This is a genomic window from Streptomyces sp. WZ-12 (assembly GCF_028898845.1).
In the GTDB taxonomy this organism is placed as follows: domain Bacteria; phylum Actinomycetota; class Actinomycetes; order Streptomycetales; family Streptomycetaceae; genus Streptomyces.
The window spans coordinates 5,366,201-5,481,543 of record NZ_CP118574.1 but is presented as its reverse complement, the minus strand read 5'-3'; the positions used below and the strand labels follow the sequence as shown (position 1 = coordinate 5,481,543).

General features: G+C 72.2%; 95 protein-coding genes, 2 tRNA genes and 1 riboswitch (2 of these 98 running past the window's edge). Of the genes, 47 read left to right on the top strand and 50 right to left on the bottom strand.

Features of this window, described 5'->3' with window-relative positions; translation table 11 throughout:
- On the top strand, window positions 1-474 hold the end of the coding sequence (locus PV796_RS23785; RefSeq protein WP_274915388.1) for an LCP family protein. 795 nt of this gene lie to the left of the window's left edge; 474 of the gene's 1,269 nt are visible here — the last part of the coding sequence; the start codon falls outside the window, past its left edge; it ends in the stop codon at window positions 472-474.
- A gap of 241 nt (window positions 475-715) precedes the next feature.
- The gene (locus tag PV796_RS23780) at window positions 716-2,488 is read left to right on the top strand and encodes an LCP family protein (RefSeq protein WP_274915387.1); all 1,773 of its coding nucleotides are present in this window, start codon (window positions 716-718) and stop codon (window positions 2,486-2,488) included.
- 179 nt (window positions 2,489-2,667) lie between these two features.
- Here PV796_RS23780 and PV796_RS23775 read toward each other — a convergent pair whose 3' ends face one another.
- Window positions 2,668-3,699 carry a glycosyltransferase family 2 protein gene (locus PV796_RS23775; RefSeq protein WP_274915386.1) on the bottom strand — a complete coding sequence of 344 codons (1,032 nt, stop codon included), beginning with the start codon at window positions 3,697-3,699 and terminating at the stop codon, window positions 2,668-2,670.
- Between the two features lie 228 nt (window positions 3,700-3,927).
- Between PV796_RS23775 and PV796_RS23770 the strand changes: the two genes are divergently transcribed.
- The 3 genes from PV796_RS23770 to PV796_RS23760 are packed head-to-tail and all read left to right on the top strand — an operon-like array spanning window position 3,928 to window position 6,479.
- Window positions 3,928-5,391: an LCP family protein gene (locus PV796_RS23770; protein ID WP_446750623.1), complete on the top strand. Its 1,464-nt coding sequence runs from the start codon at window positions 3,928-3,930 to the stop codon at window positions 5,389-5,391.
- Window positions 5,388-5,840, top strand: coding sequence for a hypothetical protein (locus PV796_RS23765; protein WP_274915385.1), 453 nt, complete (start codon window positions 5,388-5,390; stop codon window positions 5,838-5,840). The genes PV796_RS23770 and PV796_RS23765 overlap by 4 nt, the downstream gene beginning before the upstream one ends.
- A 39-nt stretch (window positions 5,841-5,879) precedes the next feature.
- Window positions 5,880-6,479 carry a VanZ family protein gene (locus PV796_RS23760; protein WP_274915384.1) on the top strand — a complete coding sequence of 200 codons (600 nt, stop codon included), beginning with the start codon at window positions 5,880-5,882 and terminating at the stop codon, window positions 6,477-6,479.
- 30 nt (window positions 6,480-6,509) lie between these two features.
- Here the strand turns inward: PV796_RS23760 and PV796_RS23755 are convergent, their stop codons facing one another.
- Window positions 6,510-7,064, bottom strand: a complete 555-nt coding sequence (locus PV796_RS23755; protein ID WP_274915383.1) for an acyl-CoA thioesterase — start codon at window positions 7,062-7,064, stop codon at window positions 6,510-6,512.
- Window positions 7,065-7,347: 283 nt separating this feature from the next.
- On the opposite strand from PV796_RS23755, the gene PV796_RS23750 reads away from it, so the two are divergent.
- Window positions 7,348-8,634: an LCP family protein gene (locus PV796_RS23750; protein WP_274915382.1), complete on the top strand. Its 1,287-nt coding sequence runs from the start codon at window positions 7,348-7,350 to the stop codon at window positions 8,632-8,634.
- 74 nt (window positions 8,635-8,708) lie between these two features.
- Here the strand turns inward: PV796_RS23750 and PV796_RS23745 are convergent, their stop codons facing one another.
- Window positions 8,709-9,887 carry an acyl-CoA dehydrogenase family protein gene (locus tag PV796_RS23745; protein ID WP_274915381.1) on the bottom strand — a complete coding sequence of 393 codons (1,179 nt, stop codon included), beginning with the start codon at window positions 9,885-9,887 and terminating at the stop codon, window positions 8,709-8,711.
- A gap of 216 nt (window positions 9,888-10,103) precedes the next feature.
- Between PV796_RS23745 and PV796_RS23740 the strand changes: the two genes are divergently transcribed.
- Window positions 10,104-11,444, top strand: coding sequence for a UDP-glucose dehydrogenase family protein (locus PV796_RS23740; protein ID WP_274915380.1), 1,341 nt, complete (start codon window positions 10,104-10,106; stop codon window positions 11,442-11,444).
- A 620-nt stretch (window positions 11,445-12,064) separates the two neighbouring features.
- On the opposite strand, the gene PV796_RS23735 is transcribed toward PV796_RS23740, so the two are convergent.
- The 3 genes from PV796_RS23735 to PV796_RS23725 are packed head-to-tail and all read right to left on the bottom strand — an operon-like array spanning window position 12,065 to window position 14,957.
- A complete protein-coding gene (locus PV796_RS23735) occupies window positions 12,065-13,234 on the bottom strand; it encodes a dipeptidase (protein ID WP_274915378.1) in 1,170 nt (389 codons plus the stop codon).
- The gene (gene purE, locus PV796_RS23730; protein WP_274915377.1) at window positions 13,231-13,809 is read right to left on the bottom strand and encodes a 5-(carboxyamino)imidazole ribonucleotide mutase; all 579 of its coding nucleotides are present in this window, start codon (window positions 13,807-13,809) and stop codon (window positions 13,231-13,233) included. The genes PV796_RS23735 and purE overlap by 4 nt, the downstream gene beginning before the upstream one ends.
- Window positions 13,806-14,957 (bottom strand): 5-(carboxyamino)imidazole ribonucleotide synthase, encoded by a 1,152-nt coding sequence (locus tag PV796_RS23725; protein ID WP_342456929.1) that lies wholly within the window; start codon window positions 14,955-14,957, stop codon window positions 13,806-13,808. The genes purE and PV796_RS23725 overlap by 4 nt, the downstream gene beginning before the upstream one ends.
- Before the next feature lie 162 nt (window positions 14,958-15,119).
- Here PV796_RS23725 and PV796_RS23720 point away from each other — a divergent pair, with 162 nt between their 5' ends.
- Both PV796_RS23720 and PV796_RS23715 read left to right on the top strand, forming a co-directional pair.
- Window positions 15,120-15,560: a protease inhibitor I42 family protein gene (locus PV796_RS23720; RefSeq protein WP_274915376.1), complete on the top strand. Its 441-nt coding sequence runs from the start codon at window positions 15,120-15,122 to the stop codon at window positions 15,558-15,560.
- A gap of 142 nt (window positions 15,561-15,702) precedes the next feature.
- On the top strand, window positions 15,703-16,212 hold the full coding sequence (locus PV796_RS23715) for a GtrA family protein (protein WP_274915375.1): 510 nt from the start codon (window positions 15,703-15,705) through the stop codon (window positions 16,210-16,212).
- Between the two features lie 11 nt (window positions 16,213-16,223).
- Here PV796_RS23715 and PV796_RS23710 read toward each other — a convergent pair whose 3' ends face one another.
- Entirely contained in the window at window positions 16,224-17,471 is a 1,248-nt protein-coding gene (locus PV796_RS23710; protein WP_274915374.1) for an ATP-binding protein, read from the bottom strand.
- 6 nt (window positions 17,472-17,477) lie between these two features.
- Window positions 17,478-18,158: a response regulator transcription factor gene (locus tag PV796_RS23705; protein WP_016575659.1), complete on the bottom strand. Its 681-nt coding sequence runs from the start codon at window positions 18,156-18,158 to the stop codon at window positions 17,478-17,480.
- Window positions 18,159-18,668: 510 nt separating this feature from the next.
- Between PV796_RS23705 and PV796_RS23700 the strand changes: the two genes are divergently transcribed.
- Window positions 18,669-20,195 (top strand): peptide MFS transporter, encoded by a 1,527-nt coding sequence (locus PV796_RS23700; RefSeq protein ID WP_274915372.1) that lies wholly within the window; start codon window positions 18,669-18,671, stop codon window positions 20,193-20,195.
- Between the two features lie 737 nt (window positions 20,196-20,932).
- On the opposite strand, the gene PV796_RS23695 is transcribed toward PV796_RS23700, so the two are convergent.
- From PV796_RS23695 to PV796_RS23675, 5 genes are all read right to left on the bottom strand, one after another.
- A complete protein-coding gene (locus PV796_RS23695; RefSeq protein ID WP_446750622.1) occupies window positions 20,933-22,000 on the bottom strand; it encodes a hypothetical protein in 1,068 nt (355 codons plus the stop codon).
- Window positions 21,997-22,971 (bottom strand): COG1470 family protein, encoded by a 975-nt coding sequence (locus PV796_RS23690; RefSeq protein WP_274915371.1) that lies wholly within the window; start codon window positions 22,969-22,971, stop codon window positions 21,997-21,999. The genes PV796_RS23695 and PV796_RS23690 overlap by 4 nt, the downstream gene beginning before the upstream one ends.
- A 19-nt stretch (window positions 22,972-22,990) precedes the next feature.
- Window positions 22,991-23,779 carry an LPXTG cell wall anchor domain-containing protein gene (locus PV796_RS23685; RefSeq protein WP_274915370.1) on the bottom strand — a complete coding sequence of 263 codons (789 nt, stop codon included), beginning with the start codon at window positions 23,777-23,779 and terminating at the stop codon, window positions 22,991-22,993.
- Window positions 23,780-24,007: 228 nt separating this feature from the next.
- Entirely contained in the window at window positions 24,008-24,496 is a 489-nt protein-coding gene (locus tag PV796_RS23680) for an ATP-binding protein (RefSeq protein WP_274915369.1), read from the bottom strand.
- A gap of 171 nt (window positions 24,497-24,667) precedes the next feature.
- On the bottom strand, window positions 24,668-25,036 hold the full coding sequence (locus PV796_RS23675) for an STAS domain-containing protein (protein WP_274915368.1): 369 nt from the start codon (window positions 25,034-25,036) through the stop codon (window positions 24,668-24,670).
- A 273-nt stretch (window positions 25,037-25,309) separates the two neighbouring features.
- Here PV796_RS23675 and PV796_RS23670 point away from each other — a divergent pair, with 273 nt between their 5' ends.
- Window positions 25,310-26,248: an RNA polymerase sigma factor SigF gene (locus tag PV796_RS23670; RefSeq protein ID WP_274915367.1), complete on the top strand. Its 939-nt coding sequence runs from the start codon at window positions 25,310-25,312 to the stop codon at window positions 26,246-26,248.
- 118 nt (window positions 26,249-26,366) lie between these two features.
- On the opposite strand, the gene hutI is transcribed toward PV796_RS23670, so the two are convergent.
- The 4 genes from hutI to hutU form a co-directional block, all read right to left on the bottom strand.
- On the bottom strand, window positions 26,367-27,548 hold the full coding sequence (gene hutI / locus PV796_RS23665; RefSeq protein WP_274915366.1) for an imidazolonepropionase: 1,182 nt from the start codon (window positions 27,546-27,548) through the stop codon (window positions 26,367-26,369).
- Window positions 27,549-27,613: 65 nt separating this feature from the next.
- A complete protein-coding gene (locus tag PV796_RS23660; RefSeq protein ID WP_274915365.1) occupies window positions 27,614-28,969 on the bottom strand; it encodes a formimidoylglutamate deiminase in 1,356 nt (451 codons plus the stop codon).
- Entirely contained in the window at window positions 28,960-30,198 is a 1,239-nt protein-coding gene (locus PV796_RS23655) for an allantoate amidohydrolase (RefSeq protein WP_274915364.1), read from the bottom strand. The genes PV796_RS23660 and PV796_RS23655 overlap by 10 nt, the downstream gene beginning before the upstream one ends.
- Complete coding sequence (gene hutU / locus PV796_RS23650) at window positions 30,195-31,859, bottom strand: urocanate hydratase (RefSeq protein ID WP_274915363.1); 1,665 nt, start codon at window positions 31,857-31,859, stop codon at window positions 30,195-30,197. The genes PV796_RS23655 and hutU overlap by 4 nt, the downstream gene beginning before the upstream one ends.
- A gap of 233 nt (window positions 31,860-32,092) precedes the next feature.
- On the opposite strand from hutU, the gene PV796_RS23645 reads away from it, so the two are divergent.
- The 5 genes from PV796_RS23645 (at window position 32,093) to PV796_RS23625 (ending at window position 36,372) form a co-directional block, all read left to right on the top strand.
- Window positions 32,093-32,614, top strand: a complete 522-nt coding sequence (locus PV796_RS23645; RefSeq protein WP_274915361.1) for a hypothetical protein — start codon at window positions 32,093-32,095, stop codon at window positions 32,612-32,614.
- On the top strand, window positions 32,611-32,958 hold the full coding sequence (locus tag PV796_RS23640; RefSeq protein WP_274915360.1) for a transcriptional regulator: 348 nt from the start codon (window positions 32,611-32,613) through the stop codon (window positions 32,956-32,958). Before PV796_RS23645 ends, PV796_RS23640 begins: the two co-directional genes overlap by 4 nt.
- Window positions 32,959-32,987: 29 nt before the next feature.
- Window positions 32,988-33,938 (top strand): ABC transporter ATP-binding protein, encoded by a 951-nt coding sequence (locus tag PV796_RS23635; RefSeq protein WP_274919196.1) that lies wholly within the window; start codon window positions 32,988-32,990, stop codon window positions 33,936-33,938.
- 11 nt (window positions 33,939-33,949) lie between these two features.
- Window positions 33,950-34,912: an ABC transporter permease gene (locus PV796_RS23630; protein ID WP_274915359.1), complete on the top strand. Its 963-nt coding sequence runs from the start codon at window positions 33,950-33,952 to the stop codon at window positions 34,910-34,912.
- A 125-nt stretch (window positions 34,913-35,037) separates the two neighbouring features.
- Window positions 35,038-36,372: a diaminopimelate decarboxylase gene (locus PV796_RS23625; RefSeq protein WP_274915358.1), complete on the top strand. Its 1,335-nt coding sequence runs from the start codon at window positions 35,038-35,040 to the stop codon at window positions 36,370-36,372.
- Between the two features lie 569 nt (window positions 36,373-36,941).
- On the opposite strand, the gene PV796_RS23620 is transcribed toward PV796_RS23625, so the two are convergent.
- Window positions 36,942-37,895, bottom strand: a complete 954-nt coding sequence (locus tag PV796_RS23620) for a MurR/RpiR family transcriptional regulator (RefSeq protein ID WP_274915357.1) — start codon at window positions 37,893-37,895, stop codon at window positions 36,942-36,944.
- A gap of 445 nt (window positions 37,896-38,340) precedes the next feature.
- Here PV796_RS23620 and PV796_RS23615 point away from each other — a divergent pair, with 445 nt between their 5' ends.
- Window positions 38,341-39,753 (top strand): purine-cytosine permease family protein, encoded by a 1,413-nt coding sequence (locus tag PV796_RS23615; protein WP_274915356.1) that lies wholly within the window; start codon window positions 38,341-38,343, stop codon window positions 39,751-39,753.
- 41 nt (window positions 39,754-39,794) lie between these two features.
- The gene (locus PV796_RS23610) at window positions 39,795-40,208 is read left to right on the top strand and encodes a hypothetical protein (RefSeq protein ID WP_274915355.1); all 414 of its coding nucleotides are present in this window, start codon (window positions 39,795-39,797) and stop codon (window positions 40,206-40,208) included.
- A gap of 368 nt (window positions 40,209-40,576) precedes the next feature.
- On the opposite strand, the gene PV796_RS23605 is transcribed toward PV796_RS23610, so the two are convergent.
- Window positions 40,577-41,965, bottom strand: a complete 1,389-nt coding sequence (locus PV796_RS23605; RefSeq protein ID WP_274915353.1) for a cystathionine beta-synthase — start codon at window positions 41,963-41,965, stop codon at window positions 40,577-40,579.
- 232 nt (window positions 41,966-42,197) lie between these two features.
- Here PV796_RS23605 and PV796_RS23600 point away from each other — a divergent pair, with 232 nt between their 5' ends.
- From PV796_RS23600 to PV796_RS23590, 3 genes are all read left to right on the top strand, one after another.
- Window positions 42,198-43,226, top strand: a complete 1,029-nt coding sequence (locus PV796_RS23600) for an SGNH/GDSL hydrolase family protein (RefSeq protein ID WP_274915352.1) — start codon at window positions 42,198-42,200, stop codon at window positions 43,224-43,226.
- A gap of 225 nt (window positions 43,227-43,451) precedes the next feature.
- The gene (locus PV796_RS23595) at window positions 43,452-44,672 is read left to right on the top strand and encodes an acetyl-CoA C-acetyltransferase (protein ID WP_274915351.1); all 1,221 of its coding nucleotides are present in this window, start codon (window positions 43,452-43,454) and stop codon (window positions 44,670-44,672) included.
- Between the two features lie 486 nt (window positions 44,673-45,158).
- Window positions 45,159-46,148 (top strand): hypothetical protein, encoded by a 990-nt coding sequence (locus PV796_RS23590; protein ID WP_274915350.1) that lies wholly within the window; start codon window positions 45,159-45,161, stop codon window positions 46,146-46,148.
- On the opposite strand, the gene PV796_RS23585 is transcribed toward PV796_RS23590, so the two are convergent.
- The gene (locus PV796_RS23585) at window positions 46,112-46,480 is read right to left on the bottom strand and encodes a hypothetical protein (RefSeq protein ID WP_274915349.1); all 369 of its coding nucleotides are present in this window, start codon (window positions 46,478-46,480) and stop codon (window positions 46,112-46,114) included. The two genes, PV796_RS23590 and PV796_RS23585, sit on opposite strands and share 37 nt — an antisense overlap.
- A 98-nt stretch (window positions 46,481-46,578) precedes the next feature.
- Between PV796_RS23585 and PV796_RS23580 the strand changes: the two genes are divergently transcribed.
- Window positions 46,579-46,806: a DUF4287 domain-containing protein gene (locus PV796_RS23580; protein ID WP_274915348.1), complete on the top strand. Its 228-nt coding sequence runs from the start codon at window positions 46,579-46,581 to the stop codon at window positions 46,804-46,806.
- Between the two features lie 96 nt (window positions 46,807-46,902).
- On the opposite strand, the gene PV796_RS23575 is transcribed toward PV796_RS23580, so the two are convergent.
- Window positions 46,903-47,754 (bottom strand): Bax inhibitor-1/YccA family protein, encoded by an 852-nt coding sequence (locus tag PV796_RS23575; protein ID WP_274915347.1) that lies wholly within the window; start codon window positions 47,752-47,754, stop codon window positions 46,903-46,905.
- A 569-nt stretch (window positions 47,755-48,323) separates the two neighbouring features.
- Here PV796_RS23575 and PV796_RS23570 point away from each other — a divergent pair.
- Entirely contained in the window at window positions 48,324-51,173 is a 2,850-nt protein-coding gene (locus PV796_RS23570) for a bifunctional glycosyltransferase/CDP-glycerol:glycerophosphate glycerophosphotransferase (protein ID WP_274919194.1), read from the top strand.
- Window positions 51,173-52,342 (top strand): glycosyltransferase, encoded by a 1,170-nt coding sequence (locus tag PV796_RS23565; protein ID WP_274915346.1) that lies wholly within the window; start codon window positions 51,173-51,175, stop codon window positions 52,340-52,342. The genes PV796_RS23570 and PV796_RS23565 overlap by 1 nt, the downstream gene beginning before the upstream one ends.
- Before the next feature lie 147 nt (window positions 52,343-52,489).
- Here the strand turns inward: PV796_RS23565 and PV796_RS23560 are convergent, their stop codons facing one another.
- Window positions 52,490-52,834, bottom strand: a complete 345-nt coding sequence (locus PV796_RS23560; RefSeq protein ID WP_274915345.1) for an ArsR/SmtB family transcription factor — start codon at window positions 52,832-52,834, stop codon at window positions 52,490-52,492.
- A gap of 264 nt (window positions 52,835-53,098) precedes the next feature.
- On the opposite strand from PV796_RS23560, the gene PV796_RS23555 reads away from it, so the two are divergent.
- A complete protein-coding gene (locus PV796_RS23555) occupies window positions 53,099-53,719 on the top strand; it encodes a pyridoxamine 5'-phosphate oxidase family protein (protein ID WP_274915344.1) in 621 nt (206 codons plus the stop codon).
- A gap of 381 nt (window positions 53,720-54,100) precedes the next feature.
- On the opposite strand, the gene PV796_RS23550 is transcribed toward PV796_RS23555, so the two are convergent.
- Window positions 54,101-54,259 carry a hypothetical protein gene (locus PV796_RS23550; protein ID WP_274915343.1) on the bottom strand — a complete coding sequence of 53 codons (159 nt, stop codon included), beginning with the start codon at window positions 54,257-54,259 and terminating at the stop codon, window positions 54,101-54,103.
- Window positions 54,260-54,528: 269 nt separating this feature from the next.
- Window positions 54,529-54,610: transfer RNA gene (locus tag PV796_RS23545), tRNA-Leu, on the bottom strand.
- Between the two features lie 482 nt (window positions 54,611-55,092).
- Between PV796_RS23545 and PV796_RS23540 the strand changes: the two genes are divergently transcribed.
- Both PV796_RS23540 and PV796_RS23535 read left to right on the top strand, forming a co-directional pair.
- Window positions 55,093-55,875 (top strand): ABC transporter ATP-binding protein, encoded by a 783-nt coding sequence (locus PV796_RS23540; protein WP_274915342.1) that lies wholly within the window; start codon window positions 55,093-55,095, stop codon window positions 55,873-55,875.
- A 63-nt stretch (window positions 55,876-55,938) separates the two neighbouring features.
- A complete protein-coding gene (locus PV796_RS23535) occupies window positions 55,939-58,470 on the top strand; it encodes an ABC transporter permease (RefSeq protein ID WP_274915341.1) in 2,532 nt (843 codons plus the stop codon).
- A gap of 133 nt (window positions 58,471-58,603) precedes the next feature.
- Here the strand turns inward: PV796_RS23535 and PV796_RS23530 are convergent, their stop codons facing one another.
- The 10 genes from PV796_RS23530 to PV796_RS23485 all read right to left on the bottom strand — a co-directional run bounded on the left by PV796_RS23530 (window position 58,604) and on the right by PV796_RS23485 (window position 70,801).
- Complete coding sequence (locus tag PV796_RS23530; RefSeq protein ID WP_274915340.1) at window positions 58,604-59,923, bottom strand: SAM-dependent methyltransferase; 1,320 nt, start codon at window positions 59,921-59,923, stop codon at window positions 58,604-58,606.
- Window positions 59,924-60,124: 201 nt separating this feature from the next.
- Window positions 60,125-61,513: an NAD(P)/FAD-dependent oxidoreductase gene (locus tag PV796_RS23525; RefSeq protein ID WP_274915339.1), complete on the bottom strand. Its 1,389-nt coding sequence runs from the start codon at window positions 61,511-61,513 to the stop codon at window positions 60,125-60,127.
- A gap of 470 nt (window positions 61,514-61,983) precedes the next feature.
- Window positions 61,984-62,940, bottom strand: coding sequence for a Ppx/GppA phosphatase family protein (locus PV796_RS23520; protein WP_274915338.1), 957 nt, complete (start codon window positions 62,938-62,940; stop codon window positions 61,984-61,986).
- Window positions 62,937-63,497: a DUF501 domain-containing protein gene (locus tag PV796_RS23515; RefSeq protein WP_274915337.1), complete on the bottom strand. Its 561-nt coding sequence runs from the start codon at window positions 63,495-63,497 to the stop codon at window positions 62,937-62,939. The genes PV796_RS23520 and PV796_RS23515 overlap by 4 nt, the downstream gene beginning before the upstream one ends.
- A gap of 87 nt (window positions 63,498-63,584) precedes the next feature.
- A complete protein-coding gene (locus tag PV796_RS23510) occupies window positions 63,585-64,058 on the bottom strand; it encodes an FtsB family cell division protein (protein WP_274915335.1) in 474 nt (157 codons plus the stop codon).
- A 210-nt stretch (window positions 64,059-64,268) separates the two neighbouring features.
- A complete protein-coding gene (gene eno, locus PV796_RS23505) occupies window positions 64,269-65,549 on the bottom strand; it encodes a phosphopyruvate hydratase (protein ID WP_274915334.1) in 1,281 nt (426 codons plus the stop codon).
- 317 nt (window positions 65,550-65,866) lie between these two features.
- Window positions 65,867-66,553 (bottom strand): transglycosylase family protein, encoded by a 687-nt coding sequence (locus PV796_RS23500; protein ID WP_274915333.1) that lies wholly within the window; start codon window positions 66,551-66,553, stop codon window positions 65,867-65,869.
- A 7-nt stretch (window positions 66,554-66,560) separates the two neighbouring features.
- Window positions 66,561-66,730: riboswitch (cyclic di-AMP (ydaO/yuaA leader) on the bottom strand.
- Between the two features lie 250 nt (window positions 66,731-66,980).
- On the bottom strand, window positions 66,981-68,048 hold the full coding sequence (locus PV796_RS23495) for a transglycosylase family protein (RefSeq protein WP_274915332.1): 1,068 nt from the start codon (window positions 68,046-68,048) through the stop codon (window positions 66,981-66,983).
- Between the two features lie 239 nt (window positions 68,049-68,287).
- Window positions 68,288-69,646 carry a cytochrome P450 family protein gene (locus PV796_RS23490; RefSeq protein WP_274919193.1) on the bottom strand — a complete coding sequence of 453 codons (1,359 nt, stop codon included), beginning with the start codon at window positions 69,644-69,646 and terminating at the stop codon, window positions 68,288-68,290.
- Window positions 69,647-69,925: 279 nt separating this feature from the next.
- Complete coding sequence (locus tag PV796_RS23485; RefSeq protein WP_274915330.1) at window positions 69,926-70,801, bottom strand: LysR family transcriptional regulator; 876 nt, start codon at window positions 70,799-70,801, stop codon at window positions 69,926-69,928.
- Window positions 70,802-70,912: 111 nt separating this feature from the next.
- On the opposite strand from PV796_RS23485, the gene PV796_RS23480 reads away from it, so the two are divergent.
- A complete protein-coding gene (locus tag PV796_RS23480; RefSeq protein ID WP_274915329.1) occupies window positions 70,913-72,193 on the top strand; it encodes an MFS transporter in 1,281 nt (426 codons plus the stop codon).
- On the opposite strand, the gene PV796_RS23475 is transcribed toward PV796_RS23480, so the two are convergent.
- Together PV796_RS23475 and PV796_RS23470 are read right to left on the bottom strand one after the other, a co-directional pair.
- A complete protein-coding gene (locus PV796_RS23475) occupies window positions 72,159-72,392 on the bottom strand; it encodes a DUF397 domain-containing protein (protein WP_274915328.1) in 234 nt (77 codons plus the stop codon). The genes PV796_RS23480 and PV796_RS23475 overlap by 35 nt on opposite strands.
- Window positions 72,379-73,203 (bottom strand): helix-turn-helix domain-containing protein, encoded by an 825-nt coding sequence (locus PV796_RS23470; protein ID WP_274915327.1) that lies wholly within the window; start codon window positions 73,201-73,203, stop codon window positions 72,379-72,381. The genes PV796_RS23475 and PV796_RS23470 overlap by 14 nt, the downstream gene beginning before the upstream one ends.
- Before the next feature lie 174 nt (window positions 73,204-73,377).
- Between PV796_RS23470 and PV796_RS23465 the strand changes: the two genes are divergently transcribed.
- A complete protein-coding gene (locus PV796_RS23465) occupies window positions 73,378-73,734 on the top strand; it encodes a hypothetical protein (RefSeq protein ID WP_274915325.1) in 357 nt (118 codons plus the stop codon).
- Between the two features lie 246 nt (window positions 73,735-73,980).
- Here PV796_RS23465 and PV796_RS23460 read toward each other — a convergent pair whose 3' ends face one another.
- The 3 genes from PV796_RS23460 to PV796_RS23450 all read right to left on the bottom strand — a co-directional run bounded on the left by PV796_RS23460 (window position 73,981) and on the right by PV796_RS23450 (window position 76,790).
- Window positions 73,981-74,994 carry a nucleoside triphosphate pyrophosphohydrolase gene (locus tag PV796_RS23460; RefSeq protein ID WP_274915324.1) on the bottom strand — a complete coding sequence of 338 codons (1,014 nt, stop codon included), beginning with the start codon at window positions 74,992-74,994 and terminating at the stop codon, window positions 73,981-73,983.
- A gap of 111 nt (window positions 74,995-75,105) precedes the next feature.
- Window positions 75,106-75,747, bottom strand: a complete 642-nt coding sequence (locus PV796_RS23455; protein ID WP_274915323.1) for a SurA N-terminal domain-containing protein — start codon at window positions 75,745-75,747, stop codon at window positions 75,106-75,108.
- A 251-nt stretch (window positions 75,748-75,998) separates the two neighbouring features.
- Complete coding sequence (locus PV796_RS23450; RefSeq protein ID WP_274915322.1) at window positions 75,999-76,790, bottom strand: HNH endonuclease family protein; 792 nt, start codon at window positions 76,788-76,790, stop codon at window positions 75,999-76,001.
- Between the two features lie 129 nt (window positions 76,791-76,919).
- Here PV796_RS23450 and PV796_RS23445 point away from each other — a divergent pair, with 129 nt between their 5' ends.
- Window positions 76,920-78,368 (top strand): DUF2079 domain-containing protein, encoded by a 1,449-nt coding sequence (locus PV796_RS23445; protein WP_274915321.1) that lies wholly within the window; start codon window positions 76,920-76,922, stop codon window positions 78,366-78,368.
- Window positions 78,369-78,611: 243 nt separating this feature from the next.
- Here the strand turns inward: PV796_RS23445 and mfd are convergent, their stop codons facing one another.
- The gene (gene mfd, locus PV796_RS23440; RefSeq protein ID WP_274915320.1) at window positions 78,612-82,154 is read right to left on the bottom strand and encodes a transcription-repair coupling factor; all 3,543 of its coding nucleotides are present in this window, start codon (window positions 82,152-82,154) and stop codon (window positions 78,612-78,614) included.
- Between the two features lie 303 nt (window positions 82,155-82,457).
- Between mfd and PV796_RS23435 the strand changes: the two genes are divergently transcribed.
- On the top strand, window positions 82,458-84,221 hold the full coding sequence (locus PV796_RS23435; protein ID WP_446750621.1) for an MFS transporter: 1,764 nt from the start codon (window positions 82,458-82,460) through the stop codon (window positions 84,219-84,221).
- 325 nt (window positions 84,222-84,546) lie between these two features.
- Here PV796_RS23435 and PV796_RS23430 read toward each other — a convergent pair whose 3' ends face one another.
- From PV796_RS23430 to PV796_RS23420, 3 genes are all read right to left on the bottom strand, one after another.
- Window positions 84,547-85,467 carry a cellulose-binding protein gene (locus tag PV796_RS23430; RefSeq protein ID WP_342456928.1) on the bottom strand — a complete coding sequence of 307 codons (921 nt, stop codon included), beginning with the start codon at window positions 85,465-85,467 and terminating at the stop codon, window positions 84,547-84,549.
- A gap of 1,216 nt (window positions 85,468-86,683) precedes the next feature.
- Entirely contained in the window at window positions 86,684-89,845 is a 3,162-nt protein-coding gene (locus tag PV796_RS23425; RefSeq protein WP_446750620.1) for an SUKH-4 family immunity protein, read from the bottom strand.
- Window positions 89,846-89,850: 5 nt separating this feature from the next.
- Entirely contained in the window at window positions 89,851-90,858 is a 1,008-nt protein-coding gene (locus tag PV796_RS23420) for an HNH endonuclease (RefSeq protein ID WP_274915317.1), read from the bottom strand.
- Between the two features lie 489 nt (window positions 90,859-91,347).
- On the opposite strand from PV796_RS23420, the gene PV796_RS23415 reads away from it, so the two are divergent.
- Together PV796_RS23415 and PV796_RS23410 are read left to right on the top strand one after the other, a co-directional pair.
- Complete coding sequence (locus PV796_RS23415) at window positions 91,348-91,881, top strand: YwqJ-related putative deaminase (protein ID WP_274915316.1); 534 nt, start codon at window positions 91,348-91,350, stop codon at window positions 91,879-91,881.
- An 8-nt stretch (window positions 91,882-91,889) separates the two neighbouring features.
- A complete protein-coding gene (locus tag PV796_RS23410; protein ID WP_274915315.1) occupies window positions 91,890-92,447 on the top strand; it encodes an SUKH-3 domain-containing protein in 558 nt (185 codons plus the stop codon).
- 66 nt (window positions 92,448-92,513) lie between these two features.
- On the opposite strand, the gene PV796_RS23405 is transcribed toward PV796_RS23410, so the two are convergent.
- Window positions 92,514-93,962: a sensor histidine kinase gene (locus PV796_RS23405; protein ID WP_274915314.1), complete on the bottom strand. Its 1,449-nt coding sequence runs from the start codon at window positions 93,960-93,962 to the stop codon at window positions 92,514-92,516.
- A 307-nt stretch (window positions 93,963-94,269) separates the two neighbouring features.
- Between PV796_RS23405 and PV796_RS42425 the strand changes: the two genes are divergently transcribed.
- The 7 genes from PV796_RS42425 (at window position 94,270) to pth (ending at window position 98,975) form a co-directional block, all read left to right on the top strand.
- The gene (locus PV796_RS42425; RefSeq protein WP_446750619.1) at window positions 94,270-94,398 is read left to right on the top strand and encodes a hypothetical protein; all 129 of its coding nucleotides are present in this window, start codon (window positions 94,270-94,272) and stop codon (window positions 94,396-94,398) included.
- A gap of 41 nt (window positions 94,399-94,439) precedes the next feature.
- On the top strand, window positions 94,440-94,751 hold the full coding sequence (locus tag PV796_RS42420) for a hypothetical protein (RefSeq protein WP_446750618.1): 312 nt from the start codon (window positions 94,440-94,442) through the stop codon (window positions 94,749-94,751).
- Between the two features lie 29 nt (window positions 94,752-94,780).
- Window positions 94,781-94,852, top strand: a tRNA-Gln gene (locus PV796_RS23395).
- 120 nt (window positions 94,853-94,972) lie between these two features.
- Window positions 94,973-96,457 carry a bifunctional UDP-N-acetylglucosamine diphosphorylase/glucosamine-1-phosphate N-acetyltransferase GlmU gene (glmU, locus tag PV796_RS23390; protein ID WP_274915313.1) on the top strand — a complete coding sequence of 495 codons (1,485 nt, stop codon included), beginning with the start codon at window positions 94,973-94,975 and terminating at the stop codon, window positions 96,455-96,457.
- Between the two features lie 73 nt (window positions 96,458-96,530).
- Entirely contained in the window at window positions 96,531-97,505 is a 975-nt protein-coding gene (locus PV796_RS23385; RefSeq protein WP_274915312.1) for a ribose-phosphate diphosphokinase, read from the top strand.
- A 208-nt stretch (window positions 97,506-97,713) separates the two neighbouring features.
- Entirely contained in the window at window positions 97,714-98,295 is a 582-nt protein-coding gene (locus PV796_RS23380; protein ID WP_274915311.1) for a 50S ribosomal protein L25/general stress protein Ctc, read from the top strand.
- A gap of 89 nt (window positions 98,296-98,384) precedes the next feature.
- Window positions 98,385-98,975, top strand: coding sequence for an aminoacyl-tRNA hydrolase (gene pth, locus PV796_RS23375; protein WP_274915310.1), 591 nt, complete (start codon window positions 98,385-98,387; stop codon window positions 98,973-98,975).
- A gap of 79 nt (window positions 98,976-99,054) precedes the next feature.
- On the opposite strand, the gene ppc is transcribed toward pth, so the two are convergent.
- A complete protein-coding gene (gene ppc / locus PV796_RS23370; protein WP_274915309.1) occupies window positions 99,055-101,817 on the bottom strand; it encodes a phosphoenolpyruvate carboxylase in 2,763 nt (920 codons plus the stop codon).
- A 306-nt stretch (window positions 101,818-102,123) separates the two neighbouring features.
- Here ppc and PV796_RS23365 point away from each other — a divergent pair, with 306 nt between their 5' ends.
- Both PV796_RS23365 and PV796_RS23360 read left to right on the top strand, forming a co-directional pair.
- Window positions 102,124-103,110 (top strand): acyl-CoA desaturase, encoded by a 987-nt coding sequence (locus PV796_RS23365; RefSeq protein ID WP_274915308.1) that lies wholly within the window; start codon window positions 102,124-102,126, stop codon window positions 103,108-103,110.
- A gap of 7 nt (window positions 103,111-103,117) precedes the next feature.
- Entirely contained in the window at window positions 103,118-103,819 is a 702-nt protein-coding gene (locus PV796_RS23360) for a TetR family transcriptional regulator (protein WP_376566166.1), read from the top strand.
- 453 nt (window positions 103,820-104,272) lie between these two features.
- Here the strand turns inward: PV796_RS23360 and PV796_RS23355 are convergent, their stop codons facing one another.
- Complete coding sequence (locus tag PV796_RS23355; protein ID WP_274915307.1) at window positions 104,273-105,097, bottom strand: trans-aconitate 2-methyltransferase; 825 nt, start codon at window positions 105,095-105,097, stop codon at window positions 104,273-104,275.
- Between the two features lie 195 nt (window positions 105,098-105,292).
- On the opposite strand from PV796_RS23355, the gene PV796_RS23350 reads away from it, so the two are divergent.
- The 4 genes from PV796_RS23350 (at window position 105,293) to PV796_RS23335 (ending at window position 109,680) form a co-directional block, all read left to right on the top strand.
- Window positions 105,293-105,790 carry a MarR family winged helix-turn-helix transcriptional regulator gene (locus PV796_RS23350; RefSeq protein WP_274915306.1) on the top strand — a complete coding sequence of 166 codons (498 nt, stop codon included), beginning with the start codon at window positions 105,293-105,295 and terminating at the stop codon, window positions 105,788-105,790.
- Window positions 105,791-105,852: 62 nt separating this feature from the next.
- Entirely contained in the window at window positions 105,853-106,626 is a 774-nt protein-coding gene (locus PV796_RS23345) for an SDR family NAD(P)-dependent oxidoreductase (RefSeq protein WP_274915305.1), read from the top strand.
- Between the two features lie 70 nt (window positions 106,627-106,696).
- A complete protein-coding gene (locus tag PV796_RS23340) occupies window positions 106,697-108,715 on the top strand; it encodes a beta-galactosidase (RefSeq protein ID WP_274915304.1) in 2,019 nt (672 codons plus the stop codon).
- A gap of 80 nt (window positions 108,716-108,795) precedes the next feature.
- Window positions 108,796-109,680 carry an IS982 family transposase gene (locus PV796_RS23335; protein WP_274910934.1) on the top strand — a complete coding sequence of 295 codons (885 nt, stop codon included), beginning with the start codon at window positions 108,796-108,798 and terminating at the stop codon, window positions 109,678-109,680.
- Window positions 109,681-109,699: 19 nt separating this feature from the next.
- Here the strand turns inward: PV796_RS23335 and PV796_RS23330 are convergent, their stop codons facing one another.
- From PV796_RS23330 to galT, 4 genes are all read right to left on the bottom strand, one after another.
- Complete coding sequence (locus PV796_RS23330) at window positions 109,700-110,482, bottom strand: response regulator transcription factor (RefSeq protein ID WP_274915303.1); 783 nt, start codon at window positions 110,480-110,482, stop codon at window positions 109,700-109,702.
- Between the two features lie 237 nt (window positions 110,483-110,719).
- On the bottom strand, window positions 110,720-111,892 hold the full coding sequence (gene galK / locus PV796_RS23325; protein ID WP_274915302.1) for a galactokinase: 1,173 nt from the start codon (window positions 111,890-111,892) through the stop codon (window positions 110,720-110,722).
- 74 nt (window positions 111,893-111,966) lie between these two features.
- Complete coding sequence (gene galE / locus PV796_RS23320; RefSeq protein ID WP_274915300.1) at window positions 111,967-113,004, bottom strand: UDP-glucose 4-epimerase GalE; 1,038 nt, start codon at window positions 113,002-113,004, stop codon at window positions 111,967-111,969.
- Window positions 113,001-114,047: a galactose-1-phosphate uridylyltransferase gene (gene galT / locus PV796_RS23315; protein ID WP_274915299.1), complete on the bottom strand. Its 1,047-nt coding sequence runs from the start codon at window positions 114,045-114,047 to the stop codon at window positions 113,001-113,003. Before galT ends, galE begins: the two co-directional genes overlap by 4 nt.
- Window positions 114,048-114,341: 294 nt before the next feature.
- On the opposite strand from galT, the gene PV796_RS23310 reads away from it, so the two are divergent.
- A protein-coding gene (locus tag PV796_RS23310; protein WP_274915298.1) for a sodium:solute symporter family protein crosses the window boundary here: on the top strand, window positions 114,342-115,343 show its 5' portion. It continues 666 nt past the right edge of the window; 1,002 of the gene's 1,668 nt are visible here — the first part of the coding sequence; it begins with the start codon at window positions 114,342-114,344; its stop codon lies beyond the right edge, outside the window.

The following is a 115,343-nucleotide window of genomic DNA, read 5'->3' as shown; positions in this document are numbered from 1 at the left end:
CGCAAGAGCCTGGGCAACGGCAGCGACACCCAACGGATGGCGCGGCAACAGCAGTTCCTGGCCGCATTGGTGAAGAAAGTGCAGAGCAATGGCGTGCTGCTCAATCCGATGCGGCTGTATCCGGTGATGGATGCCGCGACGAGTTCGCTCACGACCGATGCCGGACTGGCTTCGCTTCGGGGGATGTACGAATTGGTCCGGAGCATGCGCTCCATTCCCACCTCGCGGGTGCAGTTTCTGACCGTGCCGCGCACCGCGTACCCCAGCGACCCGAATCGCGATCAACTGGTGCAGCCCGACGCGGACCGGTTGTTCGCGCAATTGCGCAAGGATCGACCGGTCGCGGTGGCGCCGGATCCCGCCCGCACCGCCGCGGACGACAAGCCGTCCGGGCGCGGCGGACGGCCGGCGCCGGGGGCGAGTTCGGTGCCGTCCTTTCCCGGAAGTACCGCGGAACGCGGCGGCTGCGAATAACCGCGCCGGCGGCGAAGGGAATGGGCGGATTGCCCAGTTGTAGGAACGTGGAATTTGTCACGCGCGTCGCCCGACGCCGAACTGGGCGGATAGTGTGAGCGATCCGGTCCGCCCGACCAGCTGACCGATGACCAAGTACCAAGTACCGAAAAGACCCAAGTACCGAACCACGTATCGCACGATCGACCGAGCGCCTTGAGGGGATGGCGCCGCGTGGTACCGACGGAGGACTCAAGGCACCGTGGACGCGCAAGGCCGTGGGCAGGCGGGCGACAACAACGTCGACCCCGCTGATCAGTGGGTGTTCGATCCGAACACCGGCAACTACGAGTTGCGGCTCGACCCGTCGGGTCGGGGCCCGGCTCGGCCCGTCGACCGCAAGGCGCCCGGCAGACGTGCCGAGGGGGATCCCGGCGCGGCGGACGGTGACACCGACACCCGTCCGCTACCGGTCCAACGGGCCGGCCAGAAGGCCGAGACGGACGGCGACGACGAGGCCCCGAAGGGCGGACGGGCGGCACGCCGGGCCGCGGCCCGGTCCGGGAGCGCGGCGGTGGCCGGCGCCGCCGCGGGCCGGCGGCGGCCCAAGCCGAAGAGGTCGGCGAAGCGGAAGGCGCTGTACTGGACGGCCGGGGTGGTGGGGTTCGTCCTCGTCGCCGGCTGCGGCACCGCGTACGTCCTCCTCCAGCAACTGGACGGCAACATCAAGAAGGTTGACGTCGGCGAGGAGAACTCGGCGGTCACCGACGGCCCGGTGAACCTCCTGGTCATCGGCACCGACGCGCGCACCGGCAAGGGCGACACCGGCTACGGCGACACCGGCAGCCTCGGGCACGCGGACACCACGATCCTGATCCACGTCTCCAAGGACCGTTCCAACGCCTCGGCGTTGAGCATCCCGCGCGACCTGATCACCGACATCCCGGACTGCCCGACGAAGCAGCCGGACGGCTCGACCAAGGTCATCCCCGGGCAGCAGCAGGTGCGGTTCAACACCAGCCTGGGCCAGGAGGGTCGGGACCCGGGCTGCACCTGGCGCACCGTGGAGAAGCTGACCGGGCTGAAGGTCAACCACTTCATGATGGCGGACTTCAACGCCGTCAAGGACCTCTCGGACGCGGTGGACGGCGTCGAGGTGTGCGCGGGCAAGGACATAAACGACCCCAAGTCGCACCTGAAGTTGACGGCCGGTCGGCACGTGGTCAAGGGCGAGCAGGCGCTGGCGTTCGTGCGGACCCGGCACGCGGTGGGCACCGGCAGCGACCTGAGCCGGATCGAGTTGCAGCAGCAGTTCGTCGGGTCGCTGATCCGGAAGCTGAAGTCGAGCACGTTCAGCAGCCCGGGGAAGCTGCTGGACGTGGCGCAGGCGGCGACCAAGGCGTTGACGGTGGACACCGGCATCGGCAGCGCGTCGAAGCTGCTGGGCTTCGGCAACGACCTGAAGCAGGTGGACCTGGAGAAGATCACCTTCGCCACCGTCCCGGTGCTGGACAACCCGCGGGACAAGGCGACCGTCGTGCTGGACACCGCCAAGGCCGATCCGCTGTTCAAGATGGTGCAGCAGGACCACCCGTTGGCCAAGGGGGCCGGGAAGGGCGGCGGCGCGAAGAAGGACGCGGCGCCGGTGAAGAAGGCACCGCCGGAGCTGGTGCGGGTCGATGTGTCCAACGGGGGCGGGCCGTTCGGCGCGGCCCAGGAGACCGTGGACTGGCTGCAGAACTCCAAGGCGGCGCGGCTGTCCACCAACGCCGGCAACGCGCCGGAGAAGTTGGCCGCGACGCGGCTGGAGTACGCGCCCAACCAGGCCGACCAGGCCGCCACGTTGGCCGAGTGGATGGGGCTGCCCAAGAGCGCGCTGAAGAAGACCGGCGCGGACGCCGGCGCGCGGGTCCCGATGAAGCTGGTGCTGGGCAAGGACTTCACCGCGCCGGGTTCACCGATCGAGGCGCCGGACGAAACCCCGGACGGGGTGCAGCACGTCAGCGCAGGTGACAAGAACATCTGCGCGAAGTAGCCGGGCGGCCCGCCGAGGCCCCCGGGCGCCGCGCTGGACGGCGCTCGCCCCGGGCCTGTTCCTGGCGGTGGGGGCCCGTCGTCGTCAACGACCGCGCTGCGCCTGGTGCGTCCTCTGACGCGAAGGGTGCGCGCCCTGTTGGGGCGCGCACCCTTCCCGCGGTCACCGCTCCGTCGTCGCTACTCCCCGGCCGTCACGGGCGCCTGGACGGCCGGCCGCCGGCTGGCGATGACCTTCTTGGCCAGCGCGCGCGGGCTGATGAGGAAGCCGGTGCCCCAGGACATGTGCATGGTCGCCAGGGCCAACGGGATCTGCGCCCGGGCCTTCAGCGACAGCCCCTTGCCGGCCGGCAGCGAACCGGCGGCGATCGCGGCCAGGTAGCCGGCCGGGACGACGAAGCCCCAGGGCGTGACGGCCACGCCGACCACCACGCCGGCCGCGATGGCGCAGACCGCGGTCGGCGGGGCGAGGTAGCGCAGGTTGATCGACCCGGAGTGGTAACGGGCCACGACGTGCCGCCACTTCCCGTAGTCCTTGTACTGCTTGGCCAGCGCCCTGACGCTCGGCCGCGGCCGGTACTGGACCTTCAACTCCGGCGAGAACCAGACCTTCCCGCCGGCCTCGCGGATCCGGAAGTTCAGCTCCCAGTCCTGGGCGCGGATGAACTCCTCGTTGTAGCCGCCCTGTTGCTCCAGCACCTCGCGCCGGAAGACGCCGAGGTAGACCGTCTCGGCGGGGCCGGCCGCGCCGCCGGTGTGGAAGGCGGCGTTGCCCACCCCGATCCGGGAGGTCATCGCGGCGGCCACCGCCTCCTCCCAGGCGTTCTCGCCCTCGGCGTGCATGATGCCGCCGACGTTGGCGGCGCCGGTCTCCTCCAACAACCGCACCGCGGTGGCGATGTAGTTCGGCGAGAGCATGCCGTGGCCGTCGACGCGGACGACGACGGGGTGCCGGGACGCCTTGATCGCGGCGTTCAGCGCGGCGGGGGTGCGGCCCGTGGGGTTGGGCACGGTGTGCACCCGGGGGTCCTCGGCGACCAGTTCCGCGGCGATCTCGTCGGTGCGGTCCGCGGACGGACCGAGGGCGATCACCACCTCCATCTCGCCGGCGTACTCCTGAGCCAGGATGTGCCGGACCGCATTGCGCAGGTGACGTTCCTCGTTGAGCACCGGCATGATCACGGAGACGGCCGGAAGCTGCTGCTGGGGCATGGTTCCTCGGGGGTACGGCCCGCGGTGAACCGCCGTGAAGAGGGCGGCGGCGCCCGCCGGGAGACTGCGGTATTCCGCTTCACGGTACCGCGAACGGGCGACCCGCTCGGACGGCAACCGGGTGGCCGCACGACGCCCGCCCGGTGTGTGGCGTTTTGCAGCAGATCGTACCGGCTTACGGTGGCCCGGCCCTGCTGCCCTCGTCCCCGTCCACCGCGGAGGTGGCCCGTGACCGCGCCGTCCCCCACCACCCGCACCGTGCCGGGCCGGCGTCCCCGGCGGCGGCGCGGGCGTCGGCGTTCCGCAGGCCGGCCCCGTTGGGGACTGCGGGTCAGCGCCGCGGCGACCGCGCTGCTGCTGTCCGCGAGCGGGGTGGGGCACGCCATGGTCACCGGGGTGGAGACCGGCATCGGCCGGGTCGACGCCTTCCAGGGGATGAGCGACCGGCCCGGCGCCGGCGCGGGGCTGACGTTCCTGGTCGTCGGCACCGACGGCCGGGACAAGCTGACCGACGAGGAGAAGCGGAAGTACCACCTGGGCGGCGACCCCTGCCACTGCACCGACACCCTGATGCTGGTGCACCTGGCCGCCGACCGGCGCCGCGCCAGCGTCGTCAGCCTCCCCCGCGACTCCTACGCCGAGGTGCCCGCCCACCAGGACGCCGAGGGGCGGCGCCACCCCCGGCACGCGCTCAAGCTGAACGCCGCCTACGCCGAGGGCGGCCCGAGCCTGACCGTGCGCACCGTCGAGCACATGACGGGGGTGCACATCGACCACTACCTGGAGGTCGACTTCACCAGCTTCATGCGGACCGTGGACGCGGTCGGCGGGGTGGACCTGTGCACCGTGCGCCCGCTGAAGGACCCGTACTCGGGGCTGGACCTGCCGGCCGGGACCTCGCGGCTCAACGGCGGCCAGGCGTTGCAGTACGTCCGCACCCGGCACGTCGACGCCTCGGCCGACCTGGGCCGGATGCAGCGCCAACAGCGCTTCCTGGCCGCGCTGTTGCACCGGATCGCCTCGTCCGGGGTGCTGATGAACCCGGTCCGCTTCAAGGAGGTCGCGGACGCCGTGCTGACGTCCGTACGGGCCGATGCGGGCTTCGGCGCGAGCGACCTGACCGACCTGGCGCAGGCGATGCGGGGCTTCGGTCCGGCGTCCTCGGAGTTCGCCTCGGTGCCGCTGCGCGGCGAGGCGGAGAACGTGCCGGGGCTGGGGTCGACGGTGCGCTGGGACCCGGTGCGGGCGCCGCGGCTGTTCCGGGCGCTGCGCGAGGACCGGCCGATCGCCGTCCATCAAGGCCGCGCGACGCCGGCCACCGTCGTGGACGTGCCGCCCGAGCGGGTCCGGGTGCGGGTCGACAACGGCACCGGGCGGCGCGGGCTGGCCGCCCGGGTCACCCGGGAGCTGCACGCCACCGGCTTCGCCACCGCCGACGCCCCCGCCGACTCCGCGCTCGGCGCCGCGCCGCGCACGGTGGTCTCCTACGACCCGCGCTGGGACCGCTCGGCGCGGTCGCTGGCGGCCGCGCTGCCGGGCGCCGAACTGCGCCCGGCGAGCGGGCAGGGGCCGGTGATGCGGGTGACCGTCGGGGCGGACTTCCGCGGGGTGCGGGCGGTGCGGGCCGAGGAGCCGACGCCGGCCCCCGGCACCCTCGGGGCGATCACCGGCGACCAGGCGGTGTGCCGATGACCGTGCCCGCCCCCCGTCGCACCGCCGCGGGGCCGTCGCCGGACGGGCCGGACCGGCGACGGCACCTGGCCCGGGCCGCCGCCGCGGCCGCGGTGCTGGCGCTGCTCGCGGCCACCGCGGCGGCGGCCCCGGCGGCGCCGGCCGAGCCGATCGGCTGCGGGGCGCTGGTCCGCGGCCGGCTGTGCCTGCGCGGCCCGGTCGGCACCACCGGCGTCTACACCGCCGTCTACCAGCGGGACGTCCCAGTACCCGGCGAGATCACCGTCCGGCTCGGCTACCAGCGCAAGAACGCCCAGATCACCGCGTTCCCCGGCTGGTTCGGCAGCGGGCGGACGCGGGGCGGGGCGCTGCGGCTGAGCGGGCGGGTGGAGATGCTCCCGGACGAGTGCATCCGCGGTGTCATGGAGCACACCGCGACGGTCTTCGTCACCAAGTGGAGCTGCGACTGACGCCGGCCGGTCCGGCGCCCGGAAAGGTGTGTGCGAACCATGTGGCAGGTCGTGCTGGCCGTCACCCCCACCACGGTGACGCTCTTCCTGCTCGGGGCGTTGGCCCTGGCCCTGGGGCTGGCGCTGTGGTCGGCGCGGGCTCCGCACCGGCGCACCCCGCGGACCGCGGCCCGCGCGCTGCTGGCGGCCTGGCTGCTGCTGATGCTGGTGGTCACGCTCGTCCCCACCCAGCCGGTCGGGACCGCCGACGCGACGTTCTGGTGGCGCCCCGGGGAGGGGATGTTCGAGCTGGGCGCCCAGTTGGAGCCGGGCGAGGTGGCGATGGTGGTGCGGCGGCAGATCGCCGGCACCGCGCTGTTCGTCCCGGTGCCGCTGCTGCTGCGGTTCGCCGCGCCCCGGTGGTCGGCGGCCGGCGCCTTCCTGTTCGGGGTGGGGCTGAGCCTCGTCATCGAGCTGGCGCAGTTGCTGATGCGGGCGGGCCGGGTGGCCGACATCGACGACGTGCTGTGCGCGGCGGCGGGGACGGTGGCCGGCGCGCTGCTGGCCCTGCTGGCGAAACTGACGGCGGCGGTGTGCCATCGGGCGCTGCCCCCGCGGGCGGTCGGTGCCCCGCCGGCGCCCGCGCCCGAGGAGGCGTAGGGCCGCCCCGGGCCGTGGCACCGGGATCGGTCAGGCGTCGTCGAGACCCTCGGCGGCGCGCCGCTCGCGCAGCTCCTTGATGGCGCGGCGGCGGGCCAGCCGGTGCGTCCGACGGATCTGGGCCTCCTGGTAGCGCCGCTTGTCGCGCTCGGTCTCGGGGAGCACCGGCGGCACCGGGCGGGGCTTGCCGTGCTCGTCGACGGCGGCGAAGACGAGGTAGGCGGAGCCGACCTGCTGGGCGGGGGTGGACTCGTTCCAGCGCTCGGCCAGGACCCGGACGCCGACCTCCATGGAGGACCGGCCGGTCCAGTTCACCTGGGCCTTCACATGAACGAGGTCGCCGACCCGCACCGGCTCCAGGAAGGCCATTTCGTCCATGGAGGCCGTCACCGCCGGGCCGCCGGAGTGCCGGCCCGCGACCGCGCCGGCGGCGTCGTCGACCAGTTTCATGATCACCCCGCCGTGCACCGTCCCCAGGAGGTTGGTGTCGGCCGCGGTCATGATGTGCGACAGCGTGGTGCGGGAGACGGAGGTGGGCTTGCCCGCAGGGCCGTCCTCCGGGCTGGTGGTGACGAGGTCGGTCATGGAGAACAGCGTAAGCCGGCGCCGTACGGGACCGTACGGCGCGGCGGTGGGGCGGGCCGACGGCGGCGTGACCCCGGTCTCACCGGCGGTGTGAGCGGGCTCTCCCCGACGGCGCCGGAAACTATCCGGAATGACTGATTCCGCTGGTCACGCCGGAATCGTCGAGCCCCGTGCGGTATGGCCCGGTAGCGCGCGGCCGCTTTGCATCAGCTCTGCAACAGCCCCGGCCCGATCCCGTACCCGCCCTATGGAGCGGACCCCACGGGGATGCACACTTCCCCCTATGAATGAGTGGCCCCAAGGACGGTCCGGCGAGCCGGGCGGCAACCGGTACGGCAGCGGCAGCGGCAGCGCCGAGCCGGAGGGTGCGCGCGCCATGCCCCACGTGCGGCGCGGCGCAGGCCCCGGCTACCCGCGGAACGAGCCCCCACTCCCGCCCTCGCTCTCGCCGCGCGGCCGCGCGGGCGTCCCGCCGCAGCAGTCCCAGGGCCAGCACGACTACGACGGCTACAACACCGGCCAGGTCTACGGCGGGGGCGGCGGCCGGGGCGGTGACGGGTACCGCGACGGGCAGGGCGCCCGGCCGCGCCCGCGCTGGGGCCGCCGCATCAAGTGGGCCCTGATCACCCTGGTCGTGGTGGTGCTGGCCACCTCGGTCGGCACCTACTTCTGGGCGGACGGCAAGCTGCGCCGCGAGGTCGACCTGAGCAAGGTCATCGACCGGCCCGCGACCGGCGACGGCACCAACTACCTCATCGTCGGAACGGACAGCCGCGAGGGCATGACCGACGAGATGAAGCAGAAGCTGCACACCGGCGGCCCCACCGACGGCGGGCGCACCGACTCGATGCTGATCCTGCACGACGGCAGCAACGGCCCGACGCTGATCTCCCTGCCGCGCGACTCCAACGTCGAGATCCCCGCGTACGTCGGCTCGACCTCCGGCAAGAAGTACCCGGCGACCGGACGGCACACCAAGCTGAACGCGACCTACGCCGAGGACGGTCCGGCCCTGCTGGTGCGCACCATCGAGTACAACACCCACCTGCACATCGACCACTACGTCGAGATCGGGTTCGCCGGCTTCGCCAACATCGTCGACGCGCTCGGCGGCGTGGAGATGGACATCCCCCAGGCGTTCAAGGACAAGGACTCCGGCGCCGACTTCAAGGCCGGCACCCAGACCCTCACCGGCGCGCAGGCGCTCGCCTTCGTCCGGACCCGGCACGCGTTCGCCTCCCAGGACCTCCAACGCACCAAGAACCAGCAGAAGTTCCTGGCCGCCGTCGCCAAGCAGGCCGCCACACCGGGCACCCTGCTCAACCCCTTCAAGTTCTACCCGACGCTCGGCGCCGGTCTGGACACCCTGAAGGTGGACAAGGACATGAGCCTGTGGGACCTGGGCCAGATGTTCTTCGCGATGAAGGGCGTCACCGGCGGCGACGGCAAGTCGATGAACATGCCGATCTCCGGCAGCGTGGGCGGCAACCTGGTCTGGGACCAGGCCAAGCTCAAGCAGCTCGTCCAGCAGCTCAACAACGACGAGCCGGTCACCGTCACCGGCAACTGACCGGACGGACGACGAAGACGGGCCCCGACCGCAACTGCGGCCGGGGCCCGTCCCGTTGGGCGGGAACGACTCCGCTACGGGAGGTTCCGCGCCATCACGATCCGCTGCACCTGGTTGGTGCCTTCATAAATCTGCGTGATCTTGGCGTCCCGCATCATCCGCTCCAGCGGGTAGTCGCGGGTGTAGCCGTAGCCGCCGAGCAACTGGACGGCGTCGGTGGTGATCTCCATGGCGGCGTCGGAGGCGTAGCACTTGGCGGCGGCGCCGAAGAACGTCAGGTCCTCGCCCTTGGCGCCGGCCGAGACGCGCTCGGAGCGGGCCGCCGCCGCGTAGGTGAGCTGCCGGGCCGCCTCCAGCTTCATCGCCATGTCGGCGAGCATGAACTGGACGCCCTGGAAGTCGCCGATCGGCTTGCCGAACTGCTTGCGCTCCTGGACGTAGCCCTTGGCGTAGTCCAGCGCGCCCTGGGCGATGCCGAGCGCCTGGGCCGCGATGGTGATGCGGGTGTGGTCCAGGGTCTTCATCGCGGTGGCGAAGCCGGTGCCCTCGTCGCCGATCATGCGGTCGGCGGGAATCCGGACGTTGTCGAGGTAGACCTCGCGGGTCGGGGAGCCCTTGATGCCCAGCTTCTTCTCCGGGGCGCCGAAGGAGACGCCCTCGTCGCCCTTCTCGACGACGAACGCCGATATGCCCTTGGACCGCTTCTCCGGGTCGGTCACCGCCATGACGGTGTAGAACTCCGACTCCCCGGCGTTGGTGATCCAGCGCTTGACGCCGTTGAGGACGTAGAAGTCGCCGTCCCGCACCGCCTTGGTCTTCATCCCCGCCGCGTCGGAACCGGCGTCCGGCTCGCTCAGGCAGTACGAGAACATCGCGTCGCCCTGGGCGAGCGGCGCCAGGTACTTCTTCTTCAACTCCTCGCCGCCGGAGAGGATCACCGGGAGCGAACCGAGCTTGTTGACGGCCGGGATCAACGACGAGGAGGCGCAGACCCGGGCGACCTCCTCGATGACGATCACGGTCGCCAGCGCGTCGGCACCGGCACCGCCGTACGCCTCCGGCACGTGCACCGCGTGCAGGTCATTGGCGACCAGCGCGTCCAGCGCCTCCTGCGGGAAGCGCGCCTCCTCGTCCACCGCGGCGGCGAACGGTGCGATCTTCGCCTCGGCGAGCGAGCGCACCGACTCGCGGAGCATGTCGTGCTCCTCGGACGGCCGGTACAGATCGAAATCAGCGGCTGCGTTCTTTCCCACTGACGCCAAGGTCTCTCACTCCCCTGTGAGCTGTCGGCAGCGCTAACTACCGTTAAGTAACCCTTACTGAGAAGGGATTCTAGGGCCGATGCCGGGCCGCGGATAGGTGAGGTTGCCGACAGTCGCCCCAGGTGCGCACGGCTGACGGGAAGGGGGCACGCGGTGCGCGGATATGCTCGGTCGGCAGCTCTTTCCGCCCGACGTCTGGAGCCCCACATGGCCCCCAAGATCACCGTGATCGGCACCGGCTACCTCGGCGCCACCCACGCCGCCGCCATGGCCGAGCTGGGCTTCGAGGTGCTCGGCCTGGACGTGCAGCCGGAGAAGATCGAGATGCTCCGCCGCGGCGAGGTCCCGATGTACGAGCCGGGCCTGGAAGAGCTGCTGCGCCGCCACGTCGCCGGCATCGAGGGCTCCACCGGCCGGCTGCGCTTCACCACCTCCTACGAGGAGGTCGGCGCCTTCGGCGACGTCCACTTCGTCTGCGTCAACACCCCACAGAAACACGGCGAGTACGCCTGCGACATGTCCTACGTCGAGGCCGCCTTCGACGCGCTGGCGCCGCAGTTGACCCGGCCCGCGCTGGTGGTCGGCAAGTCGACGGTGCCGGTGGGCAGCGCGGCCCGGCTCGCGCAGCGCCTGACGGCCGCCGCGCCCGCCGGCCCGGACGTCGAACTGGCCTGGAACCCGGAGTTCCTGCGCGAGGGCTTCGCCGTCCAGGACACCCTGCACCCCGACCGCATCGTCGCCGGCGTCACCAGCGAGCGCGCCGAGGCGCTGCTGCGCGAGGTCTACGCCACCCCGCTCGCCGAGGGCTCGCCCTTCGTCGTCGTGGACTACCCGACCGCCGAGCTGGTGAAGACCTCCGCCAACTCCTTCCTCGCCACCAAGATCTCGTTCATCAACGCGATGGCCGAGGTCTGCGAGGCGGCCGGCGGCGACGTGGTGAAGCTGGCCGAGGCCATCGGCCACGACGAGCGGATCGGCAAGAAGTTCCTGCGCGCCGGCATCGGCTTCGGCGGCGGCTGCCTGCCCAAGGACATCCGGGCCTTCATGGCCCGCGCCGGCGAGCTCGGCGCCGACCAGGCGCTGACCTTCCTCCGCGAGGTCGACTCGATCAACATGCGGCGCCGCGCCCACATGGTCGAGCTGGCCCGCGAAGCGGTCGGCGGCAGCTTCCTCGGCACCCGGGTCGCCGTCCTCGGCGCCACCTTCAAGCCCGACTCCGACGACGTCCGCGACTCCCCCGCGCTCAACGTCGCCGGCCAGATCCACCTCCAGGGCGGCCAGGTCACCGTCTACGACCCGAAGGGCATGACCAACGCGCAGCGGGTCTTCCCGACCCTCGGCTACGCGGACAGCGCCCTGGAAGCGGTGCGCGGCGCGCACGTCGTCCTCCACCTCACCGAGTGGCGCGAGTTCCGCGAGCTCGACCCCGCGGCGCTCGGCGAGGTCGTCGCCGAACGGAGCGTCCTGGACGGACGCAACGCCCTCGACCCGACGCTGTGGCGCAAGGCGGGGTGGACGTACCGGGCGCTTGGCCGCCCGTCCGCGTAGCGGATGTTTTTGCCTCCCACGTTTTTGGCTTTCCCGCCGCGCGGGTTGCTGTTCTTTGCGCCTTGCGGCGCGGGCCGATCCGCTTGCGCGGGGCGGGGCCGCTGCGCGGGGCGGGGCGAGTTGAGTTGTCCGCTGCGCGGGGCTTTCGGGGTGCGGTGACGGGCCTACGGGGCGGGGGTGCCAGACTGCTTCGCTTTACGTCTGGCACCCCCGCCCCTCCGGCCCGTCCCCTCCCGTTGGAGGGTGGGAAAGATGGTGGGTGCCACGTTCGCCCGGTGGGCCAACCCAGGCCGCTGGGTTGAGTGGTGACCGTCAGAGGACGGGGGCCTCAGCGACCGGGCGGTGACCGTCAGGGGACCACAGTGATCAGCCCCCGACCAGAGAAATCCACCCACCCAACGGGAGGGGACGGGCCGGAGGGGGTGGTATGCCAGACGTAAAGCGAAGCAGTCTGGCATACCACCCCCGGAGGCCCGTCACCGCAGCCGACAGCCCCGCGCAGCGGACACATCGGCTCGCCCCGCGCAGCGGACCGGCAGCGGAACGGCAGCGGACCAGACAACCCGACCCGCCCCGCGCAGCGGACCGGCAACCCCCGCGGGGGAAAGCCACCAACGAGGCTAAGAAATCGTCGCGTTGGACGGGGCCCCCGGGGCCTCCCGGGAAATATCCTCCGCGGCGCGGAGGACACGCACCGCGTTGCGCCACGTCAGCTTCGCCAGGTCGGCTGTCGACCACTTGCGATCGATCAGCTCGGCCACCAGCGTCGGGTAGCTGGCCACGTCGGCCAGATCCATCGGCGTGAAGGCCGTGCCGTCGTAGTCGCCGCCGATGCCGACGTGGTCGATGCCGGCGACCTCCCGCATGTGGTCGAGATGGTCGGCGACGATCGCCGCGGTGGCCGCGGGGCGCGGGTTGGCGGACTCGAAGGCGCGCTGGACCGCCATCCCGCGCTCGGTCGTGTCGAGGTGGTGCAGACCCTGCGCGCGCATGTTCGCGTCGGCGCGCTGGGTCCACTCGACGGCCGCGGGGAGCACGAACTTCGGGACGAAGGTGGCCATCGCAACGCCGCCGTTGGCGGGGAGTTGGGCCAGTACGTCGTCGGGGACGTTGCGCGGATGGTCGCAGACCGCGCGGGCCGAGGAGTGCGAGAAGATCACCGGGGCGGTGCTGACCCGGAGCGCGTCCCGCATGGTGTCGGGCGAGACGTGCGAGAGGTCGACCAGCATGCCGAGGCGGTTCATCTCGCGGACGACCTCCTCGCCGAAGGGCGACAGGCCGTGGTGGCGGGGCTCGTCGGTCGCCGAGTCCGCCCAGTCGTTGTTGTCGTTGTGGGTGAGCGTCATGTAGCGGACGCCCAGGGTGTGGAAGGCCCGCAGGGTGGCCAGCGAGTTGTTGATCGAGTGGCCGCCCTCGGCGCCCATGAGGGAGGCGATCCGGCCCTCGGCACGGGCCGCCTCCATGTCGTCGGCGGTGGTCGCCAGGCGTAGATCCGCTGCGTAACGGGTGGTCAACTGCCGTACGACGTCGATCTGTTCCAGGGTCGCGCTGACGGCGTGGTCGCCGGCGTAGTCGGAGCGTACGTACACCGACCAGAACTGTGCGCCGACCCCGCCGGCCCGGAGCCGGGGGATGTCGGTGTGCAGGCTGGCGCTCTGGTCGGTGGCGACGTCGCGCCGGTCGAGGTCGTAGCGGACCTGTTCGCGCAGGGCCCAGGGCAGGTCGTTGTGGCCGTCGACGATCGGCCACTGTGCGAGCAGCTCGCGGGCGGCGTCCAGGGCGGCCGTCACTTGCCGCTCCCGAAGCCGAAGCCCGCGGCGCCGGCGACCTTGTTGCGCAGCCGCTTGCCCTTCTCGGTGGCCTGGTGGTTGAGCTCCTGCTGGAACTCCCGCATCCGGGCGCGGAGTTCGGGGTCGTGGGCGGCGAGGATGCGGGCGGCGAGCAGCCCGGCGTTGCGGGCGCCGCCGACGGAGACGGTGGCGACCGGGACGCCGGCGGGCATCTGGACGATGGAGAGCAGGGAGTCCATGCCGTCGAGGTACTTGAGCGGGACGGGGACGCCGATGACCGGGAGGGGGGTGACGGAGGCGAGCATGCCCGGGAGGTGGGCGGCGCCCCCGGCGCCGGCGATGAGCGCCTTCAGCCCGCGGTCGGCGGCCCGCTCGCCGTACGCGATCATCTCGTGCGGCATGCGGTGGGCCGAGACCACGTCGACCTCGTAGCCGATCTCGAACTCGTCCAGGGCCTGGGCGGCGGCCTCCATGACGGGCCAGTCGGAGTCGGAGCCCATGACGATGCCGATGACGGGGGCGTCGTCGGCGGGGCGGGGGGCGGGGTGGCGGTCGGGGGCGGTGCTGGCCGTCATTCCGTGATCGTTCCTCGCAGGTAGCCGGCGGCGTGCGCGGCGCGCTCACGCACATCCGCCAGGTCGTCGCCGTAAGTGTTGACGTGCCCGACCTTGCGGCCCGGCTTCACGTCCTTTCCGTACATGTGAATCTTCAACTGCGGGTCGCGTGCCATGCAATGGAGGTACGCCGCATACATGTCCGGGTAGTCACCGCCGAGGACGTTGGCCATCACCGTCCAACGGGCGCGCGGGCGCGGGTCGCCGAGCGGGAGGTCGAGGACGGCGCGGACGTGGTTGGCGAACTGCGAGGTGATCGCCCCGTCCTGGGTCCAGTGACCGGAGTTGTGCGGCCGCATCGCCAGCTCGTTGACGAGCACGGCGGGGGTGCCGTCGGCGTCGCGGACCTCGAACAGCTCGACGGCGAGGTGGCCGACGACGCCGAGCTCGTCGGCGATCCGCAGGGCGAGCTGCTGGGCGTGCGTGGAGAGTTCGTCACAGAGATCGGGGGCCGGCGCGATCACGGTGTCGCAGACGCCGTCGACCTGGACGGACTCCACGACCGGGTAGGCCACGGCCTGGCCGTGCGGGGAGCGGACCACGTTGGCGGCCAACTCGCGGACGAAGGGGACCTTCTCCTCCGCCAGCACGGGCACGCCGGCGCGGAACGGCTCCTCGGCCTCCTTGGCCGATCGCACGATCCAGACGCCCTTGCCGTCGTAACCGCCGCGCACGGTCTTGAGGATCACGGGAAAGCCCTCGCCCTCGGCCGCGAAGCGCGCCACGTCGGCCGGGTCGGCGACGATGCGGTGGCGCGGGCAGGGCGCCCCGATGGCGTCCAACTTGGCCCGCATCACGCCCTTGTCCTGGGCGTGCACCAACGCGTCGGGGCCGGGCCGGACGGGGATGCCCTCGGCCTCCAACGCCCGCAGGTGCGCGGTGGGTACGTGCTCGTGGTCGAAGGTGAGCACATCGCAGCCGCGGGCGAAGGCCCGCAGGGTGTCCAGATCGCGGTAGTCGCCGATGACGACGTCGCTGACCACCTGGGCCGCCGAGTCCTGCGGGGTGTCACTGAGGAGCTTGAACTTGATGCCGAGGGGGATACCCGCCTCGTGGGTCATACGGGCGAGCTGACCGCCGCCGACCATGCCGACTACCGGGAACGTCACGCCCCCAGGGTATCCGGCCGGCCGTCGCACACCCGACCCGGGTTGGAGGATCATCCGAGGCTGGCGTTCGAGGGTGATCGTGAAGGTCCACAACAGCGGTGAGGTTCCGGACCGGGCGCGGAAGGGTTCCACCGGCCCCGGCCGGCGATAGGGGGAGGCCGCATGGAGAGCAGCGGCATAGCGAGGAACTCCCGGGCGCTGGTGACCGTCGTCGCCGTCGCCGCCCTGCTGATCGCCCTGTACACGGTGATCAGCCAACTGTCCGGACCGGCGGTGTACGGCCCCGACGACACCGAGATCACGGTGTCCGCCGGCGACCGCTTCACCATCGAGGTCCCCGACGCCCCCGACGACGCCTTCCACTGGATCGTCGCCGACCCGCGTCCGGATCCGGCCGTTCTGAAGGCGGGTGCCAACCGGCCCGCACCGGACGATCCGCCCGGCAGGCCGTCGTCGTCCGACCGCGCCTCGCGGGCGCTGGACTTCGAGGCCGTCCGCCCGGGCCGCGCCGACCTGCGGTTGCTGTACTGCCGGCGGTGCATGACGGGCGCGGCGGACGAGCCGGGGGCCCGCACCCTCAACTTCCGGATCATGGTCCGCTGATGGCCGGTCCTGACCGCTCTGGTGCACGGAGGGGCGGAGCGGGCCTCCCGGGCACCGGGGCACAGGGAGCGTGGTTAGCATGAGGGACCCCACCGGGCCCCCGGCCCGCCCACCCCCACGAACAGGGAGCTGAACGATCACCATGAGTGAACCGAGCGCGCTGCGGTCACGACTGGAGGCGCTCATCCGGGAGATCGTGAAGTTCGGCGCCGTCGGCGGCGCGGGGGTCGTGGTGAACTTCGCGGTCTTCAACCTCGTCCGGCACCTGACCGAACTCCCCGTCGTCCGGGCGAGCATCGTGGCCACGGTGGTGGCCACCGCCACCAACTACGTCGGCTACCGCTACTTCGCCTACCGGGACCGCGACAAGCAGGGCCGCACCCGCGAGTTGACGCTCTTCCTGCTGTTCAGCGTGGTCGGCCTGATCATCGAGAACGGCATCCTCTACGCCGCGACCTACGGGTTCGGCTGGGACGACCCGCTGCAGAGCAACATCTTCAAGTTCCTCGGCATCGGGATCGCCACGCTCTTCCGCTTCTGGTCGTACCGCACCTGGGTCTTCCGCGGGCTGCCCGCCCGGAAGGCGGTGGAGACCGCCGAGTCGTTCCTGGCGGACGGCTCCCGGGTGCCGAGCGGCGCCTCCCGGAAGTAACCGTCCGCGGCTCACTCCTCGGTGAGCTCGCTCTCCCGGGCCAGGAACAGCGCGAAGACCGGCGGGTGTTGCTGGAGGAGTTCCAGGCGCCCGCCGTCGGCCTCGGCCAGGTCGCGGGCGACGGCCAACCCCAGGCCGGTGGAGTTGCGGCCGGAAACGGTCCGCTCGAAGACCCGCGAGCCGAGGTCCGGGGGGACGCCGCGGCCGGCGTCGGTGACCTCGACCACGGCCTGATTGCCGGTGACGCGGGTGCGCAGCGCGACCGTACCGGCGCCGTGCATCAGGGAGTTCTCGATCAGGGTGGCGAGCACCTGGGCGACCGCTCCGGGGGTGCCGACGGCCCGCAGCCCCTTCTTCCCGGAGCGGACGATGGCCCGTCCGGCGCTGCGGTAGGCCGGGCGCCACTCCTCGATCTGCTGCTTGACCACCTCGTCGAGGTCGAAGGCGACGGCCGAGCCGGTGCGCGGGTCACGGGAGTTGGTCAGCAGCCGCTGCACCACGTCCGTCAGCCGCTCCACCTGGGCCAGCGCGATGGTGGCCTCTTCCTTGACGGTGTCCGGGTCGTCGGTGAGGGTGATCTCCTCCAGCCGCATGGACAGCGCGGTCAGCGGGGTGCGCAGTTGGTGGGAGGCGTCCGCGGCCAGCCGCCGCTCGGCGGTGAGCATCCGGGCGATCCGCTCGGCGCTGGCGTCGAGGACGTCGGCGACCCGGTCCAACTCCTGGACGCCGTAACGGCGGTGGCGGGGCCGGGGGTCGCCGGAGCCGAGCCGCTCGGCGGTCTCGGCGAGGTCGGTGAGCGGGGCGGTGAGCCGGCGGGCCTGCCGGATGGCGAGCACCACGGCCGCCAGGATCGCCAACAGGGCGACGGCCAGGATGACCAGCAGGGTCCGGCCGATCTCGGCGCTGACCGTGGCGCGGGACTCCTGGACCGTCACGGCCTCGCCGCGGTCACCGCGCACCTTGGACTCGATCACGTCACCGGCCGGGCGCGGACCGATCTCGATCTCCGGCTTGCCGGGCACCTTGATGACGGCGTAGCGGTGGGCGGTGATCTGCTCCGAGAGGATCTCCGGGGTGATCTTCTCGCCGCTGCCCAGCCGGCTCTCCACTATCCCGACCAGCCGGACGGCCTCCGACGACACGCTCTCCTGCGCGCCGGCCTGGATCGTGCGGGTCTCGACGATCACCAGGGAGACGCCGAAGACGGCGATGACGACGAGCACCACGGCCAGCGTGGAGTTGATCAGTCGGCGGCGCACGGGCCCCTAGCTCTTTTCGAAGCGGAAGCCGACCCCGCGGACCGTGGCGATGTACCGCGGGTTGGCGGCGTCGTCGCCCAGCTTCTTGCGGAGCCAGGAGATGTGCATGTCCAGCGTCTTGGTGGAGGACCACCAGGTGGTGTCCCAGACCTCGCGCATCAACTGGTCGCGGGTGACGACCCGGCCGGCGTCCCGCACCAGGACTCGCAGCAGGTCGAACTCCTTCGCCGTGAGCTGGAGTTCCTCGTCGCCCATCCAGGCGCGGTGCGACTCGACGTCGATCCGCACGCCGTGGGTGGCCGGCGGCTGCTGGGGCTCGGCGGTGGAGCCGCGCCGGAGCAGGGCCCGGACCCGGGCGAGCAACTCGGCCAGCCGGAAGGGCTTGGTGACGTAGTCGTCCGCGCCGGCGTCGAGGCCGACGACGGTATCCACCTCGTCGGCGCGGGCGGTCAGCACCAGGATCGGGAAGGAGTGGCCTTCGTTGCGCAGCCGGCGGCAGACCTCCAGACCGTCCATACCGGGCAGTCCCAGATCCAGGACCACGAGGTCGATGTTGCCCTGGAGACCGGCGTCGAGCGCCGTCGGGCCGTCCTCACGCACTTCGACGTCGTAACCCTCGCGGCGCAGGGCGCGGGCGAGCGGCTCCGAGATGGACGCGTCATCCTCGGCGAGCAGTACACGGGTCATGCGCCGATGGTAGTCCGATGTACCGACAGCCTGGGGCGGACCAGCACGGATGGGCGACAGCCGGCCCGTTCCGCGCCCGCTCGCGCGCCCCGGAACACGGGCGCGCGGGTGTGTATGTGGTCGACTCCACAGGCGCAAACGGTTCCGAAAGCGAGTGTGAGCGTTCTCTCACCCCTTCAATCGACCCGCCCGGCGGACGTATGGTGGCCCGAACGTCCAACGCACAACCCCGGGACCATGGCGATCAACTGACGTCATCGGTCCCTGTTGTGTGCGGGTCTGGCACCTCCAGTCCCTTACACAGTGAAAGACCTGTCGACCGGGTCCGCCGGCCGCTGTTGCGGCACGGGGGCGTGGATCCCGGTGTCCGGCCTCCCGTCGGTCCCCCTGCGTGGGGTGCCGAACCTCCCGGGCGTGAGGGCGGGCGGGACGGCTCCGGTGCCGGTCATCCCCCACCCGGGCGCACACCGAGTTCTCTCGGACGCGTCCCGAGAAGCATAGGAACCCACCATGGCGTCCAGCCTGACGAAGGGCGCGGCCGAGCAGGGAACCCCTGCCGACGGCGGCAAGACCTTCTTCGGCCACCCACGCGGCCTGGCCACTCTCTTCATGACCGAGATGTGGGAGCGCTTCAGCTTCTACGGCATGCGTGCCCTGCTCGTCCTGTATCTGATCTCCGGTGGCACGGACGCCAAGGTGGGCTCCCAGGGCGGTGGTCTGGCCATGACGGCCGCCTCCGCCACCGCGATCTACGCGGTCTACATGGCCCTGGTCTACCTGCTCGCCATGCCCGGCGGTTGGTTCGGCGACCGGGTCTGGGGCCCGCGCAAGACGGTGATCGTCGGTGCGTCCATCGTCATCGCCGGCCACGTCGTGCTGGCGATACCGGGCCAGACCTTCTTCGTCGGCCTGGCGATGGTGGCGTGCGGCTCCGGCCTGTTGAAGTCCAACATCTCCACGATGGTCGGACACCTCTACAACGGCCCGCAGGACCCGCGCCGGGACGGTGGTTTCACCGTCTTCTACATGAGCATCAACCTCGGGTCCATGGCCGCGCCGATCATCGTCGGCGGCATCGGTCAGAGCATCAACTGGCACCTGGGCTTCGCGACCGCGGCGCTGGGCATGGCGCTGGGTCTGCTCCAGTTCCTGATCGGCACCCGGCACCTGAACCCCAAGAGCCACCAGGTGCCGACCCCGCTGACGGTGCAGGAGCGCAACGGCTGGCTGCGCAAGGGCCTGATCTGGGTCGTCATCGCCGCGGTCTTCTACGGGATCGTCGCGGGCACCGGCCACTTCACCCTCAACTGGGCGCTGCTCCCGCTGGCCATCATCGGCATCTGCGTGCCGTGCTTCGTGCTGCTGCGGATCAAGCGGGACAAGGAACTGTCCGAGACCGAGCAGGCCAAGGTCAGTGGCTACCTGTGGTTCTTCGTCGCCGCCGCGGTCTTCTGGATGATCTTCGACCAGGCCGGTTCGACGCTGAACGTCTTCGCCGAGAAGAACACCGCGGAGTCCGTCTTCGGCCTGGCCTTCCCGTCCTCCTGGCTCCAGTCGGTCAACCCGGTGTGGGTGCTCGCGCTGGCCCCGATCTTCGCCTCGATGTGGCTGGCACTGGCCCGCCGCAACAAGGAACCCAGCACGCCGGTGAAGTTCGCCATGGCGATGGTGCTGATCGGCGCCTCCTACTTCTTCTTCCTGCTGCCGATCGCGATGTCCTCCGACGGCACCAAGGTCAGCCCGATGTGGCTGATCACCGTCTACGGCCTCCAGACGATGGGCGAGCTGTGCCTCTCCCCCGTCGGCCTGTCGGTGACGACGAAGCTGGCCCCGCAGAAGTACGCCAGCCAGATGATGGGCGTCTGGTTCCTCGCGGTCACCGCGGGCGACAGCGTCATCTCCCTGGTGTCCATCGCCGGTGCGGACCTCAGCGGCACGGGGGTGTTGATCACCGAGGCCGCCCTGGCCACGTTGGCCGGCTTCGCGGTCTTCATGTACCGCAAGAAGATCAGTCCCCTTATGGGGGACGTGCATTGAGCCGCCCCAGCTGACGGAATCGGACCCGGCACGGACGCCCCGTGCCGGGTCTTTTCCTTCCCCTGGGGCCGCCGCGTTTGGCTTGCTGCCCACGTTGTTGGCTTTCCCGCCGCGCGGGTTGCCGGTCCGCTGCCGGTCCGCTTGCGCGGGGCGGGGGCGAGTTGTGTTGTCCGCTGCGCGGGGCTGTCGGGGTGCGGTGACGGGCCTCCGGGGCGGGCATGCCAGACTGCTTCGCTTTACGTCTGGCACACCCACCCCTCCGGCCCGTCCCCTCCCGTTGGAGGGTGGGAAAGAACGGTGGGTGCCACGTCCGCCCGGTGGGCCAACTCGGGCCGCTGGGTTGAGTGGTGACCGTCAGAGGACGAGTACGCATGAGCTTGAGCGGTGACCGGAATGAGGACAGGTGGCCCAAGCAACCGGGCGGTGACCGTCAGGGGACCACAGTGGCCAGCCCCATCCCAGAGAAATCCACCCACCCAACGGGAGGGGACGGGCCGGAGGGGGCGGTGTGCCAGACGTAAAGCGAAGCAGTCTGGCACACCGCCCCCGGAGGCCCGTCACCGCACCCAACAGCCCCGCGCAGCGGACCGGCCCCGCGCAGCGGACACATCGGCTCGCCCCGCGCAGCGGACCGGCAGCGGACAACAGGCCCGCGCCGCAAGGCGCAAAGACAGCAACCCCCCGCGGCGGGGAAGCCAAAAACGTGGGAAGCAAGCCAAGCGCAGCGGACCGGTAGGTCATTCCGCCCCCCTCCCCCGAGGCCACGGCGTCGTGTCCGGGGCGAACCACGGCAGGGCAGTGGTGCCGTCGGGGAGGTCGGTGGGGCCGCCCGGTGGGGCGGTGGTCGGCGGGCGCGCGGGGCGGAGGCGGTTGACGACGGCCATCCCGCCGCGGAAGAGCAGCGTGGGTACGACCACGCACAGCAGGAGCCAGAAGAGGGTCATGCCCCAGGGCCGGCCGACCTCCCAGGGTTGTTCGACGAGGAGGCGGTCGCCGTACTTGAGGGAGATCAGGTAGTCGCCGTGGGCCCCGGCGGCCAGTTCCACCGGGAGTTTGACCTCGGCCTTGCGGCCGGCGGGGACCGTGCCGTGCCACTGCTGGTTCTCCCACTTGGGCGCGAAGACGCCGTGTGAGGTGCCGACCTTGAAGGCCGGGTCCTTGGCCGGCGCCGAGCCCAAGTTGCCGAGCGTGACGGTCAGTTCACGCTGCGGCGGGGCGCCGAACCAGGTGAGCAACCCGCTGCTACCGGTCAGCCGGGGCTGCGCCAGGACGGCCAGCCGGCCGGCGCTGACGTCCTGCGGCAGCGGCGCCACCGGGTGCCCGGCGACCTTGAACGCGGCGTCCGCGGTGGCCGCCTGGCCGGTCACGGTCGCCACGTGCACCACGCAGGGGCAGGGCTTGGGCGGCTCGGCCACCGGGAGCGGCGCCCGGAACGCGCCGTGGTCGTCGGTGGTGGCGGTCCGACCGTCGCCGTTGGCGCAGGAGTTGGTGCCGCCGATCATGTTCTGGCCGCAGATCAGCAGCGTCAGCAGGGTGTGCGGGCGCCAGCCCTGTCCGTTGACGGTGATGCTGCCGCCGACGCCCGCCTCGTTGGGGGAGACGGCCGCGGACGGCTGGTCGGCGGACGGGGCGGCGCTCGCGGTCGGCGGGGACAGTCCGGGCAGCAGGACCGGGAGCAGGGCGAGGGCGAGCGCCGCGCGCAGGGCGGGCCGGCGCCGCCGCCCCCGGCCGGTCCGCGGGCGCCGTCCCGTCGTGCCGCAAGGTGCGGCCGCCGCCGTCCCGTTGAGGCCCTTCTCGCCGTTCACGCGCGCACCTCTGATCCCGTCGTCGCGGCCTTCGTGGTGTGGGTCGTGGTCGAGGTGTTCGCCGTGGTGTCCGAAGTGGTGTTCGTTGCGTCGCGGGGGGCGCCGGTCGTGGGGTGCGGGCCGGGCGGGCTGCCGGTGCGGTGTCGGTGGCGGTGGCGCCACCCCAGCGCAGCGCCGCCGGCCGCCAGGAGGACCAGCGCGGCGGGCACGCCCCAGGGGACGGCGGTGTAGCGGGCGGTGGCGGTGTCCCGCGCGCCGCCCGCCGCGGTCGCGGTGAGCGTGACGTCCGCCGCGTCCAGGGTGGGCGGATCGGGCCAGGTCTCGGTCCGTTCGACGCGGGCGCCGGGCGGGAGCGCGTCCGGCAGGGTGCGGGCGGGGCGGCGCAGCAGCGGCCCGAAGAGGCCGTCGGCGCGGACCGCCAACCGCGGCCGGAGCGCGGTGTTACCGCGGTTGACGAGGGCGTAGCGGAGCACCGCGGCATCGCCCCGCCGGGTCACCGTGAGGTGCTCGACGGTGAGTGCCGACAGCGCGGGCCCGGTCACCCGCAGCCGGAGCGGGATCCGGCTGCGGGCGGTGGGGGCGCCGCCGGTGACGGTGAGCGCGCCGGTGTGGCCGCCGGGGGCGGCGTCGCGCGGTACCGCCACGGTGAACGGCACACTCGCCTGGGTCCGCGGCGGAACCGTCACCTCCGGCTGCGCGGGGGCGAGCCACGCCCCGACGCCGTCCCCGCCCTCGCCGGCCAGGTGTACGGTGACCGGCCGGCCGGACGGGTTGCGGACGGCCAGTCGGTCGGTGAGGGCGGTGCCCGGCGGGCCCTCCAGGTAGAAGGACGTCCGGGCGGGGCCGGTCGGCGCGGCGGACCAGCCCCCCGCGGCGGCGGGCGGCCGGGCCCCGGCCGCCGCGGGCCACAGCAGGACCGCGGCGACCCCGAGGGCCGCGCCGGCGGCCGCGGTGCGGGGACGGGACGGCATCGGCGGCTCCCGGTGGGTGTCAGGCCCGTTGGTGACGGCGGGTCAGCCAGAGCACGCCGGCCGCGCCGGCCAACAGGACGGTGCCGCCGAGGGTGCCCAGCGCGAGGGCGGAGTCGGCCGGTCCGGTCTGCGGCAGTTGGCCGCCGGTCGAGCCACCGGTCGAACCGCCGGTCGTGGTGGAGCCGCTGGCGCCGCCGGAACCGCCGCCGGTACCACCGGTGGTGCCCCCGGAACTGCCGCTCGTGCCGCCGCTGGTGCCGCCCGAGCCGCCGCTGCCCTTGACGTCCAGGGTGAGCGAGGGCTTGGGGTGGTTGCTCGGCGTGCAGGTCGTGGTGGTTCCCAGGGCCTTGATGGTGAGCGTGGAGGCGGTGAAGGTCACCTTGCCGCTGGCCTTCGGGGTGTACGTCCCGCTCAAGTCGCTGATCTTGATGGGGGTGTTGGCCGGTATCGCCTGGTCGTTGGGCGGCCCGGAGACCGGTACGGTGCCGTGTTCCGCGCCGCCGAGTTGGATCAGGGCGCTGGGTTTCATGGCGCCCTTGCCCAGTTCGACGGGGCTGGAGGAGACGCCCTTCTGGAACGACATCACCAGCTTGTAGGCGCTGCCGCTGGGCGTCCCCTTGATGTCGATGGGCGAGACCGCCCCTTTGTTGCCGATCGGCGTTTTGCACTGGTAGTTGACGTCGACGACCTCGGCGTGCGCGACGGGCGCGGTGAACAGCACCGCGGAGCCGGCCGCCGTTGCCGCGGCCGCGAGCAGCCCGGCCGCCCGCCGCGGCCGCCTGCCGTGCTGTGCGTGGAAGCGGGCCACCTTGAGTTCCCCTTCTCCCGGGAGAGCGCGCCGCCCCACTTTGCTGACGGCACATCAGATTGGCCGTCAAGGTACGCCCGAGAGGTTGCCGAGGGAAGGCACCGCACAGCCCCGATGCGCGGCACCGGTCGAATCGGCCCGGAAGCCGGGCGCCCCGCGGTGGCCGTCGGACATGACGGAGCGCGGGCCTCCCGGCCCGCGCTCAACGCCCCTGGCTGCGCCGCGTCTTCAAGACGGGGCGGCCAGCTCCGCCCAGACGGTCTTGCCCGCCCCGTCGGCGTTGCGCACCACGCCCCAGTCCAGGCAGAGCCGTTGGACGATGAACATGCCGTGGCCCCCGGGGCGTCCGGGGCGGTGTGGGCTGCGCGGGGACGGCGAGCCGGTGCCCAGGTCGCTGACCTCCAGGCGGAGTACCTTGGCCGCGCAGCGCAGCCGCAGCTCCTCCGGGCCCTCGGCGTGCAGGCAGGCGTTGGTGACGAGTTCGGAGACGACGAGCAGCACGTCCTCGGCCGCGGCCCGTTGGTCGGCGGTGGCGGCCGGGAGCCAGCCCCAGTCCTGCAACGCCTCCCGGGCGAAGTCGCGGGCCCGCGCCACGGCGCCCCGGGTGCCCGCCAGGCGCAGCCGGCGGATCTGGCCTGCCGGGACGGCGGCGGCAGGGCCGGCGACGCCCGGCTCCGGGCCGAGGTCGCCCGGCGGGTACGGCCGGGTGGTGCTCATCAGCGCTTCACCTCACCGATTCGCCTGTTCACGACAACAGTTAACTGATCTGATTCAACGGATTCAGGTGTCTCCTGCCCGACCGGACCGCGAGAACACCCACTTGTTGGGTACGGAAGTTGTGACACTGACTACGCGTCCGGAACGCATCGTTCCGGACTTCGCGGCCGGTCAGTCGGTCAGGGCCGCGTCGACGGAGTCGTGCACCGTGAAGACGGCGTCCGCGCCGGTGATCTCGAAGACCCGGGCCACCACCGGTTGCATCCCGGCGAGATGGACGCCGCCCCCCGCGGCCTCCGCCTTCAGCCGGGCGCCGAGCAGGACGTTCAGACCGGTGGAGTCCATGAAGTCCAAGGGTGAGCAGTCCACTACGAGGCGTGCGTATCCGTCGTCCACGCAACCCTCCAGCGATTCGCGCAACAGATCCGCCGTGTGGTGATCCAACTCGCCCGCGACGGTCACGACCGCGCTGGCGCCGTGATGGCGGATCCCGACGTGAAGCCGACCCCGGCTTGCACTGCCGACCGTCCCGCGGTCCATGCGAGCGCACCCCTTTTGCTGCCTAGACGACTGTTGTGGTGACGACCTTGCTCTGCGACTGCGCCTGTCGAACCCTACGCCTTCCTGACGCCGGCCGGTAGCCGTAGAAGGGGCATAGTTCCACAATGCGGACAACTCGCACTTGCCTTCTTCCGTCGAACCCAGGTAGGCGTAGAAGGACACATTCGAAACGGCCGGCTTTGGAGGCGCCGCACACCGCAGTTCCACGCAGAGGCTTCGGCAGCCATATGCCGAGAACGATGGAGGAGACACATGTCACCCCGGCTCGACGAATTGCGTATCGAGGACGCGCACATCCCCGCATCGTCGACACCCCGGTCGGAAACGGCCGGACGTATTCCTTCCCAGTCGCACGCCGCGGCCGAAGAACGGCTGAGCCTGCCCGAACTCGACGGCCTGCCCGAGATCCCACCGTTTGACGAAGTGGGTCCGGTGGATGCCAGGGCGCTGTCGAAAACGCTCTTCGAGCGCCTGGAATCGCTGGAAGAGGGCACGCACGAATACGCCTACGTCCGTAACACCCTGGTCGAACTGAACCTCGCGCTGGTGAAGTTCGCGGCCTCCCGGTTCCGCTCCCGCAGCGAACCCATGGAGGACATCGTCCAGGTCGGCACGATCGGTCTGATCAAGGCGATCGACCGTTTCGAACTCACCCGCGGCGTCGAATTCCCGACCTTCGCGATGCCGACCATCGTCGGCGAGATCAAGCGTTTCTTCCGCGACACGAGCTGGTCGGTGCGGGTTCCCCGACGGCTTCAGGAACTCCGCTTGGACCTGGCCAAGGCCGGCGACGAACTGGCGCAGAAGCTGGACCGTGCGCCCACGGTCGGCGAACTCGCCGAACGCCTCGACCTCACCAAGGACGAGGTCATCGAGGGCATGGCCGCGAGCAACGCGTACACCGCGAGCTCGCTGGACGCCCAACCCGAGGAGGACGACAGCGAAGGCGCGCTGGCGGACCGGATCGGCTACGAGGACCACGGCCTCGAAGGCATCGAGTACGTCGAGTCCCTGAAGCCGCTGATCGCCGAACTCCCCTCCCGGGACCGGAAGATCCTCTCGCTGCGCTTCGTGGCCAATATGACGCAGTCCGAGATCGGCGAGGAGCTGGGCATTTCGCAGATGCACGTCTCCCGACTGCTCTCGCGCACCCTCGTCCGGCTCCGCAAGGGCCTGATGATCGACGAATAGCCCGCGGTCGGGGCCGACCGGCGAGGTCGGCCGACGCCCGTGCACGCGAGGGCCCGCCCCGGAAACGTCCGGGACGGGCCCTCAGTGCGTTTCGGGGACGGCCCCGGGACGGCCGCCCTCAGAGGCGAACGCCGTTGTGCCAGACGTCCGTTACCAGCGGCACGCCGGGCCGGTAGGCGAGGTGCACGTGGGAGGGCGCGTCCAGCAGGACCAGGTCGGCGCGGGCGCCGGGGGCGATCCGGCCGACATCGGTGCGGCGCAGCGCCCGGGCGCCGCCGGCGGTGGCCGACCACACCGCCTCGTCCGGTGTCATCCCCATGTCGCGCACGGCGAGCGCGATGCAGAACGCCATGGAACTGGTGAAGGACGAGCCGGGGTTGCAGTCGGTGGACAGCGCCACGGTGGCGCCGGCGTCCAACAGCGGGCGGGCGTTCGGCCATTGGGCACGGGTGGAGAACTCGGCGCCCGGGAGGAGCGTGGCGACGGTGTCGGACTGGGCCAGCGCGTCGACGTCGGCGGGGGTGAGGTGGGTGCAGTGGTCGGCGGAGGCGGCGTCCAACTCGACCGCGAGCTGCACGCCGGGGCCGTGGCCGAGCTGGTTTGCGTGCACCCGGGGCGTGAGGCCCTTGGCCCGGCCGGCGGTGAGGACGGCGCGGGCCTGGTCGCCGTCGAAGGCGCCGCGCTCGCAGAAGACGTCCACCCAACGGGCGTGCGGGGCACAGGCGTCGAGCATCGGCCCGGTGACCAGCTCGACGTAGCCGGCCGGGTCGTCGGCGTAGTCCGGCGAGACGATGTGGGCGCCCAGGAAGGTCACCTCGTCGGTGTGGGCGGCGGCGATCCGCACCGCCCGCGCCTCGTCCTCGACGGTCAGGCCGTAGCCGGACTTGATCTCCTGGGTGGTGGTGCCCTGGCGGAGGCCCTCGGCGAGGTAGCGGGCGACGTTGGCGTGCAGCGCGTCGTCGGCGGCGGCGCGGGTGGCGGCGACGGTGGTGCGGATGCCGCCGGCGGAGTAAGGCCGCCCGGACATCCGGGCGTTGAACTCCTCGGTGCGGTCGCCGGCGAAGACCAGGTGGGAGTGGGAGTCGACGAAGCCGGGCAGGCCGGCCCGGCCGGCGGCGTCGACGGCGTTGTCAGTGGCGGGTGCTTTGCTGGAGGGACCGACCCAGGCGATGCGGTCGCCGTCGATGACGACCGCGGCGTCCTGGAGCAGACCGAGGGGGCCTTCACCGAGGGAGGGGTCGTTGGTGACGAGCTGGGTGATGTGGGTGATCGCGGTGGTCGGCGCGGAAGTCGTCGTCATCGCGGGGGTGTTCTCCTTCGTCCGCGGGCGGCGCGGGCCTGGGGGTGGCTGGGGGCGGATGCGGGTCAGCCGCGCACGGCGGCGATGGCGTCGGCGAGGGCGGTGGGCACGTCGGGCACGCCGGTGTGCCGCCCGTCGCGGACGGTCCACCGGCCGCCCACGAGGGTGTGCCGCACATCGGCTGCGGTGGCGGCGAATACGGCCGTCTCGCCGCCCAGTCGGGGCGGTGGCCCGGCGGTGCGCACGGAGTCCAGCGCGATCGTGGTGAGGTCGGCGAGCGCGCCGGTGGCGAGGGCGCCCGCGTCGTCCCAGCCGAGCGCGGCGTGCCCGTCGGCGGTGGCGGCGCGCAGCAGGGCCGCGGCGGTCCAGTGGCCCCGGGTGCGGGTGCGCAGCCGCTCGTTGAGCTCCATGGCGCGGGCCTCTTCGAGCAGGTCGATGACGGCGTGGCTGTCGCTGCCGAGGGAGAGCGGGCTGCCCTGTTCCTGGAGCGCCGCGGCCGGGCCGATGCCGTCGGCGAGGTCCCGCTCGGTGGTCGGACACATGCACACGCCGGTGCCGCTGCCGCCGAGCAGGGCGATGTCGCCGTCGGTGAGGTGGGTGGCGTGCACGGCCGTGGTGCGCGGGCCCAGCACGCCGTGTTCGGCGAGCAGTTGGGCCGGGGTGCGGCCGTGGGCGGCGCGGCAGGCGTCGTTCTCGGCGGTCTGCTCGGAGAGGTGGACGTGCAGCGGCGCCCGCCGCCGCTCGGCCCACGCCGCGACGGTGCCCAACTCCCCGGCGGGCACGGCGCGCACGGAGTGGACGGCGGCGCCGATCTTGGCGTGCTCGCCGCCCTTGAGCGCGTCGGCGCGCTCGGCCCAGGCGTCCGCGGTGCCGTCGGAGAAGCGCAGTTGGTGGCGGCTGGGCGGGTCGCCGAAGCCGGCGGAGAGGTAGGCGGTGTCGAGGAGGGTGATCCGAATGCCGGCGTCGGCGGCGGCCGCGAGCAGCGCTCGGCCCATCGCGTTGGGGTCGTCGTAGCGGGTGCCGCCGGGCGCGTGGTGGAGGTAGTGGAATTCGCCGACGCAGGTGATGCCGGCGAGCGCCATCTCGGCGTAGGCGGCGCGGGCCAGAGCGTAGTAGCTGTCCGGGGTGAGCCGGTCGGCGACGTCGTACATCACCTCGCGCCAGGTCCAGAAGGTGCCGGCGCCCACCTGGACGGTGCCGCGCAGCGCGCGGTGGAAGGCGTGGCTGTGCGCGTTGGCCAGGCCCGGGAGGGTCAGCCCGTAGAGCGCCTCGGCGCCCGGCGGGGGTGTCGGGGTCCCCGGGCGGACGGCCGTGATCCGCCCGTCCGCCACCTCCACGGTCACGCCCGGCTCGACGTGCGCGCCGAGCCAGGCGTGTTCGAGCCAGTACGTCGTCGGTGTTGCCTGCGGCGTCAGCGGCACGCCAGCCCCTCCAGTACGTCGGCGAGTGCGGTGACCCCGGCGACGCAGTCGTCCTCCGTGGCGGCCTCGGCGGGCGAGTGCGAGACGCCGGTGGGGTTGCGGACGAACAGCATGGCCGTGGGTACGGTCGCGGACAAAATACCCGCGTCGTGTCCGGCGCCGGTGCCCAGCACCGGCACCGGCCGGTCGCCCTGTGTGCCGAGCAGCGCGCCCAGTTCGTCCCGCAGGGCGTGCCGGAACGTGACGACCGGGGTGAAGGACTCGCGGACGACGTCCAGGTCGATGCCGTCGCGGGCGGCCCGCTCGGCGGCGGCCCGCTCGATCCCGGTGACCACGGTGTCCAGGCTGTCCTGGCCGGCGGCGCGGGCGTCCAGCCAGCCGCGGACCAGCGACGGGATGGCGTTGACGCCGTTCGGTTCGACGCTGACCTTCCCGAAGGTGGCCAGGGCGCCGGCCAGTCGGGCCTGTTCGCGGGCGGCGAGCACGGTCGCGGCGTAGGTGAGCATCGGGTCGCGGCGGTCCGCGAGGCGCGTGGTGCCGGCGTGGTTGGCCTCCCCGCGGAAGTCGAACCGCCAGCGGCCGTGCGGCCAGATGGCGGAGGCGATGCCGACCGGGTCCCCGGACAGGTCGAGCGCGCGGCCCTGTTCGACGTGGAGCTCGACGAACGCGCCGATGGCGGCGAGCCGTTCCGGGTCCGGGCCGATCGCCTCCGGGTCGTATCCGGCGCGCTCCATGGCCTGCGGGAGGGTGACGCCGTCCCCGTCGCGGAGCCGGTGCGCGGCCTCGGGCGTCAGCGCGCCGGCGGAGAGCCGGGAGCCGACGCAGGCGAGGCCGAAGCGGGCGCCCTCCTCGTCGCCGAAGTTGACGATCGCCAGCGGCTTGGCGAACTGAGCGCCCCGCGCCCGGAGTTCGTCGAGCGCGGCGAACGAGGAGACCACGCCGAGGGGGCCGTCGAAGGCGCCGCCGTCCGGGACGGAGTCCAGGTGCGAGCCGGTGACGACGGCCTCGCCGGGGGCCACGTCCCGGTAGTCGGAGGCGCCGAGCCAGGCCCATTGGTTGCCGTTGCGGTCCAGTTCGTAGGCGAGCCCGCGGGCCTCGGCCTGGGCGCGGAACCACGCGCGGCAGTCGGCGTCCGCGCCGGTCCAGGCGAAGCGGCGGTAGCCGCCGGAGGCCGCGTCGCGGCCCAGCGGCCGCAACTCCCCCCACATGTCCAGGAAGGAGGAGGTCACGCGCCCTCGCCCTCGCGCATCGGGATGCGGACGCCGCGCTCGGCGGCGACCTCCTCGGCGCGCTCGTAGCCGGCGTCGACGTGCCGGATGACGCCCATGCCGGGGTCGTTGGTGAGCACCCGGCGGATCTTCTCGCCGGCCAGCGGGGTGCCGTCGGCGACGGTGACCTGCCCGGCGTGGATCGAGCGGCCCATGCCGACGCCGCCGCCGTGGTGCAGGGAGACCCAGGAGGCGCCGGAGGCGACGTTGACCATGGCGTTGAGCAGCGGCCAGTCGGCGATCGCGTCCGAGCCGTCCTTCATCGCCTCGGTCTCGCGGTAGGGCGAGGCGACGGAGCCGCAGTCGAGGTGGTCGCGGCCGATGGCCAGCGGTGCCTTCAGGGTGCCGTCGGCGACCATCTCGTTGAACCGCTCGCCGGCCTTGTCGCGTTCGCCGTAGCCGAGCCAGCAGATCCGGGCGGGCAGGCCCTGGAAGTGGACGCGCTCGCCGGCCAGCTTGATCCAACGGGCCAGCGACTCGTTCTCGGGGAAGAGGTCGAGGATGGCGCGGTCGGTGGCCGCGATGTCGGCCGGGTCGCCGGAGAGCGCCGCCCAGCGGAACGGGCCCTTGCCCTCGGCGAAGAGCGGCCGGATGTAGGCGGGGACGAAGCCGGGGAAGGCGAACGCCCTCTTGTAGCCGGCGAGTTGCGCCTCGCCCCGGATGGAGTTTCCGTAGTCGAAGACCTCGGCGCCGGCGTCCATGAAGCCGACCATGGCCTCGACGTGCTGGGCCATCGACGCGCGGGCGCGCTGCGTGAAGTCGGCCGGCTTCTCGGCCGCGTAGGCCGCCATGTCGGCGAAGTCGACGCCCAGCGGCAGGTAGGCGAGCGGGTCGTGGGCGCTGGTCTGGTCGGTGACGATGTCGATCGGGGCGCCCTCGGCGAGCAGTTGCGGCAGGAGTTCCGCGGCGTTGCCGAGCAGCCCGATGGAGAGCGGCCGGCGCTTGTCGCGGGCCTCGACGGCCAGGTGGAGGGCGTGCCGGACGTCGTCGGCCTTGACGTCGAGGTAGCGGTGCGCGATGCGCCGCTCGATGGCGCGCGGGTCGCAGTCGACGCAGATCGCGACGCCGTCGTTCATGGTGACGGCGAGCGGCTGGGCGCCGCCCATGCCGCCGAGGCCGGCGGTGAGGGTGATGGTGCCGGCGAGCGTGCCGCCGAACCTCTTCGCCGCGACGGCCGCGAAGGTCTCGTAGGTGCCCTGGAGGATGCCCTGGGTACCGATGTAGATCCACGAACCGGCCGTCATCTGGCCGTACATGGTCAGGCCGAGCGCCTCCAGGCGGCGGAACTCCTCCCAGTTGGCCCAGTCGCCGACGAGGTTGGAGTTGGCGATCAGCACCCGCGGCGCCCACTCGTGGGTCTGGAGCACGCCGACCGGCTTGCCGGACTGGACGAGCATCGTCTCGTCCTGCTTGAGCGTGGTCAGGGTGCGCACCATGGCGTCGAAGGAGCGCCAGTCGCGGGCGGCCTTGCCGGTGCCGCCGTAGACGACGAGCTGGTCGGGGTGCTCGGCGACCTCCGGGTCGAGGTTGTTCTGGAGCATGCGCAGGGCGGCCTCCTGCTGCCATCCCCGTGCGCTCAGTTCCGTTCCGCGCGGCGCCCGCACGGGTCGCGGTCCCGACATGGGCCGTGCCTCCCTGACCTCGATTGGATTGACCTATTCGCAGTCTGGAGGCACTGAATATCGCTAGTCAACAGGGCACGGCGGCATCTTTCCCCAGGCGCGGGATGTGACTTGCCCGGCAGGAAAGTCGGTGTTAGCTTTCCTGATAGGAAAGTTAGACGGGGGTCGCCGCCGGCGCTCCCCGTGCCGTCCGAACACGGACCGTCCAGCACGTCTACGGGGAGGCGAGGGACATGACGACACCGGTGGATGCCGAGCGCGCCTGGCAGGACCTTCAGCGCATCCGGGTCCCGCAGGAGCGGGTGTACGACGAGGTCGAGCGCTGCGCCACCGGCGACCGACGCTCGACGTACCTGATGGCCGCCATCATGTGGATCTACCTCGCCAGCATGGGCTTCGACCTCCCGGTGTGGGGCGTCTTCCTGGCCCTCGCCGCGTATCTGGCCCTCCTGACGACCCTGATCGTCATCCACAGCCGCCGGCCCCGGGTGAAGCTGCACCGCTCGCGGTACAGCTGGCGCAGCATCGCCACCTTCTTCGCCGGCGGACTGATCAGCGGCGGCACGATCGTGCTCACCGACCTCCTGGCCCGCTGGCTGGCGCTGCCCTACGGCAGCCTGATCCAGGCCACGATCTCCGCCGGCGCCTTCGTGCTCTTCGTCGGGCCGGCCAACCGCTGGGCGGTCAGCCCGCTGCGCGGCCGCGCCCTCCGTGACCGCCCCCTGCACCCCCGCCCTAAGGAGTTGGGCCGATGAGCACCCCCTCCGGTTTTGACGAACTGATCCATCCGTCCACCCGGTTGTCCGTGGTGGCCCTGCTCGCCGCCACCGAATGGGCCGACTTCCCGTTCATCCGCGACAGCCTCTCGCTCAGCGACTCCGCGCTCTCCAAGCAACTGCACACGCTGGAGGAGGCCGGCTATCTGGAGATCCGCAAGGAGGGCGGCGGCCGCAAGCGGCGCACCAGGGTGCGGCTGACGGGCCGCGGCCGCACCGCCTTCGAGGGCCATGTGGCCGCCCTCCGCGCCATCGTCGAGGGCGCGGGCACCGCCGCCGCGACCGCCCCGGCGCCCCCGCAGCACGCGGAGGCCGGCCGATGACCACCACCGCACGCCCGGAGAGCAGCACGATGACCACCCCCACCGCCCCCGCCAGCGCCCCGCCGGTCGTCGAGGTCCGCGCCCTGCGGATGTCCTACGGCAGCACCGACGTCCTGCGGGGCGTCGACCTGGACATCCGGCGCGGCGAGATCCTCGCCCTGCTCGGGCCGAACGGCGCGGGGAAGACCACCACCGTCGAGATCCTGGAGGGCTTCCGGCAGCGGTCCGCCGGCGAGGTCCGCGTCCTCGGCTCCGACCCGGAGCGCGCCGACGACGCCTGGCGCGGCCGGATCGGGCTGGTCCTGCAGTCCTGGCGCGACCACCGCCGCTGGCAGGTCGCCGAGTTGCTGACGCACTTCGCGACGTACTACCCGGACCCCCGCGATCCGGCCGCACTGCTGGAGCTGGTCGGGCTCACCGGGCAGGCCCGGCAGCGCGTCGACCGGCTCTCCGGCGGCCAGCGCCGGCGCCTGGACGTGGCGCTCGGCATCGTCGGCCGCCCTGAGCTGCTGTTCCTGGACGAGCCCACCACCGGCTTCGACCCCGAGGCGCGCCGCGACTTCCACGACCTGGTCGAGCGGCTGGCCCGCGAGGAGGGCGTCACGATCCTGCTGACCACCCATGACCTCGCCGAGGCCGAGCGGTTGGCCGACCGGATAGCGATGCTGGTCGACGGCCGGATCCGGGCCTGCGGCACCCCGGTCGAGCTCGCCCGGCGGGCCGCCGCGCAGGCCGAGGTCCGCTGGACGGCGCCCGACGGCACACCGCGCCGCGAGCGCACCGCGGACCCGTCCCGTCTGGTGTGGGAACTGCACCGCGAGGTGGCCGGACCGATCGCGGACCTGGAGGTGCGTCGGCCGACGCTGGAGGACACCTACCTCCACATGGTCCACGGGCAGGACGACGGTCGGGGCGAGGACGACGAGCACGACGCCGGCACGGTGGCCGGCGGCGACACGGGGGAGGCGGCAGCAGCATGAGGGGGATGGACATGACGACGACGGCCACGCCGGCAGCCACGACAACGACGGACGCGCCGACGGACGCCGGCCGGGGCGGCCCGGGCCGGGGCTCGGGAGCCGCCGGTGGGGCCCGTCCCGCGCGACTGCGCCCCTGGCGAGCGGGGCTGCGGCGCGGCGGCATCGAGGTGCGCCATCTGCTGCGCAACCGCAAGGAGTTGAGCGGCTACCTCTCCAACGTGGTGGTGGCCCTGCTGCTCGCCGGCTTCATCAACGACGACGTGCCCGGCACCAAGGTCCCGATGGCGCATCTGACGCTGGCCGGCTTCTCCGCCTATCTGCTGTTCCAGATCGGGCTGCTCAACCTCCCGCAGATCCTGGTGACCGAGCGCGAGGAGGGCACCCTGCTGCGGCTGCGGGCCACTCCCGGCGGCATACCGGCCTATCTGATCGCCAAGTCGCTGCTGATCGTGACCATGGCGGTGAGCACCCTGGTGGTCCTGCTGGGCGTCGGCGCGGTGCTGGTGGACGGCCCGCTGCCGCACGGCCCCGGTGGCTGGTTGACGCTGGTGTGGGTCACCGCGCTCGGGCTGCTCGCCGTGGTCCCGTTGGGGGCGGCGATCGGGGCGGTGCTCCCCAACCCGCGCGAGGCGCTGGCGTTGATCATGCTGCCGTCGATGGCCCTGCTGATCACCTCGGGCGCGATGTTCCCGATATCCAAGATGCCGGCGCTGGTGCAGAACATCGCGTCGGTCTTCCCGCTCCGGTGGATGGCGCAGGGCCTGCGCGCGGCCCTGCTGCCGGACGCCGCGCGTGCCGCGGAGCCGGCCGGCTCCTGGCAACTGCCGACGGTGGCGCTGGTCCTGGCCGCCTGGGCGGTCCTGGGATTCCTCCTGGCGGTCCCGCTGCTGCGCCGCGCGGCCCGCCGCGAGTCCGGCTCCCGGCTGACCGCCCGCCAGGACAAGGCCCAGCTCAGCGGCGCCCCGGCGGCGTAGCGGGGCGGTCGGCGGGGCCCGGTTCGGGACGGACACCAGGCGCCCCCGGGCCCTCCACCACCCCTTCACTCCGCAGGGCCCGTTCGCCGTGGCGCGGGGCCCCCGCCGAATGATGAAGTTGACCCATGACCTTCACGGACCGAGACCGCGCCGTACAGGCAGCCATCGCCCAGGGGCTGGTCGGCCCCGACCAGCCCGTGGTCGGCCTGCTCGACGTCGCCGGCATCCGCCGGTCGGCGGCCGAACTCCGCGCCGCCTTCGCGGAGTTCACCGCCCCGGGCACCCAGGTGCTGCACGCGTTCGCGGTCAAGGCGGCCTCGCTGGTGCCCGTGTTGCGGTTGCTGGCCCAGGAGGGGATCGGCTGTGAGGTGGCGAGCCCCGGCGAGTTGGCGCTGGCCCGGGCCGCCGGGGTCCCGGCCCGGCACACCGTCCTGGACTCCCCCGCCAAGACCCTCCCCGAGCTCCGTGAGGCGCTGGCCCTGGGCATCGCGGTCAACGTCGACAACCACGAGGAACTCTCCCGGATCGACCGGATGATGGCCTCCGCCCCGTCCACCGCGCCGATAGGGCTGCGGGTCAATCCGCAGCTCGGCGGCGGCGCCATCGGCGCGATGAGCACCGCCACCGACACCTCCAAGTTCGGCGTCCCGCTGCGCGATCCGGGCGCCCGCGAGTGGATCGTCCGGGCCTGCCTGGACCGCCCGTGGCTGACCAGGCTGCACGCCCATGTCGGCTCGCAGGGCATGCCGTTGGAACGGATGGCGGAGGGCGTCCGGGCGCTGTACGACCTCGCCGAGGAGATCAACGAGCAGGCCGGCAGCCCCCGGATCACCACCCTCGACATCGGCGGCGGCCTGCCCGTCAACTTCTCCTCCGACGCCGTCACCCCGACCTACCGCGAGTACGCGGCCCTCCTCCGCTCGGCGGTGCCCGGCCTGTTCTCCGGGCGCTACGGCCTGGTCACCGAGTTCGGGCGGTCGTTGCTGGCCAAGCACGGCACGGTGCTGGCCCGGGTGGAGTACGCGAAGTGGGCCGGCGGCCGGCCGATCGCCGTCACCCACGCCGGGGCCCAGGTCGCCACCCGCACGGTCTTCGCCCCCGCGTCGTGGCCGATCCGGGTGGCGGCGTACGACGCCAAGGGCCGCCCGAAGAACGGCGCGCCGGTCCCGCAGGACATCGCCGGCCCGTGCTGCTTCGCCGGCGACCTGGTCGCCGAGAACCGCCCGCTCCCCCTCCTGGAATCCGGCGACCACGCCGCCCTCCTGGACACCGGCGCCTACTACTTCTCCACCCACTTCGCCTACAACGCCCTCCCCCGCCCCGGCATCTACGGCTACGCCCCCGGCCCCGACGGCACCCACCGCTTCGCCACCGTCCGCACCCCCCAGACCCTGGACGACATCACCGCCGAAGGCGGCGCCGAACACGCCAACGAGCTACGGCAGTTGGCACTGGGGTAACAGCGCGTCGCCCCGGGCTCCCAGCTCCCAGCTCCCAGCTCCCAGCTCCCAGCTCCCAGGGCAGGGTCGGCCGCCCCACGGCGCCCCGGCCATCGGTGCGCGGGACGCAGCCCGCGAGCTCAGACGGGGACGCCGAACGCGGAGCACGGGACGCGGAGCACGGGACGCGGGACGCGGGACGCGGGACGCGGGACGCGGGACGCGGGACGCGGGACGCTGACCGGAGTCTCGGGGCCGGGGCCCGGCGGGCGAAGGCCGGGAGCCCAAGGGACCGGAGCGGCATCCGGCACCCCGGAGCCAACGGCCGCCACTGCCCCGGGCCGCTGCCCCGGCGGGGGGAAGCCCCGGGCCGGTGACCCAAAGCGGGAGGCTCCAGGGGCCCAACGCCCGGCGTCGGCAGGCGGAGCCGTGCGACCGGACCGCGCACAACCGCGTGCGCCCACGCCGCTCGCGGCGGGACGGAGCACCGAAGCGGGCACCAGGAAGGAACGCCGGCAAGGGGTACCGGCAACGGGTACCGGCAAGGGGTACCGGCAACGGGTACCGATCGCGCGCCGGGGCGCGGGACCTCACTCCACGAACAGGCCGCGCTCCGCCGCCTTGGTGTCGAATTCCTCCAGGCGGGCCTGGGCATCCGGGAGGTCGTCGCACATCGCCTCCAACAGGACGCGGCCCAGGAGCATCGGGGCGCAGGCGGTGTCGAAGGCCAGGCCGGTGCCGACCGGGGCCGGGAGGAGCAGGTCGGTGTGGCGGGCGACCGGGGCGAACGCGCTGTCGGCGACGGTGACGACGGTGAGCCCGGCGGCGCCGGCGTAGGCGAGGGCGTCGATGACCTCGCGGGGGTGGCGGGGCAGCGCGAAGCAGAGGAGGGCGCTGGCGCCGGCGTGCACCGCGGCGTCGATGCGGTCGGTGAGCATGGTGCCGCCCTCGTCGAGCAGCCGGACGTCGGGGTGGACCTTCCGCGCGAAGTACGCGAAGCCGGCGGCCTGGGCGGTGGCGGCCCGCAGGCCGAGCACCGGGAGCGGGCGGGAGGCGGCGAGCAGCCGGCCGGCCTCGGTCACCGGCGTCGGGTCGGCGAGGGCGTCGGCCAGGTGCCGGAGGTTGTCGATCTCCGCCTGGACGGCCTGCTGGTACTCGTTGTGCGCGCCGGGCGCGGCGGACTTCTCGGCGGGCGCGACATCACGCAGGTGACGGCGGAGCGCGGGGTAGCCGTCGAAGCCGAGCGCGACCGCGAAGCGGGTGACGGACGGCTGGCTGACGCCGGCGAGTTCGGCCAGTTCGACGCTGGAGAGGAAGGGTGCGTCGGCGGCCCGCCGGACCATGCAGTGGGCGATCCGGCGCTGGGTGGGGGTCAGCCGGTGCCCCTCGAAGAGCCGTTGGAGACGGGCGGCGGTACCGGTGACGCTGGTACCGGCAGTGGCGGTGCCGGCGGCGTCGCCGCCCGCCGCCGCGGGTCCCGCCGCGTCCGTCCGCCCCGGCTGCGTCCCGTCCCTGCGGACGCCGTTGTCCCCGTCCCCGCTCATCGCCTCTTCTTCCCGGCCCGGTCCGGGGCCTTGACGTCGGTCCACCGACTGTACGGAATTCCCGACCCCCCGCGGTCCCGGGTGCCGGGTGGCAGGGACGTGGCGGGTCGGAGGGCGACGGACGCCCCGCCAGGCCGCCGCCCGACGGGCGTGCCCAGACGCTACCGGAGCGCCGACCACCGGTCCGCCCCTCCGCCGACCGCCCCGAGGCCGCGCCCCTGAAGCGAGCGGACCCCGAAACGAGCGGACCCCACGAAGGCCCCGGACGGGACGAACGCCGCGAGGCCCGCCGAGACGGCCGGGTCGCCGACGGCCCCCAACAGCCGATCCCCGCCCACCTATTGACCTCCCATTCACCGCCCCTGATCCTGCATGAACCCATACACCCCACCCGCGGGAACCCCCCAGCACCCCCACCCCCCGACCCGAGCGAAGAGGCGGCCCCATGGCAGGCGTGATCGAACGGCGCTCGATCGACGTCGTCCCGGACGACGAGCGGCACGGCAGCGCGGTCAGCCAGTTCACCCTCTGGCTCGGCGCCAACCTCCAGATCACCGCCGTCGTCACCGGCGCGCTGGCCGTGGTCTTCGGGGCCGGCGCCCTCTGGGCGCTGATCGGACTGCTGCTGGGCAACCTCACGGGCGGGGCGGTGATGGCGCTGCACTCCGCGCAGGGGCCGCGGCTCGGGCTGCCGCAGATGATCACCTCGCGGGCGCAGTTCGGGGTGCGCGGGGCGGTGGTCCCGCTGGCCCTGGTCATCGTGATGTACATCGGGTTCTTCGCCAGCGGCAGCGTGCTCGCCGGGCAGGCGGTGGGCGAGCTGACGCACCTCGGCCCGGCGGCCGGGATCGTGCTGTTCGCCGCGGTCACCGCGGTCGCCGCGGCGGTCGGCTACCGCCTGATCCACCTGCTCGGCAAGGTCGCCGGCCTGGTCTGCGCGCTGGCCTTCGTCTACCTCGGCGTCCGGCTGTGGCAGCGCGCCGACCTCGCCGCGCTGCTGCACGACCACCGCTTCGGGCTGCCGGTGTTCCTGCTGGCGATCTCGCTCTCGGCGTCCTGGCAACTGGCGTTCGGCCCGTACGTGGCGGACTACTCCCGCTATCTGCCGCGCCACACCTCGACCCGGGCGACGTTCTGGTGGACGCTGGGCGGCTCCGTCCTGGGCGCGCAGTGGTCGATGACGTTCGGGGCGCTGGCGGCCGCCGCGGCGCCGGCGGCGTTCGTCGGCCACGAGGTCGGCTATCTCGTCGGGTTGGGCGGCACCGGGCTGATCGCCTCGGCGCTCTACTTCGTCATCGCCCTCGGCAAGCTCACCATCAACATCCTCAACACCTACGGCGGTTTCATGTCGTTGGTGACCAGCATCAGCGGCTTCCGCGGCCAGCGGACCCTCACGGCGCGCGGCCGGTCCGCGTACATCGCCGGGATCATGGTGGCCGGCACCGCCGTCGCCCTGGTGGGCAGGGACTCCTTCCTCACCTCCTTCAAGGACTTCCTGCTCTTCCTGCTGACGTTCTTCACGCCCTGGTCGGCGATCAACCTGGTCGACTACTACCTGCTCTCCAAGGAGCGCTACGACATCCCGGCGCTGCATGACCCCGACGGCCGCTACGGCGCCTGGAACGTCGGCGCGCTGACCGTCTACGTCCTCGGCGTGCTGGCCCAACTCCCGTTCCTGGCCACGAACTTCTACACCGGCCCGCTGGTCGGTCCGCTCGGCGGCGCCGACGTCTCCTGGCTGGTCGGCCTCGCGGTGCCCGCCGTCCTGTACTGGCTCACCGCCCGCCGCGACACCGCGCGGCTCGTCGACCCCGGGGCGGCCGGGGAGCGGACGGCCCCCGCCGGATTGGGGGGCTAGCCCTACCGCGCCGGCGCCGGCCCGCCCGTAATCTCGGCGGTATGGCGACACACGACCCCGAGCTGAGAAAAGAACTCGACGCGACCCTCCAGACGCGCAAGGAGCTGGGGCCGGAGTACGAGTCGGAGCTGCTGGAGTCCTTCCTGGAGAAGCTGGACCAGACTGTCGACCGGCGGGTGCGGCGGCAGTCGGCCGAGCAGCAGATGCAGGTGGCCCGCGGTACGCAGCCACCGCGCCGGGCGGACGCCGGCACCGAGTTCTGGCAGCGGTTCGCGGTCGCCGTGGTCTCCCTGGTGCTGGCCATCCCGCTGTCCGCGATCGCGGTGGTCAACGCGGGGCTGGTCGGCCTGGTGGTGTGCTGGGCGGGCGTCGTCGGCGTCAACGCCGTGCACAGCCTGGGGCTGCGGGCGGTGCTGCTGCACCGGATCGGGCAGCGCGACGAGCACGCGAACTGACCCCGCGCGGACGGGTGTTGACGCGGGTCGACGCGCGGACCGGCCGGCGGGAAGGACCCGCAAGGGCCGGCGGGAGGAAGCCGGCGAAGAAGATCGCGGGGACCGCCGCCCCCCGGCCGGAGCCGGGGGCGGGACGGCGGCGGTCCCCGCACGAGACGCGATCCGGGTTCAGGGCCGGTCCTCGCATCCTGGCGATCGTGGAGGTCCGGGAGCCGCTCCGGAGGTCCGCATCGCCTGCACATCAATGTGCCGCAGAAGTGTTAAGCGCGTGCTGCCAGGACGTGACGCATACGTACATCTTGCGGCGACGGGACGTTTCCTGACGGACGCTTGACGCCGGGACGGCTTCACCGCCCCGGCGCCCGCGGCTACTTGCCGGCGCCGCGCGCCAGGAAGGCCAGCAGGTCCTGCCGGCTCACCACGCCCTTGGGCTTGCCCTCGACGAGGACGATCGCCGCGTCGGCGTTCTCCAGCACCGCCATCAGGTCGGCGACCGGCTCGCCCGAGCCGACCTGCGGCAGCGGCGGGCACATGTGCTTCTCCAGCGGGTCGGTCAGCGAGGCGCGCTGGGCGAACAGCGCGTCCAGCAGCTCCCGTTCGACGACCGAGCCGACGACCTCGGCGGCCATCACGTCGGGGTGCCCGGCACCCGGCTTGACGATCGGCATCTGCGAGACGCCGTACTCGCGCAGCACCTCGATGGCCTCGCCGACGGTCTCCTCGGGGTGCATGTGTACCAGGGAGGGCAGCTCGCCCTCCTTGTGCTGGAGGACCTCGCCGACCCGGGCGGCGGTGCCGCCCTCCTCCAGGAAGCCGTAGTCGGCCATCCACTCGTCGTTGAAGATCTTCGAGAGGTAACCGCGACCGCTGTCCGGGAGCAGGATGACGACCACGTCGTCCGGCCCGAGCCGCTCGGCGACCCGCAGGCCGGCCACCACGGCCATTCCGCAGGAGCCGCCGACCAGCAGGCCCTCCTCCTTGGCCAGCCGCCGGGTCATCTGGAAGGCGTCCTTGTCCGAGACCGCCACGATCTCGTCGGCGACCGTGCGGTCGTAGGCGGTCGGCCAGAAGTCCTCGCCGACGCCCTCGATCAGGTACGGCCGGCCGGAGCCGCCGCTGTAGACGGAGCCCTCCGGGTCGGCGCCGATGACCTTGACCCCGCCGTCACTGACGTCCTTCAGGTAGCGGCCGGTGCCGCTGATGGTGCCGCCGGTGCCGACGCCGGCCACGAAGTGGGTGATCCGCCCGTCGGTCTGCTCCCACAGCTCCGGCCCGGTGCTCTCGTAGTGCGAGCGCGGGTTGTTGGGGTTGCTGTACTGGTCGGGCTTCCACGCACCGGGCGTCTCGCGCACCAGCCGGTCGGAGACGTTGTAGTACGAGTCGGGGTGCTCGGGGTCGACCGCCGTCGGGCAGACCACCACCTCGGCGCCGTAGGCCCGCAGCACATTGATCTTGTCCGTCGAGACCTTGTCCGGGCAGACGAAGATGCACTTGTAGCCCTTCTGTTGGGCCACGATCGCCAGCCCCACGCCCGTGTTGCCGGAAGTCGGCTCCACGATGGTGCCGCCCGGCTGCAACTCACCGGACTCCTCGGCCGCCTCAATCATCCGCAGGGCGATCCGGTCCTTGACCGATCCCCCGGGGTTGAAGTACTCGACCTTCACCAGGACGGTCGCCTGGATCCCTTGAGTAACGTTGTTGAGCCGCACGAGCGGGGTGTTGCCGACGAGCTCAATCATCGAATCGTAAAACTGCACGGTGGTCTCCGCGGTCGGGGGCACGCTCTCCTGCGCCGCGCCCGTACAGCCAGCCTATTGCCCTAGTGGACCTTGGGCCCACGGGTGCGTACCGCGGGCTCCATCGGGGGCCCGGAGCGTTGCGCGGCGGCCCGGAACGGGCACCAACGGTGTGAAGGAGTTCTTGCCTCATCCGAGCGCGTCCGGCCCCCACGCCGCGGCGCGCCCGCGCTGCACGGGGAGGTACCGGCCGATGGCGACGACGGTGATGACGGGGTCCAGGGCGAGGGTGGCGCGGCGGATCGCCACCGCGGCCGCGTTCGGCGGCGGCGGGATCGGGCTGCTGGGTGTGGCCGCCGTCGGGCTGCTGCTGACCGAGGTCCGGCTCGCCCGCCGCACGGTCGGCGGCTCCAGCGACGTCCCGCCGTGCGCCGACGGCCGCTACGGCGCCGCGTTCAGCCACCGCACCGACCGGCCGCCGCTGCGCCTGGGCTTCCTCGGCGACTCCACCGCGGCCGGCCAGGGCGTCCACCGCCGCTCCCAGACCCCCGGCGCGCTGCTCGCCTCCGGCCTCGCCGCGCTCGCCGAACTCCCCGTCGACCTGCGCAACGTCGCGCTGCCCGGCGCCCGTTCCGACGACCTGCCCCGCCAGGTGGAGCTGCTGTTGGCGGACGGCGAGGAGACCCCCGACGTCTGTGTCGTCATGATCGGCGCCAATGACGTCACCCGCCGGCTGCCGCCGGCCGACTCGGTGCGGCACCTGTCCGAGGCGGTGCGGACGCTGCGCACGGCGGGCTGCGAGGTCGTCGTCGGCACCTGCCCCGACCTGGGCACCATCGAGCCGGTCAACCAGCCGCTGCGCTGGGTGGCGCGCCGGCTCTCCCGGCAGTTGGCGGCCGCGCAGACCATCGGCGTGGTGGAGAACGGCGGTCGGACGGTCTCGCTCGGCGCGCTGCTGGGCCCGGAGTTCGAGGCGCGCCCCAGGGAGCTGTTCGGCCCGGACAACTACCACCCCTCGGCCGAGGGTTACGCCACCGCCGCGATGGCCGTGTTCCCGACGGTGTGCGCGGCGCTCGGGCTGTGGCCCGAGGAGGAGCGGCCGGAGCCGGCCCGGCAGGAGGGCATCCTCCCGGTCGAGCAGGCCGCCGCCCGGGCCGCCTCCGAGGGCGGCACCGAGGTCACCGCCTCCCGCGCCCCCTGGGCCCTGCTCAAGCACCGCCGGCGCCGTCAACTCCCGGCGCCGGAGGAGGCCGCGGAGGAACGGCCGTCCGTCACGCCCTAGCGGAGGGGCGCGGCGTCCGGGCCCAGGGGGAATAGCCCGACCACCCCCGCCGTTCCCATAAGCGCCCGCTTAGAAAAGAGGCCCGCATCACAGCGCGCACCCCGTGACCTCTCGCACTACGTGCAGGTAACTTCCCAGAGGGTCCGCCCTGTTCGCGCCCCGTCGCCGACCGCCGCCGCGGGACGGGGCACCGGACGCCGCACCTACTCACCCCTTGGAGCCGTGATGCCCGAAGCCGTGATCGTCTCAGCCGCCCGCTCCCCGATCGGCCGCGCCTTCAAGGGCTCCCTCAAGGACCTGCGCCCGGACGACCTCACCGCCGCGGTCATCCAGGCCGCCCTCGCCAAGGTCCCCGAGCTCGACCCGACCGACATCGACGACCTGATGCTCGGCTGCGGTCTGCCCGGCGGCGAGCAGGGCCACAACCTCGGCCGCATCGTGGCCGTCCAGATGGGGATGGACCACCTCCCGGGCTGCACCATCACCCGTTACTGCTCCTCCTCGCTCCAGACGACGCGGATGGCGCTGCACGCCATCAAGGCCGGCGAGGGCGACGTCTTCCTCTCGGCGGGCGTCGAGACCGTCTCGCGCAGCGTCAAGGGCAGTTCCGACGGTCAACCCGACACCCACAACCCGCTCTTCGCGGACGCCGAGGCGCGGACCGCCGCCCGCGCCGAGCAGGAGGGCACCGACTGGCACGACCCGCGCGAGGACGGCCTGATCCCGGACGCGTACATCGCGATGGGCCAGACCGCGGAGAACCTCGCCCGCCTCAAGGGCATCACCCGCCAGGAGATGGACGAGTTCGGCGTCCGGTCGCAGAACCTCGCCGAGCAGGCGATCAAGGACGGTTTCTGGGCGCGGGAGATCACCCCGGTCACGCTCCCCGACGGCACGGTCGTGGCCAAGGACGACGGTCCGCGGGCCGGCGTCACCATGGAGGGCGTGCAGGGCCTGAAGCCGGTGTTCCGCCCCGACGGCCTGATCACCGCCGGCAACTGCTGCCCGCTGAACGACGGCGCCGCGGCGCTGGTGATCATGTCCGACACCAAGGCCCGCGAGCTGGGCCTGACCCCGCTGGCCCGGATCGTCTCCACCGGCGTCTCCGCGCTCTCCCCCGAGATCATGGGCTACGGCCCGGTGGAGGCCAGCAAGCAGGCCCTGCAGCGCGCCGGCCTGTCGGTCTCCGACATCGACCTGGTGGAGATGAACGAGGCGTTCGCCGCCCAGGTGATCCCCTCCTACCGCGACCTGGGCATCGACCAGGACCGGCTGAACGTCAACGGCGGCGCGATCGCCGTCGGCCACCCCTTCGGCATGACCGGCGCCCGGATCACCACCACCCTCATCAACTCCCTCCAGTGGCACGACAAGCAGTTCGGCCTGGAGACCATGTGCGTCGGCGGCGGCCAGGGCATGGCGATGGTGATCGAGCGGCTGAGCTGAGCCGTAGCGCGGCGCAGGCGAAGCGCGGCGCGACCGCGGGCACGGGCGGCTGAGCCGGACCGCGGCAACGGAGGCACGCGCACCGAAGGGTGCGCGGGAAACGGACCAACTCCCGTTCCCCGCGCACCCTTCGCGCTCGCCCGGACACCCTCCGCGACAGCGCGTGACCCGGGTCACTCGGTGACAAGATCGCGACCCAATCACCCCCAGGATTGTGACCAACATCCCGACGGAACCGCGTTCTTGCAGCTCAGCCGGGGGGCACCACACCTCACGAGCCCCTAACTGCGCACCATTTCAGGACATACCACCCTGCGAACTGTCGCCGACCTAGGTCACGCTGTTGTAGGAAGTCGGAGAACAATCTGCTATCGGGAGTACGCCGGTGACCGGTCCGCGAGAGTGTGTGCGTATGCCCGGAAGTGAGCGAACACCGAAAGGTGCGCGCCTCGCGAGTGCGGGGCTTGAGCGAAGCGAGGTTTCGGCATGACTGTCACCACCCTCGTCCTGCTGCTGGCCGCGGCGGTCGGCGTGGTGCTGGGCGCCGCCGCCCTGCACACCGCCCGGGCGCTGCGCCGCCAGCTCACCGCGCTGCACGCCGAGCTCGTCGCCGTGCGCGCGGAGGCCACCGGCGCGACCGCCGCGACGGTCCCGGCGGCCCGCGGTGTGCCGGCCGTCGAGACCCCGCTCGCGGACATACGCGCCGCCGTCGCGGACGCGCTGGCCGAGGAGCGGGAGCGGGAACTGGCCGAGGCGCGCGCCTTCTGGGCCGCCCAGGAGGCCCGGGACGCCGCGGACGCGCCGTCGCTGTCCGGCCCGCTGCCCAGCTTCGACGACGGCCCGCTCGACGGCCGCGAGGGCCGCCGGGAGCACACCGAGCGGCTGGACCTGGACGGCGAGGGCGGCCATCCGTTCGTGCCGCGCCAGGCCGATCTGGCCGGGCTGGAGTCGCTGCTGGGCCCGGAGGTCCTGGAGCCGCTGCCCGCGCTGGAGCCCGTCGAGGCGCTGGAATCGGTGGAGTCGCTGGAGGCGTTGGAGTCCGTCGAGGCCCTGGAGGCCCTGGAGGCGCCGGAGTTCGAGCTGGCCGAGGAGACCGAGTCCGCCGAGCTGGCCGCCGCCCGCCGGCGCCACCCCTCGCACCCGGACTTCTCCCCCGTCCCCGCCATCGGCGACCACGAGCGCACCGTCGCGCGCCTTGCCGAACTGGCCGACGAGGGCACCCCGCTCTCCGACGTCCGCCCCGGCCCGCTGGGCACCCTGGACGTCTACGTCTTCGCCGACGGCACCACGCTCTGCCTGACCCCCGGACACCGCGAGACCGCCGAGAGCGTCGCCGAGGCGCTGCGCGACGGCCACGCCCCGGTGTTGCTCGGCGGCTCGGGCATCTCCGGCGCCTACGCGCTGACGTTCTCGTGGGGCGAGCGCCGCGACGAGAACGTCTACATCCTCGCCGACCGGGTCATCGCCTCGCTCTGAGCGACCTCCCGCACCCGCCGCACAGCCCCCGCCAACTCCTCGGCGGGGGCCGGATTCGCGTCAGCTTCCCCGCCCGCCGCGGCGGCCCGCAGCGCCTCGACGAGGTCGTGTCCGGCCACCGCCAACTGGTCGCCGACCGCGAACATCCCGGCGTCCGGGAGTTCCCCGGGCCGCTGTCCGGGGCGTTCGATACGCTGCGCGCGGTTCGCCAACTCCCGCGCCAGCGCGAGCCCTTCGGCCGCGGCACCGCGGCGCAGGGCGCTCTGCGGCAGCGCCCGGAGGCGGTCGGCGAGCGCGTCCACGGCGGTCTGCAAAGGCGTCACGTCAAGCACGTCGTGAGCCTAAGCGCAACTCACGGGTGGTTGCCAACGCCCGAACCCTCAGGCACGGTGAGCGGAAGAACCAGCATCGACCGCGTCCGGAGGCGCCGATGTCTCAGTCCTTCTCCGAAGAAACCCACCGGAACATGCTCTCCCGTATCCCGCACTGCACCGGCAGGGATATCTCAGAATGGCTCCGCACCGTCGACGAAGGCCCCGCCCTCATCCGCTTCGACGAAAAGGTGAGCTGGCTGCGCGGCGCGCACGACCTCTCCTACGGCCATGCCAAGGCGATCGTCCATGAGCACGATCTCCGGCGCGCCGCCCGCAAGTTCTGACCGTAGCGACGCACCGCGACCACAACGCGCGAGGGGCCCGCGGGCAGTTGCCCACGGGCCCCTCGTCCGTCTCGTGCGGTGGGGCGGTGATCCGCGTCAGTCGCCGCGCAGGATCGAGATCAGCCGCAGCATCTCCCAGTAGATCCACACCAGGGTCAGGGTCAGGCCGAACGCGGCCAGCCAGGACTCCTCGCGCGGCGCGCCGTAGGCGATGCCGTCCTCGACCTGCTTGAAGTCCATGGCGAGGAAGGCCGCGCCGAGGCAGATGCCGACGACGCCGAAGAGGATGCCCAGGCCGCCGCTGCGGAAGCCGAGGCCGTCACCCCCGCCGAACACCATGAACAGCAGGTTCACCAGCGACAGCAGCACGAAGCCCAGCGCGGCGATCATCACGAAGCGGGTGAACCGCTCGGTGACCCGGACGATCCGGGTCTTGTAGGCGATCAGCATGGCGACGAAGACCGCCATCGTGCCCAGCACCGCCTGCATCGGCGCGCCGCTGAGCTTCGGCAGGCTGTTGAGGTAGCCGCTGAGCGCGCCCAGGAAGACGCCCTCCAGCGCCGCGTAACCCAGGATCAGCGCCGGGACCGGCTTGCGCTTGAAGGACTGGATGAAGCCCAGCACCGTCGCGGCCAGGCCGGCCCCGATCGCGAAGCCGAGCTGCCCGGTGAGGAAGAGCCAGCCGACGGTGGCGCCGACGACGACCGTGCCGAGCGTCAGGCCGGTGCGGGTGACGACGTCGTCCATCGTCATCGGGCGGGTCTGCGGGGTGTGCTGCGGCGCGTACTGCGGCGCCTCGGTGGCGTACGGGTTGGTCCCCGCGTACGGGTTGGCTCCGGCGTAGGGGTTGGCGGCGGGGCCCCCGGCCTGCGGCGGCGCGTTGAAGCCCGCGTAGCCGGTGCCTCGGCTGAACCCCCGTCGCGAGAAGACCGGGTTGCTGCTCCTCATCTCACTCCTCCATGGCCGCCCTGCGCGGCCTTGCCCGCAAGCGTAATGGCTTGGCAAAGACACGTCTCTCGTCCTTGGGCAGGATCTTCCCCCGCGCCGCGGCTGACACGTCTTCTTCCTAGAGGACGCTCAACGGCGTACGGAGGTGCCCGTCTTCACGCACTTCCTACGCGGCGGCGTCGCCTTCGTCACTCCGCCCGCCCGCCTGTCGCTGTGTCATGTGCCACTCCGGGGCGGCCGGGCGGGCCGGCCGGCCCGCCGGATCGTCCGGACAAAATCCGGGTAATCGATCTTTTCCCCTCGCCCTCGAACGACATTTCCCCACCCCGTCAACTCCGAGAGGTCGGGGTCACCGGCATGATCGGAATCCGATAAAGAGTCCGACCGCACCCACTGACGTGCAACCGATTGACCGTCGTTGCCGTCATACCTGCTAGCCGGAACCTGCCCTTCCTCGGGCGGCACTCCGTCACCACGTGTAGCAGTCCGGGTGCGGGCGGTCGTAAACCCCGTGTGTAGATGGGGCTATTCTGGCCGGAAACAGCAGCGGAAAGAGGGTTGAGGTGCCTGTGCCTGACGTCTCCGTAGTCGTCATTGTCTACAACGACGCCGACCGGTTGCCGACCGCGGTCCAGTCCGTACTGGACCAGACGCTCCGGGACGTCGAGGTGGTGATCGTCGACGACTGCAGCACCGACCGTTCTTTCGACGTCGCGCAGGAGCTCGCGGCCGCCCACCCCGGCCGCGTCAGAGCCTTCCAACTGCCGGAGAACAGCGGCGCCGGCGGCGAGCCGCGGAACGCCGGCATCCAGCACACGCGCGGACAGTACGTCATGTTCCTGGACAGCGACGACGTCCTGGAGCACAACGCCTGTCGCAATTTGCTGGCGGCCGCCGAGGAAACCGAGGCGGACATCGTCTCCGGCCTCTGCGTGCGCATCCACCGGGACACCCGGAACCAGAAGCGCGACGAGTGGTACGCCTGGCTGTATTCCACGACCCGAACCCTGGAGTCGGTCACGGAATTGCCGGACCTTTTTGTGTGGGACACCCTCTCCACCAACAAGTGCTACCGCCGCGAATTCCTCATCGAGAACGACCTCCGCTTCCCCAAGGGGATGTTCTACGAGGACCTGATGTTTATCGCCGACGCTTACCTCGCGGCGAACCGCATCACGCTGATTCCCAATCAGGTCTACTTCTGGAACGTCTTCGAGAAGGCCGCCGTGAAGTCGGTGACGAACCGACGGCACGAGATGACCAATTACATCCACCGGCTGGAGGTCCACCGGCGGATCGACGCCGCGCTGGTGGAGCGCGGGCTCACCGAGATGAAGCTCGCCAAGGACGTCAAGTTCCTCAAGCACGACCTGGTGCTGCACCTGCGGGACCTGCCCTTCCGGGACGAGGCGTACCGCCGGGAGTTCGCCGAGCTCTCCCGGGAGTACCTCGCCGGCATCGCCCCGGAGGCGTACGAGCGGGTCCTGCCGATACAGGCCATCTGCGCCTACCTGCTCCAGAAGGGCGACTGGGACAACCTCATCCCGGCGGTCGACACCCTCATCAACCGCGACAAGCTCTCCTCGCCGCTCGCCCAGCACGACGGCCGGATCTACTGGTGCGACGGGCACTTCGACGACGCGTTCGGCCGCGAGGTGCTGGACGTGACCGAGATCGGCTACCACGAGAAGCCGGTCAACCAGCTTTTCCTGCGCAACCAGTTGACCCGGTTCGCCGAGTCCGGCAGCACCGTCTCGCTGGCCGGCCGGATCACCAACCCGCTCGGCGCGATCCCCGAGGGCGCCAAGCTCTCCGCCGAGTTGGAGTTCAGCGCCCGCCGCCGCAGCCTGCAGTCCTTCACCTTCCCGGTGCGCTCGGTGCGCCACGAGGGCGACGCGGTGGTCTGGGAGACCGACGCGGACGTCACCGGCACGCTGCGCCCGCTCGGCATCGTCGACTCCATCTGGGACGTCCGGCTGCGGCTGAAGGCGGACGGGGCGCTCACCACGTCCCGGCTCACCGTCGCCGACACCGAGCTGGCCGGCGGGCCGCTGCCGGTCCGCCCGCGGCTGACCCGGATGGTCGCCGACCACATCGAGCCGCACATCTCCTCCAAGGGCCACCTGGCGTTCCGCCTGATCAGCGAGAGCCAGAGCGCCGAGCGGGTGCAGGAGTTCATCGCCAAGGGCGTCCGCGGCAAGCCCGGGACGCTGGCCAAGGCCGGTTACCGCAAGGCCAAGGCACTGCGCAAGACGCTCACCTCCGGGGACACCAAGCTCCGGGCGTACCACGAGGTGTTCAGCCGGCTGCCGATCAAGAAGCGCACGGTGGTCTTCGAGAGCCACCTGGGCAAGCAGTACAGCGACAGCCCGCGCGCCATCTACGAGGAGATGCGCCGGCAGGGCCTGAAGTTCGAGGCGATCTGGGCGTACGCCGGGTCCCCCAAGGACTTCCCCAAGGACGCCACCCTGGTCAAGCGCTGGTCGCTGCCGTACCTCAAGGCGCTGGCCCAGGCCGAGTTCTGGGTGGACAACCAGAGCTACCCGCTGAAGCTGACCAAGCGCCCCGAGACCACCTACATCCAGACCTGGCACGGCTCGGCGCTGAAGAACATGGGCTTCGACCAGCCCTCGCTCAAGGCCCAGACCCGCCAGCAACAGGCCGAACAGCAGGGCTCGTTGGACCGCTTCGACCGGTTCCTGTGCCGCACCGAGCACGACGCGCGCACCCTGGCCAAGGCGTTCCGCCTGAAAGAGAAGACCCTGCTGCGGGTCGGCTACCCGCGCAACGACGCCCTGGTGCGGGCCCGGCTGGAGGAGGCCGAGTCCGGCCACCGCGAGCGCGGCCCGCTGGCGGCGGAGTTGGGCATTCCGGCCGACAAGAAGGTGCTGCTGTACGCGCCGACGTTCCGCAAGGCGGGCGGCCGGCACGGCCGGTTCGCGCTCCCCTTCGACGTGGAGCGCTTCGCCGACGAGTTCGGCGACCGCTACGTCCTGCTGGTGCGCTCGCACTACCTCAACCACGTGGTGCTGCCGCCGACCGTGCAGGGCCGGGTCATCGACGTCTCGGCGCGCCACGACATCACCCCGATCCTGGAGCTGGCCGACGGCCTGGTCACGGACTATTCGTCGGTGATGTTCGACTACGCGCTGCTCGACCGGCCGTTGGTGTTCTTCACCTACGACTACGACGAATACGTGCACGAGGGTCGCGGAACGTACTTCGATCTGCTGGAACACGCGCCGGGCCCGGTAGTGCGCACCGAGGACGATTTCTTCGAGACCATGCAGTCTTTCGAGTCCCAACAGCAGGAATACGCCAAGGACCGCAAGGAATTCGTCGCCAAGTTCGGGGAATACGACCAGGGCGACGCCGCACAGAGCATCGTCGACCAGTTCTTTGCGCAGTGGAGCCGTTGATGACCAAGTCGAACGCAGCCGAGCCGCGGGACATCTTCTTCGTCTCCAACAGCGTCAACGAGCTGGGCGGCATCACCAGTTGGTCGCACCAGATGGCGCGGCTGTTCGCGGAGCGGGGCCACCGGGTGCACGTCGTCGGGATCGTGCCGCCGCCCGAGGGCCGGGTCCACGAGCTCGGCCCGGACCTGCCGTACCGGACCACCACGCTCTACGACGTGCACCCGCCGAGCGTCCGCCCGGTGCGCGGCCTGAAGGACCGGCTGAACGTCGTCGAGCAGCGCCGCCGGGCCGCCCGCGAGGCCGGGATGCACGAGCAGGCCGCCAAGATGAGTGCGCTGTTCCGGACCGCGCGGCCGGGCGGCATGGTGATCGTCACCCAGGTGTGGGCGATGGAGTGGGTGGCGCTGGCGGACACCGCCGGACTGCCGGTCATCGGCATGAGCCACGAGTCCTTCGAGACCTGCCGCAAGTCGTCCCGGTTCGGCCGCGTCCAGCGGTTCTACCAGGACGTCGACCGGATGCTGCCGCTCACCCGGGAGGACGCCGACAAGTGGATCCGGCAGCGGATGGACAACGTCGGCTTCATGCCGAACCCGCTGCCGTTCTTCCCCGAGGTCCCCTCCCAGCGCACGCAGAAGGTCGTCTCCAGCATCGGCCGGCTGCACGAGGAGAAGGGCGTCGACCTGCTCCTGGAGGCGTGGGCGCGGGTCGCCCCGCAGCACCCGGACTGGACGCTGCGGATCTACGGCTCCGGTGAGGAGGCCGAGGCGCTGCGCAAGCTGTCCGCCGAGCTCGGGGTGGAGAGTTCGGTCGAGTGGATGGGGCGGACCAGCGATGTGGCCGGGGCGCTGCGGGAGAGCGCGGTCTTCGCGCTGAGCTCGCGCGGCGAGGGCTTCCCGCTCGCCCCCATGGAGGCGATGGCCACCGCGGTGCCGTGCGTGGCGTTCGACGTGGCGCCGGGCGTCCGCGAGATCATCGCCGACGGCACCGACGGCTTCCTGGCCCCTCCGGGCAACATCACCGAATTCGCCCGGCACTTGGACACCTTGATGTCGGACAAGGAGCTGCGGGACCGGATGGGCGTCGCGGCCCGGGAGAACATCCAGCGGTTCTCCACCGACGAGATCGTGGGCCGCTGGGAGGGCCTGTTCGCGCTCATCGAGCGCTAGGGCCCGCGGTGGCAGCCCGTGGGCGTTCCGTCCACCAAGGCCACTGACAACGCTCCCCAAGGGGTCGCCGGCACTCGCGCCGGCGGCCCCTTCGCGCTGTTCGCCGCCGGCCGGGCCCGGGGCGCGGTCCGGCTTACGAGCCGGACGTCAACCCTCGTGCGAGAGACGGGAGTTGGCCGGCGGGGCGTGCAGGATGGCGTCCAACAGGCCGGGGAACCGGCGCTCGAAGTCCCCCCGGCGCAGCCGGCTGGGGCGGGCGCTGCCGTCCAGCCGCGTCGAGACCAGACCGCTCTCCCGCAGGATCCGGATGTGGTGGGAGACCGTGGAGACCTTGACCGGCATCTCCAGGGCCGTGCAGGTCGACTCGTGGACGCCCGCGAGCCGCCGGACGATCTGCAGTCGCACCGGATCGGCGAGGGTCTGCAGCACCTGGCCGATGTCGATGTCGTCGAGGTTGGGCTCCGCCATCCAGGTCTCGTCCACGGCGCTCATCCCCACCTCGGTTCGTCGTCTGCCCGCACGATATCGGCCGGTCGCCGGCCGGCGGGACGGGCCGCCTCGGCGCTGGCGGCAGACCTGTCGCGCATGGTGCTCCCGTCGCAGTGGGTGGTCGAGGGGTGGCGATTCCGCCACCCCTCGGGGCTCCATTACGACGTACATCGTTCACTACGACGGTCATCGTAGTTTATGTTGGTGGCGTTCGTCGCGGTTCATGGCGCTCGAAATCCATCAACGTCCTTACGAGGGAGCCCTGTTGTGAGTCGATTCGCCCAACTGGCCTTCACCGAGAACGTCCGCAGGACCCAGGAGGAGCACGGGAGCGCGGGCGCGGCCGCCCGCCTGGTGACCGACGACGGCCCCGACCTGCTGACCTCCTCCGAGGCCGCGCACATCGAGTCCCGCGACGGCTTCTACCTGGCCAGCGTCGGCGAGGACGGCTGGCCCTACCTCCAGTACCGCGGCGGCCCGCCCGGCTTCGTCCACGTACTCGACGAGCGCACCCTGGCCTTCGCCGACGTCCGGGGGAACCGGCAGTACATCACCACCGGCAACGTCCGCGGCAACGACCGGGTGGCGCTGTTCTTCATGGACTATCCGCACCGCACCCGCCTCAAGCTGCTGGGCCACGCCACCGCCCTCGCCCCCGACGAACGGCCCGAACTGGCCGCCGAGCTGGAGTCCCGACGCACCGACGGGCGGGTGGAGCGGCTGCTGACCGTGCGGGTGGAGGGGGTCAACTGGAACTGCCCCCAACACATCACCCCCCGCTTCAGCGAGGACGAACTCCGCGGCGCGCTGCGCCCGTTCGAGGATCGGCTGGGCCAACTGGAGGAGGAGAACCGGCGGTTGCGCGCCGAACTGGCCGCCCGGGCGTGAACGCGGTTCCGGGCCGCCGGGCCGGCCGGCACCGCACGGTCCGGTCCGGCGGCCCGGAACCGCGCGATCCGATCGCCAGCCCGCCGGGCGCCCCCGGACACCGTTCACGACCTTGCGCAGAGCGCCCCTCAGGGTCGGCTCGTGGGCCGTGCCCCCGCGATCTGGTGGCGACCGCGCCCCGGGTCGCCTTCGTGGAGCCGCGCCCACACCCGGTGCCGCGCACCGCGACTGCGACATCGCCGTACTGGCCTGCGCCCTGCGCGACGCCCGGCTGGCCAAGCTCGCCGGCCGGCCTCCGGGCCACCGCGGACAGCGGCCGCGCGAGTTCGACCTCGGCGACCTGGCCGGCAAGAAGCAGTTCCTGCTGCGACTGGCCCGGGCCTACCGGGCGTCCACCTCCGGTATGGCCGACCCCAGCAGCTCGCCACGGCCCGTGGCGCCGTCGTCGAAAGCCGGGAGGATTTGCCCCTGGCCGTCCGGTCGTGCGCCGAGGACGAAGTGCCGGGCGGGCGCGGCCACTTCCGGCGGGGAGTTGCACACGTCGTTGCGACTTCACCTACCGGCGGATCGTTTCTATCGGAGAAAACGCCGGCGGGGTTCTCCGGCAGAAACGGCGCCCGGCCGTTTGGAAGACGCCTTCGGATGCGAAGTCCACAAGGCGCGGGGACGGCTTCGCGGAGGGCACCCGCGCCCCGCGGCCGGTCGTAAGGCGGAGGTTTCCCACCGCGTTCCCGACTTGTTCCCACATCCCCGTCACCGGGTCGCCCTCACCCCCTGTCTTTGCAGGTAGGAAGGGCCGTCGTAGGCAGTGCCCGGAGCCGGACTTGAACCGGCACGGCCCGAAGGCCAGCGAGGTTTAAGCTCGCCGTGTCTGCATTCCACCATCCGGGCAGGGATCCCCCATGCCGCCTCAGTTGGAGGCAGAACGAGCGTAGCCCGAGGGGCCCGAAGCGGATCGGCCGCTCAACCCGAGGTTGTCTTATTTTATTGGCAACTGAGGGGGCATCAGTGCCGGCCAGGGCCCCCGGCACATGCCTGAAGCCCATGTTCGCCGATGGCCGCGAGGACGAAATTCGACCCCGAATTGACGGAAACTCGATGCCTGTGCGGTGGGCCCCTCCGGTCCCTCCCGGCACCCGCACCGCAGCCCCTCCACCGCCCCGGACGGCGCCGACGGTCTCAGGGGGGAGCCTCATACCCAGGGATGACGGGGCGGGGTGAGCTAATCCCTGGGGGTGGTTCGAGGACGGTCACACGGGTTGACGTTCCGGGCGGGTGGGCTGCCGGACGATGGAAGCCGATGTTCCACCGTCGCCGCGGCCGTCGTGCCGGCGCGCGGCGGCCCACCCCTCGTTCGACAGGAGTCCCTTCCCGTGACCACCACCCACTCCGGCGTCTCCCTCGCCGACCGCAGCACCGCGGTGGCCGCCCGCGCCACGGATCTCACCAAGGTCTACGGACACGGCGAGACCCAGGTGGTCGCCCTGGACGCGGTCTCCGTCGACTTCCGGCAGGCCCAGTTCACCGCGATCATGGGCCCCTCCGGGTCCGGCAAGTCCACGCTGATGCACTGCATGGCCGGCCTGGACTCGATCTCCGGCGGCTCCGCGCGGATCGGCGACGTCGAGCTGACCGGGCTGAAGGACAAGAAGCTCACCCAACTCCGGCGCGACAAGATCGGCTTCATCTTCCAGGCGTTCAACCTCCTCCCGACGCTCACCGCCCTGGAGAACATCACCCTCCCCATCGACATCGCCGGCCGTAAGCCGGACCGTGCCTGGCTGGAGCGGGTCGTGGAGGCCGTCGGCCTCTCCGGGCGCCTCAAGCACCGCCCGAGCCAGCTCTCCGGCGGCCAGCAGCAGCGCGTGGCGGTGGCCCGCGCCCTGGCCTCCCGGCCCGAGATCATCTTCGCCGACGAGCCCACCGGCAACCTCGACTCCCGCTCCGGCGCCGAGGTCCTCGGCTTCCTGCGCAACTCCGTGCGCGAGCTGGGCCAGACCGTGGTGATGGTGACCCACGACGCCGTCGCGGCGTCCTACGCGGACCGCGTGATATTCCTCGCCGACGGCCGGATCGTCGACGACATGCCCAACCCCACCGCCGACATGGTGCTGGAGCGCATGAAGGGCTTCGACGCCAAGGGCCGCACCAGCTGATCGTCAGCAGCCACCTCCGCCACCCCGGATCCCCCGGACCACTCCTGTAGGACTGACCCACCCATGTTCCGTACCGCCTTGCGCAATGTGCTCGCGCACAAGGCCCGGCTGCTGATGACCGTGCTCGCCGTCATGCTCGGCGTCGCCTTCGTCTCCGGCACCCTGGTCTTCACCTCCACCCTCTCCAACGCCCTCCAGAGCTCCGCCCGCAAGGGCTTCGACAACGTCGACGTGGCGATCCAGCGCGGCGCCCCCGACCCCGCCGACGAGGCCCCCGGGGCCCGTTCCGCGCTCGACCAGAAGCTGTTGGACAAGGCCGCCGGCCTGCCCGGCGTCGCCTCCGCCACCGGCACCGTCTCCGGCTTCACCGCCATCGCCGACAAGCACGGCACGATGATCGGCGACGGCTTCTCGACCACCGGCAGCAACTACTCCCCCGGCACCGACGGCACCGACGCGCGCTACCCGATGCGCACCGGCACCGCCCCCAAGGGCCCGCAGGAGTTCGCGCTGGACGCCCACACCGCCGACCGCGGCGGGTACAAGGTCGGCGACACCGTCCGGATATCCGTGGACGGCCCGGTCCGCGAGCAGAAGCTGTCCGGCATCTTCACCACCGACGACGCCCGGGTCGGCGCCGGCGGCAGCCTCGCGCTGTTCGACACCGCCACCGCCCAGAAGCTCTTCGCGACCCCCGGCCACTTCGGCGAGATCGACCTCAAGGCCGCCCCCGGCGCCTCCCAGACGGCGCTGAAGGACGCGGTGGAGAAGGTGCTGCCGCAGGGCGCCGAGGCCACCACCGGCCGTCAACTCGCCGACGAGCAGGCCAAGATGATCGCCCAGAGCATGGACGGGATGAAGACCGCCCTGCTCGGCTTCGCCGGCATCGCGCTCTTCGTCGGCATCTTCATCATCGCCAACACCTTCACCATGCTGGTCGCCCAGCGCACCAAGGAGCTGGCGTTGATGCGCGCGGTCGGCGCCAGCCGCCGCCAGATCACCCGCTCGGTGCTGACCGAGGCGTTCGTGGTGGGCGCGGTGGCCGCGGTCACCGGCCTGCTGACCGGCATCGGCATCGGCGCCGCCCTGCGCTCCCTGATGAGCCTCACCGGCGGCTCGGTGCCCGAGGGCCCGCTGGTGGTCTCGCCCAGCACGGTCCTGACCGCCCTGGCCGTCGGCATCATCGTCACGGTCCTGGCCGCCTGGCTGCCCGGCCGCCGGGCCGCGACGATCCCGCCGGTCGCCGCGATGAACAGCGTGCACGCCACCGCCACCACCAAGTCGCTGGTGATCCGCAACACCATCGGTGCGCTCTTCGCCGGCGCCGGCATCGCCGCGGTGCTGGTCGCCACCGGGATGTCCGACGGCAAGACCACCATGGGCGCGGGCGCCGCGCTGCTGGTGATCGGCGTGTTCGTGCTGACGCCGCTGCTGTCCCGCCCGCTGATCGCACTGGCCGCGCCGGTGCTGCGCCTCTTCGGGATATCGGGCGTCCTGGCCCGGCAGAACGCGGTCCGCAACCCGCGCCGCACGGCCGCCACCGCCTCCGCGCTGATGATCGGGCTGACCCTGATCACCGGCCTGACGGTGATCGCCGGCAGCGTCCAGCAGGGCATCGACAAGATGGCCACCTCCGCGCTGAAGGCCGACTACGTGGTCTCCATGGCGACCCACTCACCGCTCTCCCCCGACGTGGCGAAGAAGCTGGCGACCGCCGACGGGGTCACCGCCTCCAGCCCGCTGCGCAACGCCCCGGCCCGGATCGGCACCACCACCACGTCCCTCACCGGCGTCAACGGCAAGGAGTTCGACCAGCTCACCCGCCTCAACTTCACCGAGGGCGCGCTCGGCACGCTGCACGGCGACCGGGCCCTGGTCGACGACTTCCTCGCGAAGCAGAAGGGCTGGCACGCCGGCTCCCGCGTCCCGGTGACCTTCGAGGACGGCTCGAAGGGCAACCTGACCATCGGCGGCGTCTACGAGGGCAACCAGATCATCCGCGGCATCCTCCTGGACAACGACACCCTCGCCCGGCACCAGAAGCACGCCACCGACATGCAGGTGCTGGTCAAGACCGCGCACGGCGCCACCCCCGAGGCCAAGGACTCCCTGGTCAAGGCGCTCGGCAAGAACCCGGCGATCACCGTCGCGGACAAGAAGGACGTCTCGGGCGCCATCGCCCAGACCTTCACCCTGCTGCTGAACATGGTCTACGGCCTGCTGGCCATGGCGGTGATCGTCGCGGTGCTCGGCGTCGTCAACACCCTGGCGATGTCGGTCTTCGAGCGCTCCCAGGAGATCGGCATGCTACGCGCCATCGGCCTGGACCGCCGCGGCATCAAGCGGATGGTGCGGCTGGAGTCGCTGGTGATCTCGCTCTTCGGCGGGGTGCTGGGCATCGGCCTGGGCGTGTTCTTCGGCTGGGCGGCCGGCGAGCTGATCGGCGGCGCGCTGCCGACCTACGAACTGGTCATGCCCTGGGGCCGGATGGCCGTCTTCCTCGCGGTGGCCGCGCTGGTCGGCGTGCTGGCCGCGCTGTGGCCGGCGCGCCGGGCCGCGAAGCTCAACATGCTCCAGGCCATCAAGGCCGAGTAGCCCACGCGAGGGGCCGCCGCGACGGCCCCGAACGGCCCGAGGGCCCCGGTCCCCCGCAGCAGCGCGGGAGACCGGGGCCCTCGGTCGTGAGCGGCCCCGCCGGACCCTCAACGGCCGCGGGGCGCCCGCCGGTTCAGCGCCGCCAGTCGCGGGCCCGCAGCGGCATCCCGGCCGCGCCGGAGTCCGGCGTGCGGATCGCCAACACCTGGTTGACCCCTATCCGGTTGCGCTCGAACGACAGCGCCGAGGCGGCCATGTAGAGCCGCCAGACCCGGGCCCGGCCCGGGGAGGTCAGCCGCACCGCCTCCGCCCAGCGGGCCTCCAGATTGGCCACCCACCGACGCAACGTCAGCGCGTAGTGCTCCCGGATCGCCTCCACGTCCCGCACCTCGAAACCGGCCTCCTCCAACTGACCGACGGTCCGCCCGATCGGGGCCAACTCCCCGTCCGGGAAGACGTAGCGGTCGATGAACTCGTCGACCTGGTACGCCTCTTCGTCCGCCAGCGGACGCCGGGCGATCTGGTGGTTGAGCAGCCGCCCACCGGGCTTCAGCAGGGCGTGCAGCAGCCCCGCGTACTCCGCGTACTGGGCCCGGCCGACGTGCTCGGCCATCCCGATCGAGGAGATCGCGTCGAACGGCCCGTCGGCGACCTTGCGGTAGTCCTGCACCCGGATCTCGATCCGGTCGGTGAGGCCGGCGTCCGCGACCCGCTTGCGGGCGTAGGTGGCCTGCTCCTCGGAGAGCGTGATGCCGACCGCGTGGACGCCGTACTCACGGGCCGCGTGCAGCACCATCGAGCCCCAGCCGCAGCCCACGTCCAGCAGCCGCTGCCCCTCGCGGAGGCCCAGCTTCCGGCAGATCAGGTCCAGCTTGTCGCGCTGGGCGTCCTCCAACGTGCCGCCGGTGCCCTCGGTGGCTCCCCAGTAGGCGCACGAGTAGACCATCGACGGGCCGAGCACCAGCTCGTAGAAGTCGTTGCCGACGTCGTAGTGGTGGCTGATGGCCTGGCGGTCGCGGAGCAGCGAGTGCAGCGCCCCGCGGCGCGGGCGGGCCTCCTCGACGGGCGGCGCGGGCGGGACGGGGAGCCCGACCAGGGACAGCAACTCCTTGCCGGCGGCGCGGACCTCGGGACGGGCCAGGGCGCGCAGCGCGGCGGCGCGCGACGGCTTGGGGGCGGCGCTGTCGCGCTCCCAGATCATCCCGGCGAGCCGGTCCAGCGCCTCGTAGAGGTCACCGTCGACGTCGATGTCGCCGGCCACCCAGGCCCGGGCCAGGCCCAACTCCCCTGGTTTGAACAGCAGTCGACGCAGTGCCCGGCGATTGCGGACGACCAGCACCGGGGCTCCCGGCGGGCCGGACTCGCTTGCGTCCCAGGCGCGAATCCGCACCGGGAGCGGGCCTCCCAGCACCTCCTCGGCGAGCTTCGTGAGCCGTCCAGCGGCACCGGCCATGTCGCACACCTCCGTCATGACGAGTCGGGCGAAGAAGTTTCACCCACCACGTAAACGTCAAGTGGGTGCCCCACTAGTCCCGTTCGCCTGCTAGAGAACAGCACGCCGGTTGCTTTCGGCCACACCCCGGGCACGCCGAAGGGCGCCCGCCCCACGGATGGCGGACGCCCTTCGGGCTGGTCGGGGTACCCGACCGGAGACTCAGGAAGCCTTGGCCTTCGGCTTGTCCCCACCGGCCGCTGCGGCCGGGGCCGGGGCCGGCTTGGCGGCCTCGTAGAACTCCTCGCGGGGGTTCTCCATGGCGCCGAGCGAGACCACCTCGCGCTTGAGGAAGGTCGCCAGCGTCCAGTCGGCGAAGACCCGGATCTTGCGGTTGAACGTCGGCATCGCCATGCCGTGGTACGCGCGGTGCATGTACCAGGCGAGACGGCCCTTGAGCTTGATCTTCATCTTGCCCATGACGATCATCGCGACGCCCTTGTGCAGGCCCAGGCCCGCGACCGCGCCCTTGTTGGCGTGGCTGTACTCCTTCTGCGGGAAGCCCCGCATGCCGGAGACCACGTTGTCGCCGAGGACCTTGGCCTGCCGCAGCGCGTGCTGCGCGTTCGGCGGGCACCAGGCGTTCTCGTTGCCGTTCTTGCGGCCGACCATGTCCGGAACCTGGGCGTTGTCGCCCGCGGCCCAGATGTAGTCGGTGCCCTGCACCTGGAGGGTGGCGGCGGTGTCGATGTGACCGCGCGGGCCCAGCGGCAGGCCGAAGCGGGACAGCGCCGGGTTCGGCTTGACGCCGGCGGTCCACACGATGGTGTTGGAGAGCACCTCAAGGCCGTTGTTGAGGATCACGTGGCCGTCGACGCAGGAGTCCATGCCGGTCTTGAGGTAGACCTCGACCCCGCGGGACTCCAGGTGCTCCTTGCCGTAGGCGCCCAGCTTCGGGCCGACCTCGGGGAGGATCTTGTCGGCGACGTCGACGAGGAGGAAGCGCATGTCCTCGCGCTTGACGTTCTTGTAGTACTTCGCGGCGTCGCGGGCCATGTCCTCGACCTCGCCGACGGTCTCCGCACCGGCGAAGCCACCGCCGACGAAGACGAAGGTCAGCGCCTTGCGGCGGACCTCCTCGTCGGTCGTGGAGTCGGCCTTGTCGAGCTGCTCCAGAACGTGGTTGCGCAGGCCGATGGCCTCCTCCACGCCCTTCATGCCGATGCCGTTCTCGGCCAGGCCGGGGATCGGGAAGGTGCGGGAGACCGCGCCCATCGCGACGACCAGGTAGTCGAAGGGCAGCTCGTACGCATCGCCCACGAGCGGGGCGATGGTGGCGACCTTGCGGTCCTGGTCGATGGTGGTCACCCGACCGGTGAGGACCTCCGCCTTGGGCAGCACGCGCCGCAGCGGGACCACAACGTGACGGGGGGAGATGCTGCCGGCCGCAGCTTCAGGGAGGAAGGGCTGGTACGTCATGTACGAGCGCGGGTCGACGACCGTGACGGTCGCCTCGCCGTACCGCATCTTCTTCAGGATGCGACGCGCCGCGTACAGGCCTACGTACCCACCGCCTACAACGAGGATCCTGGGACGCTCCGTGGTGCTCATGCAATCGAGTATCCACCCCCACATGGGGGGTCGCTCGTGAGCCCCTTCACAAGAATGACGAAGGCATCTGCTACACTCCGCCGGCTTCGTGACCGACGCCATAGCGCGTTACGGGAACCACGGTATAACGCGACACGTTGGATACCCCTGTTGATCAGGGCTTGTCCCCCTCTGGGCGGCCGCACCACGCCCCTCGCGCGCGCTCCCGTAACACGGCGAACACCCCGTGAAGGGCCCGAGGTTCCCGGGCAGATGAGTCCTAGGACCTTCGAATGAGGGACGAACGGCGGGTTAGTTCGCCCGGGAGGCGGGTTTTTCATGTGAAGGATTTCACGAACCTTTTTTCCGGGGGCCCTCCCGGAGACCCTTATGCGCCCCTGAAAACCGCCCAGACAACACCCCGCCCGCTCAAAAACCCCGTCGCGGGCGGGGGTTGTCGCGCCGTGCGTCGACGGTGCGGCCGGGCGCCGTCAGGCGATGCTCCAGGCGATTCCGTCCAGAATGTCGTGTTCGCTGACCACGACCTCCTCGGCGCCGACCCGCTCCATGATCGACAGCAGCACGAGCGCACCGGCGGCGATGACGTCGATCCGGCCGGGGTGCAGCACCGGGATCGCCGCGCGCTCGGCGTGGGTGGAGGTCACCAGGCGCTCGGTCACCTCGCGGACCGTGGCCAGGGAGATCCGGGAGTGGTGGATCGCCGCGGAGTCGTAGTGGTCCAGGCCCAGCGCGATGGCGGCGACGGTGGTCACCGAGCCGGCGAGCCCGACCAGGGTGGCGGCCTCGGTCAGCGGGACGCTCTCCTCGGCCTGGTCCAGCGCCGCGGCGATGTCGGCCTTTATGGCGTCGATCTGGGCGGCGGTGGGCGGGTCGCTGAGCGGCGCGTCCGAACCGCCCGTCACGGCGTGGAGGTGGCGCTCGGTCATCCGGACGCAGCCGACGTCGACCGAGCGGGCCGCGCGGACCGCCTCACCGCCGAGCACGAACTCGGTGGAGCCGCCGCCGATGTCCACGACGAGATAAGGGAGTTGGAGGTGCGGGTGGCCGGTCAGCTCCTTGGTGGCACCGGTGAAGGAGAACTCGGCCTCCTGGTCGCCGGAGATCACCTCCGGCTCGACGCCGAGGATGTCCACGACCCCGCGGACGAAGTCCTCGCGGTTCTCCGCGTCCCGGGAGGCGGAGGTCGCCACGAACCGCAGCCGCTCCGCGCCCAGGCCCTTGATCACCGCGGCGTACTCGCGGCAGGCCGCGAAGGTGCGCTCCAGCGCCTCCGGCGCCAGCCGGCCGGTGCGGTCCACGCCCTGGCCGAGCCGGACGATCTGCATCCGGCGGTCCAGGTCCTTCAGTTCACCGGTCGTGGGGTCCAGGTCGGCGACCAGCAGCCGGATGGAGTTCGTACCGCAGTCGATGGCGGCGACCCGCGTCACTTGGCGTCTCCTTCGGGGGCTTCGGGGGCTTCGGCACTCTGCCCGCAAGAGGTCACGCAGGGGCCCTTGCGCCACCACTCGGGGAGCATCGCCAACGCCTCGTCGCCGAGCGGGTTGACGCCGGGGCCGGCGGCGAGCGAGTGGCCGACGAGGACGTGCAGGCACTTGACCCGGTCGGGCATCCCGCCCGCGCTCGGGAAGCCCTGGAGCACCTCGATGGCGTCCCGGCGCCGGATGTAGTCCTCGTGGGCCGCGCGGTAGGCGGCGGCCAACTCCGGGTCTTCGGCCAGGCGCTCGGTCATCTCCTTCATCACGCCGTTGGCCTCCAGCGTGCCGATCGCGGACGCGGCGCGCGGGCAGGTCAGGTAGTAGAGCGTGGGGAAGGGGGTGCCGTCCTCCAGCCGCGGCGCGGTCTCGACGACGTCCGGCTGCCCGCAGGGGCAGCGGTGCGCGATCGCGCGCAGGCCGCGCGGCGGGCGGCCGAGCTGTTCCTTGAAGGCGGCGATGTCCGCGGCGGTGGGCTCGGTGGGCTCGGTCTGGGGCGGGGGCGTGTCCATGTGCGCTTTCGGTGAGGGCCGGTGGTGGGTGGCGGGCGGCCGGGGCGGGCCCGCCCGTACAGTCTCGCCGGTCGCCGTCGGTGCGGGCTACCGCCCCGCGGCGACGTCGGTGCCGTCGGCGTCGTCCACGGCGTCCCAGAGCTTGTCGTACCAGGGGCGGTCGGCCGCCGCGGTGCCCTTGGGCGCGGCGCGGACGCCGGAGCCGTCCTGGACGACGTACCCGGTCTCGTCCGGCATGACGAAGTGGAGGTGGCGGCGGGCCTGTTGACGGACGTAGGCCGGGTCCTGCCAGCGGGACTTCTCGTCGCGGAGGCGGTTCAGCGCGGCGGACGCGTTCTGGGCCTTGCGGCGCTGGTCGGCGACGTCGGAGCGCTGGGAGATGTACTGCCGCATCGGGTACGCGAGGGCGACCACCAGCGAGCACATCACCAGCGCCAACAGCGCGGCGCGGCCGGTGAGGCGGTTGCGGCGGGGGCGCCGCTTGGTGCGGTAGACGCGGGCGGCGGCCTGTTCGCCGAGCGCCTTGAGCCGGGTCGCGGTGGAGAACCGGTCCGCGGGCACGTCGCCTCCCCTTCAACTTCCGTCCATCACACGCGTCACGGCGGTCGTCATGACGCACGTCGTCCCCGGCCACGGTACGGGACCGGGGACGGGGACGTGCGCGCTTCGCCCCGGCTTTGCCCGCAGGTCACATCGTGCGGAGCACCGCGGGGCGGTGGTGTGGTCGAACACCCGGAGGCGCGGGGCGGCGCCTCCGGGTCGACGCGGGCGTCAGCCCTTGAAACGGGGGAACGCGCTGCGACCCGCGTACACCGCGGCGTCGTCGAGGATCTCCTCGATGCGCAGGAGCTGGTTGTACTTGGCGACGCGCTCGGAGCGGGCCGGGGCGCCGGTCTTGATCTGGCCGCAGTTGGTGGCGACGGCGAGGTCGGCGATGGTGACGTCCTCGGTCTCGCCGGAGCGGTGCGACATCATGCACTTGAAGCCGTTGCGCTGGGCCAGCTCGACGGCGTCCAGGGTCTCGGTCAGCGAACCGATCTGGTTGACCTTCACCAGGAGGGCGTTGGCGGAGCCCTCCTCGATGCCGCGGGCCAGGCGCTCGGGGTTGGTGACGAACAGGTCGTCACCAACGAGCTGGACCTTGGTGCCGAGCTTGTCGGTGATGACCTTCCAGCCGGCCCAGTCGTCCTCGAACAGCGGGTCCTCGATGGAGACGAGCGGGTACGCGGAGACGAGCTCCTCGTAGTACTCGGTCATCTCGGCGGCCGAGCGCTCCTTGCCCTCGAACTGGTACTTGCCGTCCTTGTAGAACTCGGAGGCGGCGACGTCCAGGGCCAGCGCGATGTCCTGGCCGGGGGCGTAACCGGCCTCCTTGATGGCCTCCAGGATGAGGTCCAGGGCCTCGCGGTTGGAGCCGAGGTTCGGGGCGAAGCCGCCCTCGTCGCCCAGGCCGGTGGCCAGGCCCTTGCTCTTCAGGACCTTCTTGAGGGTGTGGTAGACCTCGGCGCCCCAGCGCAGCGCCTCGGAGAAGGACTCCGCGCCGATCGGGGCGATCATGAACTCCTGGATGTCCACGTTGGAGTCGGCGTGCGAGCCGCCGTTAAGGATGTTCATCATCGGCACGGGCAGGACGTGCGCGTTCGGGCCACCGAGGTAGCGGAACAGCGGCAGGTCGCTGGCCTCGGAGGCGGCGTGCGCGACGGCCAGGGAGACGCCGAGGATGGCGTTGGCGCCCAACGAGCCCTTGTTGTCGGTGGCGTCCAGGTCGAACATCGCCTGGTCGATCAGCCGCTGCTCGGTCGCGTCGTAGCCGACGAGCTCCGGGCCGATCTGCTCGATGACCGCGAGGACGGCCTTCTCCACGCCCTTGCCGAGGTAGCGGTTGGGGTCACCGTCCCGCAGCTCGACGGCCTCGAAGGCACCGGTCGAGGCGCCGGACGGGACGGCGGCACGGCCCGTGCTGCCGTCGTCGAGGCCGACCTCGACCTCGACCGTGGGATTACCTCGCGAGTCGAGAATTTCGCGGGCTACGACGACGTCGATGGACGGCACGTTGTCTCCTTCGGGGGTGTCTGGAGTTCTCGCCCTGAGCCTAACGGCCCCGGACGCATCCGCTTGCCCGTGGCCCGCTCCGTGGGACGAAAAAACCCAACAAGCAGGCCAAACTCCCAGTTCACGGGAGGTTTCCGGGCGTTGTTCGCTATGCGGGGAACGCCGCGCCGGGCCCTCTGACGGCACCGGAGACGGTGCACGTCAGCGGGGGGGGCTCGGGCGCGGTGCGGCACGGCGCAGGGGCGCCCGGACATAAGAAGCCCCGCCGCGGCGCGCTCGGGGGTACGCGCCGGGGCGGGGCAGCTTTCGCGGGCGGCTCAGATGCTGAGCTTCTGGCCCGGGAAGATCAGGTTGGGGTTGCCGCCGACGACGGACTTGTTGGCGGCGTAGAGCGCCTTCCAGTTGGTGCCGTGCGCCTTGGCGATCTTGGCGAGGGTGTCGCCCGACTTCACGGTGTAGGTGTCACCGGAGCGGTGCGGCTGCTGCGGGGCCGGCTGGGCCTTCTCGACCTTCTCGCGGACCGGGGCGGACTTCTTCTTGGTGGTGCCCTCGGTCTGCTTGCGGGTCTCGGAGGTGCCCTGGCTCTTCTTGACCGTGGCGCCACCGGAGGTGTCGACGTTGGCGGCCGGGCCACCGGCGGTCAGGTTGCCGGCGCCGGCGCAGGACCAGGCACCCGGGCCCTGGATGGCGAGCAGCTTCTCGGCGACGGCGATCTGCTGGGCCTTGGTGGCCAGGTCGGCGCGGGCCGCGTACTGGGTGCCACCGGCGGCGGCCCAGCTGGAGTTGGAGAACTGCAGGCCACCGTAGTAGCCGTTACCGGTGTTGATCGACCAGTTGCCACCGGACTCGCACTGGGCGACCTTGTCCCAGGTGGCGACCGAGGCGGCGGAAGCGGAGGTGGCGCCCATCAGCGGGACGGCGACGGCGGCGCCGGCGACACCGGCCAGGGTGGCGACGCGGACGGCCTTGGAGCTGCGGCGGTGCTTGCCCTTGTTGATCAGCATCGTGCGTTCGTTTCCTCACCGACGCCTACGAGGTGAGCTGTCGGGTTCGGGCCGTGTGAGCTGCCCGGCCGCGTGTGCTGCACACGCGACTTCACCCCAAGCCGGTTGACCCGCTTTCACGGGTGGGGCCGGCACTTACCTTGGGTCCCCCGCTCCTGCCTTCGGCGCTTGCGCGTCGTCGTCCTCCGACCGCCGGCAGGATTCGGCGTGCGATCGAAGAGCCCGCTTTGGCGAGCGGTCCTGACCGTAAGCAAATCCCTGTTGGTGTTCAAACCCCATCTTCTGAACCAAGTTGACCGTTTTTGATCATCAGGGGGGACATTTCCGCAGGTGGACCCCGGTATCGAAACGGGGGACGGGACCCACCCCGCCCCCCGCAACGAGAGCCATATCTCACTTTTACGAAACCGCCCCGAACCGGCGGTAACTACCCCTGCGCCCGCCCGAGATCGAGCAGTTGACCAGGAAGGATGAGGTCCGCGTCGGAGCCGATGACGCCGCGGTTGCGGTCGTAGAGCGCGGGCCAGCCGCCCGGCAGGTCATGGCGCTCGGCGATGGCTGACAGGTTGTCACCCGGGCGTACGCGGTAGTCGCCGACACCCGCCGGGGGCGTGCGGTGCGCCGCCCCGCCGCGCGAGGCGTGCCGACCGCTGCCGCCGTCCCGCTCGTCACCGGAGCCCGCACCGTCGCCCGGCACACCGCGGTGCTTGCCGGCGGCGGGCGGCGTACCGGGATCGACGGAGCCGGACGGGCCGGCCGGGTCGTCCGGCGCCGTGGACGGAGGCGAGGAGGGGGACGGGACCCCCGACGGCTCCCCGGTCGGCTCCCCGGTCGGCTTCTCGGACGACGAGGGGGACGGAGTGGCCGACGGAGAGCCGGAGGGCGATCCGGACGGCGATCCGGACGGCGACGCGGGGTCCGTGGGGCTTGTGGGGTTAGCGGTGCCCGTTGCGCCCGTGGGGTCCTGGCTCGCCGAAGGGGCGCCCGGGGTACCGGAGTCGGAGTCCGACCCGGGGGCGGCGTCGCTGCCGGACGGGGTGGGCGTCGTGGTGCCCGGGCCCGCGTGGCCCGACTCCCCCGTCGTGCCGGACGGGTCGCCGGTGGCCGGGTCGTCGGCCGAGGGGGCGTGCGTGGGGCGCGGGGTGGGTCGGCTGGTGCTGCCCGGGTCGACGCCCGGCTTACGGCCGCCCTTCGTCAGCCCGGCGTCCACCGCGCAGCTCGGGAAGGCGTCCGGGCCGCGGTCGTCGAGGATCGCCTGGGCCACGGCTATCTGCTGGGCGCGGCTGGCGAGGTCGGGGCGGGAGGCGTACGCGGAGCCGCCGTAGTGGTCCCACATCTCCTGGGTGAGCTGGAGGCCGCCGTAGAAGCCGTTGCCGGTGGCGGAGCTCCACATTCCGCCGCTCTCACACTGCGCGACGCGGTCCCAGGTCGCCGCGTCGGCGGCCTGCGCCCCACTGGCGCTGAGCAGTGGCAGGGCCAGCCCCGCGCCGGTCACTCCTGCCGTGACAAAGATGGCCGGTGCTTGTCGGGGGCGACGATGCCGGCCGTTCCCGGAACGCATGCGGTTGCCTTTCGCGCGGCGGTTGAGTTGTCGGATCGCGGCCGGGCGGGGGCGCCGTGACGGCGGCCCGCGACCAACCTCGATCGCCGGAGGAAAGGTAGCCGGGGTTACGGGCAGTCACAAGCCGGTGTAGCGGAGATCACGTAATGGTCACATGACTGACGGATCGTCAACTATGCGACTGTGCCTGGTCGGGACGGTTCCGACGGCGTCTCCGTCGCGCTCTCCGGTGTGAACTCCACCGGCAGGGTGCGCAGTCCGCGCATGATGAGCCCGCCGCGCCACCGCAAATCGTCCGGTTCCGCCGCAAGTCGGAGGTCCGGCAGGCGGGTCAGTAGGGTGGCGAGGGCGGTCTGCCCTTCGAGCCGGGCGAGCGGCGCGCCGAGGCAGTAGTGGATGCCGTGCCCGTAGCCGAGGTGGGGGTTGTCACGCCGCGCGAGGTCGAGCACGTCCGGCTCGTCGAAGCGGGCCGGGTCGCGGTCGGCGGCGGCCAGCACCACCAGCACCGGGTCCCCCTCGGCGATCCGCTGCCCGCCCAGCGTCAACTCCCGGGTCGCGTACCGCCAGGTCGCCAGCTCCACCGGCCCGTCGTAGCGCAGCAGTTCCTCGACGGCGGTGGCGAGCAGCTCGGCATCGCCGGCCGCGATCGACTTCTGGAGCAGCTCCCGCTGGGCGGGGTGGCGGAGCAGCGCGTAGGTGCCGTTGCCGATGAGGTTGACCGTGGTCTCGAAGCCGGCGAAGAGCAGCACGAAGCACATCGCGGCGGCCTCGTTCTCGGTGAGGTGCTCGCCGTGGTCGGAGGCCCGGATCAGGCCGGAGATCAGGTCGTCGCCGAGGTCGGCCCGCTTGCGGTGGATCAACTCGGCCAGATACGCCCGCATCTTCTTCACGGAACGGGCGACGCCGCCGCGCGGGCCCCCGCCGTGCCGGATCATCATGCCCGCCCAGTCGCGGAAGTCGTCCTGGTCCTCGGGCGGGACGCCGAGCAGGTCGCAGATCGCGTAGATCGGCAGCGGGAAGGCGAACTCGTGGATGAGGTCGGCGCTCCCGCGCTGCGCGAAACCGTCGATCAGTTGGTCGGTCAGCTCCTGTATGCGCGGCGCGAACGCGGCGACCCGGCGCGGGGTGAACGCCTTGGAGACCAGGCGGCGCAGCCGGGTGTGGTCCGGGGGGTCGATGTTGAGCAGGTGCGTCATGAGGTTGGCACCGCGCTCGCCCGGAATGCCCGTCTTGCCCTTTCCGTGCGCGGACTCGGAGTGGTGCACCGGGTTCTTCGACAGCCGGGCGTCGGCGAGCGCCTGCCGGGCGTCCGGGTAACGGGTGACCAACCACGCCTCGACGCCGCTGGGCAACCGGGTCCGGTGCACCGGCGCATGCTCGCGCAGCCAGGCGTACGCCGGGTACGGGTCCGCGGCGAACTGCCAGGAGAAGAGCGCGGGGGTCGGGCCGGGGGTGGGGGTGGCGGCGGGGGCGGCCGCGGGTCGCGGGGCAGCCGGTGGGGGCGGGCGTTCCGGTGGATCCGGCTGATTCAGTCGATCCGGTAGATCCGGCCGTTCCGGTCGATCCGATGGACGGGCAACCGGTCTCCGGGCCGGCAGCGGGGCCGGTCCCCGGGCGTTTCTCGGACCCGGTCTCCGTGCGGGCGTCGGTTCCGCTCTCCGGGCAGGCGTCGGGCTCGTGGTGCACACCTCGACCGTAACCGGTGCCGCACCCACCCCACGCGCCCGCGGCACCCCACCCCGTCCCACCAGGCAGAGCCCGCCCGTCCCCTTCCCCTCTATATGGGCCCGGCTATACGGGTCCGACCTCCCCTACCCCGTCTCCACCCCCAGCCCCGCCAGGAACGCCGCCGCGGCCGGCGACGTCCCCAGCCCGCTCCACACCACCCGCTCGGTCCGCTCCGGCGCCGGCCGCACCCGGACCGTCCGCAGCCCGCCGAGCCGGCGGGCGAACGCCTCCGGCACCATCCCGATCCCCAGCCCGGCCCGCACCAGCTCCGCCATGAACTCCACCGTCGTCACCTCGAACGGCACCTCCGCCGTCAACCCCGCCGCCCGGAACGCCTCGTCCCGCTGGCGACGGGCTGCCGACCCCGCCGTCCAGTCCACGAACGTCTCCCGGGCCACCCGCGCCAGCGTCGTCCACTCCCGTCCGGCCAACGGATGCTCCGGCGGCACCACCGCGACCAACTCCCCGCGCGCCAGCACCTTCTCCCGCACGCCGACCGTCCGCGCCCCGGGCGTCAGCCCCACGAACGCCACGTCCAAGGCGCCCTCGCGCACCGCGTCCAGCAGCGGATCGCTCATCTCCATCCGGAGGCTGATCCGCACCTCCGGGTACCGGGTGCGGAACTCCCCCAACTCCCGGGCGAGATCGACGGCGCTGACGGTCGAGATCGCCCCCACCGCCAGCCGCCCGCGCACCGCGCCGCTCACCGCTTCCACCTCCGCGCGCGCCCGCTCGGCCGCCTGGAGCGCCTGCCGGGCGACCGGAACGAAGGCTTCCCCCGCGGCGGTCAGCCGCACGCTCCGACTGGTCCGGTCAAAGAGCCGCGCCCCCAACTCCTTCTCCAGCCGGGCGATCTGATGGCTGAGCGCGGACTGCACCACATGGCAGCGCTCCGCGGCCCGGGTGAACCCACCGGTCTCGGCGACCGCGACGACGTACCGCATCTGCTGGAGCTCCATGCGCGCGATCGTAAGCGCGCCCAGCCCTCCTCGATCCATCACCCATCGCGATCGATGCAATGAAAACAATGCGTTGGACCGATCGATGCCCCGGGCCGGACGCTTGGCCCCATGAGAACCGCAGCAGCGCGAGCAGGGACCGGACCGGGTGAGAACCCCGGAGGCGACGCCGGCCCCACCGCCTCGGAAGCACCCGCCTCCCGCCTGGGGCGCGGCACCCTCCTCCTGATGTCCGTCGCCACCGGCCTCTCGGTCGCCGGCAACTACTTCGCCCAGCCGCTCCTCGACGTCATAGGCCGCGACCTCCACCTCTCCGCCGGCACCGCCGCCCTCGTCGTCACCGTCGCCCAGACCGGCTACGGCCTCGGCCTGCTGCTCCTGGTGCCCCTCGGCGACCTCCTCGAACGCCGCCGGCTCGCGGTCGTCCTCTGCGCCCTGACCGCCGTCTTCCTGACCGTGACGGCGAGCGCCCCGAACGGGGCGCTGCTGCTGATCGGCACCGCCCTGACCGGCCTCGCCTCCGTCGCCGCCCAGGTCGTCGTGCCGTTCGCGGCGACCCTGTCGGCGCCCGCCGAGCGCGGCCGGACCGTCGGCACCGTCATGACCGGTCTGCTACTGGGCATCCTGCTGGCCCGCACGGCGGCCGGCTTGCTCGCCGAACTCGGCGGCTGGCGCACGGTCTACTGGGTCGACGCGGCCCTGATGCTGCTGATGGCGCTCCTCCTCCGCCTCCGCCTGCCGACCCTGCGCACGACGGCCGGTCTGAGCTACCCCGCCCTGCTCCGCTCCACCCTGGCCCTGTTCTCCCACGAGCCGGTGCTGCGCTGGCGCGCCGCGCTCGGCGCCCTCACCTTCGCCGGCTTCAGCGTCCTGTGGACCGCGGTGGCCTTCCTGCTCTCCGGCCCCGCCTACGGCTGGCAGGAGTCGACGATCGGGCTGCTGGGCCTGGTCGGCGCGGCCGGCTCCCTGGCCGCCTCGATGGCCGGCCGGCTGGCGGACCGCGGCCTGGCCCACCGCGTCACCGGCACGGGTACGGTCCTGCTCCTCGCCTCCTGGGCCCTGTTGGCCGCCGGCGGCACGGGCGGCACCTGGTCGCTGGCGGCCCTGCTGATCGGCGTCATCGCCCTGGACCTCGCCGTCCAGGCCGTCCACGTCAGCAACCAGAACCTCATCTACGCCGTCCGCCCCGAAGCCCGCAACCGCCTCAACTCCGCCTACATGACCAGCTACTTCGCCGGCGGCGCGGCGGGCTCCGCCCTGACGTCGGTGGTCTGGGTCGCCGGCGGCTGGGGCGGGGTGTGCGCCCTGGGAGCGGTGCTCGCGGCGGGGGCGGTGGTGGTGTGGGCGCTGGATCGCCTCAGGCGGTCGGCTCCCCGAACTCCCCGCCCCTGACGGCGGATACGAACGCCGACCAGCTCACGGAGGGGAATATCAGCGCAGGCCCGGAGGGCCGCTTGCTGTCGCGCACGGGGATGTGGGCGTGGCCGCGGGCGACCTCCAGGCAGTTGCCTTGACCGCCGCCGCTGTAGCTGGACTTGTACCAGCCAGTGAGCATGGACGAGTCGGAGACGGTGTGCTCACTGCTGACCATCTGCGTGTTCCTTCGCTACGGCCTTGACAAGGGCCAGTGACTCCTGCTGCGACAGCGCGTCGCTCAGAGCTAGAGCGTAAGCGGTCTGGCTCGCGGCCACCAGCGCCGGATCATCCATCAAGTTGCCGGTGAGAAAGCCTTCGACGTAGGCCACAGGGGCGGACTCCGCGAAGCTCATGAGCGTGAGGTCGCTCTCCATGAGCGCGTGCGCCCCGGCGCCGTACGGAAGCACGTGCAGCCTCAGCCGCCCCGCCTCAGCCAGGCCACCGATCTTGTGCAATTGCTCGGCCATGACCTGGGGGCCGCCGACGTGACGCCGCAACACGGACTCGTCGAGCAGCGTCCAAATCACCGGCTTCAACGGCCCGTCGAGGACCCGGGCACGCCGCGTTCGGATGACAACCTCGTCGTCAAGTTCCTCGGGTGTGTGGTTGGGGCGGTATGCAGCGAACACCGCCCGCGCATAGCCCTCGGTTTGAAGCACGCCGGGCACCAGGGACAGCGCAAACTGCTGGACCAGCGCGGCTTGCGTCTCCAATTCCGCTGCTGCCGCGAAGTGGTCGGCGTACTTCGACTCCAGGTCCTCCAACCACCGGAGGAAGAAGCCATCCGTCTTCAACGCCTGGTCGATCCGCCGCGCGTCATCCGGCTTCGGGAGCCGCCTGCCCGCCTCGAAGTGGCTGATCAGCGTGGGCGAACACACCACGAGCTCACTCAGTTCTTCCTGCGTCAGGCCAGCAGCGATGCGACGGATCCTCAACTCCTCCCCGTACTTCTCCCTGGCCGTGCGTGGCTGGCGTTTTCCCTTCACGGGCTGAACTCCCCTCCTTGACAACTGCGTTGTCGGGCTCGACGTACTGGCAGCGTAGCCAGAAGAGGCCGAATCTGTGAGGGAACGGCCACACAGCGTGAAGAAGCGCGGACCCTCGCGACCGGCGTGCACCGGCCCGAGGGCGTGGCCACCAACCCCACGGAGGTCGACGGCATGACCGAGCCTAATCGAGGACTCCTGGACGCTGGGCGGCTTCTGCCCTGGTCCAGCCCGGAAGGGAAGCCCTGCTATCTCCTCACGGGCGACGGGACCGGATACGTCTCCCGTATGGCCGACCGGATCGAGGCGGAACAGCTCGCCTCGGCGGCCGAGCTCATCGAGGAGGCCGGCCACGTCCTTCGCGAACGGACCTGGACGCCCGGCGAAATCCACCTGCTCGCGGCCGACTTGGCCACGTCGCTCGCCAACGTCCGCCGGGTGGCCGTGAGTCGAGGCGCCCGCCTGCCCGCACCTCCGTACGACTCCCCTGACCGGGAAGACCCGGCGAGGGACGCAACGCGTCCCGCCTGAGCCCGTCGGCTCAGGCGGAACGCGCCGTAGGCGCCGCCCTGTTCGCAGCCTCCAGCGTCTGGGCCGCGCGCTCGTCGCCCCGGTCCACCGCGCGCCGGAGCCAGAGCACGGCCTCGGTGCGCCGGGCCGTCCGACGCCGATCTGCGGGCGTGGACGCTGCACTGATCCGCGTGCCGGGCCGGGGCGCCTCCCAACGGCCAGCTTTCCAGCGGGGCTTACCCGGCCCCGGGTCCGTCCCCGACGGAACTACCCCGCGCTCCGCTCCGCTGCCAGCACCGCGTCGCGGTAGGTGCGGGCGGCCGCGCGGAGGGACGCCTCCGGGTCGATGCCCTCGGATTCGGCGCGGACGGCCAGCGCCAGGAGTTCGTAGCCGATGCCCGGGCCGGTGGGCAGGGGCACCTCCAGGCCCGCCGTGCGGGCGCGGGAGGCCAGTTTGGCGGTGAGGGCGAGGCCGGGCTGGGCGAGGGGGACGCCCTCGGTGATGGAGGCGCGCTGCTTCTCCTCGGCCTTGGTGCGGAGCCAGTGGGCCTTGACGTCCTCGGGGGTCTCGGCGGTCTCGGCGCCGAAGACGTGGGGGTGGCGGTGGAGCAGCTTCTCGACGATCGTGCCGGCCACGTCGTCGACGGAGAACGGCTCGTCGGGGTCGTCCTGGGCGATCCGGGCGTGGAAGACGACCTGGAGGAGCACGTCGCCGAGCTCCTCGCGGAGCGCCTCGCGGTCGCCCTCCTCGATGGCCTCGACCAGCTCGTACGCCTCCTCGATGCCGTACTTGGCGAGGTCGCGGTGGGTGCGGATGCTGCTCCAGGGGCACGCGGTGCGGATCTGGTCCATGACCTGGACGAGGTCGAGCAGGCGGGCGCCGGGGAGGTCGTAGGAGCCGGGCAGCAGCTCCAGGTCGGGCATGGTCTCGCGGCCGGAGCCGGCCAGGCGGGCCAGGCCGTCGGTGAGGGCGCTCTCGCCGTCGGCGGAGGTGAGGACGACGGCGGTGCGGGCGGCCGGGACGCAGTAGTCCACCAGCTCGCGGGCGGTGGGGGCGGCGGTCTCCACCGCGATGCCGGCCTCGCGGAGGTAGGGCAGCTGTGGGTGGTCCGCGGTGGCGCACAGGACGCGGTCGGCGGTGCGCAGGGCCTGCCAGGCGGGCCAGGACAGCAGGCCGGGGGCGACCCGGTGGCTGGTCGTGAGCAGGACCAGGCGGCCGGTGCCCGGGGCCTCGGGGTGGGGCACGGCGGCGGGGGTGGCGTCTGCGGCGTCAGCGTTCACACCAACGAACGTAACGCACGGGACCGACAGTGCCCCGGGCGCCTGGACGCGAGGGCGGCGGCCGCCCCGCGCCCCCGAGGGGAACGGAACGGCCGCCGCCCTACCCCGGCCCTACGCCTGCTGCTGCCGCGGCGTCGACGGGACGATCCACGGTTCCTTGGTCTGGCCGAGGATCACCTGCTGGTCGTCCCACGTGCCGTAGCGCGGGTTGACGTCGACGCCCAGGGAGCGGGAGGTCTTCGCCAGGGCCTGAACGAGGGTGCGTTGGCCGGTGGGCGTGGCGCGGTCCACGTGCAGGTGCTTGGCGAGGCCGTCGAGGAGGAGTTGGTTGCGGACCACCGCGTCGATGCGGTCGGGGGCGATGCCCTGTTGGAGCCACATCTGCTTCAACCGGGCCGGGCCACCGGCCTGTTCCTCGGCCGCCGCGCGGCCCTTTTGGACGTCGGCGCGGGTGACCGTGACCCCGGCGTCGGCGGCGCTGCGGGCCAGCACCTCGTCGAAGATCATGCCGTTGAGGGTGGAGAGGCCGAGTCGGCCGGTGTTGGCGATCAGTTGGTTGCCCTCGGGGGACGCGGCCTGGGCGGCGCGGACGTCCTTCACCCGGGTCTGGAGCTGGGCGACGGTGATCCGCTTGCCGTCCACGATGGCGGCGGCGCCCGGGTGGGCCTCGGAGCCGCAGGCGGTGAGCAACGGGGTCGCGGCCAGCAGAGCGGCGGCGGCGGAAACGGAGAGCGCTGTCCTACGGCGGAACACATGGCCTCCCGGCGGATGCAGATCGTGCAACGGAACTGACAACGACCGACCTAGTTACGACCTTGAGTGATCGATGCTAGGGAGTCGGCGTGGCGCGGGCCACTGCTTCGGCCAACGAGCCGCGAGGAGGTCGGTTGCTTGGGGGTGGTTCCTTCGGGCCGTCGGCTCGCCCCGGTACCTGCCACAGCTGCCCCGGGCCCGGATCCGCGCCACCGCGGTCCGGGCCCGGGGCCTCTCGCGCCCGTGCGGCGCTACTTCGCCGTGAAGCGCTCCGGCGCCTGCGTCGGGTTCCCGCCACCCGGCAGCCCCTGCCGCGGGCAGGAGTTGAGGACCTTCGCCATCGCGGCCTTCTCCTCGCGGGTCACCCACAGCTCGTACTTCTTCTTCACCGCCACCTGCCGCGCGACGTAGGTACAGCGGTAACCGGCGTACGGCGGCAGCCAGTCCGCCGCGTCCCCGTCGCTCTTGCGGCGGTTGGCCGACGCCTCCACCGCGATCAGGTTCAGCGGATCGTTGGCCAGTGCCACCCGCTTGCGGCCGTCCCAACTCCGCGCGCCCGTCTGCCAGGCGTCCGACAGCGCCACCACGTGGTCGATGTCGATCGTGCTGCGCCCCCGCTCGTACTGCAACGCCTTCCCGGTGTACGGGTCCTTGGGGAGCGAGCCGGACACCACCACGCACTGTTTCGCGTCCCGGAACTTGGTGCCCCGCAGATCCCGCTTGAGTATGTCGTCGCGGGTGCCGCAGCCGTTGCCGTCGGTGTCCGCCCAGGCCGTCCCGAAGCGGTTCCGGGCGTAACCGGACTTCGTCCCCACCCGCTTGACGGCCAGTGAGTCCAACGCGCGCAGCGCGCTGCCCGGCTCCCCCTGCTTCCCGCCGGCGTCCCCGGGAACCGACGCACCGTTCCCGGCATCTGAGGAGCCGCCACCGTGCCCGGAGCAGCCGGTGACCGTCAACAACGCGGCCAGAGTGGCAACGGCGAAGGCGCGGGGAGTACGGGAGTGGGCGGCGGAACGGCGGGCGATCGACTTCACGTCGGACATCCAATCCATGAGCGTGGCAACAGGGTTGCGGGACAGGTGAACAGGGGCGGGGCTCGGCCGACGGACGCCGGACCGGCCCGCATCCCGGTCGTATATCTTTTCGGAAAATCGAGAGTGAGGACGCCGCTCATGGACACGGCCGCAGCGACGGCGGCGGACGGCCGCGCCGGGCCCACCCCGCACCCCGCCGCACCGCACCGGCCGACCGCCCCCCAACCCCCGCCCCGGCACGCCGCGCTCCGCGCCCCGCGCCTGGACCCGTACTGGATCGCCGGCTTCTTCTTCCTCGCCTACGCCGCGCTGTCCTTCTGGCGCTACCGCACCTTCTCCACCGTCTCCTGGGACCTGGGCATCTTCGAACAGGCCGTCCGCGGCTACGCCCACCTCCGGGCCCCCCTCGTCGACCTCAAGGGCCCCGGCACCAACATCCTCGGCGACCACTTCAGCCCCATCCTGATCCTGCTCGCCCCCTTCTACCGGCTCCTCCCCTCCCCCCTGACCCTGCTCACCGCGCAGGCCGCGCTGTTCGCGCTCTCCGCGATACCCGTCACCCGCGCCGCCGCCCGCCACCTGGGCCGCCTGCGCGGGCTCGCCCTCGGCCTCGCCTACGGCCTGTCCTGGGGCGCCCAGAAGGCGGTTGACTTCGACTTCCACGAAATAGCCTTCGCGGTACCGCTGATCGCCTTTGCCCTGGACGCGGCACTGCGCGGCCGCTGGAACACCGCCGTCTACTGGGCCGCCCCCCTCGTGCTGGTCAAGGAGGACCTCGGCGTCACGGCCGCCGCCATCGGGGCGCTCGCCCTGCTCCGCGCCCGCCGCCCCGCCCCCCTCCCGCTCGCCCTCGTCGCGTTCGGCCTGACGGCCACCGCCGTCACCCTCACCCTGCTCATACCCGCCTTCAACGGCTCGGGTTCATACGATTACTGGACCAAGCTCGGCGACCACGGCGGGGCCGCCATCCCCCTCGGCGTCGCGCTCCGCACCCTGCTGTGGGTACTGCTCCCCACCACCGGCCTGCTCGCCCTGCGCTCCCCCCTCCTCCTCGTCGCCGCGCCCACCCTCGGCTGGCGCTTCCTCTCCCACGAACCGCACTACTGGGGCACCGACTGGCACTACAGCGCCGTCCTGATGCCGGTCGTCTTCCTCGCCCTGGTCGACGCCCTCCCGCGCGCCCACGCCTCCGCGCGCCCCTGGCTACGCTCCTACGCCCACCACCTGCCCGCCGCCGTCCTCGCCGCGGCCCTCGCGCTCACCACGACGCTGCCGTTGGCGCGGTTGGGCGAGGCCGCGACGTACCGCACACCGCCGCCGGCGGTCGCGGCCGAGCGGCTGCTCGACCGGATTCCCGACGGGGCGACGGTCGAGTCCGACGTCCGCCCACTGAGCCACCTCACGGGGCGGACGCACGTCTACTGGGCCGGCAATACGGGTGCGTTGACGCCCGCTTACGTCGCCGTGCAGGCGCATGACGCCCAGGAGGCGGAGCGGGCGCTGACGGACGCGGAGGCCAGGCATCCGCGCTCGACGTATGTGGTGGTGGGGGCGGCGGGAGACGTGGTTCTCCTCCGCCGCGCGTAACCCCTGCGGGGCTCGGCGTTGGGGGGTGTTTGTGGGGTGGGGCCGGCGGCGCCGGGTGGGCAGCCCCAACCCACGCCTCTGGTCCCGGGGTTACCACGACGGCCCTTGAAACCCTCACCCACCACCGGGCGGGCGCCTCCGGCCCACCCCCGCCACCACGCACAGACCGCGGCGCCCCCGCCCAACAACCACCACCACCAACGGCGAGCAACCCCCACCGCGGGCAAGCCCAAAACGCGCGGGTCAGCTCAGAATGGTCGTGAGGAACTCCCCGACCCACGCCAGCAACTCACGCCCCACCACCGGCTTCCCCCCGATCCGCCCCGTCGTGGGCCGCGGCACCAGCACGTGCCGCGTCGCCGGCTTCAGGACCGTACGGGGATGCAGCCGCTTCAGGCGGAGTTCCTGGGACTCACGCAACTCCACCGGGCCGAAGCGGATGTTGGAGCCCTGGAGGGTGATGTCGGTGACGCCGCAGGAGCGGGCCAGCATCCGCAGACCGGCGACCAGGAGGAGGTTCTCCACCGGCTCCGGCAGCTTGCCGTAGCGGTCGGTGAGCTCCTCGCGGACCGCCGCGACGTCCTCCTCGGAGTTGGCCGAGGCGATCGCCCGGTACGCCTGGAGGCGCAGCCGCTCGCCCGGCGCGTAGTCGTGCGGAACGTGCGCGTCCACCGGGAGCTCGATCTTGACCTCCAGCGGGGGCTCCTCCTCCACGCCGCCCTCCAGGGACGCGCGGTAGTCGGCCACCGCCTCCCCGACCATCCGGACGTACAGGTCGAAGCCGACGCCCGCGATGTGGCCGGACTGCTCGCCGCCCAGGAGGTTGCCCGCGCCGCGGATCTCCAGGTCCTTCATGGCCACGTACATGCCGGCGCCCATCTCGGTGTGCTGGGCGATCGTGGCGAGGCGCTCGTGCGCGGTCTCGGTGAGCGGCTTCTCCGGCGGGTAGAGGAAGTAGGCGTAGCCGCGCTCGCGGCCGCGGCCCACCCGGCCGCGCAACTGGTGCAGTTGCGAGAGGCCGAAGTTGTCGCCGCGCTCGACGATCAGGGTGTTGGCGTTGGAGATGTCGATGCCGGATTCCACGATCGTGGTGGAGACCAGGACGTCGAACTTCTTCTCCCAGAAGTCGACCACCACCTGCTCCAGTTGGGACTCGCCCATCTGACCGTGCGCGGTCTGGACGCGCGCCTCGGGCACGATCTCGCGCAGCCGGGCCGCGGCGCGGTCGATCGACTCGACGCGGTTGTGGATGTAGAAGACCTGGCCCTCGCGGAGCAGTTCGCGGCGGATGGCCGCGCCGATCTGCTTCTGCTCGTAGGGGCCGACGAAGGTGAGGACCGGGTGCCGCTCCTCGGGGGGCGTGGTGATCGTCGACATCTCCCGGATGCCGGTGACCGCCATCTCCAGGGTGCGGGGGATCGGCGTCGCGGACATCGTCAGCACGTCCACATTGGCGCGCAGCTTCTTGAGCTGCTCCTTGTGCTCGACGCCGAAACGCTGCTCCTCGTCGACGATGACCAGGCCGAGGTCCTTGAACTTCGTCTCGGAGGAGAAGAGGCGGTGGGTGCCGATGACGATGTCGACGGCGCCGTCCTTGAGGCCCTCCAGCGTCGCCTTCGCCTCGGTGTCGGTCTGGAACCGGGACAGCGCCCTGACGTTGACCGGGAACTGGCCGTAGCGCTCGGTGAAGGTGCCGTAGTGCTGCTGGACGAGAAGGGTGGTGGGCACCAGGACCGCCACCTGCTTGCCGTCCTGGACCGCCTTGAAGGCCGCGCGGACCGCGATCTCGGTCTTGCCGTAGCCGACGTCGCCGCAGATCAGCCGGTCCATCGGGACCGACTTCTCCATGTCCTCCTTGACCTCGGCGATCGTGGTGAGCTGATCGGGCGTCTCCGCGTACGGGAACGCGTCCTCCAACTCCCGCTGCCAGGGGGTGTCCGGGCCGAAGGTGTGGCCGGGCGCCGCCATCCGCGCCGAGTACAGCTTGATCAGGTCGGCGGCGATCTCCTTGACCGCCTTCTTGGCGCGCGCCTTGGTCTTCGTCCAGTCCGCGCCGCCGAGCCGGTGCAGCGTCGGCGCCTCACCGCCCACGTACTTGGTGACCTGCTCCAACTGGTCGGTGGGGATGTAGAGCCGGTCCCCGGGCTGGCCGCGCTTGGCCGGCGCGTACTCCACCAGCAGATACTCGCGGGTGGCGCCCTGGACGGTGCGCTGCACCATCTCGATGTACCGGCCCACGCCGTGCTGCTCGTGGACGATGAAGTCGCCGGCCTGGAGGGACAGCGGATCGATCTGCTTGCGGCGACGGGCCGGCATCCGGGCGGCGTCCTTGCCCGCGGCCTTCTGGCCCGACAGGTCCGTCTCCGTCAACACCGCGACCTTCAGGCCCGGATCGACGAAGCCGTTGTCGATCGAGCCGCACGCCACGTGCACCACCGACGGCGCGATCGCGCCGAGATCGGCCTCCAGACGGGCCGCGATGCCCTCCCCGCCCAGCACCTCGACCGTACGGGCCGCCGGGCCGTGCCCCTCGGTGACGAACACCGTGCGCCAACCGTCCGCCAGCCACTGCTTGGTGTCGGCCAACGCCCGCTGGGTGTCCCCGCGGTACGTCTCCGGGGCGTGCATCCCCAACTTCAGGGTGTCCCCGTCGCCCTCCACCTCCTCGTCGGCGGCGAACGGCGAGACCGACCACCACGGCATGCCCAACTCCCGGGCGTGCTCCCGGACATCGGCGATGCCCCACAGCGACGCCGCGCCCACGTCGATCGGCGCCGCGCCCCCGCCGGCACTCGCCGCCCAGGACGCCTGGAGGAACTCCTGGCTCGTCGCCACCAGGTCCGCCGCCCGGGTCCGCACCCGCTCCGGGTCGCAGACCACCGCCATGCTGCCGGCCGGCAGCACGTCCAACACCAGCTCCATGTCGTCGACGAGCACCGGGGCCAGGGACTCCATGCCCTCGACGGCGATCCCCTCGGCGATCTTCCCCAGCAGCTCGCCCAGCTCCGGATGGTCCTCCGCCAGCGCCGCGGCCCGCTCCCGCACCTCGTCCGTCAGCAGCAGCTCCCGGCACGGCGGCGCCCACAGCCCGTGCTCGGCCACCTCCAAGGAGCGCTGGTCGGCGACCTTGAAGTACCGGATCTCCTCGACGTCGTCGCCCCAGAACTCCACCCGCAGCGGGTGCTCCTCGGTGGGCGGGAAGACGTCCAGGATGCCGCCGCGGACCGCGAACTCGCCGCGCTTCTCGACCAGTTCGACCCGCGCGTAGGCGGCCGCCGCCAGGCCGTCGACGATCTCCTCCAGATCGGCCGTCTGCCCCGTCCGCAGGCTCACCGGCACCAGCTCGCCCAACCCCTTGACCTGCGGCTGGAGCACCGAACGGATCGGCGCGACCACGACCGAGACCGGGCCGGCCGTCGGGTCGTCGGCGCTCGGGTGCGCCAGGCGGCGCAGCACCGCAAGGCGCCGGCCGACGGTGTCCGAGCGCGGCGAGAGGCGCTCGTGCGGCAGCGTCTCCCAGGACGGGAACTCCACGACGGAGTTCTCCTCGCCGGCCGGCATCAGCGAGCGCAGCGCGGCGGCCAGGTCCTCCGCCTCCCGGCCGGTGGCCGTCACCGCCAGCACCGGGCGGCCGCCCTGCCGCGCCAGCGCCGCCACCGCGAACGGGCGGGCGGCCGGCGGCCCGACCAGATCGACGTGCGGGCGGTGCCCGTCGGCCGCGGCCTTGACCGCTTCGGCGAGCGCCGGGTCCCGTACGACGGCGTCGAGCAGACCACTCAGGCTCATGAAAGGTTTCCGTCCCAGCGAGGCGAACAACGCGACCGGTCCGCCACCCCTCGCATAAGCGCCGACGGGCGCAATCGGACCAGGGCTGACCACCTTACGCTTGCCCACTGACAACCGGCCGCCCCAACGGCCGCCCGCCGCCGTCCCACCCTGCGAGAAACCCCGTTCCGCCCGGCCACCGCGCGTGCAAGGGTGTCCCCGGAACCGTGCCGACTACACGTATCGCGCCGACCACACGTACCCGCGCCAGCCGCGGCCGGGCAACGGGTCGGCCCCACCGCAGCACGGCAGGAGGGGGCCCCGGTGAACCGCACCACCCAGGACAGCCACGGCGACAGCCACGACACCGACCGGAACGGCACCGACCGGAACGGCGACACCGGGAACCGACCATCCGACGCCCGCGCCGCCGCCCGCCGCGGCCCCGTCGTCGCCGCCCTGATGCTCGGCATGGCCCTGACCGCCCTCGACTCGACGATCATCGCGACCGCCGTCCCCCAGATCGTCGGCGACCTCGGCGGCTTCGCCGTCTTCTCCTGGCTGTTCTCCGGCTACCTCCTCGCCGTCACCGTCACCCTCCCCGTCTACGGCAAGCTCTCCGACACCCACGGCCGCAAGCCGATCCTGCTCATTGGCATCGTCCTGTTCCTCATCGGCTCCCTGGCCTGCGCCGGCGCCTGGAACATGGGCTCGCTGATCGCCTTCCGCGTCCTCCAGGGCCTGGGCGGCGGCGCCCTCCAGGGCACCGTCCAGACCATCGCCGCCGACCTCTACCCGATGAAGGAACGCCCCAAGATCCAGTCCAGGCTCTCCAGCGTCTGGGCCGTCTCCGCCGTCGCCGGCCCCGGACTGGGCGGCCTGCTCACCACCTACGGCGACTGGCGGTGGATCTTCCTCATCAACCTGCCCGTCGGCACCGTCGCCCTCTGGCTGATCGTCCGTCACTTCCACGACACCCGACGCGACCGCCCCACCACCCCCGGGCAACGCACCCGCGTCGACTGGCCCGGCGCCCTCGCCATCTTCGCCGCCGGCGGCCTGCTGCTCACCGCCGTCGTCCAGGGCGGCACCGCCTGGCCCTGGCTCTCCGCCCCGTCCCTCCTCCTGCTCGCCGGCAGCGCCGCGGCCACCGCGGCCACCGTCCTGATCGAACGCCGCGCCGCCGACCCGATCATCCCCGGCTGGGTCTGGCGCCGCCGCACCATCTCCGCCGTCAACCTCGCCCTCGGCGCCCTCGGCCTGCTGATGGTCGCCCCGACCGTCTTCCTCCCCACCTACGCGCAGGCCGTCCTCGGCCTCGCCCCCACCGCCGCCGGCTTCGTACTCTCCGTCATGACCCTGAGCTGGCCGATATCCGCCGCCCTCAGCAACCGCGTCTACAACCGCATCGGCATCCGCAACTGCGCCCTCCTCGGCATCGGCGCCGCCGCCCTCGTCCTGGCCGCCTTCCCCCTGCTCCCCTACCCCGGCGCCGCCTGGCAGCCCGCCCTGCTCATGCTCGCCCTCGGCGCCACCCTCGGACTCTTCCAACTCCCGCTGATCATCGGCGTCCAGTCCTCCGTCGGCTACGCCGAGCGCGGCACCGCCACCGCCTCCATCCTCTTCTGCCGCCAGGTCGGCCAGTCCCTCGGCGCGGCCCTCTTCGGCGCCATCGCCAACGCCACCCTCAACGACCGCCTCACCCACGCCCCCACGGCCATCCGCGCCGGCCTGCCGCACGACCTCGACGCCGTCTCGCACGCCCTCCAACACGCCGGCACCCTCGTCACCGGCGCCGCCGACTACCTCCGCCGCGCCGTCGCCACCTCCGTCGAACACGTCTACCTCGGCGCCGCCGCGGCCGCCGCCCTCGCCTTCCTCGCCGTCCTCCTCCTGGCACCCCACCGCTTCCCCCTCCACACCGAAGCCCATCCGGGGGCGGGGGCGGCTCCCACCTCCGCCGCACCGGACGGGGGCCGCGCGCCCGCCCCGGAAGGCGGCGAGGACGCCGGGAACGGCGACGACGACAGAAGCGACCCGGCACGTCAACGTCAGGGACGGAAAGGATGGAAGGGACGGCAGGGATAGGAGCGAGGGCCGGGGCGAGAAGAACGGCGGGGGCACAGGCGGCACCAAGGACGGCGCCGGCGAGGCCACGGGCGAGGCCACCGGCAACGCCTCGGGCGTGCGGGCCGACTGAGCGCCGCCGGCGCGCAACGACCGGTAGCCCGGGCCACGGACGGGCCGCCGCCCTCCGCCGAAACCGCGTGCGGCCCGGAGCCGCAGTCGCGGATGCCGAATCCGAGGCGAAGGCCCAATCCGGTGCGGCGAAGGCCCAATCCGGTGCGGAGACGGTTCAGTTGTCGGATGTCGGACCCGGAGCTACCCGCCCGCGGGACCGACGTCGTACCGGCTACCGCCGCCCCGAACCGCGCCCGTCCACCCGCGGCAGCTCCGTCTCCAACGTCTCCTCGTCGTCCGGATCGTGGTCGGCCCGCACACCGGCCCCACCCCCCGAAACGGAACCGGAACCCGAACCGGAACCGGAAGCAACGGGAGCCCCCGCCCCCGGGTCGACGAAGTCCGCCGGGTCCTTCCCCGTCAACGCCGCCAGGCTGTTGCGCACATGCGTCATATGGATCCGGAGCTCCTCGCGCTTCTCGTCGTGCTCCCGCACGACCCGCTCGGCGGCCCGCTCGATCCGCTCGGCCTCGACCCGGGCCTGCGCCAACAGCTCCGCCGCCTGCGCCTCGGCGTCCTCGGACCGGTGCCGCGCGGCCTCCTCGGTCTCCGCCGTCAGCCGCCGCCGCTCGGCCCGCACCGCCTCACCGTGGGCCTCCAACTCGGCGACGCGCTGATCCATCTCGGTGTCCAGGCCCGCCAGTTCCCGCTCCAGGGCGTCCCACTCCTCGGTGTGCCGCACCTCCTGGTCCTTCAGCAACTGCTCGGTGCGCCGCCGGGTCTCCGTCAGCTCCGCCGCCGCCTGCGTCCGCAGTCGCTCGGCCTCCTCGATGGCCTCCGCCACGAGCAGCGCCACCTCTTCGGCGGCCGCCTTCTCGATGCGTCGCGCGTCCTCCTCGGCCTCCGCACGCATCCGCTGCGCCGCCTTGTCCGCCGCGGTCTGCGACTCCTGCGCGAACCCGGCCGCGTCGTCGTGCGCCTGCTCCGCGTCCGCCTCCGCCCCCGACCGCAACCGCGCCGCCTCGGACTCCGCCGTCGTCAAGATCAACCGGGCCTGCTTGCCCAGCGTCTCGTACGTCTGCTCCGGAAGCTGCGCCACGTAGGCGTGCAGTTCGGCGAGTTCGGCCTCCATCTCGTTCGACAGGACCGTCAACCGAGCAGCGCGTTCCCAGCAGGAGTCACGGTCGATCGAGAGTCCCTCGACGCGCCGATCCACGTCCTCCGGGCGATAGCCGCGCCCTCGCACGGTTTCGAACCCGTGTGGCGAAACCGAAGTACTCATCCCTCAAGCCCCTCTCCCTGCGCACGCAGTCGCGCGGGCCCCGTTTACTTCCGCACAGCCCCGCGCACATCTTTCTGGATCGGCCCGAAGCGGCTCCATCACGACACTCCGCCCATTCCCTCCCCCAAGGATGCGTCATTTGCCACCAGAAGCCGGAATTGGATCTTCGCCCGCGAGGGGGGTTGCCCGGGACCCGCCCTGACGCTCTCGACGGCACAACGCCGCCCCCACGCCACGGTTACGGCACCCCTGCATTCCGCCGGCTTTCACCCGCTTCCGCCACCCCGGGCCGCCACAGACCATTCCGACTCCGCCGGCACCTCCGACTTCTCCGGCTTCTCCCGCACTCTGCCGATTCGCCGATTCCGCCGGACCCTGCCGGCTGCGCTGGATTGCTCGCGGTGGCGGCGGGACGGGAGGGGTGTGTTCGTGGCTGGTGCCCTGCGTTGTCGGCTGTGGCCTGTGCCCGCGTTGGCTGTGGCCTGGTCCGCTGCCTTGCTCGCCGCCGCCTCCTCTTATCCGGCAACGAACGCGAGGCCGTGGGGAGTTCCACGTTCCGTTACGGATTGTAATCGGTGGGTGAGGGGTGAGGGAGGGCTGGGGATGGGGATGGGGTGGGCTGGGGGTGGTCAGCGGTGCGGGTGCCAGGTCGGCCGGCGGACCGGCCGGGGTCGAGCACGCTGCACCAGGGGGCGCGGCCGCGTGGCCGACCTCCCGGCCGAGACGGCGGGGAAGTCGCCCACGGCGCCGGGTCGGAGGGGATGTCCCGAAGCCCGCCCGCAGAATCTGGAGCAAACGCCCGGACATTCCTCCGGGTATTCCTCCGGGTATTCCTCATCTGACCGGCCAGGGGCGCCCGCACCGTGGGGGCGCCTCCCGGCCGAAGGCTGGGGGAGGGCTCCGGGACAGCCCCTCCGACCCCCAACCAACGGAGAGCGGACGAGGCCACCCCAGCCACTCCGCACGGGAACCCAACAACGCGGCGCGACCACACCGCACCCCCCGCCACGGCGCGCAACCACCGCCCCACCCGCCCCGGCGGAAGGCCCAACCACCGCGACCACAACGCGGGCTGGCCCGCGCACCGCTACAGCAGGCCGTCCCACATCTGTTCCAGCAGCACCGACCACCACGTCTCCGGTGACCCCAGCGCCGGCGGGTCCAACGCCACCAGCTGCGCCTGGAAGTCCACCGTCCACCGGCCGGCCTGCTCGGGCGTCAGCCCGTACCGCAGGCGCCACATCCGCCCCAGCATCGCCAGGCACCGCACGAACTCCGGCAGCCCGGTGTTCACGAACTGCGGCGCAACGGACTGCCCGCCGGGCCCCGCCTCCAACGGGACGGCGACGATGTTCGCGGTCCCGTACTGGACGCACAGTTGACGGCCGAAGTCGTTGCCCATGACCAGGTACGAGCCGGCGTCCGGCGCCGCCTGCACCCGCCGCTCCGCCGCCAGCTCCGCCAGCGTCGGCACCGGACGCCCCGGCTGCGCCTGCGCCCAGAAGAACGGTCCGAAGTCGACCGGCAGTCCGGCCCACACCAGCGTGTGCGCGACGACCTCCGGCACGCCCTGCCGGGAGACCGCCCGCTGATCGAAGCGGAAGATCCCCTGCGGCCCGAACGACTGCTCCAGCTCGTGCCCGATCGCCTGCGGCGGCACCGGAGGAACCGGCTGCACCTGCGACGGGTGCGGCAGCGGCACCCGCACCGGCGCGGGCCGCGCCGGCCCGTCGGCGACCTGGTGCAACTCGCCCTGGTGCTCGACCAGATGACGGACGCCCTGCTGCCGCGACGCGTGGTCCTTGCCGTACGCGGCGGTGTGGCTGATCCGCACCTGCGGCCAGGACTCCCGCACCATACGGGCGCAGTAGCCACCGGGCAGGTCGCAGCACTCCAACTCGGTGTGCAGCTCCACGACCTGCTGCGGCGGGACGTTCATCGCCCGCAGCTCGTGCAGCAGTTGCCACTCCGGGTGCGGCGTACCAGGCGCCGAGCGACGCACGATCTTCTGCTCGCTGCCGTCCGGCGCGCGGTAGCTCAGTACGGCCATGTAGCCGGGGCCGACGGTCGGTTGGCCACTGGGCGGCTGCGGATAGCCGTACGCGCCGGGGGCGGCGCCCTGCGCTCCGGCACCGGGTCCCCCGGGGCCCGGCGCACCGGGCGGGCCCGGCGGCGGGCCGGGCTGCGCGGGCGGCGCCATCGGTGGAGCGGGCGGCATGCCGGGGCCGGCGGCGGGCGGCGCTCCTGGGCCGCCCTGGCCGGCGGCCGGTGGCATGCCGGGGCCGCCCGGGCCGGCTCCCTGCGGACCGCCCGGGCCGCCGGACAGCGCGGCGCCGGACGCGAGCATGGTGGCCGCGGCGTGCACTCCGCCGTCGGCCCCCGCGCCGCTGTTCGGCGGCGGAGGAGGCGGAGGCGGACCACCCTGGCCGCCCCCCGACGGGCCGGCGTGGCCCGGCACACCGGACCGACCCGACGCCCCCATGGGCCCCGGCCCACCGAGCGGCCCGGGAGGAGGCGGAGGAGGAGGCGGAGGAGGAGGCACCCCGGGACCACCAGGTCCACCGGACCCACCGGACCCACCAGCTACGCCGGACCCACCAGGCCCACCCGTGGCGTCGCCCGGGCCGGGCATCGGGGCCTGGAGGGCCGCACCGTCCGCGAGCATCGTCGCGGCGGCGTGCACCCCGCCGCCCACGGAACCGGCCGCACCACCAGTACCTTGCTCAGCACCCTGGCCAGATCCCTGACCGGAGCCCTCGCCGGAACCTCCGGCGGAGCTCCCGCCGGACCCGTCCACCGCGCTCAAGTCCACGTCAGAGGCGTCCAGTTGGGACACAAGCCGCGTCGGCACGTAACCACCGGCCGGCGCACCAGCCACCGGCCCCGGGGACGCCGCGTCGGATGCGGAGGTCGGGCCGGACGCCGGCGCCTCACCGGGGCGCGCGTCCGACTGCGGCGCCCCGGAAGCCGCGCCCGCTTCCGCCTGTCCCTCTGGCCGTCCGCCGTCCCGTTCGGCGCCGGGAACCCCGGGCACCCCGGGGGGCGGCGGCACCGCGTCGGGCGGCGGCGGAACATCGGCGATCGGCGCCCCGGTCGGCGGCGGCAGGTCGCGCAGGTCGGCCGGCGCCACGGACGGTGCGGGCGGGGCCGGCGGCACGCCGGGCGGCGCGGGCGGCATCGGCGGCGGCGCGGACGGCATCGGGGGCGCCGCAGACAGCCCACCGGAAGCGTCCGCGCCCGCCCCGCCGTCCCGCGTGGGCAGCCCGGGCGAGATCTTCGTACGCGGCAACTGGCTGCCGCGTTGCAGCAGTTCGGTCTTGGCGTCGGGGCGCACCCGCGGCGTCGACGGGGTGTCCTCGTCGTCGGAACCGGCGAGCGGCGGCGCGAACACGGTCTGCGGCGGCGCCACCGAAAGGCCCTCGCCGTCCCCGCCCGCGGTGGTGTCCGCGGCGGCCCACGGCGCGTCCTCCCCCGAGGGAGGGGGAGAAGCGGGCGGGGGCGTGGCGTGCGCGGCGTCCGGCCCGGCGTTCACGCTCACGTCGGCCCAGGCGTCCGCCGCAGCGGGCCCGGGGACCGGCGCGGGGACGGACCCGGGAACGGCCCCCTCTCCAGAGGACCTCCCAGCGTCGCCCCCGGAAGCATGCACGGATTCGACACCAGCGCCGAACCCATAGCCAGAACCAGACTCCACATCAGCCTCAGCCCCAACATCAACCCCAACCGCCGCCTCAACCCCAGCGGCAGAGCCAGCACCAGCACCAGCACCAACCGCATCGGAACCAGCCGCATCAGCACCGGAATCGGACGCGGAACCGGAACCGGAACCAGCCCCGACCCCGGAACCACCCCCGAAAGTCCCGCCCTTCCGCCCCCCGATCCCCATCGCATCCGCCGCCTCCTGAAGCCACTCCGGCGGCGTCAGCAGGAACGAGGTGGCCTCCAGGTCGATCCGTTGCGGCGGTTCGGCCGCAACGTACCCGCCGTCCGCCGGCGCGCCGTACTCCTCCTCGTAACGGCGGATCACCTCGCCCACCGGCAGCCCCGGCCACAGCGTCGTCTCCCCGCTGTCCCGCGCGATCACCAGCCGGCTCCGGCCGCCCTCGCCCACCGGGCCGTCCTCGCGGTCCTCCGCCCAGGCCACGAAGCCCAACGCGAACTCCCGCACCCGCACCTCACGGTGGAACGCCGGCGGCACCTCGCCGTTCACCCACCGCTCCGCGCGCTCCTGCGCCTGCGCGAACGTCACCACCGCGATCAGCCCCCCACCGGCACGGCGTACGCGAAACCGCCGTCCACCATCAGGTTCGCCACCGTCTCCAACTCCGGCGGATTCCCCGCCAGTCGCTGGAGGAAGTCATCGAAATCCGCACCACAGGGCAACATCAGCCGCTCCACCCGCTCCTGCACCGACCACCCGTCCTGATCCCGGGCGTCGTCGTAGGGACAGAACCACACCGAGCCCGACGCCTCGCCGCGCACCTTCACCGCGATCACCCCGCCCTGCGCGAACGCCACCCCCAGGTAGTCCTTGGTGAAGTGGTCGCGCAGGCACTTGTTCACGTAGACGAGGTCGTTGACCGCGGCGTCGTCCAGCACCGTGAAGAACGGCTGGTCGACCAGGAGTCCCAACTCCGCGTCCAGCGCCGCCCCTACGGGCGCGCAGCCGCCCGCCGCCTTCAGGAACGAGCGGTACGCCCCCGGCAGTCGGTAGCCCAGCGCCTCCTCGGCCTGCGCCAGTTGCTCCTCGGCGACCGCCAACTCCCGCCGCGGCAGCCCGAAATGCACCGGCCGGGTCTCCTGCAGCGGCCGCGTCCCGCGCTTGTCGTGCGCCACCGCCGCCGTCGCCAGCCCCGCGTGGTGCCGCAGCAGCGCCTTCACCTCGACCGGGACCAGCTCCATCCGCCGGGTCCCCGCCACGTGGTGCCAGGTCCAACCGTGCGGCGTCGCCACCGACGGGACGTCTATCCACAGCTCGTGCCCCTGCGCGTGCAGCGCCGCGTTCGCCGACACGAAGTCCGTCAACCGCAGCTCGTCGACGCCGAAGCCCTCCGGCGGCTCGGCGATCTCCGCCGCCGCGCGCGCGTACGGCGAGAAGTCCGGGAAGCCGTTCCCGTCCATCCGCACGCCCGCCGGATACCGCGCGGCCCGCACCGGATCCGGGAAATGCACGACCTGCCCGGCGTAGGCCGAGTTCGGTGGCACGGGACGTCCTTGGGCCTGGAGGCCGGGGTGTGCCCCCGGCCCTTGCCGACCTGTCGTCATCGCGGTTGCCCCCTGGCTGAAGCTGGCTTTGGGGCACAGCCTATGCGGTGCCGCAACACCCCCTCCCGCCACCCGACCACCGCCCCGCGACGCCACCGGAGCGCCGCGGATACGGGATGACATCTCCCGTTTTCGGCACCCCGCCCGCTCCCCCGGCAACGCCTCCCGCCCGCGCCCGCCCCGCTCCCCGGGCGCCCCCCTTTGCACCTTGGCGCCGCGACGCCTCCCGTTTGCACCCCTGGCCCGCACCCCAACTCGTATTCCAACGGCACCGTCCGTCAGCCCCGTGACACCCTCACCTCACCCACCCCGCCCGTCACCCTCCACACCCACCACCGCACCCCGCCCACCAGGACCGTTACCGGCCACCCGACGAACCGTCACATCCCAGTGACATCCCCGACAGCGCGCCCGACTACCGCAACGCCCAGCACATTTGGCAATCTGACCTCCGCAAACCGGGGGAATTGCAGGGAGGGAAGCACCACCATGACCACCACCGCACACCACACGTCCACCGCCGGCGACCCCCGCGCCAGCGGCGACCCCCGCATCGGCTGGAGCGGCACCGCCGACACCGACCGCGCCCCCGCCCTCCACCACCGCCGCGACGGCATCCTCCCCACCATCGGCGCCGCCCTGTCGGTACGCGGACAAACCCTCACCTGTACGGCCAGCAAGGCCGAACAACCCCCCACCCTCCACCCCCTCGTCCAGGACTTCCTGGACACCCTCACCACCGCCCAGCGCGACCGCTTCACCGGCCGCTGCCCCGAAGCCGTCCTGCTCTCCCGCCACCTCACCGCCGTCGAGGGCAACCGCGGCAAACGCGCCTCCCGCAAACCCCTCACCAACGGCGAGGCCCGCCGCTCCCTGAAACACTCCAAGATCACCGCACGACACATCCGCGAGGACGGCGACCCCCAACACGGCGGCTACGCGCCCCCCTGCCGCTCCTGCGACGCACTCCTCGCCCACTTCGGCGTCATGCCCATCGGGGCCACGACGCCCCAAGGGAGCTGACCACCACCATGCCGCCCACCCCCCGCACCCCCGCCCCCGACGGCACCGGCTCCACCCGCTTCCCCGCCGCCGTCGACATCGCCCTCCAGGACGCCGGCTGGCAACCCGGCCGCTGGGACATACACCAGGCCGAAAGCTGGGCCGACACCCTCCGCGCCCACACCTCCCCCGCCGGCCACCGCCACACCGTCTTCCCCGCCGCCGTCGAAGCCTGGGCCGAATTCGGCGGCCTGCGCATCACCGGCCCCGGCCCCGGCCGGCACATCGCCCCCACCCCGTTCGTCATCGACCCGCTGCTCGGCCTCCACCTCGCCCGCACCCTCGGCGACCTCGGCCGCGCCCTCGCCACCCACGTCGCCCCGCTCGGCCAGGAACAACTCCCCGACACCAAGGCCACCCGCGGCACCACCCACCCGCAGGCCACCCTCGCCATCGACACCGAGGGCCGCGTCTACAGCCTCGACCACACCGGCGACTGGTACCTCGGCCCCGACCTCGACCAGGCCCTCGGCACCCTCATCCTCGGCACCCGCCCCAGCCGCCTCACGGTCGCCAACGACGCCTGACGCACGCCACGTTGACCAACGGGCCGACGACCGGCTGACCGGCGAAACGGGCAACCGCCCCGCGCCTCAGACCGCCTGCGCCGCCGACGCCGCCGACGGCACCACCGCCGACACCCGGAAACCCCCCGCCTCCGTCGGCCCGGACACGAACACACCACCCAGCGCCGACACCCGCTCCCGCATCCCCACCAGACCGTTCCCGCCGCTCGGCAGACCCGCGTCCGTCGCCCCCCGCTCCGACGGCCCGTTCTCCACCTGCACCGCCACCTCGCCGACCCGATGCGCCAACCGCACCCGCGCCCGCGCACCCGGCGCATGCTTGTGCACGTTCGTCAACGCCTCCTGCACCACCCGATACACGGTCTGCTCCACCCGCGCCGCATACCGGGGCCCACCGGCACCCGCCACGGCCGCCTCCCCCGCACCCCCGTCGCCGTCGCCGTCCACGGCTCCCTGCACCGCGAACTCCACCGCCATCCCTGCCGCCCGGGACTGCTCCACCAACTCCCCCAACTCCGACAGCCACGGACCGTCCCCCTCCGGCTCCGCACCACCCGCCGACCCACCGGCCGCCGCCGACGCCGCCGCACCCCCGGCCGCCTGCTGCGACACCCGCGACGCCACCGCAGCCAACCGCTCCGGCTCGTCCGAACCCCCCGACCCGAGCACCGCCGAACCCTCCGCGGTCCGCAGCACCCCCAACATCTCCCGCAACTCCGTCAACGCCTGCCGCCCCATGTCCCCCACCAAAGCGGCGTTCCGCGACGCCTTCTCCGGATCCTTCAACGCCACCGCCTGCAACGCCGCCGCATGCACCACCATCAGACTCACCCGGTGCGCCACCACGTCGTGCATCTCCCGCGCGATCCGCGTCCGCTCCTCGTTACGGGCCCACTCCGCCCGCTCCTCGGCCCGCTCCGCCAGCAGCGACAGCTCCCGCTCCAAACCGTCCGCCCGCTCCCGCAGGCTCTCCACCAACCGCCGCCGGGCACCGACGTACAACCCCCACAACACCGGCGGAGCCGACAGCACCAGCCCCACCGTCAGCGCCATCAGCGCCACGAACCACACCGGCGGATGGAAGGCCGGCTCCGTCGCCACGTCCTGCCGCATGCTGAGGAACGTCGTCAGCACCGTGCCCGCGACCGTCATCCCGGCCAACAACCCGATGATCCGCCGCGGCACATCCGACGCCGCCAACGTGTAGAGCCCCACCACGCCCAGCAGCACACCCATCTCCGCGGGCATCACGGCGATCGACACCAGCACCACCACGACCGGCCACCGCCGGCGCACCAACAGCACCGGCCCGGCCACCAGCCCCAGCAGCACCCCCACCGCCACCGGCACCCCCGCCGTGTGCGCGAACGGCACCCCCTCCGCCGCGCACTCCGCCGTCGACAACACCGCCAGCACCACGTCCAACACCGCGCTGCGACGCCGCGCCCACCACCAAGGACCGCCCCCAGGCGTCCCTCGCGCGGCCACGCTCTCACTTGCCCCCGTTGCGGTCATACCGACCAGCGTACGGGCGCCGACCCCGCTTCCCGGGGCCCCGACCCAGCACACTGACCGGCCCGTTACCCACCACTACGGCCAGTTATCGCTCGAACTGTTAAATCGCTCGCACTTTCGCCCCTCCGCACCCCTCACCCCCACCAACCTGACCCCATGACCCACGACCGCCCCCACCCCGACGACGAAGCCTCACGCCCGCACGCCGTCACCCTCCGCCGCCGCCGGATCCGCGACCGGCCGCACCTCCACAACAACGACACCGGCCCGGACCGCCGGCCGGAAACGCCGGGACCACGAGTTGGCCGTGCGCGACGAGGAACGCCGGCGCACCAAGGGCACGGCGGAGGCCGAGGTCGGCGCCCCGTCGGACCGGGAACCGCTCTTCGCCGGCGCAGCGTTGTACTGGGCCGAGGGCACGAAGGACAAGCCATAGGCCCGCGGGACCACCTCGCCCTCGTCAACAGCGACCCGGGCGTGATCAAGGTCTTCCCGGCCTGGTTGCGACTGCTCGGCGTCGAACCGGAGCGTCTGCGTTATCGCGTGATGATTCACGTCACTGCGGACGTGGTCGCCGCCGAGCGCTACCGGGCCGATCTCGTGGGCGTCGACGTCGTCGCGCTCCAGAAAACCACGATCAAGAAGCACCCTCCGAAGACCGTCCGCACGAACACGGAAGCGGGCCACCACGGCTGCCTGGTGATCCGCGTGCGGCAAAGCGCTGACCCATACCGTCGCATCGAAGGCTGGTGGTACGGCATAGTGTTGGGTGCCAAGCGGGCAGCCTGACGGGATGTCCGGTTTGGCTTGCTTTACATTCCCCTGTGGTGTAATTGGCAACACGGGTCACTTTGGATGATTTGTTCCAGGTTCGAGTCCTGGCAGGGGAGCACAGCACTTCACGGGTCCTGACCATTGGGTCAGGACCCGCGCTCGTTTCCCCCGCAATACGCCCCGGTATCCTTCGGGTGTCCACCACCCGAAGAAGCCAAGAAGCCGAAGGGCATCCCGTGAGCGCCAACCGCCCGGCCGCCGTCGTCGTTCTCGCAGCGGGTGAGGGAACCCGCATGAAGTCGACGACCCCCAAGGTCCTGCACGCGATCTGCGGCCGATCCCTCGTCGGCCATGTCGTGGCCGCCTCCCGTGAGCTGGACCCCGAGCACCTCGTCGTGGTCGTCGGCCACGCCCGCGAGCAGGTGCGCGAGCACCTCGCCGCGATCGATCCCGCCGCCCGTACCGCCGTGCAGCACGAGCAGAACGGCACTGGCCACGCCGTGCGCACGGCGCTGGAGGAGCTGAGCGGGGACGGCATCACGCTCGACGGCACGGTCGTCGTGGTGTGCGGTGACACCCCGCTGCTGACCGGCGAGACGCTGGCCAAGCTGAGCGAGACGCACACGGCGGACAAGAACGCCGTGACGGTGCTGTCGGCCGAGGTGCCGGACGCGACGGGCTACGGGCGGATCGTGCGGGACGGGACGTCCGGCGCGGTCACCGAGATCGTCGAGCACAAGGACGCCAGCGAGGCGCAGCGGGAGATCCGGGAGATCAACTCCGGGGTGTTCGCGTTCGACGCGCGGCTGTTGGTGGAGGCGCTGGGCAAGGTGCGCACGGACAACAGCCAGGGTGAGGAGTACCTCACGGATGTGCTGGGGATCCTGCGGTCGGCCGGGCACCGGGTGGGGGCCGCGGTGGCGGCGGACCACCGGGAGATCCTGGGGATCAACAACCGGGTGCAGTTGGCGGAGGCGCGGCGGCTGCTCAACGCGCGGCTGCTGGAGCGGGCGATGCTCGCCGGCGTGACGGTGGTGGACCCGGCGTCGACGTGGGTGGACGTGTCGGTGACGTTCGAGCAGGACGCGACGGTGCAGCCGGGGACGCAGTTGTTGGGTTCGACGCATCTGGCGTCGGGTTCCGAGGTGGGTCCGCAGTCGCGGCTGACGGACACGGTCGTGGGTGCGGGGGCGTCGGTGGCGTTCACGGTGGCGGAGGGCGCGCAGGTCGGGCCGGAGGCTTCGGTGGGTCCGTACGCGTACTTGCGGCCGGGGACGCAGCTGAGCGTGAAGGCGAAGGCCGGGACGTTCGTCGAGATGAAGAACGCGCAGATCGGTGAGGGCACGAAGGTGCCGCATCTGTCGTACGTCGGGGATGCGACGATCGGTGAGTACACCAACATCGGTGCGGCGAGCGTGTTCGTGAACTACGACGGCGAGGCGAAGCACCACACGACGGTGGGGTCGCACTGCAAGACGGGCTCGGACAACATGTTCGTGGCGCCCGTGACGATCGGGGACGGCGCGTACACCGCGGCCGGTTCGGTCATTACCAAGGATGTGCCCCCGGGTTCGTTGGCGGTCGCGCGCGGCCAGCAGCGGAACATCGAGGGTTGGGTCGCGCGCAAGCGGCCCGGGAGCGCCGCCGCGCAGGCCGCTTCGTCCGCTCGCGATTCGGAGTCGGGTCAGGGTTCTGACGTGGCGTCCGAGGGTGAGCGGTGACTGTGCCGACGGGTATGCCGTGCGGGGCGTACCGTGATGAGCGCACGCAAACCGTGATGCAAGGAGATGTGCTGTGACCGGGATCAAGACGACCGGCGAGAAGAAGCTGATGCTCTTCTCCGGCCGCGCCCACCCCGAGCTTGCTGAGGAGGTCGCGCACCAGCTGGGTGTGGGCCTGGTCCCGACGAAGGCTTTCGATTTCGCCAACGGTGAGATCTATGTCCGTTATCAGGAGTCGGCGCGCGGTGCGGACTGCTTTTTGATTCAGAGCCACACGGCTCCGATCAACAAGTGGATCATGGAACAGTTGATCATGATCGATGCGTTGAAGCGGGCCTCGGCCCGGAGCATCACCGTGGTCGTGCCGTTCTACGGGTATGCGCGGCAGGACAAGAAGCACCGTGGGCGTGAGCCGATTTCGGCGCGGCTGATCGCGGACCTGATGAAGACGGCGGGCGCGGACCGCATCGTCACGGTGGATCTGCACACGGACCAGATCATGGGCTTCTTCGACGGCCCGGTGGACCATCTGTTCGCGCTGCCGGTGCTGGCGGACTACGTGGGCGCGAAGGTGGACCGGGACAAGCTGACGGTGGTCTCGCCGGACGCGGGTCGGGTGCGGGTGGCGGACCGCTGGTGTGACCGGCTGGGTGCGCCGCTGGCGATCGTGCACAAGCGCCGGGACAAGGACGTGGCGAATCAGGTCACGGTCCACGAGGTCGTCGGTGACGTGAAGGGCCGGGTGTGTGTCCTGGTCGACGACATGATCGACACCGGTGGCACGATCTGCGCGGCGGCCGAGGCGCTGTTCGCCAATGGTGCGGCGGACGTGATCGTGACGGCGACGCACGGCGTGCTGTCGGGTCCGGCGGCGGACCGGCTGAAGAACTCGAAGGTGAGCGAGTTCGTGTTCACGAACACGCTGCCGACGCCTTCGGAGTTGGAGCTGGACAAGATCACGGTGCTGTCGATGGCGCCGACGGTCGCGCGGGCGATCCGTGAGGTGTTCGAGGACGGTTCGGTGACGAGCCTCTTCGACGAGCAGTGAGTTTCGTCGCGTTGGGTCGGTGGTCGGCGGTGGCCGGCTAGATCGACTTTGGGCGGCCTTTCTGGCCGGGTAGACTCTTGGGGTTGCTCGGCGAGGGAGGCCGCCCTTTTGCGGTGGTGCTCCGTTATCGACGCGCTCTTCGTAGCTGGTCTGTCGTGGGCCGGGTGACGCCCCGCAGAGGTTTCTTTGAGATACGAGGAGTGCTGGCATGGCTGAGATCAAGCTCACCGCTGAGTCCCGGGACGAGTTCGGCAAGGGCGCGGCGCGTCGTCTGCGTCGCGAGGAGAAGGTTCCGGCTGTCATCTACGGGCACGGCGCGGAGCCGAAGCACGTGGCGCTCGACAGCCACTCGCTGATGATGGCGCTGAAGACGCCGAACGCGCTGATCCGTCTGGAGATGGGCGCCGAGAGCGAGCTGGTGATCCCGAAGGCGGTGCAGCGTGAGGCGATCCGTCGCTTCCTGGTGCACGTGGACTTCCTCGCGGTGAAGAAGGGCGAGAAGGTCGCCGTCGAGCTGCCGATCCAGACCGAGGGTGAGCTGGCGCCGGGTGGCAACCTGCTGGAGCACCTGCTGAACACGCTGCCGGTCGAGGCCGAGGCGACGCACATCCCGGAGTCGGTCACCGTCTCCATCGCGGGTCTGGACGCCGGTCACACGGTGCTGGCCAAGGACATCGCGCTGCCGGCCGGTGTGACGCTGGCGGTCGAGGAGGACGCCGCGGTGCTGCAGGTCGTCGCGGCGCAGGCGGAGGCTCCGGCCGAGGCTGAGGGCGAGGGCGAGGAGGGCTGAGCCCTCGCGCGGTAGTTTTCTTCCCAACCGCTGTCGCGGCGCCGTCCGGCGCCGGGCGGCGGTTGGGTCGTTTTTGAGGAGACGTGGACATGACGGATGCGGCGAGCCCCTGGCTCATCGTGGGGCTGGGCAATCCGGGCCCGGAGTACGCGGGCAACCGCCACAACGTGGGCTTCATGGTGGCCGATCTGCTGGCGGAGCGGATGGGTGGCCGGTTCAAGGCGCACAAGGCGCGGGCTCAGGTGGTGGAGGGACGGATCGGTCCGCCGGGTCCGTTGAGCCGTCGGGTGGTGGTGGCGAAGCCGTCGTCGTTCATGAATCTGTCGGGCGGACCGACGACGGCGTTGCGGGACTTCTACAAGGTGCCGGTGGCCAACATCGTGGCGGTGCACGACGAGTTGGACATCGATTTCGGCGCGTTGCGGTTGAAGCTGGGGGGCGGCGACAACGGGCACAACGGGCTGAAGTCGATCACGAAGTCGTCGGGGGCGGAGTACCACCGGGTGCGGTTCGGGATCGGGCGGCCGCCGGGGCGGATGCCGGTGGCGGATTTCGTGCTGAAGGACTTCTCGTCGGCGGAGCGCAAGGAGCTGGACTACTTCGTGGACCGGGCGGCGGATGCCGTGGAGGCGCTGGTCATCGAGGGGCTGGAGCGGGCGCAGTCGACGTACAACTCGTAGGCGGTGCGCGGGGGAAGGCGGCGGGCCCGTCCGGAGCGGTTGCTCCGGACGGGCCCGTCGTCGTGTCGGGGGGTCGGGGTCAGCCGGTGTTGCGGAGGCCGGCGGCGACGCCGTTGACGGTGAGGAGGAGGGCGCGGGAGAGGAGGGGGTCGGGTTCCTGGCCGGCGGTGGCGGCGTCGCGCTGTCGCTTGAGGAGGGAGACCTGGAGGTAGGAGATGGGGTCGAGGTAGGCGTCGCGGACGTGGAAGGTCTGCTTCAACACGGGGCTCGCGTCGAGGAGTTCGTCCTCGCCGGTGATGCGGAGGACCTCGGCGACGGTGAGCTCGTGCTCGGCCTTGAGGGTGTCGAAGACGTGCTTGAGGTCGTCGGGGACGAGGGTGTCGACGTAGTGCTGGGCGATCCGCAGGTCGGTCTTGGCCAGCGTCATCTCGACGTTGGAGAGGAAGTTGCGGAAGAAGTGCCAGTGTTCGTGCATCTCGTCGAGGACGCTGCCGAGGCCGGCTTCGCGGGCGGCCTTGAGGCCGGTGCCGACGCCGTACCAGCCGGGGACGATCTGGCGGGACTGGGTCCAGCCGAAGACCCAGGGGATGGCGCGGAGGCCGTCGAGTCCGGCGCCGGAGTCGGGGCGGCGGGAGGGGCGGGAGCCGAGGTGGAGGTCGGCGAGCTGGTCGACGGGGGTGGAGGCGAAGAAGTAGGCGGGGAGGTCGGGGTCCTCGACGAGGTGGCGGTAGGCGTGGTGGGCGGCGTCGGAGACGGTGTCCATGGCGGCGTCCCAGCGGGCGAGGGCCTCGTCGGACTGGCGGGGTGCGGTGTGCAGGGCGGATGCCTGGAGGGTGGCGGCGACCGTCAGCTCCAGGTTTTCGCGGGCCAGTGACGGGACGAGGTACTTGTCGGAGATGACCTCGCCCTGTTCGGTGACCTTGATCTCGCCTTCGAGGGTGCCGTAGGGCTGGGCGAGGATCGCGTCGTGGGAGGGGCCGCCGCCGCGGCCGACGGTGCCGCCGCGGCCGTGGAAGAGGCGCAGGCGGACGCCGTGGCGGTGGGCGACGTCGCGCAGCAGGCGCTGGGCGCGGTGGATCTCCCACTGGCTGGTGGTGATGCCGCCGAACTTGGAGGAGTCGGAGTAGCCGAGCATGACCTCCTGGACGTCGCCGCGGAGGGCGACGAGGCGGCGGTAGGAGGGGTCGGAGAGCATGTCGTCGAGGAGCTGGTCGGCGATCTTCAGCTCGTCGGTGGTCTCCAGGAGGGGGACGATGCCGACCTTGGCCCAGCCGGCGTGCAGGTCGATGAGGCCGGCCTCGCGGGCGAGGACGGCGGCGGCGAAGACGTCGTCGGAGCCCTGGCACATGGAGATGATGTAGGACTCGATGACCTCGGGGCCGAAGGTCTGCTTGGCCTTGCGGATGGTGCGGAAGACGCCGAGGGTCTTGGCGCCGGCCTCGTCCAGGGGCGCGGGGCTGGGGGCGAGGGGGCGGCGGGAGCGGAGTTCCTTGGCCAGCAGCTTGCGGCGGTAGTCGCGGGGCATGTCGACGTAGCGCCAGGATTCCTCGCCGAGGCGGTCGAAGAGCTGGCCGAGGGCGTGGTGGTGGGCGTCGGCGTGCTCGCGGACGTCCATGGTGGCGAGCTGGAGGCCGAAGGCGCCGATGGTGCGCAGGGTGCGCTCCAGTCGGCCGTCGGCGATCAGGCCGCCGCGGTGGGCGCGCAGCGAGGTCTGGATGAGGGTGAGGTCGTCGAGGAGTTCGCTGGTGCCGAGGTAGTCGTGGCCGGGGACGTGGGGGGTGTCGGCGGCGAGGCGGTCGCGGGTGTTGAGGAGCTTCTGGCGGATGCAGGTCGCCTTGAGGCGGTAGGGCTCTTCGCTGTTGAGGCGCTTGTAGCGGGGGCTGATCTCGGGGAGGAGGTCGAGGTCCCGCTGGAGCGAGGTGAGGAGTTCGTCGGTGGCGCCGCAGTTGCGGATGGAGTTGGAGAGGGCGCCGCGGAGCTCGTCGATGTGTTCCAGGGCGTCGGTGATGCCGTGTTCGTGCTGGAGGATCAGGACGTCCCAGGTGACCTGGGGGGTGACGTTGGGGTTGCCGTCGCGGTCGCCGCCGATCCAGGTGCCGAAGGTCAACGGGCGGGTGCCGGCGGGGAGTTCGGTGCCGGCGCGCTCCAGTTCGGCGGCGAGGTCCTCCAGGACGTCGCCGACCGCGCCGCGGCCGAGTTCGTCGAGGTAGTAGATGGCGTTGCGGGCCTCGTCGGTGGGTTCGGGCCGGGCGACGCGGAGTTCGTCGGTCTGCCAGATGAGGTCGATGCTCTCGGCGAGGCGGAGGTCGGTGCGGCGGCGGTCGACGGCGTCGGTGCGGTCCAGCAGCTCGGCGATCTTGCGGAGCTTGGTGAGGACGGAGCGGCGGGCGGCCTCGGTGGGGTGGGCGGTGAAGACCGGGCGGACGCCGAGGTTGGCGGCGGTCTCGCGCAGGTGCTCGGGGTCGGCGTCCTTGAGCATGTCGGCGGTGCGGGCCAGGATGCCGCCCTCGGCGGCGCGCCTGGCGCGCAGTTCGCGGCCGCGGTGGACCTGCTCGGTGACGTTGGCGAGGTGGAAGTAGGTGGAGAAGGCGCGGACGAGCTTGGCGGCGGTGGCCAGGTCGGTCTCGCCGAGGAGCCGGGCGGCGGCCTCACCGTCGGTGCGGGTCAGGGCGCGGACCTGTTCGACGAGGTCGAGGAGTTCCTGGCCCTCCTGCCGGACGAGGGTCTCGCCGAGGAGGTCGCCGAGGCGGCGGATGTCGGCGCGCAGGGCGCCGTTGTCGCCGGTGGAGGGGGTGGCCTTGGGGGCGGCGGACTCGGCGGGGGTGTGGTCGGCACTGCTCACGGATGCGGCTCCTTGCGGGGATGGTGCAGTCATTGAGCACGTCTGTGCGGGGTGCGGACCGCGCTGTCCGACGTCCCCAGGATAGGTCTCTCCCCCTTGCCCGGGATCACACCGTCCGCAGGGTGGGCATCGGGCGCGGGCGGCGGGGCGGGGCCTGTCACGGCCTTGCCCGGGGTGGTGTCACTGCCATACTTACGAGACCGTAGGTTACGGTCCCGTAGGGCCGTAGCCGTGCCCCCGAGCCCCCGAGCCCCCGACGAGGGACACCACATGACCGCTGGTCCCAAAGCCGTGGAAGAGTCGCCGATGCCGCTTGACGCGCCCGCCGGTTCCTCTGCCGCCTCCGCCGTGCCGTCCGCGACGCTCGGCGGTGAGCAGCGCAGATCCCTGGAACAGATCACCCTGCTGTTGTTCATCGCGGTGCCGTTCCTGGCCCTGGTCGCGGCGGTGCCGCTGGCCTGGGGCTGGGGCGTGAGTTGGTTGGACCTCGGCCTGTTGGTGGCGATGTACTTCATCGGTTGCCACGGCATCACCATCGGCTACCACCGGTACTTCACGCACGGCGCGTTCAAGGCGAAGCGTCCGCTGCGGATCGCGCTGGCGATCATGGGGTCGCTGGCGGTGGAGGGGCCGCTGGTCCGCTGGGTCGCCGATCACCGCAAGCACCACAAGTTCTCCGACGCGGAGGGCGATCCGCACTCGCCGTGGCGCTACGGCGAGACGGTGCCGGCCCTGCTGAAGGGCCTGTGGTGGGCGCACATCGGCTGGATGTTCGACGAGGAGCAGACGCCGCAGCACAAGTACGCGCCGGATCTGGTCAAGGACCCGGCGATCCGTCTGGTCTCCCGCCAGTTCGTGCTGTGGACGGTGGTGTCGCTGCTGACGCCGCCGCTGGTGGGCGGGCTGGTGACGTGGTCGTGGCAGGGCGCGGTGACGGCGTTCTTCTGGGGCTCGCTGGTGCGGGTGGCGCTGCTGCACCACGTGACGTGGTCGATCAACTCCATCTGTCACGCGGTCGGCAAGCGGCCGTTCAAGTCCCGTGACCGGTCCGGCAACGTGTGGTGGCTGGCGGTGCTGTCGTGCGGGGAGTCCTGGCACAACCTGCACCACGCCGATCCGACCAGTGCCCGGCACGGGGTCCTGAGGGGCCAGGTGGATTCCAGTGCCCGGCTGATCCGCTGGTTCGAGCGGGCGGGGTGGGCGTATGACGTGCGGTGGCCGAGCGCGGCCCGGATCGACGGCCGGCGCAAGGACGGCGCCCGGGGCGAGGGGAAGGCCCCGCTGGGGGCATGATTGACGGGTGGCGATCGACAGCAGCGCGAACAACGGCAGTAAGAGGAAGTCCTCGGGGGGCTCCGCACCCTCGTCCTCGGGCACCCGGCGGGCCCGCCGGGTGCGGATGACCGGTGCGGAGCGCCGTGAGCAGTTGCTGGACATCGGCCGCACGCTGTTCGCCGAGCGCGGCTACGAGGGCACGTCGGTGGAGGAGATCGCGGCGAAGGCCGGGGTCTCCAAGCCGGTGGTCTACGAGCACTTCGGCGGCAAGGAGGGGCTGTACGCGGTGGTCGTGGACCGCGAGATGCGGCAGCTCCTGGACATGGTGACCGGCGCGCTGACCGCCGGTCACCCGCGCGAGCTCCTGGAGCAGGCGGCGTTCGCGCTGCTCGACTACATCGAGACGTTCACGGACGGCTTCCGGATCCTGGTGCGGGACTCGCCGGTCGCGCAGTCGACGGGCACCTTCGCGTCGCTGATCAGCGATATCGCCACGCAGGTCGAGGACATCCTGGGCCTGGAGTTCAAGGCCCGGGGCTTCGATCCGAAGCTGGCGCCGCTGTATGCGCAGGCGCTGGTGGGGATGGTGGCGTTGACGGGGCAGTGGTGGGTCGACACCCGTAAGCCGAAGAAGGCGGAGGTGGCGGCGCACTTGGTGAATCTGGCGTGGCACGGGTTGGGGAATCTGGAGGCTCGGCCTCGGTTGATAGGGCATCGGAAGAGTTAGCGCCCGTCCCGCGGGCAGGGGGCTTCCCGCGTTGTGGTTGCGGTGGTTGGGCCTTCCGCCCGGGCCGGTGGGTTGGTGGTCACGCGCCGCGGCGGCGGGGGTGTGTGGTGGTCGCCCCGCGGTGTTGGCCGCCCCTGTTGTGTGGCGGAGGTGGCCTCGCCCACTCTTCGGTGGGTGGGGGTCGGCCACGCGGTCGCGTCCTGTCGTCGTGGGTGATCTCGGCGGCTACGCGGGCGCGTTGCCGGGTGCGGGTGGTCGGTGGTTCTCTCCGCCGCTACGGCGAGCAGCCCTCGTCGTCGGGTTCGGCGGAACGGGGACGTCGCCGCGCCGCGACGTCGGACGTGCTCCGCGCGGATCGGCGCGAATCCGCGCCGGCCTCGAACCAGCAGCCTTCTCCTGCCTCCCCAGGCCGGCGGCGAGCTGGATGTGGTCGAGGCCGGTGCTCATGCGGAGCTATCGGCCGGCGGGCTTCCGGGCCACCGCGAAGATGCGGCGGAACGGGAAGACCGTGCCGTGCGGGCCGGTGGGGTAGGCGCGGCGGAGTGCGTCGCGGTATTGGGTGAGGAAGACCTCGCGGGCCTCCGGGTCGTTCTCCAGGGCGGTGAGGACGGGGCGGAGGGCCGTGCCCTTGACCCAGTCGAGGACCGGGTCGTCGCCCTGGAGGAGTTGGACGTAGGTGGTCTCCCAGGCGTCGACGGTGCAGCCCAGGTCGGTGAGGCGGGTGAGGTAGTCGGCGGGGTCGAGGATGTGGACGAAGCGGCGGCCGTGACTGGTGAGGCGGTCGCGCCACTGGGGGGAGTCACACAGTTCGCCGAGGAGGGCGTGACTGGGCGAGGTGAAGTTGCCGGGGACTTGGAAGGCGAAGGTGCCGCCGGGGGTGAGCGCGTCGATCCAACGGGCGAAGGATTCGGGGTGGTTGGGGACCCATTGCAGGGCCGCGTTGGAGACGATCAGGTCGTAGGGCTCTTCGGGGATCCAGTCGGTGGCGTCGGCGGTGGCGAAGTCGAGGTGGCCGCCGCCGGGGGTCGGGCCCGCGTAGGTCTCGGCCTCCTTGAGCATGTCCGGGGAGTTGTCGAAGCCGGTGATGTGGGCGTCGGGCCAGCGGTCGGCGAGTTGGACGGTGACGTTGCCGGGGCCGCAGCCGAGGTCGGCGATGCGGGCGGGGCGGTCGGGGCGCGGGAGTTGTGGTATCCGGGCGATCAGGTCGTGGAAGGGGCGGGTGCGATGTCCGGAGTGGTGGAGGTACTGCTGTGGGTCCCACGTTGGTGCGTCGTGCATGTTCGATAACCCCTTTGCTGGTGCAGGGCCGGGCACGGTTTTAGTTGTGGAGCGTTCCTATCGGTGGGCGGTCGAGTTCTGGCCATCTCTGGCACTCGGGCCCACGATGCCCAATCGTCCACGGAAATATATCTTCACATCGAGATGCTTGATGTCAAGAGACTTAACATCGACAGACCCTTTACACTGATCGCCATGGAGGACGAGGTCGATCGACTGGTCGCAGCATGGCGCCGCGAGCGCCCGGACCTCGACGTGGAGCCGCTTGAGGTGCTCAGCCGCGTCTCCAGGCTGGCCAGACACCTCGACCGGGCCCGCCGTCTCGCGTTCGCCGAGGTCGGGTTGGAGCCCTGGGAATTCGATGTGCTCACCGCGCTGCGACGCGCCGGCGCCCCGTACCAACTCTCCCCCGGCGCCCTCTTGACCCAGACACTGGTCACCTCCGGCACGATGACCAACCGCATCGACCGGCTCGCCAAGAAGGAACTGGTCGAGCGGCTGCCGGACCCCAGCGACCGGCGAGGAGTGCTGGTCAGGCTCACGGCCAAGGGTCGAGACAAGGCCGATGAGTCGCTGGCCGGGCTGCTCACACAGGAGCGCGCAATCTTGGCCGAACTGTCACGACAGCAACGTCAGGAATTGGCCGGTCTTCTGCGTCGGTTGACCGGACCGTTTGACAACGTGCCGGTTTAGGACCGGGGTCGACCCCCAGGGTCCTCTTGCCTGGTAGCCGTGGGGTGGGCTTGGATCGCGGGATGAGCCACCAGGAGACCGTGGGGCGACGGTTCGTTCGGCGGACGGTGCTGGTCACCGGCGCCGCCGGCGGCATCGGAGCGGCGACCGCGCACCGGCTGGCGGTCGAGGGCGCCGCGGTGCTGCTGCTGGACATCGACGACGCCCGCGGGGAGCGCACCGCGAGACGGATCCGGGCGGCCGGCGGCCGGGCCTCGTACGCGCACTGCGACGTGGCCGTCGAGGACGACTGGCGGCGCGCGGTCGAGGCGGCGCGCACCCGGTACGGGCCGGTGGACGGGCTGGTCTCCAACGCGTATCTGCCGCATGTGGCGCCGGCCGACCGGACCTCGCCGGCGGAGTGGGACCGGCAGTTGGCGGTGAACCTGACCGGGGCGTTTCTGGGCGTGCGGGCCGCATTGGAGGATCTGCGGGCGCGCGGGGGCGCGGTGGTGCTCACGTCGTCGGTGCACGCGCTGGTGGGGCTGCCGGGCCGGCCGGCCTACGCGGCGTCGAAGGCCGGACTGACCGGGCTCGGGCGGCAGTTGGCGGTGGAGTACGGGCCGGCGGTGCGGGTCAACTGCGTGCTGCCGGGGCCGGTGGAGACCGCCGCGTGGGACGGCATCGACGAGGAGCGGCGGCGGGCCAGCGCGGCACAGACGGCGGCCGGGCGGCTGGGGCGGCCCGAGGAGGTCGCGGCGGCCATCGCGTTCCTGCTGTCCGGTGAGGCGTCGTTCGTCACCGGGGCGAGTCTGGTGGTCGACGGCGGGTGGAGCGTGTACAAGGACTCCTCGTGAGGCAGACCCTTGGGAGCGGCGCCCGTGGCGGTGCGCGGCGCCGGAATCCCACAGGCGACCAGGGGGTCCGATGGGCATCCGATTCGGCGGCGACTACAACCCCGAGCAGTGGCCCGAGGAGGTGTGGGCCGAGGACCTGGCGCTGATGAAGGCGGCCGGCGTCACCATGGTCACGGTCGGCATCTTCTCCTGGGCCAGGGTCGAACCGCGGCCGGGGGCATGGGACTTCGCGTGGTTCGACCGGGTGCTGGACGGGCTGGCCGGCGCCGGGATCGGGGTGTGCCTGGCGACCATGACCGCGTCGCCGCCGCCGTGGCTGAGCCACGCGCACCCGGAGGTCCTGCCGCAGGACGCACAGGGGCGGCGGCGCTGGCCGGGCGCGCGGCAGCACTACTGCCCCTCCAGCCCCGTCTACCGGGCGTACGCGGTGCGGCTGGTGGAGGAGTTGGCGGCCCGGTACGCGGGCCATCCGGCGCTGGCGATGTGGCACGTGGGCAACGAGTACGGGTGCCACACCCGGCAGTGCTACTGCGACGTGTCCGCGGAGGACTTCCGGCGGTGGCTGCGGGAGCGCTACGGGAGCGTGGCGGCGCTCAACGACGCCTGGTCGACGGCGTTCTGGTCGCAGGGCTACGGGGACTTCGCTGAGGTGCTGCCGCCGCGGGCCGCGCCGACCTTCCCCAACCCGGCGCAGCAACTGGACTACCTGCGGTTCAGCGATCAGGCGCTGCGGGAGTGCTACCTGACCGAGCGGGAGGTGCTCACCCGGGTGACGCCGGGGGTGCCGGTGACGACGAACCTGATGCCGCAGCACAAGCCGGTGGACGCGTTCGGCTGGGCGCCGTCGATGGACGTGATGGCGCTGGACTTCTACCAGGACCCGCACGCGGCGGACGACCACGTCCGCGCGGCCTATGTCTTCGACCTGATGCGCTCGGCGCGGGGCGGGCAGCCGTGGCTGCTGTTGGAGCAGGCGCCGGGGGCGGTCAACTGGCGGCCGCGGAACGGGCCGAAGCCGCCCGGGGCGATGCGGCTGTGGAGCTGGCAGGCGGTGGCGCAGGGCGCGGACGCGGTGCTGTTCTTCCAGTGGCGGCAGTCGCGCGGCGGGGCGGAGAAGTTCCACTCGGCGATGGTGCCGCACGGCGGCCCCCAGACCCGGATCTTCCGGGAAGTGTGCGAGCTGGGCCGGGAGTTGGCGGCGGTGCCGGGGATCGAGGGGACCAGGTCGCGGGCGTCGGTGGCGCTGCTGGCGGACTGGCAGAGCTGGTGGGCGCTGGAGCTGGACTCCCGGCCGTCCACCGCGCTGGACCACGCGCGGATCGCGCTGGACCACTACCGGCCGCTCTTCGAGGCGGGGGTGGCGTGCGACGTGGTGCCGCCGCAGGCGGAGCTCGCCGACTACCCGATGGTGGTGGTGCCGAACCTCTACCTGCTGACCGCCCGGGACGCGGCGCGGCTGACGGCGTACGTGCGGGACGGCGGGCGGCTGGTGGTGTCGTTCTTCTCGGGCATCGTCGACGCCTGCGACCGGGTGCACCCGGGGGCCTATCCGGCGGTGCTGCGCGAGGTGTTGGGGCTGCGGGTGGCGGAGTTCTGGCCGCTGGCCGAGGGGCGGTCGGTGGCGGTCGGCGACGGGGCGCTGGCCGGGCGGGCGGACCTGTGGTCCGAGGAGATCGTGCTGGAGGGGGCGACGGCGGTGGCACGTTTCGTCGACGGCGAGCTGGCCGGCGGGCCGGCGGTGACCCGGCACGCGTACGGCCGGGGCGAGGCGTGGTACGTGGGCACCCGGCTGGAACCGGCGCTGCTGCGGGCCCTGTTGGACGGGGTGCGGGCGGCCGCCGGGGTGGTGCCGGTGCTGCCCGGGCTGCCGGCGGGGGTGCAGGCGGCGGTGCGGGAGGGCGCCGGCGGCCGGTACCTGTTCCTGCTCAACCACGGGAGCCGGGCGGTTCACGTGGCGCTGCCGGAGCCGCTGGTGGACGCGCGGGAGCCCCGGGCGGCGGCGGTGACGCGGGTGGCGCTGGCCGCCCGGGGGGTGGCGGTGCTGACCGGGCCGGGACGGGACGGCGACGGGGACGACGCGGTGGCGTGACCCGCCCGGGGCCCCTAGATGAATGAGTCCGATGTTTGTGCTGGCCGCGACCATGGCGAAGGGCGCCCGTTGGCTCGTGTGTGACGACAAACCTGGACGCCCTTCTGGCTGCACTGTACGTGTTCATCGATGACCATGTGGCCCCTCGTCGCCGGATCGGGCGACCCCCGAAACTGACAGACGCCGAACTGCTGTGCCTGGCCGTCGCCCAGGTCCTACTGGGCTTTCCCTCGGCCCGGCAATGGATCCGCTTCGTACACGCCCGACTGGGACACCTCTTTCGCTACCTGCCCCAGCAATCCGCCTACAACAAGCGCCTGAACGCCGCCGGCCCACTGATCTCGGCCGTGATCCAGGCACTGGCCAGGCAGGTGCCCACCTGGCACGACAACCTGCGGCTGATCGACTCCACACCACTGCCGTGCGCCGCCTCCCGCGAGACAGTCAAACGCTCCGACCTGGCAGGGCACGCCGGATACGGCTACTGCGCGAGCCATTCTCGCTTCTTCTGGGGATTGCGGCTCTACCTGCTGACCACAGCCGAGGGCATGCCGGTGTCCTGGTGCCTGGCCAACCCCAAACTCGGCGAACGCCAGGTGATGACCGCGCTGCTGGAACGCGACCACCACCTCATGCGCTCCGGTCAAGTGATTCTTGCGGACAAGGGCTTCGCCGGGCGGGAGTTCGAGGCGTTCCTCGAAGAGCGCCTGGGCGTCCATCTGGTGCGGCCGGACCTGAAGAACGAGCCTGTCCGGCATGGACGCCTGGCCCACGTCCGCCAGTGGATCGAGGCGGTATTCGACACCCTCAAAGGCCAGCTCAGCCTCGAACAACACGGAGGCCGGACACCCGCTGGTGTCTTCGCCCGCACCGGCCAACGACTCCTCGCCCTGGCCACGGCGATCTGGCACAACTGGAACACCAACGCCCCAGCCAAGCGATCACTGATCGCCTATGACCACTGAAGACATCGGACTCATTCATCTAGGGCATGGTGAGCGGTCCCGCCGTGGCCGGTTCGAGGTCGGCGGGGCCGACGCCGGCGCGGCGGGCCAGGGCGACCGCGGCGAGGGTGGAGTGCACACCCAGCTTGCCGAGCACGTTCTGCATGTGGGTGCGGACGGTGTGCGGGGAGAGGAAGAGCCGTTCGGCGACGGCCTTGCGCCCCAGGCCCGCGACCATGCAGCGCAGCACCTCGCGTTCGCGCGGGGTCAGCGACTCCACCAACCGCTCGCTCTCGGTGCGGTGTTTGCGGGCCGCGGTCAACTCCCGCAGCACGCCGGTGAGCAGCGCCGGCGGCAGATGCGTCTCATCGCGCAGCACCCCGCGGATGACGGCGAGCAGCCGGGAGAGCGAGGAGTCCTTGGCGACCCACCCGGAGGCGCCGGCCAGCAGGGCCGCGGCGGCCCGGCGCGGGTCGTCCCGGTCGGCGAGGACCACGGTGCGCAGGTACGGATGGCTGTTGCGCAGTCCGGAGACGAGCGCGATGCCGTCGAGCGGGTGGCCGCGGGGCGGGCCCTCGCGGGGCGGGCCGTCGCGGGCCGGGCCCTGGGGCGGCACCGCCATCAGCGGCGCGGCGAGGTCGGCGTCGGCGAGCAGGACGTCGAAGCGTCGGCCGTCGGCGGCGGCCCTTTCGAGTGTGCGGAGCGCCGCCGGGGCACTGCCCGCGGCGGCGACGTCCACATCCACTTCCGCGGCCAGGGCGGCCGCCAGGGATTCGGCGAAGATGCGGTGGTCGTCCACCACCAGGACCCGGATTCGTTGCACGCAAGACCCCCTGTCTCGGTGAACGGACCATAGCGGGCACGGCGCCCGGATTGAAGATCGCCCCCGGCCGTGCGGCCCGGGCCGCCCGCCCCCGGACGCGGTCCCGCGCGGTCCCGCCCCCTGATCCGCGCCGACCCCCCGCCGACGCCTAAGCCAGCGTACGGACGGGGTGCGGGAGCGGAAGGCGATTGACGAAAGTGGCGGGAGCAACGGGGGCGCACGGCCCGGCCGGTGGGGTCAGGGCGTGAGGCGACGGGCGCCGGCGCCGGGGACGGCCGGGAAGATCCGCGGCGGGGTGTGGCCGGCGGTCGCGAACGCGGAGCGCAGCGCCTCGGTGACCGGCTCCGCGGCGGCCTCCTCGACCAGGACCAGCGCGGAGCCGCCGAAGCCGCCGCCGGTCATCCGGGCGCCCAGCGCGCCGGCCGCGTCGGCGACCTCGACGGCGAGATCGAGTTCGGGGCAGGAGACCTTGAAGTCGTCGCGGAGGGAGGTGTGTCCGGCGGTGAGGACGGGGCCGATGGCGCGGGGGCGGCCGGCGTCGAGGTGGGCGACGGCCTGCTCGACGCGGTCGTTCTCGGTGACGACGTGCCGGACCAGGTCCCGCACGACCGGGTCGTCCGCCAGCTTCGCCAGGGCCTCGGGCAGAAGCGCGACGGGGACGTCACGCAGGGCGCGCACTCCGAGCGCCCGCGCGCCCCGTTCGCATCCGGCGCGCCGCTCGGCGTATGCGCCGTCGCCGAGTTGGTGCCGGACGCGGGTGTCGACGACCAGGAGGCGCAGCCCCGCGGCCGCCGAATCGAACGGGACGTGGCGGTGGGTGAGGTCGCGGGTGTCGAGGAAGAGGGCGTGGCCGGCGGTGCAGCAGGCCGCGGCGGTCTGGTCCATGATTCCGCAGGGCACGCCGACGAAGGCGTTCTCCGCGCGCTGGGCCAGCAAGGCCAGTTCGGGGCGGGGCAGGCCCAGGCCGTGGAGGTCGTCCAGGGCCAGGGCGGTGGCGACTTCGAGGGCGGCGGAGGAGGAGAGTCCGGCGCCGAGCGGGACGGTGCTGGTGAAGTACAGGTCCGCGCCGCCGATCCGGTGGCCCGCCTCCCGCAACGCCCAGGCGACGCCGGCGGGGTAGGCGGCCCAGCCGGCGTCCGGGGTGCGGCGCAGGTCGTCCAGGCGCAGCTCGACGGTGCCGCCCAGGGCACCGTCGGAGGTCAGCCGGAGCAGCCCGTCGGTGCGGGGTGCGGCGGCGGCGAGGGTGGTGTGCGGGAGAGCCAGGGGCATCACGAAGCCGGCGTTGTAGTCGGTGTGTTCACCGATGAGGTTGACGCGGCCGGGGGCGGCCCATACCCCGGCGGGGGCCGCCCCGTATTCCTGGCGGAAGACCGCCGCGGTGTGGGCTGCGCTGTGCGCCGTGTCTGTCACGCGGGGTCCTTTGTGCGGGTGTGTGGGGGCGGGGCGTTGGGGTGCTGCCGGGTACCGCCCTGGCGGGCTCGTCCTCAAACGCCGGACGGGCTGGGGGTGCCGTACGGGCTGTGTGCGTTGGCGAACTCCCAGGCATCCGCCACGATGTGGGCGAGGTCGGGGCGGGTGGGGTGCCAGCCGAGGCGAGTGGTGGCGGTGTGGGCGGAGGCGACCAGGACGGCGGGGTCACCGGGGCGGCGGGGGGCGGTGACCTCGGGGATCGGGTGGCCGGTGACCTTGCGGGCGGTCTCGATGACCTCGCGGACGGAGAAGCCGTTGCCGTTGCCGAGGTTGCAGATCAGGTGTTCGCCGGGTTCGATGCTGCGGCGCGAAGCGCCTCCTGCCGGGGTGGTGGTGGGAGACGGGAGGGCCGCTCCGAGGGCGAGGAGGTGGGCCTCGGCGAGGTCGGCGACGTGGAGGTAGTCGCGGACGCAGGTGCCGTCGGGGGTGGGGTAGTCCGCGCCGTAGACGGAGATCGCCTCGCGGCGGCCCTGGGCGACCTGGAGGACGAGCGGGATGAGGTGCGACTCCGGGTCGTGGCGCTCGCCGCAACTGCCGTACGCGCCGGCGACGTTGAAGTAGCGCAGCGAGACGGCGGCCAGGCCGTGGGCGGCGGCCTCGCCGCTGATCATGTGGTCGACGGCCAGCTTGCTGGCGCCGTAGGGGGAGGTGGGGGCGGTGGGGGCGGTCTCGGTGATCGGGGTGCCGACCGGTTCGCCGTAGGTGGCGGCGGTGGAGGAGAAGACGAGGGTGCGCACGCCGGCGTCGCGCATCGCGGCCAGCAGGGCCATGCTGCCGCCGACGTTGTTCCGCCAGTACTTCTCGGGCTTGGCGACGGACTCGCCGACCTGGGAGAACGCGGCGAAGTGCAGGACGGCGCGGTAGGAGTCGTCCACGTAGCGGGCGGCGTCGTGGAGGTCGCCCTCGATGAACGCGGCGCCGTCGGGGACGGCGGCGCGGAAGCCGGTGGAGAGGTTGTCGAGGACCGTGACCTCGTGGCCGGCCTCCAGCAGGTGCTGGGTCACCACGCTTCCCACATAGCCCGCCCCGCCGGTCACCAGGTACTTGCTCATGGCGTGGTCGCCACCTCTCGCAGTCGGTCGGCCGCGGCTTCCGGCGGCACGTCGTTGATGAACACGTTCATGCCGGACTCGGAACCCGCGAGGAACTTCAGCTTGCCGGGAGTCCTGCGGATGGTGAAAAGCTCTAGGTGGAGGGCGAATTGATCGCGGTCCGCGGCGTGCACGGGCGCCTGGTGCCAGGCGGAGATGTACGGCGTCGGGTCCGCTTGCGGGCCGAAGATCCGGTCGAACCGGCGCAAGACTTCCAGGTAGATCTGTGGGAATTCTGTGCGGGCCGCCCCGTCGAGGGCGAGCAGGTCGGGGACCCGGCGCTTGGGATAGAGGTGCACCTCATAGGGCCAGTGGGCGGCGTAGGGGACGAAGGCCACCCAGTGTTCGCCGTCGAGGACGAGGCGGCGGCCGTCGGCGCGTTCGCGGGCGAGGACGTCGTCGAAGAGGTTGCGGCCGGTGGCCGCGCGGTGGGCGGCGAGGGAGTCGAGCATCCGGGCGGTGCGGGGGGTGGTGAAGGGGTAGGCGTAGATCTGACCGTGCGGGTGGCCGAGGGTGACGCCGATCTCGGCGCCGCGGTTCTCGAAGCAGAAGACCTGCGCCACGCCGGGGAGTTGGGACAGGGCGGCGGTGCGGTCGGTCCAGGCGTCCAGGACCAGGGCGGCCTGTTCCTCGGTGAGGTCGGCGAACGAGGCGTCGTGGTCGGGGGTGAAGCAGACCACCTCGCAGCGGCCGTGGTCGCCCGCCAGGGAGGGGAAGCGGTTCTCGAAGACGACGACGTCGTAGGAGTCGGCGGGGATCTCGGTGTGCCGGCCGGCGCGGGAGGGGCACAGCGGGCAGGCGTCGGCCGGGGGGTGGTAGGTGCGGCCCTGGCGGTGCGAGGCGATGGCGACGGCGTCGCCGAGGAGCGGGTCCGCGCGGATCTCGGAGGCGGTGGCGACCGGGTCGAGCGGGCGGGGGTCGACGGCGGAGCGGTCGGTGGCGTCAAAAGCGTCGTAGTAGATCAGCTCCCGACCGTCCGCGAGCCGGGTCGTCGTCTTCTTCACCGGGAGCTCCTCATCATGGCGGCCACACCACCCAAACAGAAACAAACACAATGAAGCACAACCCAACAGCACCGTCAACGCGGGACCGCGGGCACCTTCTCGGACAGACAGAACGGCCTTAACCGGCAAATCGCCGCAGAATCAACACTGTTCAGCCATGATCCAACAACTGAATCAAACAAAACTATTCAGTTTTCGGTCGCCTGTGCGTACGTTCTTGTGCGTTCGCCTCGCGCGCACCCCCGCACACAACGCCGCGCTCCCGAAAAGGCTGTACTCCCGAGAAGAGGGCCCATGATCACTCTGGCCGAAGGGCTACGCCTCCCGACCAACGGGCTCGACTACACGATCCTGGCCATCTACTTCGTCGTCGTCCTCGGCATCGGGTTCGCGGCCCGGCGCAGCGTGAAGACGAGCCTGGACTTCTTCCTCTCCGGACGGTCGCTGCCCGCCTGGGTCACCGGCCTCGCCTTCGTCGCCGCCAACCTCGGCGCCACCGAGATCCTCGGGATGGCGGCGACCGGCGCCCAGTACGGCGTCGCGGTCGTCCACTGGTACTGGATCGGCGCCATCCCGGCCATGGTCTTCCTGGGCCTGGTCATGATGCCCTTCTACTACCGCTCCAAGGTCCGCTCGGTACCGGAGTTCCTGCTCCAGCGCTTCGACAGGTCCGCGCACCTGCTGAGCTCGGTCCTCTTCGCCTTCGCCGCCGTGCTGATCGCGGGCGTCAACCTCTACGCGCTGTCGATCGTCGTCGAGGCGCTGCTCGGCTGGCCGCAGTGGGTCGCCATCGTCGTCGCCGGGCTCTTCGTCCTCGCCTACATCACCATCGGCGGGCTCTCCTCGGCGATCTACAACGAGGTCCTCCAGTTCTTCGTGATCCTCGCCGCGCTCATCCCGCTGGCCGTCCTCGGCCTCAAGCGGGTCGGCGGCTGGGGCGGCCTGACCCACTCGCTCACCGCCTCGCACGGCCACAACTTCCTGACGGCCTGGGGCGGTACGGGCATCGGCCAGGCCAACCCGCTGGGCGCCAACTGGCTGACCATCGTCCTCGGCCTCGGCTTCGTGCTCTCCTTCGGCTACTGGACGACCAACTTCGCCGAGGTGCAGCGCGCGCTGTCCGCCAAGAACCTCTCCGCGGCCCGACGCACCCCGCTCATCGCCGCGTTCCCGAAGATGTTCATCGTCTTCCTGGTGATGATCCCGGGCCTGGTCGCCGCCGTCCTCGTGCCGAAGATCGGCGCCCCGGGCGGCCTGCAGTACAACGACGCGATCCCCTACCTGATGCAGGAGTTG

Excerpts from the sequence above, each read along its gene's own strand:
- PV796_RS23775 (WP_274915386.1), bottom strand. The coding sequence starts at position 3,699 with ATGCCCCAGCAGCAGCTTCCGGCCGTCTCCGTGATCATGCCGGTGCTC.
- PV796_RS23765 (WP_274915385.1), top strand. The coding sequence starts at position 5,388 with ATGACCGTGCCCGCCCCCCGTCGCACCGCCGCGGGGCCGTCGCCGGAC.
- PV796_RS23760 (WP_274915384.1), top strand. The coding sequence starts at position 5,880 with ATGTGGCAGGTCGTGCTGGCCGTCACCCCCACCACGGTGACGCTCTTC.
- PV796_RS23755 (WP_274915383.1), bottom strand. The coding sequence starts at position 7,064 with ATGACCGACCTCGTCACCACCAGCCCGGAGGACGGCCCTGCGGGCAAG.
- PV796_RS23750 (WP_274915382.1), top strand. The coding sequence starts at position 7,348 with ATGAATGAGTGGCCCCAAGGACGGTCCGGCGAGCCGGGCGGCAACCGG.
- PV796_RS23740 (WP_274915380.1), top strand. The coding sequence starts at position 10,104 with ATGGCCCCCAAGATCACCGTGATCGGCACCGGCTACCTCGGCGCCACC.
- purE (WP_274915377.1), bottom strand. The coding sequence starts at position 13,809 with ATGACGGCCAGCACCGCCCCCGACCGCCACCCCGCCCCCCGCCCCGCC.
- PV796_RS23720 (WP_274915376.1), top strand. The coding sequence starts at position 15,120 with ATGGAGAGCAGCGGCATAGCGAGGAACTCCCGGGCGCTGGTGACCGTC.
- PV796_RS23715 (WP_274915375.1), top strand. The coding sequence starts at position 15,703 with ATGAGTGAACCGAGCGCGCTGCGGTCACGACTGGAGGCGCTCATCCGG.
- PV796_RS23705 (WP_016575659.1), bottom strand. The coding sequence starts at position 18,158 with ATGACCCGTGTACTGCTCGCCGAGGATGACGCGTCCATCTCGGAGCCG.
- PV796_RS23700 (WP_274915372.1), top strand. The coding sequence starts at position 18,669 with ATGGCGTCCAGCCTGACGAAGGGCGCGGCCGAGCAGGGAACCCCTGCC.
- PV796_RS23690 (WP_274915371.1), bottom strand. The coding sequence starts at position 22,971 with ATGCCGTCCCGTCCCCGCACCGCGGCCGCCGGCGCGGCCCTCGGGGTC.
- PV796_RS23680 (WP_274915369.1), bottom strand. The coding sequence starts at position 24,496 with ATGAGCACCACCCGGCCGTACCCGCCGGGCGACCTCGGCCCGGAGCCG.
- PV796_RS23675 (WP_274915368.1), bottom strand. The coding sequence starts at position 25,036 with ATGGACCGCGGGACGGTCGGCAGTGCAAGCCGGGGTCGGCTTCACGTC.
- PV796_RS23670 (WP_274915367.1), top strand. The coding sequence starts at position 25,310 with ATGTCACCCCGGCTCGACGAATTGCGTATCGAGGACGCGCACATCCCC.
- hutI (WP_274915366.1), bottom strand. The coding sequence starts at position 27,548 with ATGACGACGACTTCCGCGCCGACCACCGCGATCACCCACATCACCCAG.
- hutU (WP_274915363.1), bottom strand. The coding sequence starts at position 31,859 with ATGTCGGGACCGCGACCCGTGCGGGCGCCGCGCGGAACGGAACTGAGC.
- PV796_RS23645 (WP_274915361.1), top strand. The coding sequence starts at position 32,093 with ATGACGACACCGGTGGATGCCGAGCGCGCCTGGCAGGACCTTCAGCGC.
- PV796_RS23640 (WP_274915360.1), top strand. The coding sequence starts at position 32,611 with ATGAGCACCCCCTCCGGTTTTGACGAACTGATCCATCCGTCCACCCGG.
- PV796_RS23635 (WP_274919196.1), top strand. The coding sequence starts at position 32,988 with ATGACCACCCCCACCGCCCCCGCCAGCGCCCCGCCGGTCGTCGAGGTC.
- PV796_RS23630 (WP_274915359.1), top strand. The coding sequence starts at position 33,950 with ATGACGACGACGGCCACGCCGGCAGCCACGACAACGACGGACGCGCCG.
- PV796_RS23625 (WP_274915358.1), top strand. The coding sequence starts at position 35,038 with ATGACCTTCACGGACCGAGACCGCGCCGTACAGGCAGCCATCGCCCAG.
- PV796_RS23620 (WP_274915357.1), bottom strand. The coding sequence starts at position 37,895 with ATGAGCGGGGACGGGGACAACGGCGTCCGCAGGGACGGGACGCAGCCG.
- PV796_RS23615 (WP_274915356.1), top strand. The coding sequence starts at position 38,341 with ATGGCAGGCGTGATCGAACGGCGCTCGATCGACGTCGTCCCGGACGAC.
- PV796_RS23610 (WP_274915355.1), top strand. The coding sequence starts at position 39,795 with ATGGCGACACACGACCCCGAGCTGAGAAAAGAACTCGACGCGACCCTC.
- PV796_RS23600 (WP_274915352.1), top strand. The coding sequence starts at position 42,198 with ATGGCGACGACGGTGATGACGGGGTCCAGGGCGAGGGTGGCGCGGCGG.
- PV796_RS23595 (WP_274915351.1), top strand. The coding sequence starts at position 43,452 with ATGCCCGAAGCCGTGATCGTCTCAGCCGCCCGCTCCCCGATCGGCCGC.
- PV796_RS23590 (WP_274915350.1), top strand. The coding sequence starts at position 45,159 with ATGACTGTCACCACCCTCGTCCTGCTGCTGGCCGCGGCGGTCGGCGTG.
- PV796_RS23580 (WP_274915348.1), top strand. The coding sequence starts at position 46,579 with ATGTCTCAGTCCTTCTCCGAAGAAACCCACCGGAACATGCTCTCCCGT.
- PV796_RS23575 (WP_274915347.1), bottom strand. The coding sequence starts at position 47,754 with ATGAGGAGCAGCAACCCGGTCTTCTCGCGACGGGGGTTCAGCCGAGGC.
- PV796_RS23565 (WP_274915346.1), top strand. The coding sequence starts at position 51,173 with ATGACCAAGTCGAACGCAGCCGAGCCGCGGGACATCTTCTTCGTCTCC.
- PV796_RS23560 (WP_274915345.1), bottom strand. The coding sequence starts at position 52,834 with ATGAGCGCCGTGGACGAGACCTGGATGGCGGAGCCCAACCTCGACGAC.
- PV796_RS23535 (WP_274915341.1), top strand. The coding sequence starts at position 55,939 with ATGTTCCGTACCGCCTTGCGCAATGTGCTCGCGCACAAGGCCCGGCTG.
- PV796_RS23530 (WP_274915340.1), bottom strand. The coding sequence starts at position 59,923 with ATGGCCGGTGCCGCTGGACGGCTCACGAAGCTCGCCGAGGAGGTGCTG.
- PV796_RS23525 (WP_274915339.1), bottom strand. The coding sequence starts at position 61,513 with ATGAGCACCACGGAGCGTCCCAGGATCCTCGTTGTAGGCGGTGGGTAC.
- PV796_RS23515 (WP_274915337.1), bottom strand. The coding sequence starts at position 63,497 with ATGGACACGCCCCCGCCCCAGACCGAGCCCACCGAGCCCACCGCCGCG.
- PV796_RS23500 (WP_274915333.1), bottom strand. The coding sequence starts at position 66,553 with ATGCTGATCAACAAGGGCAAGCACCGCCGCAGCTCCAAGGCCGTCCGC.
- PV796_RS23485 (WP_274915330.1), bottom strand. The coding sequence starts at position 70,801 with ATGGAGCTCCAGCAGATGCGGTACGTCGTCGCGGTCGCCGAGACCGGT.
- PV796_RS23480 (WP_274915329.1), top strand. The coding sequence starts at position 70,913 with ATGAGAACCGCAGCAGCGCGAGCAGGGACCGGACCGGGTGAGAACCCC.
- PV796_RS23475 (WP_274915328.1), bottom strand. The coding sequence starts at position 72,392 with ATGGTCAGCAGTGAGCACACCGTCTCCGACTCGTCCATGCTCACTGGC.
- PV796_RS23465 (WP_274915325.1), top strand. The coding sequence starts at position 73,378 with ATGACCGAGCCTAATCGAGGACTCCTGGACGCTGGGCGGCTTCTGCCC.
- PV796_RS23450 (WP_274915322.1), bottom strand. The coding sequence starts at position 76,790 with ATGTCCGACGTGAAGTCGATCGCCCGCCGTTCCGCCGCCCACTCCCGT.
- PV796_RS23445 (WP_274915321.1), top strand. The coding sequence starts at position 76,920 with ATGGACACGGCCGCAGCGACGGCGGCGGACGGCCGCGCCGGGCCCACC.
- mfd (WP_274915320.1), bottom strand. The coding sequence starts at position 82,154 with ATGAGCCTGAGTGGTCTGCTCGACGCCGTCGTACGGGACCCGGCGCTC.
- PV796_RS23420 (WP_274915317.1), bottom strand. The coding sequence starts at position 90,858 with ATGACGACAGGTCGGCAAGGGCCGGGGGCACACCCCGGCCTCCAGGCC.
- PV796_RS23415 (WP_274915316.1), top strand. The coding sequence starts at position 91,348 with ATGACCACCACCGCACACCACACGTCCACCGCCGGCGACCCCCGCGCC.
- PV796_RS23410 (WP_274915315.1), top strand. The coding sequence starts at position 91,890 with ATGCCGCCCACCCCCCGCACCCCCGCCCCCGACGGCACCGGCTCCACC.
- PV796_RS23405 (WP_274915314.1), bottom strand. The coding sequence starts at position 93,962 with ATGACCGCAACGGGGGCAAGTGAGAGCGTGGCCGCGCGAGGGACGCCT.
- PV796_RS23380 (WP_274915311.1), top strand. The coding sequence starts at position 97,714 with ATGGCTGAGATCAAGCTCACCGCTGAGTCCCGGGACGAGTTCGGCAAG.
- pth (WP_274915310.1), top strand. The coding sequence starts at position 98,385 with ATGACGGATGCGGCGAGCCCCTGGCTCATCGTGGGGCTGGGCAATCCG.
- PV796_RS23365 (WP_274915308.1), top strand. The coding sequence starts at position 102,124 with ATGCCGCTTGACGCGCCCGCCGGTTCCTCTGCCGCCTCCGCCGTGCCG.
- PV796_RS23355 (WP_274915307.1), bottom strand. The coding sequence starts at position 105,097 with ATGCACGACGCACCAACGTGGGACCCACAGCAGTACCTCCACCACTCC.
- PV796_RS23350 (WP_274915306.1), top strand. The coding sequence starts at position 105,293 with ATGGAGGACGAGGTCGATCGACTGGTCGCAGCATGGCGCCGCGAGCGC.
- PV796_RS23345 (WP_274915305.1), top strand. The coding sequence starts at position 105,853 with ATGAGCCACCAGGAGACCGTGGGGCGACGGTTCGTTCGGCGGACGGTG.
- PV796_RS23340 (WP_274915304.1), top strand. The coding sequence starts at position 106,697 with ATGGGCATCCGATTCGGCGGCGACTACAACCCCGAGCAGTGGCCCGAG.
- galE (WP_274915300.1), bottom strand. The coding sequence starts at position 113,004 with ATGAGCAAGTACCTGGTGACCGGCGGGGCGGGCTATGTGGGAAGCGTG.